The sequence below is a fragment of the Bradyrhizobium sp. 197 genome, assembly GCF_023073375.1.
In the GTDB taxonomy this organism is placed as follows: Bacteria; Pseudomonadota; Alphaproteobacteria; order Rhizobiales; family Xanthobacteraceae; genus Bradyrhizobium.
This window is the reverse complement of record NZ_JADPJJ010000143.1, coordinates 1-111,961: the sequence shown is the minus strand read 5'-3', so window position 1 is coordinate 111,961 and position 111,961 is coordinate 1. Positions and strand designations below refer to the sequence as shown.

Sequence of the window (111,961 nt, the reverse complement as noted above, 5' to 3'; positions counted from 1 at the left end):
TGGTCAAAATCATACAGGGACGGCCGCCATGCAATTCTTACTCGACCTGATCTGGGATTATTCCTGCTGTCAGCACCTCGTCGCCCTGCCGCCGCAGGAGGACGAGCTATGATCGAGCTGATCTCGGCCCTGCTCGCCCTTTGCAGCGCCGGCGTTTTTGCCGCGCACGCGCTGGATGCCTATCGCACGACGCATTACTGAGCGGTTCGCCTTCCCGGCGCTAGAACGGCCGGCGGTAAAAGTGCTCCGAATGCGTTGCCGGCGGAAACCTGTTGGCGAGCGCCAATGCGCCCCTCTCGTCCGTCTCGAGCGCGATCTTCTGTGCGAGCATCACGTCCCCGGGGACGAGGAAGCCCGACGGGATGAAGCACCACCCCATCGTCGCAATTCCGGCCTCGTCGATCTCATGGACATTGGCGGCCGTGCCATAATGGATGCGATAGGTCTTACCGGTATCGCAGCCGACGACATCGAAATACCGGTATTGCTCGAACTGAGCGCGCTGCGCCGGTGACAGCCATTCGGCCATAAGCCGGCGGCCGCGGGCATCCGGCGTGTTCTCGCCGAAGAAACGCCGATAGAGTTCGCGTAGGGCATGCAGACGCGCACGCGCCGGCCCGCGGAGCCAGACTGCCGCGATCATGAGCAGCTCAAATCAACCGCCGACCAGGCGGGGATAGAACAGCGTCTCCTGCACGGCCGGGTCGAACGATCGGATCCGGGTGACTTCGCCGGGTCCGGTTCGCAGCGCGGCCGTGAAGCCTGCTCCGGTCAGCTCCCGAAAGCGCCGTTCGGCTCGCGCCAACGCTTCGGCATTGCCAGGATCAAACTCGTGGCGCGTGTCGCCAGTCTGGTCCATCACGATCTGGGTCGCCATGTTGAGTCTCCTCATGCCCAGCCCCGAACTGATCAAAGCAAACGTCGTGCTGTCGGTTCCTGATGGCAACAACTTTCTCGTGCTGGCGCATCACGGCTTGCTGAGCTGCTCAACGCGCGGCGGCTGCTCCTCCTCCCTCGTCGATCTGCCGTCCCATCAGGGCGATCGCCTTCTGATAGACGCCGGCAGCATTCCAGGCCTCGATGGCGCCGAAATTCGCCTCACCCGGCTGGTAACCGGCTCCTGCGCGCCAGCCGTGCGCCTTGAGAAAATTTGCCGTCGAGTTCAGCGCATTGGCGGCAACTTCGAGATTGCCGGTGCCATAGGCCAGGATATTCTTGGGCATGAACTGGGTCTGGCCGACTTCGCCGTGCATCGAGCCGCGGGTTGCCCCGGACAGCGTGCCGCGATCGATCAGCTTCAGCGCCGAATAGAGCTGGTCGGTGAAGAATTCGGGACGGCGGCAGTCATAGGCGAGCGTCGCGATCGAGGAGAGCATGTTCTGGTTGCCGCGCTGGCTGCCGAAGCCGGTCTCCATGCCCCAAATCGCAATCAGCGGGCCCGGCGGGACGCCATAGCGCTGCTGGATCGAGGCGAACAAGGCGGCTTGCGATTGCTTGAGCTGGCGCCCCTTGGCAACGATGGTGGTGGCGCCGCGCTTGGCGAGGAACTGGTCGAGCGTCAGCGAGAAACTGCGCTGGCCGCGGTCGGCCGCGATGGTGGCACTGGCGTAATTGGTCTGCATCAAGGCCGAGAGCGCGGTCTGGCCGACACCCTTGCCTTGCGCCTCCGCGCTGAACTCGCGCTTCCAGGCCTCAAAACCCGCCGACGAACTGCCGCATTGCGCGGCCTCGGCCACAGGCGCCAGCGAGAGAAGCAGCGCGGTAGCACCGATCACCGCCTTTGCAACGGTCCTGCCCTTGATCATTCCTCGTTCCTCTCACTTACGCTGCGCGACCCGGCTCGCGCGGACGCATGATCCTACGTCGGCCCTGATCGTCAAGCCCTAGAAGGGGCAACCGGTGCCGGCAAGGCCCTTTGACACCCGGGTGACCGCCTACCCCTGGCCGTTGTGACCGAGCAGGAAATCCACCATGATGCTCTGGTGCTGCTCGTACATGTCCGTGCCGGTTCCTGTCACGCCGCCAAGCTCTCGGGCCGCCGCGATGAAGGGCGAAACTTCCGGCTTGGTGATCACGCAGCCGCAATAGGCCGACGGCGCAAGCCGCGTGACATCGACCGGCAGCGGGTCGCCGTCCGTCATCCCGGCCGGTGTCGCATTGGCGATGAAGTCGAAGCCCGCGGGATCCGCGGTGCCGACCCGCACAGACGCCTTGCCGAGCCCGTTGAGCCGGCCGATCAACGCGTCGCGGCGCTCAGTTGCGCTGTCATGAATTGCGAGTTCGCTCACGCCGGACTCGACCAGCGCAAGTGCAATCGCCGACCCCGCGCCGCCGGCACCGACGAGAAGTGCCCGCATCCCCTTCGGATCGATCCCCTTCGCCCGCGCCGCTCCGACGAAGCCGAGACCGTCCACCATGTCGCCGTGCCAAGAACCGTCGGCGCGCCGCCGCATCAGGTTTACGGTGTGCAGGAAATGTGCGCGCTCCGTCGCACTCGCGCAGGCCTGGTAGCAGGAAAATTTGTGCGGGATGGTCACGACGATGCCGTCGAGATTTTTCAGCCGCGTTGCCACGGAGAGGAAATCGGACAAATCCGCTGGTGCGACCTGAACCGGCACGAGAATGCCGTCGTGCTCCCCTGCGGCGAAGGCGGCGCTGACGCCTGCGGGCGAGCGCACCTGCGCAATGGGATCGCCGACAATGACATAGAGCCGCGTCGCGCCAGATGGTGCCGGGATCATGCCGTTCGAGCCGGAACCGTGGAGCGGTCCGCCTCTCCGGCAATTCCTTGGGTCAATTCCAACCCTGCCAAACTGCCCTCCTTGCGCCACTTGTCGAGTAGCCGCAAGAACGCCACCGGCCCGCGCCAATACTGGCTGTTTCTCGCGGCGATCGGATCGAACACGCCTTCATTGTTGTAATAACCGGGCGTGCACTCCGCGAGATAGGCCTGGCGGCCGAGCGCAGCTTTGACGACCTCGTCGACCCAGGCATTCTCGGCGTCCAGCGTCGGCTCCAGCGTCCGGGCTTTGCGCTTGCGCGCCTCGGCGATCACATAGGCGATGTGCTGCGACTGCTCGTCGATGATGTGCGGGAAGTTGGCGCTCTGGCCGGCCTGCACCGTGACGATCTGGAAGCAGTTCGGGAAGCCGCGGCTGTAGAAGCCGTGCAGCGTCTTGACGCCGTCGCGCCAGCGCGCGGATAGGCTCACACCGTCGCGTCCATACACTTCAAAGCCCATGCGGCGGGCGTAGTCGGTGCCGACCTCGAAGCCGCTGGCATAGACCAGGCAGTCGAGCTCATAGGCCTTGCCGTCGACCACGACGCCATTCTCGGTGATGCGCTCGACGCCCTGCCCCCTGGTGTCGACGAGATGCACGTTGGGACGATTGAAGGTGTCGAGATATTCGTCGTGGAAGCACGGCCGCTTGCAGAACGCCTTGTACCAGGGCTTTAACGCCGAAGCAGTCGCCTCGTCCTTGACGATCGCATCGACGCGTGCCCGGATCTCTTCCATCTTGCGATAGTCGGCCTGCTCGATGACCTTGAGCGCCTCCTCGATCGAGGTCACCGGCTGCTTCTGCCGGCGCGGCGCCAGCAATATCTCGCCGAGCAGGCCGGTCCAGCCGTCCTGCACCAGATCCTGTTCGAATGGCTCGCCGGAGATCACCGCGGTGAAATTGTCCATGCGCTCGCGCTGCCAGCCAGGCTTGAGCCCCTGCGCCCAGCTCTGCTCCGTCGGACGGTCGTCGCGCACCCCGATCGCAGACGGCGTACGCTGGAAGACGTAGAGCTCTTTGGCGGAGCGGCCGAGATGCGGCACGCATTGCACGGCGGTGGCGCCGGTGCCGATGATGCCGACGCGTCTGTCGCCAAGACCGGTCAGACCACCTTCGGCCGTGCCTCCGGTGTAGCCATAGTCCCAGCGGCTGGTGTGGAAGCTGTGTCCCCTGAAGCTTTCTATACCCGGAATGCCAGGCAGCTTCGGACGGCTCAGAGGGCCACCGGCAAGGATGACGAAGCGCGCGCGGATGCGATCACCGCGATCGGTCTCGACCAGCCAGCGCCCCTCCTGCTCCTGCCATTCCATGCGCGCGATGACAGTCTGAAACAGCGCCCGCCCATAGAGACCGAAGTGACGGCCGATGCGGCGCGAATGTTCGTAGATCTCGGGAGCCCGCGCGTATTTGCGCACAGGCATGTAGCCGGTCTCTTCCAGCAGCGGCAGGTAGATGTAGCTCTCGGTATCGCAGGCCGCACCGGGGTAGCGATTCCAGTACCAGGTGCCGCCGAAATCGGCGGCCTTTTCAACGATCCGGAAATCATCGATGCCGGCCGCGCGCAGTCGCGCGCCGCAAAGCAGGCCGCCGAAGCCGCCGCCGACGATGAGCACCTCGGTCTTTTCGCTGACAGCCTCGCGCGCAAATCCGGAATCGGCCCAGGGATCGTCGAGATAGCGCCCGAACTCGCGGGTCACCTCGACATATTGCGCCTTGCCCTCGGTGCGCAGGCGGCGATCGCGCTCGTCGCGATAGCGCGCACGGAGTGCGGCAATGTCGATTGTAGATTCGCCGGCTGCACCGGTCTTGTGTCTTTCCGCTGACATCCGTTTCCTCCCCGGCGGACACTGCTTCGCCGGCAGCTCGCATCACTTAGCCCTGAAAAAGTGACGCATGCAATCACGTCCCTCCCTTTTTGCGTGAACGTCGCGTGGCGTTCCGCTAACCTCGAGCGCACATCACAAGCGTACGCCATGCAACGACATGGCGGTCCGGAGGAACGATGCAGGGATTGATGATGGACATGCCGCTTCTGATCAGCGGCCTGATCCAGTATGCCGCGGATTATCACGGCGAGGCCGAGGTCGTCGCGCGCGAGATCGAGGGCGACATCCATCGCTACACCTATGCGGACGCCCATCCGCGCATCAAGCGCATGGCGCTGGCCTTGAAGCGGCTCGGCATGAAGGCCGGCGACCGCGTCGGCACGCTGGCGTGGAATACGCACCGTCACTTCGAGATGTTCTACGCCGCGCCGGGCATGGGCTATGTGCTGCACACCGTCAACCCGCGGCTGTTTCCCGAACAGCTCGTCTACATCGTCAATCACGCCGAGGACCGGCTGCTGTTCATCGACCGCGCTACGCTGCCGATCGTGGAGGCGATCGCGCCGCAGCTCAAATCGATCGAAGCCTATGTCGTGATGTCCTCGCGCGAGCGAATGCCGGAAACCAAGCTTGGCAACGTCCATTGCTACGAGGAGCTTCTGGGACGAGAGAACGACGCCGGCTTCGCCTGGCCGGAGTTCGACGAAAAATCGGCATCCACGATCTGTTACACCTCGGGCACGACGGGCAATCCGAAGGGCGTGATCTATTCGCACCGCGCCGCGATCCTGCAGACCATGACCTGCTCCAGCTTCGACTTCCTGCCGGGCCATGTCGAAGGCGTGCGCGAGGTGATGATGCCGATGGCGCCGCTGTTCCACGGCAACGGCTGGAACATGCCGTTCACCGCGCCCTATACCGGATCGAAACTGGTGCTGCCTGGTCGCAATTACGAGCCGGACAAGCTCTACGAGCTGCTCGAAGGCGAGAAGGTGACGCTGTCGGCGGGCGTGCCGAGCTTCTGGCTGATCCTGCTCGACTGGCTCGGACGCACCGGCAACAGATTCTCGACATTGCGCGCAACGCTGTCGTCAGGCTCGGCGCCGCCGCGCGCCATGGTCGAGAAGCTCAAGCGCGACTACGACGTCGACTACATCCAGGCCTGGGGCATGACCGAGGCCCTGGGCTGCTCGATGCCGGGCTTGCGGCCGGGCTCCGAGCATCTCGACGACAAGGAGAAGTTCGACCGCCGCCAGGTGTCCGGTCGCGCCTGCTTCGGCACCGCGCTGCGCATCGTCGACGACGGTGGCACCGAGCTGCCGCGCGATGGCAAGAGTGTCGGCCATCTGCGCGCGCGGGGACCGTGGGTTGCCTCCGGCTACATGAAGCTCGACGAAGGCCTCGACAGCGACGGCTGGCTGATCACCGGCGACATGGCGGTGATCGATCCACAGGGCCACGTCACGCTGACCGACCGCTCCAAGGACGTGATCAAGTCCGGCGGCGAGTGGATCTCCTCGATCCAGCTCGAGGACGTCGCCTTGTCTCACCCCGATGTGTTGCAAGCCGCCGTGGTCGCGATCAACCACCAGAAATGGCAGGAGCGGCCCCTGCTCCTCGTGGTCCGCAAGAAGGGCGCGAACGTTGACGGCAAGACTTTGCTCGATCACATGCGTCCGAAGATCGCGAGCTGGTGGATGCCTGACGCCGTCGAGTTCATGGACGAATTCCCGATGACCGGCACCGGCAAGGTACTCAAATCAGCGCTGCGCGAGAAATTCAGAGAGTACCGCGTCGCCTGAGCCGACCGCCCGATCGCGCAACCGGCTTGTCTATCGATCAAGGAGACGAAAGATGCTCTACCCGATGTCGCCGAAAGTCGTCGAGCTCAAGCGCAAGCTCGAAAGTTTCATGGACCTGCACATCTATCCGAACGAGGAGCGCTTCTATCGCGAGACGGAAGAACTCGGGCCGTGGAAGGTCTATCCGGTTGTCGAGGAGCTGAAGCCGCTGGCGCGCGCCGAAGGTCTCTGGAACCTGTTCCTGCCGGAATCCAGTCACGGCGCGGGCCTGACCAATCTCGAATATGCCCCGCTCTGCGAGGTCATGGGCCGCTCGCATCTCGCGCCGGAAGTGTTCAACTGTTCGGCGCCCGACACCGGCAACATGGAGGTGCTGGAGCGCTACGGCACGGAGAAGGACAAGGAGCGCTGGCTGAAGCCGCTGCTCGCAGGCGAAATCCGCTCCTGCTTCGCCATGACCGAGCCTGCGGTCGCCTCATCCGATGCGACCAACATCGAGAGTTCGATCGTCCGCGACGGCGACCATTACGTCATCAACGGCCGCAAATGGTACACGACCAACGCGACCGACCCGCGCTGCAAGATCTGCATCTTCATGGGCAAGACCGATCCTGACAATGCAGACCGCCACAAGCAGCAATCCATGATCCTGGTGCCGATGGAGACATCAGGCGTCGAGATCAAGCGTGCCCTGCCCGTGTTCGGCTTCTACGGCGTGCCCGACCGTGCCTCCGAGGTCGTCTTCACCAATGTGCGGGTTCCCAAGGAAAACATGCTGCTCGGCGAGGGCCGCGGTTTCGAGATCGCGCAGGGACGCCTCGGCCCCGGCCGCATCCACCATTGCATGCGGCTGATCGGGCTCTCCGAACGCACGCTGGAAAAGATGTGCCGCCGGGTGCGCAGTCGCGTCGCCTTCGGCAAGCCGGTTTCCGAGCAGACGGTGACGCAGGAGCGCATCGCAGAAGCCCGCATCATGATCGAGCAGGCCCGACTGCTGACCCTCAACGCCGCCTATGCGATGGACATCGTCGGCAACAAGGTGGCGAAAGCCGAGATCGCGATGATCAAGGTCGCCGTGCCCAACATGGCCTGCCAGATCATCGACTGGGCGATCCAGGCGCACGGCGGCGGCGGCACGTCGAACGATTTTGGATTAACGCAGGCCTATGCGACCGCGCGCTTGCTGCGCCTCGCCGACGGCCCCGACGAGGTCCATCGCAATCAGATCGCACGGTTCGAACTGAAGAAATATTCGAACGCTTGAATCGAGCGATGGCAATCGCGCCTAGTTCAGCACCTCCACCGTCGCCGAGCGTCCCGCGACCAGCGACATATTCTCAGGCACCGGATCCAGCACGATGCGTACCGGCACGCGCTGGGCGAGGCGGACCCAGCTGAAGGTCGGGTTGACGTTCGCAAGCAGGCTTGGCCCCTCAGCACGGTCGCGGTCCTCGATGCCGGCGGCGATGCTCTCGACACGGCCTGGCAGCATGACCTTCTCGCCCATCAGGCGGACCTGGACCTTGTCGCCGATACGAATGCGCGCAAGTTTTGTCTCCTCGAAGTAGCCTTCCACATGCAGCGTGTCGGTGTCGACGAGTGCCATCACGCCTTTCCCGGCCGTCACGTAAGCGCCGGGACGCAAATCCATGTTGGTGATCACGCCATTCACGGAGGCGTGGACTTCGCTGCGATCGAGGTTGAGCTGGGCGACCGCGCGGTCGGCGACGGCCGCATCGAACGCCGCCTTGGCCTGGAGCTGGGTGGCCAGCACCTGCTCCTGCTTCTGCTGCGACACGGCGTCGGTCGTCAACGCGTTGTAGCGCTTCAGATCGGCATTGGCCTGGTCGAGCGTCGCCTGATGACCGGCCACCGATGCATCGGCTTGCCGCAACGCCAGCGCAAAACGTTCACGGTCGATCCGGAACAACACGTCGCCGCGATGGACCTTCTGGTTGTCCTTCACCAGCACTTCGGTCACGAAGCCCGACACATCGGGCGCGACCTGCACCACATCGGCACGCACGCGGCCGTCGCGGGTCCACGGCTGCTCCATATAATAGACCCAGAGCTCACGGCCGACAGCGAGCGCCGCGACGATGGCAAGCGCGGTGAGTGCAAGGCGACCGAGCCAGGCAAAATTCCCCTTCATGGCAAAAACTCCGAGAGATAGACGACGACGCCGAGAAGGCAGACGAAGATCGCGAAATCGAACAGCGCGCGATGCCAAACCAGCCGATAAAGATCGAAGCGCTGCATGAGCCGGCGAAGCACGGCGCTCAATGCATAGGCGATGATGATCCACAACAGCAGCGCCGGCACGAGCACGCCGTAGATGTCGATCTGATATCTCATGCCGCCACACTCTCGCCTGCGCGCGGCCGATAGGCCGGTGCGTCCGGAAACAGGCCGCGGCGGATGCCGACGAGGCCGATCAGGGCATCCTCGCGCGCTGTTTCGTTGGGATCCTTCACCGCGCGGGCCAGCGCGCGATCGACGCTGGTCAGGAGTTCGACCGGCATTCCATCGCCGGCATATTTGCGGCAGGCGATGGCGAGCTGGTCGAGCATGTCGTCGATGACGGAAATGGTCGATGCCGCGAGGCCATAGCGAGCGCGTCGCAGGTCGATGATGTTGATTCCGATGCGAAGCTGAACGAGGCTGTCGGTATCGCGGCGGTCACTCTCGGACAGAAAGGCGATGCGTTGCACCAACAACCCGAGCCGGTGCAGCATGAGGCCGGCAAACTCCGCCCGGTCGCGGTTGCCGCGGCGCTCGGCAGCGACCGCGAGCGTCGTCCAGTTCGACAGCACCAGGCGATTGGCGATCCACTCGGCCCCCACCCCACGTGCGATGCGCGTCACGAGTTCGGCGATGGCCACGCCGACAAAGAAGGCGACCGCCGAATTGGCGTAAGACGCGAAATCCGCGCTGTAGGTCGATTGCAGCGCCAGCAGCGTCGCCGTGTTGGCCGCGAGCGCCATGCCGGTGCCGGCTGTCGCCGGCCGCGCAATCAGGAAGCCGTAGAGCAAGAAGGTCGGCGCGAGCGCGGCGACAAGCACCTCAATATGAGAAATCGCAGGCACCAGCGCGAACAAATAGACCGCGACGACCACAATGGCGACCAGCGACCACAGGCCAAAGCTACGGATGAAGCGTGCGGGCTCGTCCTGCGCGGCGAAGAAGGAACACGCGACCGCAGCCATCATCGGCGCCGACGCACCGTCAGGCCAGCCGGTCCCGATCCAGAACGCGCAGCAGATCAGGATGGCCGTGGCCGCACCGGCCGCCGACCACAAAGCAAGGCCGCGGTCGCGATGACGCACGGGCGCGGCGCCGGCCTCGGAATGAAAGGCCAAATCGAGGGTTGAAACATTGCTGCCTTCGGCAATCGCCTCGGTCAACGCCCGGCAATCGCGTGATAGGTCGACCAGGTCGCGCAGCCGCGACAGCAGGCTCGTGGTGATGATCCGCTCCCAGGACGCCTTGTCATCGAGCACCGCCTGCCGCTCCGCGATGACGGCGCGGATCCGCTCGGCCGGCTGCCGTGCGCTGAGGTCGCTCGTGATCCATTGCGCCAGATCCTGCAGCAGCCGCTTCAGCTCCGGCTGCCGGCGCAGTGCCTCCTCACCTAACGCGGCCAGCCGATCCTCGAGCGAGGCGATCACCGGCAACAGCATCAGCATGCGCAAGCGGATTTCACCGAGGCCACTCACCGCATTGCGATCGGTCAGCCGGTCATAGGCAAGGTGGGTGGAGAGCGTGTCGATCTCGACGATGTCGGTTGCGAGCTTGAGGCGCCTGGGGCGGCGGGATTCGCTGGTGCCCTCGCGCAACAGCACGGCCTGGCTGAGACGGCGCGCATCAGACAGCCAGAGATCGACACGGCTCGCAACCGCAGGTGCAACGCTGCGGGGGAGGATGATGGTGGAGACGAGGCTGGCGCAGATGATGCCGAGCGAAATCTCTTCGACCCGAGATACCGCCGTGTCAAAGATGGCGCCAGGCTCGGATACAGCGGGAAAGCCGATCAGCGCGACAGTGTAGCCGGCCAGCATGAAGACATAGCTGCGCGGCGTGCCGTCGAGCAGCGACAGATAAAGGCAGAGCCCGACCCAGAGCGCGATCGCAAGGCACAGAAGCTCGGGCGAATTGATCAGGTTCGGCACCAATGCCACCGTCATGATCGCGCCGACCAGCGTGCCCATCACCCGGAAGAATGCCTTCGAGCTGGTCGCACCCGCCAGCGGCTGCGAGGTGATGTAGACGGTGGCCATCGCCCAATAGGGCCGTGGCAAGTCCATCGCCAGCGCGATGACGAGCGCCAGGATTGACGCGGCAAACGTCTTCAACGCGAAAATGAGGTCCGCGTGGCGGACCAGGAACGGCTCGTCTGCGCGCATGACTATTTCGCCTCTGGAAACGTCTTTGGAAGTGCCTTGGCTTCCTGCAGGCGACTGGCCCGCTGCTCGATGCGCTGAAGAGTCTCGAAGGTTATCGCAAGTTCCTCGGGCCCGACATCCCTGAGGAGACTGGCCCGAACGCGCCGCAGAATCCGGTTGGTCTCCTCGACCTTGGCATCGCCCGCCTTGGTTAGATGTAGCGTTTTGGCACGGCGGTCGGTTGGGTCTTCCCGGCGTTCAACCAGACCCTCGGCCTGGAGCAGGTCGATCAGCCGGACCAGCGATGGCCCCTCGATACCGAGCTCGTCGGCGAGCACACCCTGCCGGACGTTCGCACCCTGGCGCGACAACACCAGCAGCGGGATAGCCGTCGCATAGGACAGGCCGTGATCGGACAACGCCTGATCCGACTCGCGCCGCCAGATCCGGCCAAGGCGCGTGACCAGCCGGCCGATTTCGGCGTGGATATGAGCCTGCGAAGGAGTCATGCAAATTAGATAGGACGCGAACTATTAGTCTGCGACTATATAGCATCATATATTCAGCCGATCACGCAAAAGCGAACAAGGACAGTGCAGACGGGACCGGATTCCGCGACGGACGGAACTGCCCGGCATTCGCTACGCCTGGCGCTTGCTCGGCCTGCTCATCGTACGCTAACGGAGGAATTGTCGCGCAGCACGGCGATCAACCGCCAGGGCATGATCAGGGGCCTCAATCAGTCGCTGATGTCAGGCGCCAATATCAGCGCCCCACTAATAAGCGGCGCGCCGATCGGCCATCGGCTCTTCGTCTCGTGGCCGTTGGCAATGGCTGCGATCGCGGCAATCGGCGTGGCGCTGGCCGGCCAACTCCTCGACACGCCGCGGACGCGCTAGCGCCCTTGCCTCAGTTCACCGCATACACATCAGGATCAAAGCTGGAGCTCGGCTTCTTGAAGGCGTTGCGCAGGGCCGGTGACATCGGGACGTTGTAGTTGAGGCCGCTCGGCGGCGTCGGCGATTGCAGCCACTTCTTGTAGAGGACCTCGATCTCCGGGCTCGCGTACAGCTCCGCAGTCGCGCGGTCGGCGAGCGCCTTGAACGGCGCGTCCTCCCGCCGCAGCATGATCCCGTAAGGCTCCGGCTTCGAGAACGTCTCCTCGCTGATCATGAACAGCTGCGGCTCCTTCGAGCGCGCGATCGCGACTGCGAGCTGCACGTCGTCGAGCGCGTAGGCCTGCGCGCGGTCGGTTTCCAGCAACAGGAAGGCCTCGGCCTGGTCCTTGGCCGGCATCACGTTGATGCCGAGATTGCGCTCGGTGTTGACCTTGGCGAGCTGCGTCAAATTGACCGAGCCGGCCACTGCCGTCACCGCCTTGCCTTTGAGATCGTCAATGGTGTTGATCTTCGCGGCTTTCTTGGCCGCAAATCGCGTTGCGCTGAGGAAGTGCGTATTGGTGAAGGCGACCTGCTTTTGCCGATCGGCGTTGTTGGTGGTGGCCGAGCAATGCAGATCGAGCGTGCCGTTGACCATCAGCGGAATCCGGTTCGACGACGTCACGGCGAGAGTGTCGATCGCGATGTCGGGCATGCCGAGCTGCTTCTTCACGGCGTCGACGATCTTGAGGCAGATGTCCATGGCGAAGCCGACCGGCTTCTGGTTTCCGTCCAGATAGCTGAACGGGACCGAGGCCTCCTGATAACCCAACGTGATCTTCCTGGTCTCCTTGACCTTCTGGAGCGTGCCCGTGAGATCTTCGGCTGAGGCGGCAGTCGCAAGGCATGTGAGGGCCAGGACAACGGTGGGTAAACGCATCGGGGGCTCCAAAAGAAACTTGCGCGTCCATGCCGGGCGCAGCAATCGCAAGGTTGATAGCGCAGGCGCGCGCCAGCCGCCAGCAGCCGTTTGTCTCCGTGAAATCGGGTCGGCTCGAGCGCCGGGACGGCTCTTACGCGTCGATGCCACGCTGGATCAAGATGCGCTCGGCGCTATCATTCCAGACGTCCATCTTGGTGATCTTGCCGTTCCGCACCACAAAGCGGTCCACGTAGCGGTTGCCCTCGAAGGCGGTCCCATCCTTCCATTCGCCGTAGAGCGTGCCGACGCTATAGACCACGGTCTCGCCGTCGCCGGGGCAGACGTCGAACCGGTCCATCTTCTTCTTGACCCAACGGTAACGCTTGGCGTTGAAGGAGGTCGGGCCGCGCGGATGATCGAACTCGCGCCCGCCGGTAAAGGTGATCACCGTGCCCGGCGCCATGTAGGCCGCCGCGGCATCCGGATCGGGGATCATGGATGCGGTGAGATAGGCTTCCACGATCGCGGCATCGGACAATGGATCGGCTTCAGCTCTTGCGGCAACGGACATGGCTCATTCTCCCGGGGTTTGCGCAATATTAACCCCGCTCCCGGGGAACACGTGCATATATTTTGAACATTTCCCTCGCTACACTGCCGACAGTCCGGAGCCGCCGATCCCGGCCGATTGCTCTGAATTCCTTCCGCAAGAAGCCATGACCACGCAATCAGCATTTGACCTGATTTTTCGCAACGCCGTGTTGCGCGGTGCTGCCAGCCCCGTGGACATCGGCGTCACGCGCGGCCGCATCACCGCCATCGAACCGACACTCGCCTGCGAGGCCATCGAGGTCGATGTCGCCGGGCGCCTCGCCCTGCCCGGCTTCGTCGACAGCCACATCCATCTCGACAAGGCCTGCCTGCTCGACCGCTGCGATCATAATCACGACGGCGTCTCGCAAGCGATCCGCGCCGTTGCCGGGATGAAGAAGGACTTTACGGTCGAGGACGTTTATGCACGCGGCGCCAGGGTGCTGGAACGCGCCATCGTGCACGGCACGACGCGCATGCGAACCCATGTCGAGATCGATCCGCGCATCGGCTTGCGCGGCTTCGAGGCGGTCAAGTCGCTCAAGCGCGACTATGCCTGGGCAATCGACCTGTCGCTCTGTGTGTTTCCGCAGGAAGGCCTCACCAACGATCCCGGCAGCGAAGGGCTGCTGATCCAGGCGCTCCGCGACGCCGGCGAGGTGATCGGTGGCTGCCCCTACACGGACACCGACCCGAACGCGCACCTCGCATGCATCTTCGATCTTGCCGAAGAGTTCGACGTCGACGTCGATCTCCATCTCGATTTCGATCTCGATCCCTCCTGGTGGCATCTCGACGAGGTCTGCCGGCAGACCGAGCGGCGCAACTACGGCGGGCGCGTGGCGATCGGCCATGCGACGAAACTCTCCGCACTGCCACCGGAGCGGCTAAAGGCCGCCACAGCGAAACTGGCGCAAGCCGGCGTTGCCGTCACCGTGCTGCCGGCAACCGATCTCTATCTGATGGGGCGCGAAACGACCCACAACGCGCCGCGCGGGCTGACGCTCGCCCACAAGCTCGCCCGCGAAGGCGTGCTGTGCTCGGTCGCAACCAACAACGTGCTCAATCCCTTCACGCCGTTCGGCGACGCCTCACTGCTGCGAATGGCGAATTTCTACGCCAATGTCGCGCATGCCTCGGTCAACGACTTCGACACCTGCCTCGATCTCGTGACCGAGCTGCCGGCGCGGCTGATGAACCTTGGGGATTACGGCATCAAGGTCGGAAACCCCGCGGATCTCGTCGTGCTCGATACGCAAGACAGCCGCTTCGCCATCGCGGAGTTGCCGGATATCGTAATGGGCTTCAAGGACGGCCGGCAAACGTTTGCGCGGCAGCGGCCCACTGTGTTCCGCCCCGGTTCCTGATCCGCCCTCGATGCATATCTGCATTGAAGCGCGGCTGATCGACCACAACTTCCGTTCGATGTTACCGCCGATCGTTCCAAAATTCCGAATCCGGTAGATTCCCGGATAGCAGATTCTTGCTGATTCCCGATAGCTGCCCGCATTGCAAATCCCGCGGCGCCGGTCATTGCAGGACCTGCACTGATGTCTGCATTCAACGGGGAAGCATCGACATGTTCAGCGCATTCAGCAGTATCGACACTCACACCATTCGAGCGAGAACGCCCAGCGAGGCTGCGGTGAAGCGGCTCGACGGCATCGGGCATGTCCTGTCGGACCTCGATCTGGCCGGCGTCCGGACCCAGGATGACCTGACGCGCACGCTCCTCACGCTCGATATCGCCGACAAGTGCATTCGGTCGATCCGCGCAGAATTCCGCACTGAAGTCGCGACCGATCGGCTGGCCCGCAAGGCCGAGAACCTGATGGCGCTGATCGAACGCGCCCGCGACGAGTTCACCGGCTGTCGCACGGCAAAATCCTGAGCAGCAACCGCTTTATTTCTCGCGATTGATCTTCGCCAGGATTCTGTCCGCTTCGCTGCGCCAGTCGGCGCTGCGGGCGAATTCTTTCGTTCCCTTAGGTCCGAACACCCCTTCGTCGGCGAGATCGGCGACCCAGCCCTGACGCTCGGCGGTGCCCTGCGCGGACCACGGCGTCAGCCCCGCCTCGCGCACGGTCTCTGCGACCTCGCGCACTTCCTCGGCGCGGCGGCGGCCATGCTCGATCACGCGCTGGAAGAAATAAGCACCCTGCTTTTCCCAACTGATCGTGGGGAAGGTTTCCGCCAGTGAAGCCAGCACCGCATCCTCGACGCCATAGGCGCGTGCGGTGGTGAAGCTTTCGATCACCATGGACTCAAGGCCCTTGATCATGATGCTGCGGCACATCTTGACCGCCGAGGAAACACCGAGCTTGTCGCTCGCAACCTTGGCCGCAAAACCGATCGCGTTCAAAAGCGGCTCCAGCTCCCTGGCGCCGGGACCGCCGAGCAGCAGCGGCACCTTGATCCTATAAGGCGGCACCGAGGTCATCACGGCACCCTCGACATACCGCCCGTCCGCGCCGTCGATCAGCGCCGCGGCACGCTGCTTGGCGCCGGGAGACGCCGAATTGAAATCGAGAAACCAGGTGCCCTGATTGATCGCGGCGGCGCAGGCTTGCGCCACGGGCACGGCCTGACTCGCCGTGACGGCAGAGATGAGGAAATCGGATTTCGCGGTCAGCTCGGCGTGAGAAGCGACCAGCCCGACACCGAATTTCACCGCATGCTCTTTCAGGGACGCGCCCTGCTCGCCCCCGAGCTTGATGTCATAGGCTGAGACCTTGATGCCCTGCTGGCGCAGATCCTCGGCCAAAATCCTGCCGACCTCGCCATAGCCGACCAGCCCGATCTGCCAGAGCCTAGGATCACCCGCCATCAGTTCAGTCCTCGCGTCGTCTCGTCGAAGAGATCCTCGACCGCATATCGGCGCGGGATCAGCGACTGCTGGAACGCGTAGTCGACGATCAGCTGCAGCGGCTTTCTGTTCGCCTCGAACCCGAATGGCACGAGATCAGGTGTTGCCGCCGTGCCGATCTGTTCCTTGTTCTGCTTGAGGAGATCATAGACGCCCGCGACCACATCAGGGTGCGATTTCGCGAGCTGCTCGGTCACGACCACGAGATGATTGACCGGCACGACGCCGCGACGCGCGTGCCATTTGGCGGCTTCCGCGGCCGGATCGGGGAACAGCGTCTTCAGCTTGGGATCATTCGAAGCCTCGCCGAGGATGGCGTCGAGCTCACCGTCGAGCAGCATCTGCAGGATCTTCTTGTCCTTCGGTGCGCGCTCGGTGGTGTCGACATATTCGGCGACGTGCGGATCCTCGAAGGTCACCCAGCGGATGTTGTCGAGATCGACGCCGCAATCGTTGGCGAGGATGCCCCTGATCCAGGCGCCGGTCGTGGTCGTGAACGAGCGGATGCCGACGCGCTTGCCTTCGAGATCGGACGGGCCGAGCGTTCCATGCGCAGGATTATAGAGCGCGTAGGAATGCTGGAAGCGACCGAGCATGGTGGCCGGCAGCAGCACCAGCGGCTTGCCATGCGCCTTCGCCATCAGATAGGTGACGATTGCCATCTCGCAGACGTCAAAAGCCTGCTCGCGCACCATCGGCTTGAATGCGGTGTTGGTCGGCGTGTACTCGATGAAATCGAGATCGAAGCGGTCGGAGCGGAGCTCGCCGCTCTTCACCGACCGGACATGGAGATGACTGCCCAGCACGGCCTTCAGCTTGAGACGATCCATCAGCGCACTCCGCTTCTCTTCGCTTTAGACGTCCTCGGGATTGTCGACATAGACGAGCCCCGCCTTCGCCAAGGCCTCGCGCATGCTGTACATATCGAGCCCGAGTTCGCCCGAGCCGAGCCGCGTGCGCTTGCCGCCCTCGTCCGCATTGCGCTTCTTCGCCTTCTCGGCGACCTCGGCCGCATAGCGCTTCGGCACCGCGACGACGCCGTCGTCATCGGCCACGATGATGTCGCCAGGATCGACGTTGACGCCGGCGCAGACTACGGGGACGTTGACCGAGCCGAGCGTCGCTTTCACCGTCCCCTTGGCCGAAACCGCGCGCGACCACACCGGAAAATTCATCTCGTGCAGCGCTTTGACGTCGCGGCAACCGGCATCGATGATCAGCCCCTGCACGCCGCGTGCCTGAAGCGACGTCGCGAGCAGCTCGCCGAACATGCCGTCGGTGTTGTCCGTGGTGCAGCCGACGACGAGGATGTCGCCCGTTTTGCACTGCTCGACCGCGACATGGATCATCCAATTGTCGCCGGGCTGCGCCAGCACGGTGACCGCGGGACCGGCAATCGAAGCGCCCGGCCACACCGGCCGCAGATAAGGCTTCATCAGCCCGACGCGGCCGTAAGCCTCGTGCACGGTCGAGACGCCATACTCCGCCATCCCTGCGGGATCGGCCCGCTTGATGTTGCGAACGACGACCGGCTTCATGCCAGCACCTCCGCAACCGTCGGAAACAGGCGCTGATAGGCCTCGCCATAGGTCATCGGCACACCGGTGTTGCGGCTGCCCTGGATGCCGCGGTTAAGCGCGACGCGCTCGTAATAGCCCCAGAGATGTTTTTGCGCGGCGAGGATCTGGAATGCCTCGTACTTCTCCTTCCAGACCTCGTCGATCTTGAGGAGCAGGTCCGGTTTGTAATTGCACTGCTCCGGCTGGTGCGGCTCGAACAGGAACACCGGCGGCGCGGAGTATTGGTACTGCGCGCCGGGCTTGTGGCCCATGGCCTGCGCGACCACGCGGGTTTCCTGCGCAAAATGCGCCGCGTTCGGATGGTCGAAATTATAGGGGTCTTCCAACGCGTGCGTCAGCACGAAACTGGGATTGAGTTCGCGGTAGATGTCGACCATGCGGTCGAAATGCGCTTCGTTGAGCTTCAGCGGATAGTCGCCGCAATCGAAGAACTCGATCTCGGCGCCGAGCAGCTTTGCGGCCCGCTCCGCCTCGTCCTTGCGGCCCGCCTTGACCGACTCCAGCGTCGCGCCTTTTTCCTTCCAGGCGAACTGGCTCTCACCGCGCTCGCCAAAGGACATGCAGACGATCTTCATGCGAAAGCCCTTCTTCGCATGCAGCGCGATGGCGCCACCGGCGCGCCAGACGAAATCGCCCGGATGGGCGGTGATCACGAGACCTGTTTTCATGGGACAAACTCCCCTCTTTTGTTCGTAAGCGTCATCAGTTCATCAAGCAGCGGCGGCGGGTTCCTCACCGTCGAGCACGCGCTTCAGGCGTTCGCCATCGAGCGCGCTTTCCCATTTGGCAATCGCGATGGTCGCGACTGCGTTCCCGATCAGATTGGTCGGCGTCAGCCCCTGCGACATCAGGCGATGGATGCCGAGCACCAGCGCGACGCTCGTCACGGGAATGCTGCCGGTAGCCGACAGGGTCGCCGCCAGCACGACAAAGGCGGCGCCCGCGATTCCCGCCGCGCCCTTGGAGGTCACGAGCAGGATCAAGAGCAGCTCGATCTGCTCGGCGAGCCCGAGCGGCGTGTTGGTTGCCTGCGCCAGGAACACCGAGGCGGCGGCGAGATAGAGGCAGGTGCCGTCGAGATTGAAGGAATAGCCGGTCGGGATCACGAGCCCGACCACGCTCTTCTCGCAGCCGGCCTTCTCCAGTTTGGTCAGCATCCGTGGCAGCACCGTCTCGGACGATGTCGTGGCGATGCAGATCAGCAACTCTTCCCAGATGTAGCGGATCAGCTTGAGGAGCGAGAAGCCGCAGAGACGCGCAACCGGGCCGAGCGCCACGATGATGAAGATCACGCAGGTGAAATAAAAGCCGCCCAGCAGCTTGCCGAGGGATGCCAGCGAGCCGACGCCGAACTTGCCGACCGTAAAGGCAATGGCGCCGAACGCACCGATCGGGGCCGCCCACATTACGAAACCGACGACGGCGAACACCATCTTGGCAGCGATGTCGATCAGATTGACCAGCGGCGCGGCCCGCTCGCCGAGCTGCACCAGCGCAAAGCCTGATAGCACCGAGATGAACAGAACCTGGAGGATGTTGCCCTCGGCAAAGGCGCCGATGAAGGTCGCCGGCACGATGTTGATCAGGAACGGCACGAAGCCGATCACGGCGGTCTGCTTGACATAGGGCTCGATCGCGCTGGCATTGATGCTGGCGGGATCGATGTTCATGCCGACGCCGGGCTTGAGCAGGTTGACCGCCACGAGGCCGATGATCAGCGCGATCGTGGTCATGACCTCGAAATAGACGATCGCCTTGACGGCGACGCGCCCGACACGGGCCATGTCGGCCATATGCGCGACGCCATGGACGACGGTGCAGAAGATGATCGGCGCGATCAGCATGCGGATCGCCTTGATGAAGGCGTCCCCAAGCGGCTGCATCTTGGCGCCCGCCTCGGGATTGACGATCCCTAGCGCAATGCCGGCCGCCATGGCGATGAGCACCTGGATCCAGAGCTCCTTCCACCAGGCGCGGCCGCGCGGCTTGTCGATCGCTAGCGCCGTCATTGGTCGAACCCGAACAGGCGCGCCGGATTGTCGACGAGGATCTTCTGCTGATACTCCGGCTCCGGCGCGAACAGCGGGATCAAATCGACGAGATCCCCGTCATTCGGCATCGCCTTGACATTGGGATGTGGCCAATCGGTGCCCCAGATGACGCGGTCGGGCGCCGTCTCGACGATCTTTCGCGCGAACGGCACGGCGTCGGTGAACGGCGGACCGCTGGAGGACACCCGCTCCGAGCCGCAGATCTTGACCCAGCACTTCTCGTCGCGCTGCATCAGCTCGATCAGGATCTTGAACGGCAGCTGATCGAGCCCTTCCGATGCCTTCACCCGTCCCATATGGTCGATGGTGTAGCTGAGCGGCAGCTTCGCCAGCATGTCGGCATATTCGGGCAGGTCGATCGCGTCGAAATGCAGGTCGATGTGCCAGCCGAGCGGCGAGACCATCGCGATGACCCGATTGAACAGGCTCTTGTCGGGAACGCCGCCGAGATGGCGGACGAAATTGAAGCGGCAGCCGCGGAAGCCGCCCTCGTGCAGCACGTGAAGCCCGCGCTCGGTGATGGTGTCGTCGATATTGGCGACCGCGCGATAGGCGCCGTTACTCTGCGCGATGGCATCGAGCGCCACCGTGTTGTCGGTGCCGTGCACACTGGCATTGACGATGACGGCACGCTCAACGCCGAGCTGAGCATGCAGCGCGCGGAAATCCTCGATCGGCGCATCCGGCGGCGTGTAGGAGCGGTCCGGCGCGTAAGGGTACTTCGCGCCGGGACCGAAGATGTGGCAATGTGCGTCGCAAGACAGCTTCGGCAGCTTGAACTTCGGCGTGCGCGTGTTCGGGTCGGGCGGCGAAATGGTCGGCGTGTACATCATTGCCATCAGATAAACCGCCGAACGAGACCGCGTCTTCAAGTCTTGCTGCTGACGACCGGTCGTCGCCGTGCCGGCGCGGCCTGATCGAGCGCCGGCGCCTGGAACGCGGCCACCGTGGCCTGCACCAATTGCTCGATGGCGCTGGCGGCATCGTTGCCGTCGGCCTCGCCGCGCGACAGGCGCGAGACGCGATCCGGCGTCACCAGCGAGTAATAGAGCGCGCCCAGCAGGAAGTGACTGCGCCAGACGATGTCGGTGCGCGGAACGTGCGGCAGGCTGTCATGGATCGCATCGATGAAGGCGTGGCTGGTGTCGTCGAAAGTCTGCGCGATGATTTTGCGCGTGACCTCGTTGCCCTCCGCAGACATCACCGCGCGAAGCCGCGTGAACCGCGCCCCGCCCCCGGCGAGATCGCTGCCCGAGGTGAAGGCCGGCGCGACATAGGCCCGCACCACCGCTTCCAGCCGATCCTGGAGATCGCGCACGCGCCTGGCGGCTGCGAGCAGCTCGGAACGACGCAAATTCATCGGCCCGCAATGGCGCCGGTAGATCTCCAGCAGCAGGCCGTCCTTGGTCTTGAAATGATAGGTGACGCTGCCGGGATTGGCGCCGGCGGCCTGTGCGATATCGCGCACCGATACGGCATTGAAGCCGTTGGTGGCGAACAGCTCCTCGGCCGCGGCGAGGATCGCCTCGCGCATGTTCGGCTTGCGGGCCGTTTCCTTGCTGGTGGGCTTGCGTACCATGTGATTTGTACTATCGTACAAAAGATCAGGTCTCGTCAACAAGAACCATGGGCGGCGTCCGGACGGCTCGAAAGAGCGACGGTCAGCGCGCGAACGCCCGCAATGGAGTGCTGGAAAATGCTGGGTTTGAACAAGAAGATCGGCGGCTTGATTCTGGGTGCCGGTCTGCTGCTGGCGGGCGGCGCCGCGCAGGCGGCTGACAATTATCCGAGCAAGCCGGTTCACATCCTCGTCCCTTACGCGGCCGGCGGCGCGGTCGACGTGCTCGCGCGCACGCTGAGCCAGGCGCTGGCGAAGACCTGGGGCCAACAGCCTGTGGTCGACAATCGCCCCGGCGCCGGCGGCATCGTCGCCTCGCAGGCACTGACGCAGGCCGCGCCTGACGGCTACACGCTGATCCTGGTCGCGAGTGGTCATCCGCTCAACCAGTTCATCTATCCGAGCGTGCCTTACGACACGTTCAGGGACTTCACCGCGATCACCGAGGTCGCCTCCTCGCCGCTCGCGATCGTCGTCGCCAAGGACAGCCCCTACAAGACGCTCGGTGATCTGCTCGCTGCGGCGAAGAAGGAGCCGGACAAGCTCTCCTACGGCATGTCCGGCAACGGCACCTCGGCGCATCTCGCCGGTGAGCTGTTGAAACACATGTCCGGCACCAAGATCGTCGCGATCCCCTACAAGGGCGGCGCGCCCGCGCTGACCGCAGTGATCGCCGGCGACATCCCGCTCAGTATCAATCCGCTTGCGGAAGCCATCGCTCAGATCGAAGGCGGCCCGGTGCGCGCGCTCGCGGTGACCTCGGCGGAACGCTCCAAGGCGCTCCCCAATGTTCCGACTGTCGCCGAGTCCGGCGTATCCGGTTACGATGTTTCGGTCTGGTGGGGCGTTCTTGGCCCGGCAAAAATGCCGCCGGAGATCGTGGCGAAGCTCGAGACCGATCTGAACGCGGCGCTGCAGGATGCGAACGTGCTGTCGACGCTCGGCAAGATCGGCGCTGCCCCGGTCGGCTCCTCGTCCAAGGATTTCGACGCCTACATGCACGCCGAGGCAACCAAATGGGAGCCGGTGCTGAAGGCCGCCGACATTCGCGCGCAGTGAGGCGGGCTCATCACATGAGGACCTCGTCCGGACACCTTGCCTGCTCAGCCTTGCTCGCGGTTACTATCATCAGCCTGCTCGGTGCGCCTGCGCACGCCGACGGTGAAGCAAAACTACTGGCGCCAAGCGGAACGTTGCGCGTCGGCATCTATCCGGGCAGCCCAACCTCGATGGTAACAGACGCGGCCGGCACGTCGCACGGCCTCGCCTACGATCTCGGCGGCAAGCTGGCAAAACGGCTCGGCGTTCCTATCGACTATGTCAGGTTCCAGCGCGTTGCCGACATCGTCACCGCGATCCATGACGGCCAGGTCGACTTCACCGTGACCAATGCCACGCCGGCCCGCGCCAACGAGGTCAGCTTCAGCCAGCCCGTGCTGGCGATCGAGCTCGGTTTCTTGGTGCCGGCGAACTCGCCGATCGGCACGGTCGAGGATATCGACAAGACAGGCGTGAAGATCGGCGTCACCAAAGGCTCGACCGCCGAGCGCACGCTGCCGGCGAAATTCAAGAACGCGACCATCGTTGCCGCTGAAAGCGTCAAGGTTGCCATCGCCATGTTCGGCCGCGGCGAGATCGATCTCTACGCCACCAACAAGCCCACGCTGTTCGAGTTGTCCGACCAGATCCGGGTGCGAAAATCCTCGACGGCAATTGGGGCACCGAGCATATGGCCATCGCGATCCCCAAAGGACGCGAGGAGGCGCTGCCTCTGCTCAACCGCTTCGTGACGGACGAGCAGTCGTCCGGCGCGCTCGACACGATTCAGCAGCAGGCAGGCTTGCGCGGCGCCACGAAGGCCACGCGCCAATAGCTCAATGCAATGCAACATCCCCTTAGCGCGTGTTCGCGCGCGAAGTCGGGTTAGGTGCAATCATCACCGAACTGCGCTATTTCTAGGCAATCATGACTCGACGTACCGGCAGCGCTGATCTTCCTCTTCACAACGGACGGGTTCCGCCGTGGCTTGCGAGCCGCATGGCCTCACTGGGCGCGATCGTGACTCAGGCGATCGTGCATCATTATGGCCGTGACGCATTCCTCCAGCGGCTCTCGCATCCGTTCTGGTTCCAGTCGTTCGGCGCCGTGATGGGAATGGACTGGCACTCCTCGGGCATCACGACCTCGGTGATCGGCGCGTTGAAGCACGGGCTCGGACCGCTTCAGGACGAGCTCGGCATCTATGTCTGCGGCGGTCGCGGCCAGCATTCGCGCAAGACGCCGGACGAGCTGTTGCAGCTCGGCGACCGCGTCGGCTTCGACGGCGCGAAACTCACGCGTGCGAGTCGCCTCGTGGCGAAGGTTGACAGCGCCGCGGTCCAGGACGGATTCGACCTTTATCTGCACGGCTTCTTCGTCACCGCCGATGCCAAATGGACCGTGGTGCAGCAGGGCATGAACGGCGACAAGCGGCAGGCCCGCCGCTATCACTGGCATTCCGAGGCGTTGAAGAGTTTTGTCGACACGCCGCACAGCGCGATCGACGGGCCGCTGCAAGGCGAGATCGTTAATCTCACCGACCATCGCGCCGATGTCTCGCGCACTGCGCAGCTCGAACTCCTGAGCGATCTCGGCCCGGATCGCATCGTCTGCGAATTCGAGCGACTCACCGGGACTGGGTCCGAGCCCGCGCAGGCGATGCTGCCGCACCTGATCATGCCAGCCCACCACGACGTACGGCCGAAGGACGTGTTCGCGCGCCGCCTGCACGGCACACTCGCAGCCGCCGCCGAGCGCGGCCCGGTCGATTTTCCGGAGCTGCTGCTGACGCCCGGCGTCGGTGCGCGTACCGTGCGCTCGCTGGCGATGGTGGCCGAGGTGGTGCACGGCGCGCCTTATCGCTTCAACGACCCTGCGCGCTTCTCGCTCGCCCATGGCGGCAAGGACCGGCATCCCTACCCTGTCCCGATCAAGGTCTACGACGAGACCATTCGCGTGCTGAAAGGTGCGATCCAGAACGCAAAGCTCGGACGCGAGGAAGAGATGCAGGCGATCAAGCGCCTCGACGACCAAGCGCGGCGGCTGGAGCGCACCGCAAGCGGGCCATCCGTCGAAGCCTATATCGCCGGAGAGCGTGCGGCCTCGCCCGATCTCGACGGCCGTTCCGTGTTCGGCTGGGAACGCGACCTGGCATCGACAAAAAAACGGACCGGTTGAAAAACCGGTCCGCAAGTTTAGCGGGGAGGAACGCCCCTCTCAGGTCTCGTCGACCTCCGGCTCCTGGTCGAGCCGGTTGGCGGCATGATCCTGATACTGCTCAGTCTGGATTGACTTGCCATCCATACCGCGAATGTCGGAATGCTGGGCCTTATCGCGGTTGGACAGGACCATGTTGTCGCCGATCTTGTCCTTGGGAATGTCGGCCATGGCTCCGGTGCCGTCACCCTTGCCGTGCATGCCCGATCTGAAATGCGCCTTGCTGCCGTGCCCACCTGGCATCGATCTCTCCTCTTGCAGTGAGCGCCCCCTGAAAGTTCAGTGCTTCTGTTGCGCCGGCGATGGTTTCGGCGGCTTGTGGCCGCTCTGGCCAGCGTGGTTGTGCTTGTTGTGGTCGCTCTCCTGGTTGAGACCGCCGCGGCTCACCGGAAATTCACTGTGTCGCGCCTCGGGCTTCGCGCGACGAACGGCGGTGTCCTCGACAATGCGGCCCAAGGCCTGATCCAGTTCTCGGCCATCAGGCACATCGGGTTTGCGCTCGAGGATACGCACCTGCTGCTCGTGGGTCTTTTTGCCTTGCATGTCAGTCTCCCGGTGGTTCACCGGCCTCTTCGAGGCGAACCGCTGCGCGCGACGTCCTTGTCAATACCCCCGGCGACATTCACGTCGTTTTCGACGTCGCCTTCGACCGTATTCTCACCGAGAGCATCCTCGATGTCGTCGGGCGACGCGCCCGCCATGGTGGCCCCTTTCGATCCACCGATCAGCGGATTGTCGCGAATATCCTTGCCGGTGGGCGTGTAAAGCTTTGGCTGCTTGCTGCTCATGATTACCTTCCTCCGCTCTTGCCGGCCGTATCGTGCGTATGATGGGAGTCGTGTTCGCCCCCGCCACCCGAAATTCGGCTGTGGTTTCGCTGTGAATCGTCCGCGGGCGACTTCTTCACCTCAAGCGGTGTCTTCGCGTTCTCATGCGATGCGCCGGGTCCGCCCTGACGGATGCTGTTCGGTGTCTTGGTGGATGTCGACATCGGTTGTCGCCTCCTCAACGATCTTGCTGGTAGCCTTGATTGGTCGTGTTCTGCTTGATGTTGCCCTGTTGTCCCTGCTGATCGGGATCCTGCGCGCGTTGCTGGCCACGCGGCTTCCGGTCCGCGGACGTCCGCTTGGAATCGCCGGTTCCCTTCGGGCTCTGGTTCGCGTGTGGGACGGGTGGCATCTTGCCGGTCATATCGGTTCCTTTCGCAGGTGACGTCGTACAACGAGCGCGCTACTGCCACTCCCCGTCCGCAGGTGCGGAGATATCCTTCAGCGCGTCCTGGGCGCACTCATCGTCCGCCCTGCTGATGTCGGCAAGGGCGACAACGCCGACGAGGCGCTTCTGCCGGTTAAGCACCGGCAGGCGCCGGACCTGATGTGTCGCCATCACTTGCGAGGCACCTTCTACGTCATCATCCTCGAAGCAGTAGCAGACGCCGTCGGACATCACCTCTCGAACCGAGGTGTTGCCCGGCGATCGCTCCTCGGCGACGGCACGCATCACAATATCTCTATCGGTGACCACGCCGACGAGGCGATCGTTCTCACCCACCGGCAATGCACCGACATCGTCGGCACGCATCCAGCGCGCGGCTTCCCGGATGGTCATGTTGGGATCGGCAATGTGCACGGATGGCGTCATGATCTCGTGAACTTGCATGGCTGTGCTCCTCAGTTGACCTCAGGAGGTTTGACTGGCTAACGCAGATATCGCGCAGAAGGTTTCTTTCCGGCCTAGTGCGACGTACGCTTCGACCGTCCGGACGTATCCGCTGTGACGCGACCCGACGAGTCCTGCGTACCGGGCTCGCTCCAAATCGTCCGCACCTCCTCCGGCAACGCCTCTCTGACCTTATCGACTTGGCCGGGGCTCAAATGCCGCGACAAAACCTTGAAAACCGCACGCGCCGCGTCCTTGGTATTGACCGGTCGGCCGAACGTCAGTTCCGCAGCGATCATCTGAAGGAATTCGTCCAGGGAACGTACCCGCTTTGGCAGCTCCGATGGCCGGAACTGATCGTAGTACGCGCCGCGGACCAACAGCGGCAGTTGCGATCCGAGATGCGCGGCGAGTTCGATCGGCAGGCGGTCGCGTAATGCGTGCAGCACGGCACCCGTCACGTGCCATGATTGCTGGTCGTCGAGCCCTATCTCTTCACCAATCTCATTGAGCCAGAGATGCGTGGTTTGTGCCGACTTGTCGAACGTGGGAACGGCGCTGGAACCCATTTGCGAACCTCCATCTTGGATTCTTGAGCTTTCGATCACAACAGATGCGACTGCGCGCCGTTCCGAGAGACGACATAAGTTGAGATCAAATCGAATGTTGGAACTGGCTGGTTGTACCCAGCGAGCCGGGATCGTCAGGCGGCTTCGTTCGTCGAGGCGGCCGGTACGGCATCGTCGAATACCGGAAGTCTGTCGAGCGCCCGAATGCCCGGTCGTCGGCGCCAGTGGATTTGCGGCGGCTCGACTGCGAGGCCGAGCCGCGGCCAGCGCGTCAACAACGCTTCAACCGCACACGCTACCTCGATCCGCGCGAGTTGGTGACCGAGACAGAAATGAATTCCGGTGCCGAACGAGATGTGGCGGTTCGGCTTGCGCTGTAGATCGAGCCGTTCGGGATGATCGTGCTCCGCCGGATCCATGTTGGCTGCGGCAAGCATGACCATGATGCGATCGCCCTTCTTCAGGCGCACGCTTTCGAGCTCGATGTCTCGCCGCACGTAGCGCGGCTTCGAAAACTGTACCGGTGAGACGAAGCGCAAGAACTCCTCGACGGCGAGAGGAAGGCGGCTCCAGTCCTCCTCCAGCCAATCGCGCAGAGTGGGATTTTTGAGGAGTTCGTAGACCGATCCGCTGATGAGGTGCGTCGTGGTCTCCGAACCTGCCGCCAGCAGCAGAAACACCATCGAGACCATTTCTTCGGCCGTGATCTGGCCACCCTCGCGCTCGACCTGTACCAGCCCTGCGATCAGGCCTTCGCCGCCGTCCACGCGCGCGATCTGCAACTGCTGTTCGAGATAGCCTCGCATCTTGCGGACCGCGAACAGCAAACGGAAGAAGCTGACGACACCCGTCAGCGAGGACATTGCGTCGGCCCACGCGATGAATTTGGGGCGATCGGCCAAAGGCAATCCAAGCAACTCGGAGATCACCGCGAGCGGCAGGATGCGGGCATAGCGCTGGACGAGATCGGCCGGACTTCCTGCCGAGAACAGCTCCTCGGCGAGACCGTCCGCGATGGCGCGGATGCGCGGCTTCATCGCGACGATCGCGCGGCGGCGGAAGGCCTCGTCCACGATGCTGCGCAGCCTTGTGTGGTCCGGCTCGTCCATCGTCAGCATGTTGTTGGCGATGGTTCTGACGTAGTTCGGCATCCACCAGCGCAAACCTGCGAAGTTGCCGTCCTCCTTACGCAGCGTGAAATTGGTGCCGTCCTTCAGGGCTTGCGCAGTGGCCTCGTGAGTCGTGGTGATCCAGACATCGCCGACGAAAGGAAATCGCGCCGGGACCACAGGACCGGAAATGCGCAACGTTGCGATCGCCCTGGGTGGATCGCGAAAGAAGGCCTCGCTGGTGAAGTCGAGGCGTGGTGCCATGTGATCACCGGAACGGTTGATTCTCGCCGAGATGGTGCACGACGCCGCCGGCGCAAGGGTACGGAACCTCCGCTTCGGCTTCGGTGCAGGCGTCGAGAAACGAGCTACCCTCGCCCCGGCGAACGCGGCCCAGCCTTGCGCTGCCGCTGATTGGAGTAGGCGTCCCAATTGCTCCAGCTGCCGTTGCTGAGGCTTTGCAGGTCGGTGGTGAGCGGACGGCGCGTGCGCTTGTCGTGATCGGCGACCGCGCGCTCGGATTGCGCGATCTTGCGCTTGAGTTCCCCAATCGCCTTCTGAGTCTGGCCGCTCCGCTTCGAGGCTGCGATCTCGCCCATCGTGAAGCGCGCGGTCTCGAGCGCCTTCAGCTCGGCGCGATTCTTCTTCAATTGAACCCGGTGCCAGGCGATGTTGCTGTCGCTGTCCGCAACCATGTGGGAACTCCGCTGATTCGTTCCGACAGTGTATCGCGTGCCGAATCGGCGCCGCAACGGGCTCCCCACGGCGGAACTACGGTCTTATTGCGAGACAATCCCGGGCCTAGCGCTCGGCGAAGGCCTTTTCGATCACAAATTGGGCCGGCTCGCCGTGATTGCCCTCGACAAGGCCCCGCTCGCCAAGGAGCACGCGGGTATCCGCCACCAGCGCCGGGCTGCCGCAGATCATGACGCGGTCGTGGGCGGCTTCCAGTGCCGGCAGGCCAATATCGGCGAACAGCTTGCCTGACGTGATGAGGTCGGTGATGCGGCCGCGGTTGCGGAAAGGATCGCGGGTCACGGTCGGGTAGTAAATCAGCTGAGCGCGGATGTACTCGCCGATCAGATCGTCGTTCGGCAGCGTCTTGGTGATCATCTCGCCATAGGCGAGCTCCTTCACGTGCCTGCAGCCGTGCAGCAGCACGACTTTCTCGAACCGCTCATAGGTCTCGGGATCCTTGATCACGCTCAGGAACGGCGCAAGCCCCGTGCCGGTGCCGATCAAATAGAGGTTTCGCCCCTCCTCCAGATTGTCGATCACGAGCGTGCCGGTGGCCTTGCGGCTGACGATGATCTCGTCGCCTTCCTTCAGATGCTGAAGCCGCGAGGTGAGCGGGCCGTCCGCCACCTTGATCGAGAAGAACTCCAGCGTGTCCTCGTAATTGGCGCTGGCGACGCTGTAGGCCCGCAGCAGCGGCTTCTCGCCGATCTTGAGCCCGATCATGGTGAACTCGCCGTTGCGGAAGCGGAAGGTCGGGCTGCGCGTGGTCTTGAAAGAGAACAGCGTGTCGGTCCAGTGGTGGACGCTCAAAACGCTTTCCTGATTGAAATTGCTCATCTCACCCTTCCGTGGCGCTTCCGTGCGGTTCCAAGGCGGTCAGCTATGCGTCGTTTGTACACGATCATTTGTATACTAATGAATAATCCGGCTTGATCCCACGGTCAAGGCTGCCCAAGATCGAGAGCGTTGCAGTTAAGGATAAGGACCCATTCCATGGCGCATGACGCACCCCAGGCCACCGGACCCTCGAAGCTCGTGATCCGAAATATCGGCCTGATCCTGTCCGGCGCGCTGGAAAAGCCGATCCTGGACGGCGACACCATCATCGCCGAGAACGGCAAGATCACCGCGATCGGCCGCTTCAAAGACCTCAACACCGAAGGCGCCACCACCATCGTCGAGGCCAACGGCACCACGGTGGCGCCGGGCCTGATCGACAGCCATGTCCACCCAGTTGCAGGCGACTGGACGCCCCGCCAGAACCAGATCGGCTGGATCGACAGCAATTTGCATGGCGGCGTCACCACGATGATTTCCGCCGGCGAAGTGCATATGCCCGGCCGGCCGCACGACGTCGTCGGCCTCAAGGCGATGGCAATCTTCGCCCAGCGCGCATTCTGGAATCTGCGGCCAGGCGGCGTGAAGGTTCATGCCGGCGCGCCCGTGATCGAATGCGAGATGGTCGAGGAGGACTTCAAGGAATTGGCCGCAGCCGGCGTCAAGCTGCTCGGCGAAGTGGGCCTGGGCGGCGTCAAGGACGGCCCTACAGCGCGAAAAATGGTCGGCTGGGCCCGCAAATACGGCATCCAGAGCACGATCCACACCGGCGGCCCCTCGATCCCCGGCTCCGGCCTGATTGACAAGGACGTGGTGCTGGAGGCCGACACCGACGTGGTCGGCCATATCAATGGCGGTCACACGGCCCTTCCCGACGACCAGATCCGTTGCATCTGCGAGGGCTGCAAGCGCGGCCTCGAACTGGTGCACAACGGCAACGAGCGCTCGGCGCTGTTCACGCTGCGCATTGCGCGCGAGATGAACGATTTGCACCGCGTCATCCTCGGCACCGACGCGCCGGCCGGCTCCGGCGTGCAGCCGCTTGGCATTCTGCGCATGGTCTCGATGCTGTCCTCGCTCGGCGATTTGCCGGCCGAGCTCGCCTTTTGTCTCGCCACCGGCAACACAGCGCGGATGCGCGAGCTTGACTGCGGCCTCATCGAAGTGGGCCGTTCCGCCGACTTCGTCATCATGGACAAGGCGCAGCACTCGGCCGGCAAGAACATTCTGGACAGCGTCCAGCTCGGCGACCTCCCCGGCATCGGCATGACCATCATCGACGGCATCGTGCGCACCCAGCGCAGCCGCAACACCCCGCCGGCGGGGAAAGTGCCGGAGGTGGTCGGGAAGTAATGTCGATCGACCTCGGGAAATTGCGTCATCGACCTCGGGAAATTGCGTCAAAGCGTATCTGACGAAATCAACAATTACGTCTACCCCTACTCTGGCGTAGAGATCGGCAATCCAAAGAGCCCTGAGTGGATTGCCGACCAGCTTCGTCAGATGCGATCCGCATTGGTCAATCCCTATTGGACCACCGTCGGCAACGACCGCTGCGTCATCGTCGCCGACGACGGACGCAACTATTGTTTGGCGTACAGCTCCAAGCTCGACGAATACTTTCTCCTCCTACGCAAGAATGGTTCGCTGATCGACATCAATGTCTACGGCGATGCCGTTGGTTGCTTTATGGCGCGTTAGTGCCGTAGGTCGGCAACGCGGAGCGTACCCACCATTAAACGCTTGAAATCTGCAGACGTGGTGGGCACGGCGCAAGCGCGCCTTTGCCCACGAGACCGAATTCACCGCAGCCTGTTCAACAGCGACATCAGCATCTCGCGCTCCTTGGCGTCGAGCGGCGCCAGCGTCTCCCGCGTGATCGCGAGCGCGCTCGGCGCTACTTTCTCCGCAAGTTGCTGCCCGGCGCGCGTCAGGCTGACCAGCAGCCGCCGCCCGTCTTCAGGATCCTGGCTCGTCTCGGTCAATCCGCGCGCCGTCAAACGATCGATCACGCCCTTGATGGTCGCGACGTCCATCGCCGTCAGCCGTCCGAGCTGGTTCTGCGAACATGGTCCGGTCTCTACGAGCTTCGACAGCGCGGCCCATTGCGTCGGCGTGATATTGGTGCCGATCTCGCGAGAGAAGATCGCGCTGTGGCGCTGCCAGACCTGGCGCAGAATGAAGCCGACCTGCTCGTCGAGCACGTAAGAGGGCTTTGCCGGTTTGACGCCCTTCTTCACCGCGACACTTCTCGCCATCAGCTCCCCTTGCCCCTCACAACGACAGATGCGCGTCGCGGATGTCCGGACGCGCGTCGAGCTCGGCCATGGTGCCCCCGAAACAGATGCGGCCGCGCTCGATGATATAGGCGCGATCGGAGATCAACCGCGCGAAATGCAGATTCTGCTCGGAGACGACGATACTGACGCCCTCCTTCTTCATGGTCAGGATGGCCTCGACCATCTGCTCCACGATCTTCGGCGACAGGCCCTCCGAGGGCTCGTCGAGCAGCACCAGCGACGGATTGCCCATCAGCGTGCGTGCGATGGTGAGCATCTGCTGCTCGCCGCCGCTCATGCGGCCGCCCGGGCGATTTTTCATCTCGCCCAGATTTGGGAACAGCGAAAACAACTTTTCGCGGGTCCAGTGCGGCGCGTTCGGACGCTTGGGCTGGCGGCCGACTTCGAGATTCTCTTCCACCGTCAAATCAGTGAAGATGCGTCGCTCCTCAGGAACGTAGCCAAGCCCATCCCGCACGATCTCATGCGTAGGACGTGCAGAGACATCTCTGCCTTCGAACATGATGCGTCCGCTACGTTGCGCGACGAGGCCGACGACCGAGCGGAACGTCGTCGACTTGCCGGCCCCGTTGCGCCCGAGCAGCGCCACCACCTCGCCCTCGCCGACCTCGAAGCCGATGTCGAACAGGATATGGGCCGGGCCGTAATGACTATTGAGGTCCTGCACCGTGAGCTTCATGCTGATGCTCCCTCGCGATGCCCGGCATCGTATAGCAGACCCTCGCCGAGATAGACCGCCTGCACCTGCGGATTGCCGCGCACCTCGGCCGGCGAGCCCTCGGCGATCAGCGTGCCGCGATTGAGCACGATGATGCGGTCGGCGTGTTCGAACACCACGTCCATGTCGTGTTCGGTGAAGAGCACGCCGATGGCTTTCTCCCGCGCGATCTGCGCGGTCAGCCGCATCAGATCGACGCGCTCGCGCGGCGCCATGCCGGCGGTCGGCTCGTCCATCAGCAGCAGCTTCGGCTGGTTGGCCAGGGCGACAGCCAGCTCGAGCCGCTTGAGATCGCCATAGGCCAGCTCGCCACAGGGACGATCCGCGTAACCGCCCATGCCGACCAGTTCGAGCAGGCGACCGGCTTCGCCGCGGCCGTAGCCCGGGGCCGATCCCCAGAGATTGAACAATTGTTTTCCGTGCGAGATCAGTGCGACCTGCACGTTCTCGCGCACCGTCATGGTCGCGAAGGTCGCGGTGATCTGGAAGGTCCGGCCGACGCCCATCCGCCAGATCTCGCGCGGCTTCCTGCCGGTGGTGTCCTCGCCAAGCAGGCGCACGTGACCAGTATCAGGCCTGTTCTGGCCGTTGAGCATGTCGAAGCAGGTGCTCTTGCCGGCGCCGTTCGGTCCGATCAGCGCCAAAATTTCGCCGGCGCGCAGCGAGAACGAGACGCCGCGCACGGCGTGGACGCCGCCATAGGATTTGGTGAGACCTTCGACCGCGAGAAGTGGGGGGGCGACACTCATTCGGCGGACTCGATCGGCTTGGCCAGCAAGGGTGATCCCGGTGGCGATGTCTTCCCGCGGCGCTGCGCCAGCATCTCCAGCATGCCGACGATGCCCTTGGGGAAGACGACGACGATCAGAACGATGAAGCCGCCGAGCACGAGTTTTGACAGGTCGGTCTGGCTGATCAGCCAGATGTTCAAAGCCTTGTAGACGATGGCGCCGATCACCCCCCCCGACACCGTCTCGACGCCGCCCAGCAGCACCATGACCAGCGCATCGACCGAGAGCGAGATGCCGAGATTGTCCGGGAAGACACTGCCCTTCAGGTAGGCGAACAACGCGCCGCCGATTCCGGCAGTCGTGCCCGCGATCACGAACGCCGTCCACTGCATCCGCTTGACGTTGACGCCGACGGCCTCGCTGCGCAGCGCCGAATCGCGTGTCGCCCTGAGGGCATAGCCGAACGGCGAGAACACCATGGCCCGTAGCGCGATCGTCACGAGCGCTGCAACGCCGAGCGACAACCAATAGAAGTTCGATGGGCTGGCCGCCCATTTTTCCGGCCAGACGCCCAGAATGCCGTTGTCGCCGCCTGTTACGCTCACCCACTGGAATGCGATCGACCACACGATCTGTGCGAAGGCGAGCGTGAGCATCGCGAAATAGACGCCGGACAGCTGCACCGCGAAGAAGCCGAACACGGCGGCGCCCATGCAGCCCAGCAGCGGCCCGAGCAACAAGCACACGATCATCGGCAGCCCCGCCATCTTGGCGAGAAAGGCCACGCCATAGGCTCCGAGGCCGAAATAGGCGGCGTGGCCAAAGGACGCGAGCCCGCCGACCGACATCAGGAAATGCAGGCTGACGGCGAAGATCACGAAGATCGCGATCTCGGAGCCGACGGTGAGCGCGTAGTTGCCGGCGAACAACGGCAGCGTTGCCGCCACGATGAGCGCTGCAAGCGCGGCCAGCCGCTCATTCGACGTCAGCGGCCGCCAGGGATTGACGGTGAGACCCGGCGTCTTGCGCGCGGGGGCCTCCGGTTTGCCGAACAGGCCCCACGGCCGCACGATCAGCACCGCCGCCATCACTAGGAAGACCAGAATGATGGAGATTTTTGGAAAGATCAGGATGCCGAAGGCGTTGAGTTCCGACACCAGCACCGCCGCGACGAAGGCGCCGATGATGCTGCCGAGACCGCCGATCACGACCACGACGAAGACCTCGACGATGATGCGCAAATCCATCGCGTGATGCACGGCATCGCGCGGGATCTGGAGCGCACCACCCACCGCAGCGAGGAAAACGCCGACTGCAAACACGCTCGTGAACAGCCATTTCTGATTGACGCCGAGCGCTGCGACCATATCGCGGTCCTGCGTCGCCGCGCGTACCAGCACGCCCCAGCGTGTGCGCTGGAACAAAAGCCAGAGAACGCCGAGCACCACCGGGCTGAGCACGATCAGGAACAAATCATAGCTCGGGATGTGCTGGCCGAAGAAATCAATCGCCCCCCTGAAGCCGGGCGCGCGGCGGCCGACGAGATCATCGGGACCCCAGATCAGCACGACGAGGTCCTCGACCATCAAGGTCAGGCCGAAGGTCGCGAGCAGCTGGAACAGTTCGGGTGCGTGATAGATGCGCCGGAGCAGCACCATCTCGACAATGACACCGATCACCGCCACGACAAGCGCTGCCATGACAATCCCGCCCCAGAAGCCGAACGTCCCCGACAGGCGCTCGGTGAGCGTGAATGCGATATAGGCGCCGATCATGTAGAAGGCGCCGTGCGCGAAATTCACGATCCGCGTCACGCCAAAGATGATCGACAGGCCCGACGCCACCAGGAACAGCGACGCTGCGCTGGCGAGACCGGTTAGAAACTGTACGACATAAAAGGCCATCGGCGGTCCGGGTTAAGCGTAAGTCGCGATATCGGGCTTCATCCTTCGAGACGGCGCTACGCGCCTCCTCAGGATGAGGCCCGGGATCCTCATGGTGAGGAGCGCGGCAGCGCCGCGCGTCTCGAACCACGAGGCCCGGTCTCTCTTTGCATCAATCCTTCGGACGCAGCTTCCCGACTTCGGCGTCGCTCGGCAGATAGTCTCCGCCCTTCTTGTAAGACGAGTCCACCATCACGCCCTTGCCGTCCTTCAGCGCGGTCTTGCCGACATAGGCACCCAGCGTGGACTGGTGATCGATCTTGCGGAAGGTGATCTCGCCAAACGGCGACGGCATCGACAGCCCTTCCGCGGCAGCAATCAGCTTCTCCGGATCGGTCGAGCCGGCCTTCGCCAGGATCGCCGCTGCCGACTTGATGGTCTGGTAACCGACAATCGAGCCGAGGCGCGGATAGTCGTTGTACTTGGCCTGATAGGCCTTAAGGAACGCGTCGTGCTCGGGCGTCTTGATCGAGTACCAGGGATAGCCCGTGACGATCCAGCCCTCGGGCGTCTCCTCCTTGAGCGGATCGAGATACTCGGGCTCGCCGGTGAGGAACGAGACGACCTCGCGTCCCTTGAACAGGCCGCGGGTGTTACCTTCGCGCACGAGCTTCACGAGATCGGCGCCGAAGGTGACGTTGAGGATCGCCTCGGGATTGGCCGCGGCAACGGCTTGCACCACCGGACCCGCGTCGATCTTGCCCTGCGGCGGCCACTGCTCGTCGACCCACTGGATGTCAGGCCGCTTCTCCGACATCAGCTTCTTGAACACCGCGACGGCGGACTGGCCGTATTCATAGTTCGGCGCGATCGTCGCCCAGCGCTTGGCCGGCAGCTTGCTGGCTGCTTCGACGAGCATTGCCGCCTGCATGTAATTGGAAGGGCGCAGTCGGAAAGTGTATTTGTTGCCCTTCGACCAGGTGACGGCGTCCGTCAGCGGCTCGGCCGCCAGGAAAAACACCTTCTTCTGGTTGGCGAAGTCGCTGACTGCGAGACCGATGTTCGACAGGAACGTACCTGTCAGCATCGCCACGCCCTCGCTCGACACCAACTCGTTGGCCGCGGTCTGCGCATCCGCCGGCTTGCCGCCGTCATCCTTGGAGATGACGACCAGCTTCTTGCCGTTGATACCCCCGGCCGCGTTGATCTCTTCGACCGCGAGCTGCCAACCCTTGCGATAAGGCTCGGTGAACGCCGGCAGCAACGAATAACTGTTGATCTCGCCGATCTTGATATCTTGCGCCAGGGCCGAATGAGCCATGCCGCCCGCCAGAAGCGCGAAGGCCGCGCCGACAAAAGTGTTTCCTGCTCGCATCCCAACCTCCAGTTTTGAACTCTCTACGTCGTCGGCATGATCTTGTCGGAGAACCTGTGCCCGCTTCTCCGGATCATGTTCTATTTCAAACCGTCTTCGCCCTTGATCTCCGCAACCGTCAGCCCGCCGACGCGCGGCAGCGGACGGCCGCTGTCGGTGACGGCGACCGCGACCATGATCTCGTTGGCGCGCGGCGCGTCGTTGATCTGAACTTCCATGCCGTCAAAATGACTGCGCACGAAGGCTGCATCCTTGTGGCCCAGCGGAATGTCCAGCGTCGTGCCGGGACCGCTGCGCTTCTTCGACGACGGGATCAGCGCAGCGCCCTTGCTCAGCACCTTGCGCACCGGCGCGCCCATCTTCGGGTGAAGGATCGCGGCTGCATGCTCCAGCTCGCCGTTCTCGCCGACGGCCGCGGCCTTGCCGTAGCTCTGCGCCTTGGAACCGTCGATGCCGAGCGCAGCCACCGCGCGCTTCGACAGCAGTTCGCCAAGCTCCTCGCCGATCGCGATCAGCGGCGAAAGGTCCTCGACGTATTTTCCGGCAAAGGGATTTTCGATCACGGCGATTGCCGCCGCGCGCCGCGTCGGCGGCGAGACCTGACGGCCCATCTCCATCTGCGTCTCTTCGACGACGGTGACGATCTTGCGGATGATCGCGCTCATAATTGTTTCCCCAAGTCGCTTCCCCGTTCAGGCATGAACCGCGTTCTCCAGCTCAAGCGGGCGCGATCGTTGCAGTTCAATATCTTTCGTTCCGATGACAAGCATATCACCACAGAGCTGCAATACGGCACCCTCGATCAGTCCACGATCGAACAATTTCCGTGCACATTCCGCGCCAGATTCGAGCGCCGTTGCGATTTCAGCCCGCGACAGTTCACCGACATCGCGGGTGACGAGACGCGCGCCGAGATCGCTATCGGGCTGAAGCTCGCTAGCAGGCTTTCGGATGATGGCGGGATGCCCCGGCAGGTCAACCGCGTTGGCGATGAACGTCGCCGCCGCATCGGCCTGCGACGCCGTTCCCGCCAACACAGTCACCGCATCGGCGATGCCGAGCGAAAAACTGCGACCGTGGCGACCGCTGGTGGCGATGCCGCGCACGAGGTCATTCGCCTCGACCCTCATGGCCCGCATCACGCCGTCGCGATCGGGGCGATCCATCAGGCCGACCGAGAAATGCTCGCCTTTGTCGAGATGGAGAGCAATATCGCCGCCATTATTGACGTAAGCTTGATCAAGCGACGCCGCGCCGAGCATCGCGCCGAGAACCTCCTCCGCCACGCTGCCGGCTACCGCCGCCATTGGCGTAATGAAGTCATCAACGGCATAAGGCGCGACCGCGGCGTGCATGCGGCGCGCCACAACGCCCTTCAGTGATGTCCGTTTCGGCTCAGCGGCCGCCCGCAGCTCAGGCAGTTCCGCGCAGAGCTCGTCGAGCAACCCGGTGAACCGGCGCGCCGCCGCCTCATAGGCTGCACGCACTTCGCCCGGCTCTCCCCTTGCCTCGATGATCAGATCAATCGGTCCATCCTGCAAATGCAGCCGCCGGCCATCAGACAGCAACGCGATTTGCGGGAGCCTTGTCATACGCGAGGCCCCGGAATCGGGTTCTGCCAGGGCAATTGGCGGACATCGTCGCCGCCCTGCACTTCGGAGAGCGGCTTGACATAATCCATGTGCCCGCCGAGCGCGGCATAATCGGACAGCTTCATCGTGAATTCGATCGGCGCGACCAGCGCGGGTGTGGGCACGTAGCCGAATGCCCCCGCCGGCATCTGCGCCACGTCGACCATGTAGGTGATGCCGCCTCCGGGCCAGACATAAACAGGCGCGCCGCCACTGGTGACGCGCGTCAGCGCGTCCTTCACCGAACGCGTCAGCCGCACCGGATTATCGGTGACGCCCGCCCGCAGCGAGCCGCCGGCGCCCGCCATAAACAGCACCGTGCATAACGCCGGCTCGCAATTCTCCTGGATGCGCTCGACCGAAAACTTGAGGTCATCAGGCATCTCGGTCTCGACCGGCTTCAGGGCCTCGTCGAGCACGTAATAAGACGAATGCTCGCCGGTCGTGGAGACCATCAGCATCGAGAGACCGGCCTTGGCTTCCTTGGCATCGAACGGCCCGAGGATCGCGAGCGGGTCGGAGATATTGGTGCCGCCCCAACCCGTACCGGGCTCGGCGACCTGGAAATAGCGGCCGGGCGTCGAGCGACGCCCCTTCATCTTGATGCCGGTGTCGGCGATATCGAGCAGCTTGCCGGCCTGGTGCTCGCTGAGCACGCCGGTGATGTGGTCATCGACCACGACGACCTCGTCGACCTTGCCGAGCCACTGCTTTGCGAACATGCCGATCGTCGCGGAGCCGCAGCCGACGCGCATGCGCTCTTCTTTCATGCCGTTGACGATCGGCGGCTGGCCGGCCTGCACCACCACGCTCGCGCCGCCGTCGATGGTGAGCTCGACCGCCTTGCAATTGGCGAGGTCCATCAGCGTGTCGCAGGTGACGCGGCCTTCCTTTTTGGAGCCGCCGGTCAGGTGATGCACGCCGCCGAGCGACAGCATCTGCGAGCCATATTCGCTGGTGGTGACATGGCCGACTGCCTCGCCTTGTGCACGGACGGCCGCGGTCTCCGGGCCGAGATAGCGGTCGGTGTCGATCTTCACTTTGATGCCGCAATAGGAGAAGATGCCCTCGGTGACCACGGTCACCATGTCGACGCCCTCGACTTCGGCGGAGACGATGAACGGCGCCGGCTTGTAATCAGGATAGGTCGTGCCCGCGCCGATCGCGGTGACGAAGGTCGAGGGCTCGTGGACAATCCTGCCGTCCCAGTCCTCGGTGCGGCTGAACGGGACGAGCTTGCCGCCATGCGAGACGGTGCGCTCCAGGATCACATGCGGATCGACGCGGACGAGCTTGCCGTCGTGATTGGCGTAGCGGTCGCAGGCGCCCGCCGCACCCGGCTTGATGTAGCACATCACCGGACAGGCATCGCAGCGGATCTTGTCGATGGCAGCGCTCGTCGTTTCCATGTGCAAGCCAGCGGAGGTCGCGGTTATCATTTGTATACGAACGATGTTGCGCGCGCTCCGGAAGGCTGTCAAGCGGCGGTGCGGCGCAAAAGATGCGCATGCCGCATAAAACCTCATTTGCCTCTCCGCACTGTCCACAAAGAAGGCATTCGCGCTGCACTGCGGCATGCGCGGCTTGCACGTTTGTGTACAAACGGTATCGTCGCAACGTAGATTTTTCGCGAAGCTTTGGCCGCAGGCTTGGGAACGAGGATGACGCAGACACCGATCCGCCTCACCGTGAACGGCAGGATCCACGAGATCACTGCGGCGCGCCAGACGCCGCTGCTCTATGTGCTGCGCAACGACCTCGCGCTCAACGGTCCGAAATATGGATGCGGCCTCGGTGAATGCGGCACCTGCACTGTCCTGATCGACGGCGCCGCCGCGCGCTCCTGCGTCATTCCGATCAGTGGCTGCGCCGGCCGCGACATCGTGACGCTCGAAGGGCTCGGCAGCCGCGACAAACCCGATGTCGTGCAGCAGGCCTTCATCGACGAACAGGCGGCGCAATGCGGCTACTGCCTCAACGGCATGATCATGACCACCAAGGCGCTGCTTGCGATCACCCCCCAGCCCACCGAGCAGGAGGCGCTGGCGGCGCTGCGCTACAATCTCTGCCGCTGCGGCACGCATATCGATATCCTGCGCGCCGTGATGCGTGCGTCTGGCCAGCTCGCCGAGGCCGGTGACTGATGGCGTCCCCTGCCTCGAACGGAGCAGAGCGGCCATCGGGTTCGCTCGTCGTCGTCCGCACGGTGGACGAATGCACATCCGAGACCTTTCTCCGCATCACCGTAGACGGGTCGGTCACGGCCTATAATGGCCATGTCGATCTCGGCACCGGCATCCGTACTGCGCTCGGGCAAATCGTGGCTGAAGAGCTCGACGTCTCCTTTGCGCGCGTCGTCGTCGTGCTCGGCGATACCGCGATCGTGCCGAACCAAGGCCCGACGATCGCGAGCGAGACCATCCAGATCACCGCCATTCCCCTGCGCAAGGCCGCGGCGCAAGCGCGACACTTCCTGATCGCACGTGCGGCCGAATGGCTGGAGCTGCCGGCTGCCGACCTCACAATCGAAGACGGTCTCGTGCGCGGGCACAATCGCAGCGTCAGCTACGGCGAACTGATCGGCAGCGAGACGATCCGCCTCGAGCTTGCCGATGACGTCGCCGTGAAGCGTGTCGGCGATTACGCCATCGTCGGCCAGTCGATGCCGCGGGTCGACCTGCCGGCCAAGGCCACGGGCGAGCTGACCTTCGTGCACGACATCCGAGTATCAGGCATGCTGCACGGCCGCGTGGTGCGGCCGCCCTATGCCGGCGTCGACGCCGGCCCGTTCGTCGGCACCAGTCTGATTTCGGTCGATGAATCCTCGGTGCGCGACATTCCCGGTCTTGTTGCCGTCGTGCGCATCGGCGATTTCGTCGGCGTGGTCGCCGAGCGCGAGGAGAATGCGATCCGGGCGGCGGAGCAACTTGCGGTGAGCTGGAAGCCCACGCCTGATCTGACCGATCTCGCCGACATTGAGACGGCTCTGCGCGCCAACCCGTCGACGCCGCGCACGCTGATCGACAAGGGCGACGTCGATGCGGCGATATCAGGTGCGGCCACGCCGATGCAGCGCACTTACGTCTGGCCTTATCAGATGCATGCCTCGATCGGCCCGTCCTGTGCGGTGGCGGATTTTCAAGACTGCAACATCCGGGTGTGGTCGGGCACGCAGAACCCGCATGTGCTGCGCGGCGACCTGGCGCTCTTGATCGAGCGGCCGGACAGCGAGATCGAGGTCACCAGGTTAGAGGCAGCCGGCTGCTACGGCCGTAACTGCGCCGACGATGTCACCGCGGACGCGCTGTTGCTCTCGCGCGCGGTCGGCCGGCCCGTGCGCGTGCAGCTCACGCGCGAGCAGGAACACGCGTGGGAGCCCAAGGGCACCGCGCAACTCATCGACGTCAATGGCGGATTGGACGCAGACGGCAACGTCGCTGCTTACGATCTCGCCACGCGTTATCCTTCGAATGCCGCACCGACGCTGGCGCTGTTGCTGACGGGGCGGATATCGCCGAAGCCGGACGTCCTCCAGATGGGCGACCGCACTGCGATCCCGCCTTACGATTACGACCACATGCGCGTCGTCGCCCACGACATGGCGCCGATCGTGCGCGCGTCCTGGTTCCGCGGCGTCTCGGCGCTGCCGAACACCTTTGCGCATGAATCCTACATCGACGAGGCTGCGACCGAGGCCGGCGTCGATCCGATCGAATACCGCCTGCGCTATCTCAAAGACCGGCGCGCCGTCGATCTCGTCAATGCGGTCGCCGAACGCGCGGGCTGGACGCCACGGCAGGTTCGCGAGGAGAAGAATGGCGAGATCGTCCACGGGCGCGGCTTTGCCTATGCACTCTATGTCCACAGCAAATTTCCCGGCTATGGCGCGGCGTGGTCGGCCTGGGTCGCCGACGTTGCCGTGAACAAGACCACCGGCGACGTCAGCGTGACGCGCGTCGTCGCCGGGCAGGACTCCGGCCTGATGATCAACCCCGACGGCGTACGCCACCAGATCCACGGCAACGTCATCCAGTCCACCAGCCGCGCGCTGATGGAGCAGGTCTCATTCGAGCGCGGCACCGTGGCAGCGCGCGAATGGGGCGCCTATCCGATCATCCCCTTCGCCGACGTGCCGAAGATCGACGTATTGTTGCTGCCGCGGCCGGACCAGCCGCCGCTTGGCGTCGGCGAGTCCGCCTCGGTTCCGAGCGCTGCGGCGATCGCGAACGCGATCTTCGACGCAACGGGCGTGCGCTTTCGCGAGCCGCCGTTCACGCCCGAGCGTATCCTTAAGGGGCTGCACGGCGATGCATCGATGATGCCGCAGGCCCTGCCCGCGCCTGCTACACCGCAGCGGTCTCGCATCTGGCAAAATCCGTTCGCCGAACGCGCCGGCCTGTTCGCGACGGTTGCGGCCGTCTGTACCGCGGTAATCGGCATCGGTGCGGCTCTCTTGCCTGGCCGCGCCATCGCGCCGATCGCTCGACCCGATGCATCTGTCTATTCCGCGGCGACCATCGCGCGCGGCCAGCGGCTTGCGGCGCTCGGCAATTGCGCGGAGTGCCACACCACGATCGGCGGCGCGCTCAACGCCGGCGGCCGTGCTCTGGAGACGCCGTTCGGCACGATCTACGCGACCAACATCACGCCAGACGCCGAGACCGGCATCGGCGCATGGTCCTATCCTGCTTTCGAGCGCGCGATGCGCGACGGGCTGCATCGCGACGGCCGGCGGCTCTATCCCGCCTTCCCCTACACGCACTTTTCGAAGACCAGCGATTCCGACATGCAGGCGCTTTACGCCTACCTGATGGCGCAGCCTGCGGTGCGCGCGACGCAGCGTGCGAATACGCTCGCCTTCCCGTTCAATCTCCGCCCCCTGCTTGCCGGATGGAATGCGCTGTTCCACCGGACGCGCGAGTTCAAGCCCGATCCGGCCAAGTCCGAGGTCTGGAATCGCGGCGCTTATCTCGTCGAGGGTCTCGGCCATTGCAGCGCCTGCCATTCGCCGCGCAACGCGCTCGGCGCCGAGCAGCGTGAGGCCTATCTCGCCGGCGGTTTTGCCGAGGGCTGGGAGGCGCCGCCGCTGACGTCGCTCTCGCACGCGCCAATCCCATGGAGCGAGGACGAGCTTTACGCCTACCTTCGCACCGGCCAGTCCCGCTATCACGGCGTCGCGGCCGGCCCGATGGCGCCGATCGTCAGGGATCTCGCGGTCCTGCCCGACCAGGACATCCGCGCCATGGCCGTCTATCTCAATTCGTTCAATGACACCGCGATCGAGGGACAAACGCAGGACGCACTCGCCAGCAGGCTCGAAGCTTCGACGCGAGTCACGGTCGCTTCTTCCGCGGGCACCCGGCTCTATCAGGGCGCCTGCGCCGTCTGCCACGAGGTCGGCGGCCTGCCGCTGTTCGGCGCCCGCCCCTCGCTCGCGCTCAACAGCAATTTGCACAGCGAGACATCGGACAATCTCGTGCAAATCATCCTGCACGGCATCGCCGAGCCGGTGTCGAGCGATCTCGGCTACATGCCGGCATTCAAGAACAGCATGAGCGATGCGCAGGTCGAGGAACTCGTCACCTTCCTGCGCAAGCAGTTCGCACCGGACAGGCCGGCATGGAACGGCGTGCGCGAGACAGTCACGCGCCTCCGGACCTCAGCACATTAAGCGTGCTTCTTCACGTCCACCGGCGGTGTGCCGTGGGTGTGGAAGGACTCGATCGTCTTGAGGCCCCAGGCCTGCCCTTTCTTGCGCTCCTCTTCCGTCCACACGATCGGCTTCCAGTCGGGCGCGAGGATGAGGCGCGCGCCGGCATTGGCGACTTCGACACGGTTGCCGCCGGGCTCGTAGACATAGAGGAAGAAGGTCTGCTGGATCGCGTGCTTGTGCGGGCCGGTTTCGATGTGGATGCCATTCTCCAGGAAGATATCGGCGGCGCGCAAAACCTCTTCGCGGCTGTCGAGCGCGTAGGTGACGTGGTGGAAGCGGCCGGGGGTGCCGGAATGGTCGAGCGAATAGGCGAAATCGTAGCTCTTGTTCGACATCGTCAGCCACATCGCCGCTTCGCGGCCGTCGTTCAGCACGATCTGCTCGGTGAGGCGGCAGCCGAGATAATTCTCGAAGAATTCGCGGTTCGCCTTGATATCGGTGGCGAGGCAGTTGAGATGGTCGAGGCGGCGGACGTTGACGCCGCGCGCTGGAAAGCGCTGCGCCTGGTTCTTCAGTGCGGGCTTCAGCTCGGGCGGCGCCTGATACCATTCGGTCTCGTAATAGAGCTCGACGATGTGGCCGTCGGGATCGCGGCAGCGGAAGGTCGGCCCCTGCCCCATGTCGCCGTCGATCCAGCCGATATCGAAGCCGGAGCCTTTCAGCGCGGCGACGCGGCGCTCCAGCGCCTGCTGGCTGCGCGCGCGCAGCGCCATGTGCTCCATGCCTGATGTGTTCGACGCCGTGAGCTTGAGCGAATAGCGCTCGTAATCGTCCCAGCCGCGCAAATAGACCGACTCGCCCTTTTGTCCGCTGACGGTCATGCCCATCACGTCGACGAAGAATTTCAGGCTTTCGTCCGGCTTGGGCGTCAGCAGCTCCATGTGGCCGAGATGAGCAAGATCGAAGATCGGTTCGGGCTGCATGGTTTCCTCCAAGGCGTGGCTTGCGATCCGCCGGACCGGATCCGGCGATCTGGCGCAGGCTGTAATCCGCTCACGCGCCGGTGGGCGGCACTGAGGCCGCCGGTTCATTTGTACTAATGTACAAATGATTAGGTCCCGTCAACAAACTCGTCTTATCGAAGCCTACCCTGATACTACTCGATCGGTCGCCCTCCCATCGTCGATTCTGCGCCAACCTCTACGGCCTAGTCGCGCAAGACTTGGGCATTCACGCGCGGCGATTTGCCGTCCGGTCCCGGTTTATCTTGACGACGCACGCTATCTCAAGCTGTATGGTGGGAACCCGAGCAGCAGCCAAGCGCTCGGTGCGCCGGGAGTCGGGGGAAGCTCGATGGCCAAGCAATCCGGGAGCACGGGTTCGGCCGGCAGTTCGACGCCGGGGGGATCGATCGCCACGATTCGCGCGTTCGGCATCGAAGACACCGACATCAAAAATCCCGAACTCCTCCCACGCCTCGCGCAGGAATGGACCTATCTCCTGCGGGTTCGCTCGCGCTGGGCTTCCGATTCCGACTTGCGCAAATCCATCGGCAAACGTGCCGCCAAGGACCTCGCCCGCGTCGGCGTGTCGTCCAAACGGTTGCAGGACCTGGCGCACGTAGACCGTATCGAGGTCGAACTATACGACTGGGATCGTCAAGATAAAGAGGCTTGCGCGATCCATGAAGCCGCCTGCGAAATTCCCTGGGAATACCTGCTCAGCGCCGGCACGCGCACAGAGGGCCGTTACCACGGCACCTTGATCTCGCGGCTCTTCAGCAGCGGTTTTGCGAAGGTCAGGCCTCACGCCCCGAACAGCGTCCTTTTCGTCGAAAGCGCGCCCGGACGCTTCGGTGACAAGTACGACTTCAAGGACGAGGAACAGCGTATCGATGCCGCGGTCGGTGCATCCAACAGACCGGACGACGACCCATACCGCACGATTCTGCGAACACCCCAGAAAACTGAACTCGCCGAGAAAGTCCGCAGTGCGAACTGGGAAGCGATCCACGTCACCGGGGTCGATACTCACCATGCCGGGTGGATCATCGATGATTTCTATCCGAACATGAAGAAGAACAACGAGGCGCTCTTCAACACGATCATCGACAAGGCCGGACGGCTGCCTGATGGGATGATCCTTCGCCAGGCCCACGAAAGCGAGCTTCCCGTTCTGTACGAAGAGCTTGCCGAGACCCTTGTGAACCCAACCACCCCACCCCGGATCGTGACGCTCAATCTTTACTATTCCGGCGCGCGTATCGCGCGCGAGTTGGTCAGGAAGGGAGCCCATGTCGCTCTCGGTTTTCTCGACGAGATCGATGACGATGTCGCGGAGCTGTTCTTTCAAACATTCTATTGGAACTGGTGCCACGGAACGGATCAACTGATCCTGTCGATTCCGGATGCGTTCCTGATGTCGTGGAAGGCGATGCCGTTGGACGTGCATGGCACATCGATCGTGATCTGGATGGGACGCAGTATTTTCGCGCCGGGCACCGAATCCATCCCGAAGCCGACGTTGAAATCCAGTCCGGCAAACAGATCTAGTCCGGCAAAGAAGAAGGCATCTTCCCGAAAGAAGAGGGCAGCCTCATGATTCCGATCAAGGTGGACCTGGGGGTCGCTCCGGAAATCAACTACTCCCTGCTGCACAACAACAGGACCTTGCTCGATAAGTTGACGCTGACCCGGCTTATTCAGCATCCTGTCGATGCGATCACGATTCAAGTCGAGCTCTGCGTCGGCGCCGAGAACTACCCTTACCGCCTTACGATCCCGGTCATGACAGAGTTGCAGCTGCCGCTGTCCTCCAAGGTGATCGTTCCCCTCACCGCCAGCCTGACGCGCTCGCTGCATGAGCGGGTGCAGTCCGCGGTGTACGTGAAAGTGACTTGCGCAGGAGAGACGGCGTTCGAGGAAACCAGACGTGTCACGCTGATCCCCGTTGACGAATGGATCGATGACACCAAGAACAACCCGTGGCTGCCCTCCTTCGTGCTGCCCAGAGATCCCGCAATTCTTGCGATCATCCGCGCCTCGCGACGCTACCTGATCGGCATTCTCGACGATCCCGGAGCCGGGTTCGACGGCTATCAGCAGGACGAGGATGGCGCCGTCGACCGCCAGGTTCAAGCCATCTGGACCGCGCTCGTGAACGAGTATCGCTTCCAGTACATCAACCCTCCTCCTGCCTATTCCGAGCAGAGTCAGCGGCTGCGCACGCCGAGCGAGATCGTCGCGTCCAACACCGGCACCTGCATCGACCTCGCGCTGCTGCTCGCCTCGTGCCTCGAATATGTCGGCATCTTCCCAGTCGTAGTGCTGCTCAGCGGACATGCCTTCGTCGGCTATTGGCGATCGGAAGAGGCGCATGACGACTTCGTGGGCGTGATCAAGATACCGGCAACGGTGCCGAGCGTCGGGGACGCGGCCACCAGGGACGCGGGACTGCCCTACGTCGATCCCTACGGCTGGAGGCTCACCAAGATGAGTTACGCCGAGATCATGGCCTATGTGACGTCGGGCGACCTCGTGATGCTGGAAGCCACCTACCTGACCGGGGCCTACAGCTTCAAGGACGCGCAAACCGAAGGACGGGCCAATCTGCGTAGCCAAAAGGAATTCGACAGCATGCTCGACATCCAGCACGCACGAAGCCTGAGCGTCACCCCGCTTCCAATCATCGATGAATGACGGCATCGCACATGTCACAGTTTGTTGCGGAAGACCCCGGACGTTTCCTGTCGCAGATCAAGGCGGTCGCGGACAACGACGACCTGTTCGTGCCTCTCTATGTCGATCACGACGACAGAACGGACTCTGTCGCCGGCCTGCGCCGACGCAGACGGCGCGCGTCCAACACACCCGACGACAACATTCTTGCGGCTTCGCTGGTCGAGGAAAACGGTGTCCTGCGCTGGTATGACGGCGTTCCGGCACGCGCGGAAGCGCCACAGCGCCGTCGACGCGCACGGCGGGCCGGAGGGCCGCCGCCACTTCCCGATCAGACGGTGATCCTGACCAAGGAGTTTCCAAGGCTCCAGCCGAACAGGGCCGCCGCAGCCATCGGCGCTATCGACATGCGCCTCAACTCCGCAATCGACGTCTCGCTGCGCTCACACATACGCCAGCTGCGGGGCGGTCCGTCCAACTTCGTCATCGACGCCGCCGATGCCCACGGCCCCTTCAAGGGGCGCACCCTGCTGCTGGTCCACGGCACCTTCTCGAGCGCCGTCAACATGATCGGCGAGTTCCAGGCGACTGCCGACGGCCAGGCGTTTCTTGGCGCCGCCCTGAACGGACCCAACAAGTACGATCAGGTTCTCGTCTTCGAGCACGCGACCCTTGCCGTCAGCCCGGTTCTGAATGCGCTCGAGCTTGGGCGCGCGTTCGTCGATGCAATTGGACAAATCGACGTCATCGCCCATAGCCGCGGCGGCTTGATCGTGCGGTGGTGGCTGGAGGCGTTCGGCCGCTCGCTCGCCGCCACGACACGCGTCGTCTTTGCGGGCTCGCCGCTTCACGGCACCTCGCTTGCCGCGCCCGACAAGCTCCAGCATGCGCTGAGCCTGCTTTCCAATGTCGGCACCTTCGCCGAGAAAACGTTACAGCTCGCCGGTGGGGCCAATCCGTTCCTGTGGGTTGCCGGCAAGCTGGTCGAGGTGGTGATGACCTTCACCGGCACGCTTGCCCACACGCCGCTCCTTGACGGGCTGGTTGCGCTGGTTCCAGGGCTGTTCGGACAATCCATGATCGAAAACAATTACGAACTTAATCTGCTGCGGCTCGGTCCCTGCACGACTCAGCCCGCCTACTTCGTCGTGCAGTCGAATTTCGAGACGACGGATCCCGGCTGGCAGTTCTGGAAAAATTTCAGGGCACTGCGGATCGGCGACCTGGCCGCCGACGAAATCTTTCCCGACAAGAACGATCTCGTGGTCGATACGGTCTCGATGTCGGACCTGGGAGCGACGGGCTTCCCGCTCGCCATCCACGGCGTCGAGGATTTCGGCAACTCGCCCGACGTTTGGCACTGCAATTATTTTCGCCAGGCCAAAACCATCGGCTTCATCCGGCGCAGCTTGGCCTAATCCCCCGGAATCGACGGCTTTGTCGCATGCTCGCGGAACAGCGCGCGCAATTGCCGTCGCAGCGGCACCAGCGGCTTCGACGCGGCACCTGTACGCGCAGAAAGGTCGATGTCAGATCATATAGTAAATCATTCCTTAACCCACCCGCACCCCCAACCGGCCTGGAAAAGCGGCATTTCCCGGCCGTTTCCGCCCATAAGTATGCATTAGGAACAAACCTCACGGCCGAATTGTCGCGGATTTAAGGAAGCGCGCGCGGTTGCCGTTTAACCGTTTGTCCAGCGACGGCCGCGCATAGTCCGGGCAAAGCACTTGCTCTTGCCAGGTTCATTCATTGTGACATCCTTTGGACGCGTGATTTCGGTTCGCGGATCGCTCGCGCGGGTCGGGCTGCTGGCTGAAAGCCGGATGCCGGACTCGGAAGTTCGGGCCACCGTCGGCCGTTTCGTCAGCATCCGCTGCGCCAGCTCGGTCATCGTCGCGATGATCACCGAGGTGTCCTGCGAGAACCTCTCGAGCACCGACAATTTGATCGCAATCGCCTCGGTGGACCTGCTGGGCGAAATCCTCAATGCCGCCGGCAAGGCCAAATTCCAGCGCGGCGTCACCAACTATCCGACCATCGGCGATTCCGTCGACCTGATCACGAGCCAGGAGCTGCGCACGATCTACGCGCCGACCGGCTCCGACCAGATCAATGTCGGCTTCCTTCAGCAGGATAGCTCCGTCGTCGCCTATGTCGACATCGAGGAAATGCTCTCCAAGCACTTCGCGGTCCTGGGATCGACCGGCGTCGGCAAATCGACCGGCGTGTCGCTGCTGCTCAACGAGATCCTCAAGGCACGCCCGAACCTGCGTATCTTCCTGCTCGACGTGCACAACGAATATGGACGCTGCTTCGGCGACCGCGCGCTGGTGCTCAACCCGCGCAATCTGAAACTGCCGTTCTGGCTGTTCAATTTCGAGGAAATCGTCGATGTGCTGTTCGGTGGCCGCGCCGGCGTGCCCGAGGAGCTCGACGTCCTCGCCGAGGTCATTCCGCTCGCCAAGGGCGTCTACACCCAGTACCAGAACGCCGACCGCATCGGCCTGAAGCGCATCGATCCCAAGCAGATCGGCTACACCGTCGACACGCCGGTGCCCTATCGCCTGGTCGATCTGATGTCGCTGATCGACGAGCGGATGGGCAAGCTCGAAAACCGCTCCTCGCGTATCATCTATCACAAGCTGATCTCCCGCATCGAGGCGGTCCGCAACGACCCGCGCTACGCCTTCATGTTCGACAACGCCAATGTCGGCGGTGACACCATGGCCGAGGTGATCAGCCATCTGTTCCGCCTGCCGGCCAACGGCAAGCCGATGACGGTGATGCAGCTCGCCGGCTTTCCGGCCGAGGTCATCGACTCCGTCGTCTCGGTGCTGTGCCGGATGGCCTTCGACTTCGGCCTGTGGAGCGACGGCGTTTCGCCGATGCTGTTCGTCTGCGAAGAGGCCCACCGCTACGCCTCCGCCGATCGAAATGTCGGTTTCGGGCCGACCCGCAAGGCGGTGTCGCGCATCGCCAAGGAAGGCCGCAAATACGGCGTCTATCTCGGCCTCATCACCCAGCGTCCCGCCGAACTCGACGCCACCATCATCTCCCAGTGCAACACGCTGTTCACGATGCGTCTTGCCAACGAACGCGACCAGGCGCTGCTGCGCGCCGCGGTGTCGGATGCGGCCGCGAACCTGCTCTCGTTCGTGCCCTCGCTCGGCACCCGCGAAGTGCTGGCGTTCGGCGAAGGTGTCGCACTGCCGACACGGCTGCGCTTCAAGGAGGTGCCGCCGCACCAGTTGCCGCGCGGCGAAGCCACCATCAGCAGCGTGCCGTCCGTCACCTCCGGTCACGACATGCATTTCGTCGGCGCCGTGCTCGAGCGCTGGCGTGGCGCCACCTCGCAGCGCGACGTGCCGAATGACCCGGTGTTCTCGGCGCCGCCGGCCAAGACGCTCTCCAACGTCGAGGCGCCGATGCTGCAACCGTCGATGGGGCTGGACCCGGACCGCTTCTCGCTGCTGAAGAAGCCGCTGCGGTAAGGCAACGCTGGTCCCCAACCTCGCGAGGGCGATAGCCCTTGGCCAAGTTGAGCACGACGCCCGCATCGACTATGGTTGCCGGCCCCAAGCCGGAATCCATACCAATGACAAAGTCCGCCGCGCAACGCTTCCCCGCTCCCGCCCTCGACGCGCTCCCCGACGATATCCGCACGCGCCTCCTCGCCGTGCAGGAGAAGAGCGGCTTCGTGCCGAACGTGTTTTTGACGCTGGCCTACCGCCCGGACGAGTTCCGCGCCTTCTTCGCCTATCACGACGCGCTGATGGAGAAGGACGGCGGACTCACCAAGGCCGAGCGCGAGATGATCGTGGTCGCGACCTCGGCCGCCAATCAGTGTCAGTATTGTGTGATCGCGCATGGCGCGATCCTGCGCATCCGCGCCAAGAACCCGCTTATTGCCGACCAGATCGCTACGAACTACCGCAAGGCCGACATCACGCCGCGGCAGAAGGCGATGCTCGACTTCGCGATGAAGGTCTCGGCCGACGCGCAGCGTACCTCCGAGGAGGATTTCGCAGCACTTGCCCCGCATGGCTTCAGCGACGATGACATCTGGGACATCGCCGCGATCTCCGCTTTCTTCGCGCTGTCGAACCGGCTCGCCAATTTCACCGGCATGCGGCCGAATGAAGAGTTCTATCTGATGGGACGCTTACCGAAGAAATGACCGAGCTCGACTGGCCCGAAATCCTTGCCCGTCTCGGCGCCGCGACTGTCGCCACCGGAGCGATCGGGCTCGACCGCGATCTGCACGGCAAGCCGATCGGGCTGAAAACGCTCGGCATCGTCGGGCTCTCCACCGCGACCGTCGTGCTGCTGGCGGTGCAGTTCGCCGAGGCGGGCAAAATGACCGATGCCACGAGCCGGGTCATCCAGGGCATCCTCACCGGCATCGGCTTTCTCGGCGCCGGCGTCATCGTCCACGAGGGCCACCGCTTCCGCGTGCGCGGCCTGACCAGCGCCGCCTGCACCTTCCTCGCCGCCTGCATCGGCATCGCCTGCGGCGCGGGAGAATGGAAGATCGTCCTGGTGGCGCTGGCGCTCGCCTTCGTGCTGTTGACAGTCGGCCGCCGCATCGAGCGCCTTCTGCACCGGATGGTCGGCGGCAAGGACGAGGCGCACGAGACGGAAATGCCGGAACATTAGAGCGAGTTCGACACTGGCGGATCACCGGTTCGGTACCGGTGATACTGTGGCAACGCGCTGGGCGCTGCATTCGAATGAGCCAGGATCGGAAAAGCCATCCTGGCGGGAGTCCGCGAGAACGCAGCGCACGTGTGTGCGTTAGAACTGGGCTTGGCCTACAACGCCGGCGGGGCGACCGCTAACGATGATAATGCCGCGTTCGGCAAGTGACCCGCCGCGTCCGTCCGGCGCGGTTACCGTGATAAGGTGCCGTCCGTCTTGCAATTGCGCGACGAGTTCGTACCCAAGGCCTAGGTCGCCCTCCAGATCCGAATGCCACCGAATTTCATCGGACCGGACAACACCGAGCCCGCGGCAGTCGATCATCGCGCCCAACGGCACGGCGCCTGGCGCGATCGGACACTGGGGATCAGGCAGTCGCAAATAAAGCCGGCGACGGCTGCGCTGCAGCTCGAATTGAGAGCTGTCGGCGCTCGCGCTCCGAAATTCCGCGGTTGCAATGGCGCGGAAGAAACAGCGTTCGCCGCCAGGCAAGCGTTCGCTTTCCACCAGCACCTCGCCATCTGGAGGATCAAACGCGACCGGTTGCCATGTCTCGCGATCATCACCGCTGAACAGCACGACTATCGACGGCTGGGCCCGCGGATGACGCGCGTGCACGCGCAGCGCGAGGAATTGGTCCCGCCGCTCGGGGCCGCTCATATCGACCTGCGGCGGTTCGCCCACTTCGAAGGTCGCGAGCGGTTCGCGGCCATCATGCAACGAGATGGCAGCAACTTCCTCGCTCGGCCATTCGATCGCTTCATGCAGATCGTAGAACGGCTCGCGGTCGAGCGGAACGGCTACACCTCCTCCACAACAGCCGCAGGTCGCTTGCGCGCGTGTGTAGAGACAATGATGAGTCGCAATGATCCGGCGATGGGCATCGAGCAGATCAACCGAGAGCGGCGAAATGGCGCCATCGCTCGGCCGCGATACCATGCCGGCGGCTTCGATCCGGTAAGCCTTGCGAATCTCGATGCGGTTCTCGTCGCTGACGCGGCGATGCACCCGCACTGCCAGGATCAGGAGCGAACGAACGCGACGCGGATCGGCCGGTGCGGATTGGTGATTCTCGCGCGCATTAAGGATCTTCAGATAGGTGTACGGCGAGATCCACTGCTTCGACTTGTAGGACATGACGTCGGATGTGTCCGACGGGCCGAACAGCGTCGGCGGCGTCGTTCCTGGATCGATGCCGACTTCGCCGATGGAGGTCTTGCTTCCGCCATAGTTTGGATAGTTCGGGTCATCGCTGCTGTCGCCTGGCACCGCGACGTGGTTGCAGGTGAAGACGTGTCCCATCTCGTGGGCGAAAATGAAATCGTAGGCAAAACGTGTGTCGCTCCCCGCGAAGGCGGCGCCGACGCCTTCAGCGCGACCGCACCCAGTGTTGTAGGTGCCGGCAGCGGCGGGAACAGCTGCGCTCGGCACAAACGCGAAGACAATATCGCCGAGCTGGAACAGAGCGGTGAAGATGCGCGTGACAGCCAAGTCAGCGAGCAGGCCGGTCCACGCGGTGTTGCAACCTCCACCCGTTGCGGCGGACGCAAATGCTGCCGAGCTGTTCGTCGATGTGCCAAGAATCGTCGTCTCAAAATAGGGGAACGGCAGCATCCGTTCGGCCGTGCGCATCGTGCTGAGCATAATCGCGTCGGCGGGGCTCGTAACGTTGCCGGAGCTGTCGGTCCAGTTGACCCTGGCGACGGCAACACGCGGCGGCCGCACATCCATAAAATCGATATAGCGCCCGGTCATGGCGCGGTCCCGGGGCGCGGATAAAGCGCCGTCGCTGCCAGCACGCCAGAGCCGGACGGAGAGATAAAAGTGGCCGGTCCGGCAATACCATGCTGGCACGAAAAAATTCAGCGACGAATTGACGTGCGCGAGGTGGAACGCAAGCGCGCCGGGTCCACCAACTGGGACCGTCAACTCGTTGTCCCACAGCTCGCGCGAGAGCTCGTTACGCGCGCCGAGCCGGGTCCCGTCGGCACGCGTAGGGCCGGTGCGGTAAACGATTCGATCGCCAACCGAAAGCACCAGCTCACCTGTAACGCGTGCGCCAGTGAGTGTGTCCGGCTCGGCAACGCCGGGCTGCACGTATGGATAGGCACGCACCACCAGCGGCTTGAGCGCAACGAGCGGGATCGAATTGTCGTCGCCGTAGCTGACGCCGACGGCGCCGTTGTACTGGATTGATTGGGTCAACTCGAGGCCGGCCAGCGCGAGGTGTCGCCTGGGCCAAAGTACGTCCGGAAGCTGATGCTGCGGGTCCCAGGGGAGCGGTAGTTGCTCGAGATCCGGCTGCACTGGCTTGCCGCGAAAAGGGCCAGCAAGCTGCCGCGCGACCGCCGCCACGATTGCGTCGAGTTCAGGACGATCTTGGGCGTTCATCTGGCGCTCCATGAGTGTCGGGCGCAATTTTCAAAGCGTCGGCCGCAACGTTACCGGGATCATGGAAAACTCTGCCATCCGCAGCACGCGGCGCCTTTCAGCCCCCGCGGGTGTGATGCAGAACCCGGCGTGGATAAGTCTGAATGGACTACGCAAAGGTTCATTGGTTGGGGTCCTATGTGAGGTTCCCAAGGCCGCTTCATCGCCTTCCCTTGCGCTAAAGCGTTTTCGAACCAAGTGGATACCGACGCCCGGCCCTACTACCGCTGCGTTGGCTACGGGCTGCGACTATGCCGTTAGCGCTTCGCCATCAACTCGAGCGCCGGCGCAAAGCGCTCGGAAAATGTCAATGTCCTGGTGTGATGAACTGCGGCAAACGAGGCCGAGATCCCTGCTGAGGCGACCGCGAGCAAGGCAACGGCGAAAACCAGACGGCGCATTCCTGCCTCCTGTGTGAGCTCAATTGCCTCAAAGATGGACCGGCTCTGTTTCAGGACCGCTTCATTGGGCGCGGGAAATGATTTCGCTCAAGCGGCTGTGATGAGGTCCGTTTTGTGGTGCCGCACGCCGTGCTGAAGTGAGCGTCTCGCCCTAATCATCCTCCGCCGGTCCGCACCAGCCGGGCAGATAGATCGCATCCTTGCTCTTGGCTGAGGACATCGCCTTCTCGAGCGACTTGTCGAAGTCGGCATCCACCGCCTTGCGCGACAGTTTTCGGCGCAGATAGTCGGCCCACAGGAATTCGGAGAACGGCGTGGTGTCCTTGGCGAAGCCGCCCATGCGGCGAAGCTCACCGGCAAGGCTCCGGAACGGATCGTCCTTGAGATCGACGATCGATTTCGGCAAATCGCGGAACGGCCGCCGCTCACCCTTGGCGTCGTAGGGATAGACCCAGCGCTTGTTGTCCATCACGCCCCAGAACGCCTCGCGCTCGACCATCCTGAGGTCGCCGACGATGGTGACCAGCACCTCCTTGACGCCCTCGTCATGCAGCGCGCGGCCGAGATGATGATGGTCGATCACGTAATAGCGCCCGCTGGGGCCGTGCACGACGGGGATCATGTGCCTGCCGAGCAGATCGGCCTGCTTCTTCTTGTCGTGCTCGCGCCAGCGCTTGCGCTTCTCCTTGACCTCGCGCATGCCGACCGTCATCTGCGTCGGCCGAAGCGACAGGATCGGCACCGGATGCACTCTCGGCTCGCGCGTGTTGGTGGTCATGGTCGAAGGGCCCTTCCATGGTTGCAACTGGGTGGTTCAAGTTCCCTGGACTATGCCACGGGCTTCGCGCCGGCAAAATGCATTCAGCTGGCCGTAGAGTTATTGCAACGCACCGCCTGCAGCCCGGACGTCGGTTCCGTGATCACCGCAGCCCGAGCAGGATAGTGCGAATGCGCAATGCACGTGCGCGTTGAGAAGATTTTCTGCAACGCGTTCACCACGTATGCTATCTAAAAATCGCTGCTTCGGAGTGATCCCTGCACCATGAAAACCCAGCGGCCCATAAGCTCGGATGACGAGCACCGGGTGCTCCAGTTCAGGCCGCGCACCTCGCCTTCCCCGACGGCCTCCCGGGGCAACGGTACCGTGCAGCAATTGCGCGTCGGGCCCGAGCCGCTCGACCTGTCGCGCTACGAGCAGGCCCGCCCTGAACCGGACGATTTCCGCCATCGCATGCTCGCCAACATCGCAGCACTGGCCTTCACCATCGCGCTGACCGCGATCGGGATCTGGCTTGCGGTGAGCATCGCCGATCTGCGCCGGACCCAGGATTGCGTGCTGGTGGGCCGCCGCGACTGCCTCAAGATCACGACTCCGCACGCCTAGGCGAGATATCTGGCAGCGCCCGCGGCCGGCCCTCGACCGAACGGGTACCCGCCGGCATCCCCAGCCCTGTCCCCACCCCATCCGGCTCCATTGAACTCAGGGCGGCGCTCCGATATACGGGCTTTCGACCCGGCCAGAAGGGGGTTGAGGGCGTCATCAGGGGCGCGATGCAGACCCACCGTTCCCCTCTGGAAAATTCGACAAATATCAGCAAAATATCAAAGGCTTAGTGATGTCCTCCACATTCGATCAGGTCGCTACGATCATCGCTGAAACCTGCGACATCCCGCGCGACACGATCACGCCGGATAGCCATGCCATCGACGACCTCGGCATCGACAGCCTCGATTTCCTGGACATCGCGTTCGCGATCGACAAGCAGTTCGGTATCAAGCTGCCGCTGGAAAAGTGGACCCAGGAGGTCAACGACGGCAAGGCGACCACCGAGCAGTATTTCGTGCTGAAGAACCTGTGCGCCCGCATCGACGAACTGGTTGCGGCCAAGGGCGCGAGCGCGTAAGCGCGCGGTCATGCAACTCGAATATTTCCACATGATTGATCGCGTCGTCGACCTCAACATCGACGCGCAGACGATTGTCGTCGAGGCGCTGGTCCCGAAGGAGAGCACCATCTTCGAGGGGCACTTCCCGGGCTATCCCCTGATGCCCGGCGTGCTCCTGATCGAATCGATGGCGCAGGCCTCGGGCTGGCTTCAGCTCGGCGTGCTCAAGTTCGAGCGCATGCCGATCCTTGCCGCCGTCAAAGAAGCCAAGGTCCGCGGTTCGGTGTTCCCCGGCGATCTCATGAGCATCGAGGCGAGCCTTTCGCATCAAGGCTCGGGCTACGCGGTGACTGAGGCCAAGATCAAGGTCGGCGGCAAGCTGCGAGCGAATTCGACGTTGACCTTCACGCAGATTCCCTTCCCCAATGCGGATATGCGCTCCCACATGGACGCGGTCGCGAAACGCGTCGGCTTTCCGCAACAGGCCGTATCGCCATGACTGAGACTGCTTCGAAGCCCGGCCCGACGGAAGTCTGGATCACCGGCATTGGCCTTGCCACCTCGCTCGGCGAGGGCCTCGACGCCAACTGGGCCGCGCTTCAGGAGAAGCGCATCAATGTCGATGAGAAGGGCTTTGCGCCCTACATCGTGCATCCCCTGATGCCTGTTACCTACGACAGCCAGATACCCAAGAAGGGCGACCAGCGCCAGATGGAAGCTTGGCAGCGCATCGGCGTCTACGCCGCAGGCCTTGCGCTCGATTCCGCTGGCATCAAGGGCAACAAGGACATTCTGTCGAAGATCGACATGGTCGCCGCCGCCGGTGGCGGCGAGCGCGATCTCAACGTCGACACCGGCGTGCTCACGGCCGAGGCCAAGGGCGCCAACGCGCCCGGCTTCCTCAACGAACGCCTGATGAGCGATCTCAGGCCGACGCTGTTTTTGGCGCAGCTCTCCAACCTGCTCGCCGGCAACATCGCCATCGTCCACGGCATTGGCGGCACCTCGCGCACCTTCATGGGCGAAGAGGTGGCGGGCGCCGACGCCGCCCGCATCGCGCTTGCGCGCATCGCCTCGGGCGAGAGCGACATCGCGCTGATCGGCGGCTCGCATAATGGCGAGCGCAAGGACCTGATGGTCCTCTACGAATTCGGTGACTTCAACCTGAAGGACAAGTTCGCTCCGGTGTGGGCGCGCGAGGACCACGCCGGCTTCGCGCTCGGCTCGGCCGGCGCGTTTCTGGTGCTGGAATCGAAGGCGCATGCGGAAGCGCGTGGCGCAAAGCCGTTCGCAAAGCTGTCGAGCGTCGTCGCCGACCTCGCCCGCCGCAAGCAGCCCGGCGACATGGCCGCGACGCTCGAGAAGCTTTGGGCGAAGCTGCCGAAGCGCGACGGCAAGGGCGCGATCATATCCGGCGCGACCGGCGCGGAGCCCGCCACGAGCGAAGAGCGCGGCTTCCTGAAGGGCCACGCCGACTTCCCGGTGCGCTCGACCGGCACGATGTTCGGCCACACCATGGAAACGCAATTCCCGCTCGGCCTTGCACTCGCGGCGCTGTCGATCTCGCGCGGCGCGCTGTTTCCGCCGAACGATTCGACCGGGACCGAGATTGAAATGCAGGGCGCGCCCACCCAGATTGTGGTGGTGGGGGCCGGACACTGGCGCGGCGAAGGCATGGCGCTGGTCGAAGCAGTTTAGTTAGCTCTATCGGGGGATCGACATGACTGCACCACGCGACAAACTCGGGCGTCCCGTCGTCGTCGTCACCGGCATGGGCATCATGACCTCGCTCGGTAACGGCAAAGGCGACAATTGGGCGAAGCTCGTCGCCGGTGAATCCGGCATTCGCACCATCACGCGCTTTCCGGTCGACGGCCTGAAGACCACGATGGCCGGCACCGTGGATTTCGTCAGCGTCGATCCGTTCTCCTCCACCGGTCTGTCCGAGCGAATGGCCGAACTGGTGACGGAGGAAGCGCTCGCGCAGGCCGGCATCGGCGCCAAGGCTGATTTCCCGGGTCCCCTTTTCCTGGCGGTTGCGCCGGTCGAGGTCGAATGGCCGCAGCGTCGTGAGCTCGGCCGCGCCGTCGGCGCGCTCGACTTCACCTATGACGATCTGCTGCGCATCTCCGGCGGCGGCAAATACAGCGCCTATCATCACCGCTTCATGTTCGGCTCGGTCGCCGCCCACCTCGCCGAGACCTTCGGCACCAAGGGCTCGCCGATCTCGCTGTCGACAGCCTGCGCTTCGGGCGCGACCTCGATCCAGCTCGGCGTCGAGGCGATCCGCCGCGGCGAGACCGACGCCGCGCTGTGCGTGGCGACCGACGGCACCGTGAATCCGGAGGCGCTGGTGCGCTTCTCGCTGCTCTCGGCGCTGTCGACCCAGAACGATCCGCCGCAGGCAGCCTCCCGCCCCTTCTCCAAGAACCGCGACGGCTTTGTCATGGCCGAAGGCGCCGGCGCCCTCGTGCTGGAAAGCTATGAAGCCGCCACCGCGCGCGGCGCAAAAATCCTCGGCGTGATCGCCGGCTGCGGCGAGCTCACCGATTCCTTCCATCGCACCCGCTCGTCGCCCGACGGCAAGCCGATCATCGGCTGCATGAACAAGACGCTGGCCGATGCCGGCATGACGCCGGACCAGATCGACCACATCAACGCGCACGGCACCGCGACGCCCGAGAACGACAAGATGGAGTACAATACGACATCGGCGGTGTTCGGCGAGCTCGTGCAAAAGATTCCGGTCACCTCCAACAAGTCGATGGTCGGCCACACCATCTCGGCCGCAGGCGCGGTCGAGGCGATCTTCTCGCTGCTGACGCTGGAGCATCAGCGCATCCCGCCGACGATCAACTACGACAATCCGGATCCCACGATCCTGTTCGACGTCGTCGGCAACAAGGCGCGCGACGCCCGCGTCACCGCGGTGATGTCGAACTCGTTCGGCTTCGGCGGCCAGAACGCATCGCTGATCCTGACCCGCGAACCGGCCTGACCGGCCGCATGGCGCTGCTTCCTGCGAGGACGAAGGCCCGCGCGCGGGAGGTCGCCAAGTCGATCGGCGGCAGCCTGGTCGGCGCCGCGACCGTCGGCATGCTGCGCACCACGCGCTATTTCGATCCGGCCAAGACCTCGGACTTTTTCGCGCGCGTCACCAAGCTGATCGGGCCGCGCCTGCGCGAGCATCGGATCGGCCGCGCCAACCTCACAGCCGCCTTTCCGGAAAAGTCGCCCGAGGAGATCGAATCCATCTTGATGGGCGTGTGGGATAATCTCGGCCGCGTCGGCGCCGAATTCGCCCATATGGACCACGTCTGGGACTATGACCGCGATCATCCGGAAAACAGCCGGATCGAATTGCCCAAGCATAGCATCGAGCTGTTCGACCGCATCCGCGACGACGGCAAGCCGGCGCTGATCTTCGCAGCCCATCTGTCGAACTGGGAATTGCCTGCGCTCGCGGCGGTTGCGCATGGGCTCGACACGGCGATCCTCTACCGCCGGCCGAACATCGCGTCAGCCGACCGCATCATTCAGGAGATGCGCCAGGTCAACATGGGCACGCTGATTCCGGCGGGACGCGACGCGCCGCTACGGCTCGCGCAGGCGCTGAAGGACGGCAAGCACGTCGCCATGCTGATCGACCAGTATCTGACCGGCGGCGTCGAGGTTACCTTCTTCGGCCGCAAGACCCGCGCCAATCCGATGTTGGCGCGCCTCTTGCGTCAGGTCGATTGTCCCATCCATGGCGTCCGCATTATCCGCCTGCCCGGCAGCCGTTTCCGCGCCGAACTGACGGAAGAGATCCCGCCGGTGCGCGACGCCGACGGCAAGATCGACATCCAGGGCACGACCCAGGCAATCACGAACGTCGTAGAAGGCTGGGTCCGCGAGCATCCCGAGCAGTGGCTATGGCTGCATCGGAGATGGCGGTAGCGGTCGCAACTTTTCCGTCCTGGCCGCGCTTGTCCCGGCCGTCCAGCATCGCCACGCGGCAGGAAAGACGTGGATGCCCGGACAAGCCCGGGCATGACGACTGAGCAGGATGCGCGTCCGCTCCTCCCAACCCTCACCGTCCCGTCTTCACCTTGGTCCAGAGGCGGTTGATCACGCGCTGTATCGCCGGCTCACGCGCCGTGATGACGAACAGTTTTGAAAGCGTCGCCTCGTCCGGATAGATGTTCTTGTCGTTCAAAATTTTCGAGTCGACCAGCTTCTGGCTGGCGAGGTTGCCGTTGGCGTAGGACAGGAAGTCCGTGTTTTTGGCGGCCACGTCCGGTCGGTAGAGATAGTTGATCAGCTCGTAGGCTTCCTTGACGTTCTTGGCATCCGCGGGAATCGACAGATTGTCGAAGAACATCTGCGCGCCCTCTTTGGGAATCGCGTAGCCGATCTCGATGCCGCCTTTGGCTTCGGCGGCGCGGGCGCGGGCCTGCATGATGTCGCCGGACCAGCCGACCACGAAGCAGATCTCGCCGGTCGCGAGCGCGCTGAGATATTCGGACGAATGAAACTTGCGCACGGAGGGCCGAACCTTGGCGACGACATCGGCCGCCTTCTCAAGGTCCGCCTGCCTGGTCGAGTTCGGATCGAGCCCGAGATAATTCAGCGCCGCCGGAAAAATGTCGTCGGCGGAGTCGAGCATGTGGACGCCGCAGTCTTTGAATTTTGCCAAATTCTCCGGCTTGAACACGATGTCCCAGCTGTCGATCTTCGCGGCCGCTCCCAGAATCTGCTTCAGCTTCGCGACATTGTAGCCGATGCCGGTCGTGCCCCACATGTAGTTGGCGGCGTAGACATTGCCGGGATCGTAGATCGCGAGACGTTCGGTCACCACCGACCAGGCATTGGCAAGGTTCGGCAGCTTCGACTTGTCGAGCTTCTGGAAGATATTGGCCTTGATCTGGCGCTGGAGGAAATAAGCCGTCGGTACCACGACGTCATAGCCGGACTTACCGGCCATCAGGCGCGTCTCCAGCGTCTCGTTGGCATCAAACGTGTCGTAGACCACCTTGATGCCGGTCTCCCTGGTGAAGGCATCGAGGACGTCAGGCGCCACGTAGTTCGACCAGTTGTAGAAGTTGACGACCCGCTCTTCGGCCCCGGCGGGACCCGGGAGCCACGCCAGCGCCGCGGCGAACGCGAGACCAAGGCGAGCCCCTGAGCGGCTGACGTTCGTCATCTCCCTACCTCTTGCGCCTGCGCACCGCGTCCGACAGCCGCTCCAGCGCGGTGTCGAGCGTCTCGTCCTTCTTGGCAAAGCAGAAGCGCACCACCGAGGTCACGGGGGCCTGCTCGTAGAAGGCCGAGACCGGGATGGCCGCGACCTTGTAGTCCTTCACGATCCGCCAGCAGAACTCGGTGTCGCTCTCGTTAAGCCCGAGCGGCGACAGGTCGACGGTGAGGAAGTAGGTGCCCTGCGACTTCAGCACGGGGAAGCCGAGGCTCTCCAGCCCCTTGGCGAGGCGGTCTCTGCTCCGCGTCAGGTCCTTGCGCATTGACAGGAAATACTCGTCGGGCTTGCCGAGGCCGTAGGCGACGGCGGCCTGGAGGTTGGGCGCGGTGGTGAAGGTCAGGAACTGGTGCACCTTGGCGGCGACGCGCAGCAGCGGCGGCGCGGCGCAGACGAAGCCGATCTTCCAGCCCGTCAGCGAGAAGATCTTGCCGGCCGAGCCGACCTTGATGGTGCGATCGCGCATGCCGGGCATCGTGATCAGCGGGATGTGCTTGTGCTCGTCGAAGGTGACGTGCTCCCAGACCTCGTCGCAGATCGCGATGACGTCGAACTCCTGGCAGTAGCGCGCAAGCAGCTCGAGGTCTTCGCGCGGAAACACCACCGCGGACGGATTCAGGGGATTGTTGAAGAGCACCGCCTTGGTCTTTGAACTGAAGACGCTTTTCAGCATGTCCTCATTCAGCCGCCAATGCGGCGGCTCGAGCCGGACCAGGCGCGGAATGCCGCCGGCCTGGCGGATGATCGGCAGATAGGAATCGTACACCGGCTGGAAGCACACCACCTCGTCACCGGGCTGGACCACCGCGAGGATGGCCGAAGTCAGCGCCTCGGTGCCGCCGGAGGTCACCATCACCTCGCTCATCGGATCGAGCTTGAGGCCATGCCAATGGTCGTAGTGCGTGGCGACCGCCTGGCGCAGTTCCGGCAGGCCCATCATCGACGGGTACTGGTTGTAGCCGTTCAGCGATGCATCGGCCGCGGCGCGGCGGATGTCCTCAGGACCGGGATCGTCGGGAAAACCCTGGCCAAGATTGATGGCGGCGTTGTCGCGAGCGGCCTGCGACATCGCCTCGAAGATAGTGACGGGAAGGTCGGCGAAAACGTTGTTCAGGGACGAGCTCTTGGTCATCGGCCGGTCAGCCACCGACCTTGCTGGGAAGACCCGCCGCCTTCCAGCCCAGCATGCCGCCGGCCAGATGCTTGTCATACGGCAGGCCTGCCGCCTGCGCCGCGAGCGAGGCCGTGACCGAGCGTTTGCCCGAGCGGCAGGCGAACACGACCTCCTTGCCGGCGGGATCGGGGATCGCCTTGGGATCGAAGGTCGAGAGCGGCACGACGACACCGTAGGGATAGGCCTCGGCTTCCACCTCGTTCGGCTCGCGAACGTCGACGAGGAGATAGCGGCCCTCCGCGACACCCTTGGAGACCTCGTCCGGGGTCAGATCCTGTACTTGGTTTGCCATATCATCCTCCAACGTCGCAGCCGCATCCGGGGTGATCCCCGCGGGCGGCAACCTCGCCTCTCGGTGAGCGAAAATCAAGCGCTACAAAGGCTTGGGCTCATCCGTGCAAGTTAAAGTTAAATCGCAGCGACTTGAAATGCGACCTTCAAATGGCGGATCAGATCGTCGCTTTAGATCGTTACCTGGGTCCCGACCTCGACCACGCGACCGCTGGGGATCTGGAAATAGTCGGTGGCGTCGTTGGCGGAACGGCTGAGCGAGATGAACAGCCGGTCCTGCCAGCGCGGCATGCCGGAATGGGCGGCCGGCTTGAGCGCCCTCCGCGACAGGAAGAACGAGGTCGACATGATGTCGAACTGCCAGCCGAGCTTGCGGGCGATCGCCAGCGCCTTCGGCACGTTGGGCGATTCCATGAAGCCGAACTTCAGCGTCACTTTGGAGAAGGTCGGCGAGATCTGCTCCAGCCTCACCCGTTCGGCCGGATTGATGCGCGGGGTCTGCGCGGTCTCGATGGTGAGAATGACGTTCTTCTCATGCAGCACCTTGTAGTGCTTCAGACTATGCATCAGCGCGGTCGGGGCGCTGAGGGGATCGCTGGTCAGGAACACCGCGGTACCAGGTACGCGCTGCGGCGGCCGCTTCTCCAGCATCGCCACGAGGTCGGCGAGGGGGAATTCGAGCTTGCGCGACTTCTCGAACAACAGCCGGCTGCCGCGTCGCCACGTGTACATCAGGATGATCATGAGCGCGCCGAGCGCCAGCGGCACCCAGCCGCCCTCGAACACCTTGAGCAAATTGGCGGCCAGGAACGTGAGATCTAAGAACAGGAACGGCGCGATCAGGGCGGCAGCCGTGAACGGCGACCACTTCCAGACCTTCCAGATCACGACGAAACCCATCATCGCCGTGACGACCATGGTGCCCGTGACGGAGATGCCATAGGCCGAGGCCAGCGCGCTGGAGGAGCGGAACAAGAGCACCAGCAGCACCACCGCGAGCAGCAGGAGCTGGTTGATGCGCGGGATGAAGATCTGGCCCGAATGGGCTTCAGACGTATGGCGAATTTCAAAGCGCGGCAGCAGGCCGAGTTGGATCGCTTGGCGTGTCAGCGAATAGGCGCCGGTGATGACCGCCTGGCTCGCGATGACAGTTGCGGCGGTCGCCAGCACGACCATGCAGCCGCGGAAAAAGCCTTGCGGAAAGAGCTGGAAGAACGGGCTCACGATCGCACCGGGATCGCCGAGCACGAGGGCGCCCTGCCCCAGATAGTTCAGCGCCAGCGACGGCAGCACGATGGACAGCCAGGCGATCTGGATCGGCCGCTTGCCGAAATGGCCGAGGTCGGCATAGAGCGCCTCGGCACCGGTGACCGCCAGGAACACCGCGCCCAGCGTCACGAAGCCGATGATGCCATGGTGGAACATGAAGGACACGGCGTAGAGCGGGTTCAGCGCGTACAGCACCTGCGGCTGCTCGATGATCGGGTGGATCGCCGCTGCCGCGATGACCGCGAACCAGACGCACATAATCGGGCCGAAGAAGGCGGCGACGCGAGCTGTACCGCGGGACTGCACGGCGAACAGTCCGACCAGGATGATGATGGTCAGCGGTACTATGTAGGGCTCGAAGCGCAGCGTGACGTCCTTCATGCCTTCGATCGCCGACAGCACCGAGAGCGCCGGCGTAATCACGGCGTCGCCGTAGAACAGGGCGCCGGAAATGATGCCGAGCAGGACGATGGTGGCTCCGCCGGTGCCGACCGCACGCTGGGCCAGCGCCATCAGCGCCAGCGTGCCGCCCTCGCCGTTGTTGTCGGCGCGAAGCAGGATCACGACGTATTTGAGCGTCACCACCACGATGAGCGCCCACAGGATCAGTGAGAGCACGCCGAGCACGGCCGCTTGCGTCGGCACGCCCTCCACGCCGGAAGCCGCCATCACCGCCTCGCGGAACGCGTAGAGCGGGCTGGTGCCGATATCGCCATAGACGACGCCGATGCTGCCGAGCGTCAGCGCACCGAAACGGGCGGTCGTGTGGGCATCGCCATGCCCATTGGCCGCCACCGTTTCCGGGGCGGAAATCGCTAGGTCACTTGTCATGGGAGAGCCTGGTGGCCTCTAGAATGCTTCACTGCACAATGGCGGAAGGGCGCGCGGCTTATAGGCCTGCGCTATCGGCATAGCCTAGCCTGATTCTGGGCCTTAGCCATGCAATTCTGCATTGCTCAGCCGATCGCGTTCAAATGGTGACTTGGGTTCCGACTTCAACCACCCGCCCGGTGGGAATCTGGAAATAGTCGGTGGCGTCGTTGGCGGACCGGCTCAGCGCGATGAATAAATGGTCCTGCCAGAGCGGCATGCCGGACTGCGCCGACGCCTTCAGCGAGCGCCGCGACACGAAGAACGACGTCGACATGATGTCGAACTGCCAGCCCTGCTTGCGCGCGATCGCGAGCGCCTTGGGCACGTTCGGCTGCTCCATGTAACCGAAGCGCAGGCGGACCTTGAAGAACTTGTCGCTGATCTTCTCCATCCGGAAACGCTCGGACAGATCGACTCGCGGCATATGCGCGGTCTCGATCGTCAGGATCACGTTGTGCTCGTGCAGCACCTTGTTGTGCTTGAGATTGTGCAGCAGCGCGGTCGGCACGAAAGAGGGATCACTGGTCAGGAACACGGCGGTGCCCTTGACGATATGCGGCGGCCGCTTCTCCAGGCTGCGGATCAGATCGTCCAGCGGCACCTCGATCCGGCGCGTCTTCTGGATCAGTATCCCCGACCCTCGCCGCCAGGTCCAGATTGTCCCGGCCATGGCCACGCCGAACAACAGCGGCACCCAGGCGCCTTCGAGCAGCTTCAGAAGATTCGCGCTGAAAAAGCTCAGGTCGACCACGACAAAGGGCAGGATCACCACTGCGGCCGTCGCGGCGCGCCAGTTCCACAATTTCCAGATCACGATGAAACCCATGATGCCGTCGGCGACCATGGTGGTGGAGACCGCGATACCGTAGGCCGAAGCCAGATTGCTGGGGGTGTGGAACAACAGCACCAGCAGCATCACACCGATCAGGAGCAGCCGGTTTACGCGCGGCAGATAGATCTGGCCGGCGTGGGTTTCCGAGGTGAAGCGCACCTCAAAGCGCGGCAGGAGGCCGAGCTGCACAGCCTGATAGACCAGCGAATAGGCCCCCGTGATCACCGCCTGGCTCGCAATCACGGTCGCCGCGGTCGCAAGTCCGACCAGCGGCAGCACGAAATGCTCTGGCACCATGCGGTAGAACGAGTGCTCGATCGCGCTGGGATCGGACAGCACCAGCGCGCCCTGGCCGAAATAGTTGATCAGGAGCGAGGGCAGCACGAAGAACATCCAGGCCGACTGGATCGGCTTGCGGCCGAAATGGCCGAGATCTGCATAGAGCGCCTCGCCACCGGTCACAGCCAGGAACACGGCGCCCAGTGTCACCAAGCCGATCGTGCCATGCGACAGCAGGAATTGCAGCGCGTAATAGGGATTGATGGCAGCAAGCACCGACGGGTCGTCGGCGATGTGAATGATGCCGAGCACGGCAAGAACGGTGAACCAGATCACCATCACGGGGCCAAAGGCCGAGGCCACCAGTGCCGTCCCCTTGCTCTGGACAGCGAACAGCAGCGCCAGGATGAAGACGGTGAGCGGCACGACGTAGTGTTCAAACGCAGGCGTTGCGAGCTTCAGGCCCTCGACCGCCGACAGCACCGAGATTGCCGGCGTGATCATGGAATCGCCGATGAACATGGAAGCGCCGACCACGCCGAGCGCCATCAGGAACCAGCTCCGCCGCCCGAGCGCGCGCTGGCCGAGCGCCATCAGCGAAAGCGTGCCGCCCTCCCCGTTGTTGTCAGCGCGCAGCAGCAGCAGCACGTATTTGGCGGTGACGACGATCAGCAGCGCCCAGAGGATCAGCGAGAGCACGCCGAGCACCATGACCCGCGAGACCGGCGCGCCATGGGCCGCGCCCCGTACCGCCTCGTGAAATGCATAAAGCGGCGAGGTACCGATATCGCCGAAGACGACGCCGATGCTCCCGAGCGTCAGGCCCCAGAATCCCGAGGTAACTGGCGCGTCCTGGGGTTCGGTCGATGTGATGCTCGCCGTCATGAGAGACTAGAAACGCTTCTTCCCGAGAAATGATCCGGCGCCTTTTGACGGTTCCGGCGCGCTTGTCAAACGACACGCCACCTTAGCAGGCGCGGAGCCGAATGCTGTGACGGCGCAGCAACGGTCGTCGACGCGCGACGACATGCCTCAGGTAAGATCGTAGCGCAAGGGCTTGGAGCCTTTCCGTTTCAATCGCACCGGAACCGGCTCCAAATTCTGATTTCGACGCGTTTTCTTCGCGCGACCGGCGTCCCTTCGCTTGAAAGCGCCCTACGGCTTCAAATTCGGCGGCAGCGGCGGATCTTCGCGCATCAGGGTGATGGTCACCCGCCGGTTGGCCGCGAGCGAGGGATCGTCCGGAAACAGCGGCTGGGTGTCAGCCTTGCCGGCGACGGCGAAGACGTGCGCCGGCGGCAAGCCCTCGCGTTCGAGGATCTGGCGCACGGCGTTGGCGCGGTCGGCTGAAAGGTCGAAGGCGCCGTAGTCGCTGCGGGTCGGCACGAATCCAGCCGCGGTATGGCCGGCGATGGAGACGCGCAGCGGCGTCGCCTTGAGCGGGACAGCGAGCTTCTCGATCAGCCGGCGGGTGCGGTCATAGGGCACCTTGGAGCCGTCGGCGAACATCGAGCGGCCGTCCTGATCCACGATCTCGAGGTTGAGGCCCTGCTTGGTCTCTTCGAACATGATGTGCTTGGATATCTCGGTCAGTTCCGGCATGTCCTGCAAGGCTTGGCGCAGCGAAGCCGCCGCCAGCGCAAAATTGCGATCGACCTTGATCTTCGCTCCCGACGTGCGGTCATGATCCTCCTGGTCCGGCGTCGGCGTGTTGGAGGCGTCTTCAGGCTGAATGTGGTCGACGTTCTTCAGCCGCGCGCGGGTCGGCAGGCCGTCGGATTCGATGATGCCGGCGTAGCGCGCTTCGCTCTGGACGCCGAAGGCCTCGCGCATGGAGCCCGCGACGATCTTCAGCTTGTTGGAGTCCTGCGTGGAGAATGCGACCAGCATCACGAAAAACGCCAGCAGCAAGGCCATCAGATCGGCAAACGTCACGAACCAGCCATGGCCGCCATGTGCTTCTTCGCGTTTTTTCTTGGCCATGGGTCAGATCCCGACGTCCGGCGTTACGCCGGAACCGGCTCGCCTTCGGCGTGGCGGTGCTTCTCGGGAAGATAGGCCAGCAGCATTTCGCGCACCAAAGTCGGGCTCTTGGAGTCGCGGATCATCAGAATGCCGTCGATGATCAGCGTACGATTGGTTTCCTCGTCGATCAGCTTGCCATGCAGCTTGTCGGCGATCGGCAGGCAGAGCAGGTTCGCGACCAGCGCACCGTAGAGAGTTGCCAGCAGGGCGGTCGCCATGAACGGGCCGAGCTTCGAGGGATCTGACATGTTCGAAAACATTTGCACCATGCCGATCAGGGTTCCGATCATGCCGAACGCGGGCGCGCAGTCGCCGACGGCGCGGTAGATCTTGCTGCCTTCGTTCAGATGCATCAGGAAATTGTCGCGGTCGCGTTCCAAATTATCCCGAATGAAATCGAGGTCGTACCCGTCGGCGACGTAGCGAATGCCCTTGGCGAGGAAAGGCTCGTCGGTCTCGACCTTTTCCAACCCCACCGGGCCCTGCTTGCGGGCAATCTCGGCGATGCGGGCGAGCTCGTCGACCAGATCGTGCGCCGACAGCCGGCTCATCGTGAAGGCGAACTTCATGCCGAGCGGCAGGCCGTGCATCAGCACTGAGAGCGGAAAGCGGATCATGGTCGCTGCGGCCGATCCGCCGAAGATGATGATCATCGCATGCTCGCTGATGAACATGTGCAGATCGCCGCCCAGCAACACCATCGTCGCGACGACGATAATGCCCGCCACGAGGCCGGCGCCCGTCATGATATCCATGGAAGACTCCAACGCGCACACAACAACGGCCGTCCTGGCCGATGGCGCGGCCCAACACCGAACCGCATCGGAAACCCTAGTGAGCTGCGATTAACGACGCGTAAAGGTTAAGTTGAGCCGGCTCGCCTGGCGGGTGCAGCGCGCTGAAAGGCGCCGGCTTTGCCGACTGCCGACACGACTTTCAACGTTTTGATAACCATAAGGGCTCTCGCGCCCCGTCACTCAAGGCTGTGGGTGCGCGAACCCTTCGGCTGCGGCCTTGCGCCACATCGGGGGTGACGGGTCAGTTGGTATTCTGGCGGGGGCCGGCACACTCATGGCGGAAGGCATCGTAATGGTGACGCTGTTCAGTCTTCTCACCGCGCTTCCCGCAGTGCTGGCGCTCCACATGCTCAAACCCGAGCTCGTCCTGCCGGTGTTCAGCGTGCTGCTCTTTATCGAGGCGGCCTTGGCCGTGATCGCAGCGCGCTTGATCCACATCCCGGACAATGCGGAAGATATTACTCTGTGGGATTTTGCCGGCGGCTTCACCTTGATTGGCTGCGCTGCCGCGGTGTTCGGCGAGCCGGATCAGGCCGCCCTGTTCTTGACGGAACAGGGCAGCCCGCGGGCGGCGCCGCAGCCGTAGATCGTTGCAGTCCCGCCGTTAGTGGATCTCAGCAGAGCGCTTCAGCGCGGCCTTGAGCTTCTCCAGCGAGAAGTCGGGGCTGCGGGCGATCTCGAGGATCGGCGTCTCGCGGCGGCCGCAGAGCTCGGCGGCGTCGGGCAGTTTTGCGGCGATGTCGCGCGGGATCGCGATCGCGCCGTGCAGATCGGCGTGGATCAGATCGTCCGATTTCACGGTCATGCCGGCGACGCGCACCTCGCCACCAAAGCTCTCCGCATGCACCCAGGCATGCGACGGCCCGATCGAGCCGGCCAGCGCCTGGAAGCCCGGGGCCCATTGCGGAATGTCGCGGATCGAGCCGTCGGTGATGACACCGAGGCAGCCGAGCGCCTTGTGCACGTTGCTCTGCACCTCGCCCCAGAACGCGCCGTAGCCGACGTCGGGACCGTCGATGTCCTGGATCACCGAGATGCGCGGACCAAAGCCGGTGCCGACATATTCGTAATAGTCGATGCGGCGCTTCGACTGCTCTTCCGGCGGCAGCGAATTTTTCAGCACCGAGCGGATTGCAACCGTGCGGGCGTAGCCGACGATCGGCGGCAGATCGGGGAACGGGCAGACCAGTTGCTTGGTGGTGTAGCCGATCAGCCGGCGCTCGGGCGCCACGATCTCCATGGCATTGCAGATCGTCGGCGTGTCGTAGCGGCCCAGCGCTTCGAGGACGGAAGCGGGCAGCGGCCCGGTCGCGGTATCAGTCACGGCGTTCTCTCCCAGATTGGCGGCCGCTGTTGGCGCGGTGCCGCCGGCACTGGCGATATAGCCGAGATCCGGCCTCAACCCAACTCAGGGCGCCTCATGGCAGATATCCGAGTCTTGCTGCTCAGTCTCTTGCTGCTCAGTGTCTTGCCGCTCAGTGCAGGCTTCCGGGTCGGTCGTCCTCATGCGGCGGCTCCGACAGGTTAGCCAGCGTCGGTGCCGACGGCGGCGACGAGACCTCGCCTCCCGACGGCGCCGTGGCTTCCATCGCGCGCGCCTGGTCGCGATAGGATTTGTAGCCGAGCGGCAAAACGAGGAGATACAACACGGTACCCACCGAGAGTACGTGCCAGGGATAAGCGATCAGGATCGCGATGAAGACGACCACCGCGACGAAGGCCGGCAGCACCAGCTCGGGCGGCACGCGCATGCGCTTGGTCTTGCCGGAGAACACCGGCAGGCGCGACACCATCAGGAAGGCGATCAGCAGCGTATACGCAGCCGTCACCGCCGCAGGCAGCCGGCCGAGATCGAGGAACGCCACATAGATCGGCAGCAACACTGTGATCGCGCCGGCCGGCGCCGGCACGCCGGTGAAGAAATTGGCGGCGAACGCCGGCTTGTTGGGATCGTCCATGGTGGCGTTGAAGCGCGCCAGCCGGAGGCCGCCGGAAATCGCGAACACCATCGCCGCGATCCAGCCCGCATTACCGAGCTCGTGCAGCTGCCAGAAGTACAGCATCAGGCCGGGAGCGACGCCGAAATTGACGAAGTCGGCGAGGCTGTCGAGTTCGGCGCCGAACTTGGACTGGCCCTTGATGAGGCGCGCAACGCGGCCGTCGATGCCGTCGAGCAAGGCCGCGAACACGATGGCGTAGACTGCGAGTGACATCCGCCCCTCGATCGACAGGCGGATCGAGGTCAGGCCGGCGCAGATCGCCAGCAGCGTGATGACGTTGGGCACCAGCATCCGCACCGGGATCGGGCGGAACCGCCGGCGGCGCACGTCAGGATCCTTGAAATCATAGGGCGTCATTGGCTCGTCCTCACCTTGAGGCGAGATATAGCAAGCTGCGCTCCCCTCCGCCATTGCGGCGGAAAGCCCCTGGAACGCCTTATTGGTTAATTGGAGCGATAGGCGCGGCTCGGGTCGTCCCCGGTGAGATCGGCCAGAATCGTCTCACCGGCGATCGCCGTCTGCCCTTCCGAGACCAGCGCCTTGGTGCCCACCGGCAGGTAGACATCGAGCCGCGAACCGAAGCGGATCAGGCCGAAGCGCTCACCGGCGCCGATCGCCTGCCCCTCTTTGACGAAGCAGACGATGCGCTTGGCGACAAGCCCTGCGATCTGGATCACGCCGATCCGCGCCGTTGGCGTCGTGATCACCAGCGAGTTGCGCTCATTGTCCTCGCTCGCCTTGTCCAGCTCGGCATTGATGAACAGGCCGGGCCGATAAGCGATACGGTCCACCCTGCCCGTGATCGGGCTGCGGTTCACGTGGCAGTTGAACACGCTCATGAACACCGAGACGCGCGGCAGTGGCCGGTCGCCGAGCCCGAGCTCGGCCGGCGGCAGCGCCATGGTGATCATCGAGACGCGGCCGTCGGCCGGCGACACCACGAGCCCCTCGCGGACGGGGGTCACGCGCACGGGGTCGCGGAAGAACAGCGCGCACCACACGGTCAGGATGGTGCCGGTCCACCCCAAAGGCGACCACAGCCAGAACAGGATGAGGCTTGCCAGTGCAAAGCCGCCGATGAAGGGATAGCCCTCCTTGTGGATCGGCGGGATTTGACGCTGGATCGAATCGAGAATGGACATCGCTATCTGCCGCTCAGGGTTGATGGCGCAGGTCGTCCCGCGCGGTGGTGTTGTTTAGGCCAGAGTTGGGACCGGAGACAAGGTCACTCCGCCGCCGCAGGCGTCGTCAGGACGTCCTGGACCGACGGCGGCTCCCGGTTGGGCGCCTCGCCAGAGTCGGCCATCCGGGCCAGTTTCTCGCGCGCCGCCTCGGCCTCGCGCTGCCTGTTCCACATACTGGCGTAAAGGCCCCCCTCCGCGAGCAGTTTTGCGTGGGTGCCGCGCTCGGCGATGCGGCCCTGGTCCAGCACAATGATCTCGTCGGCGCCGACGATGGTCGAGAGCCGATGGGCAATCACCAGCGATGTGCGGTTCTTCGCCACGCGCTCGAGCGCGCCCTGGATCTCGTGCTCGGTGTGGGTGTCCAGCGCCGAGGTGGCCTCGTCCAGCACCAGGATCGGCGGCGCCTTCAAGACAGTGCGCGCGATAGCGACGCGCTGTTTTTCGCCCCCGGATAGTTTCAGGCCGCGTTCGCCGACCTGGGTCTCGTAGCCCATCGGCGACATGCGGATGAAATGGTCGATCTGCGCCAGCCGCGCCGCTTCTTCCACCTCGGCATCGCTGGCGTCCCAGCGGCCGTAGCGAATGTTGTAGCGGATGGTGTCGTTGAACAGCACGGTGTCCTGCGGCACCATGCCGATGGAGGCGCGCAGCGAGGCCTGCGTGACCTCGCGGATGTCCTGGCCGTCGATCAGGATCTTGCCGCCGGAGATGTCATAGAGGCGAAACAGAAGCCGCGACATGGTCGACTTGCCCGCGCCGGACGGGCCGACGATCGCGACCGTCTTGCCGGCCGGCACCTCGAAGCTGATGCCCTTGAGGATCGGCCGGGCCGGCTCATAGGAAAAGCGCACGTCCTCGAAGCGCACCGTGCCGGCCGAGACCACCAGCGGCTTCGCGTCGGGCGCGTCCTTGATCTCGGCCTCGCGTCCCAGCACGTTGAACATCTTCTCGATGTCGATGATCGCCTGCTTGATCTCGCGATAGACCATGCCCATGAAGTTCAGCGGCTGGTAAAGCTGGATCATCATGGCGTTGACCAGCACGAAATCGCCGACCGTGTTGGTGCCGTTGCGCACGCCGATCGCGCACATCAGCATGGTCGCGGTCAGCCCCAGCGTGAAGATCACGGCCTGGCCGGTGTTGAGCACCGCAAGCGAGGTATAGGCCTGAACGCTCGACTCCTCGTAGCGTGCGACCGACTTGTCATAGCGCTGCGCTTCGCGGGTCTCGGCGCTGAAATACTTCACGGTCTCGTAGTTGAGCAGCGAGTCGATCGCCTTGGTGTTTGCCTCGGTGTCGGAATCGTTCATCTTGCGGCGGATGCCGATCCGCCACTCGGTGGCGATGTAGGTGTAGTACATGTAGACGGTTACCGTGATCAGGGTTGCGACCACGTAGCGCCAGTCGAACTGCCAGAGCAGCACGGCCATCAGGAGCGAGACCTCGACGATGGTCGGGATCAGCTGCAGGATCACCATGCGCACGATGACTTCGATGCCCTCGCGGCCACGCTCGAGTACGCGCGTCAGACCGCCGGTCTTGCGCTCGAGATGAAAGCGCAGCGAGAGTTCATGCATGTGAATGAAGGTGATGGTGGCGAGCTTACGCACCGCGTGCATGGCAACGCGCGCGAAAATGCCGTCGCGCCATTGCGTCAGCACCGCCATCACGATGCGCATCGCGCCGTAGCTGGCGGTCAGCAGCAATGGCGAGGCGATCACCCAGAGGTGCCAATTGTCCGCCTGCACCGGCGCGGTGTTGGCCCCTGTCAGCGCGTCGGTCGCCCATTTGAAGCTGAAAGGAACCGTCAGCGTGATCAGCTTGGCCGCGAGCAGCAGCACCATCGACCAGACCACGCGCATCTTCAGGTCGAAGCGGTCGCCGGGCCAGATATAGGGCCACAGATGCGCCAGCGTGCCCATCAGCGTGGCCCGCTCCAATGGTCCCACGGCGGGAGGATCAGGAACGTCGGCGCCGTCGAACGATTGAGCTTGGTCCATCAAAAAGCCTGAAAGGCCCGCCGGATGCGGGCACGGTACGATTTGCGATTTTCGTTCGTCATATAGAGCCTTCCCGATGCCAGCGCACCCCGCCAGATGGCGAATCTCCGATCGTTTTCCGCCATTTACCGGTAGATTTCCGGACGCCCCGAATCACCGATGGGGCTTGACGCCTCTTCGCTGCAATGCATCATGGCACCAATGAGCACGATCAAAACCGTCTGTGTCTATTGCGGCTCCGGCCCCGGAACCAATCCCCGTTTCACCGATGGCGCCAAGGCGTTCGGCAAGGCCCTCGCCGAGAACAACATCCGCCTGGTCTATGGCGGCGGTTCGCTCGGCCTGATGGGCTCGGTCGCGACCTCCGTGCTCGATCACGGCGGCACCGTCACCGGCATCATCCCCGACTTCCTGCGGATGCGTGAGAACGCGCTGACGCGTGTGCAGGAGATGATCGTCACTCCCGACATGCACGAGCGCAAGCGGCTGATGTTCGAACGCTCCGACGCCTTCGTCGCGCTGCCGGGCGGCGTCGGCACGCTGGAGGAGCTGGTCGAGCAATTGACCTGGAAGCAGCTCGGCCGTCACGCCAAGCCGGTGCTGCTCGCCAACATCGACAATTTCTGGGAGCCGCTGTTCTCGCTGCTGTCGCACATGCGCCAGACCGAGTTCATCCGCGCCGGCCTTTCGGTCGATATCCTCAAGGCTGATCGGATCGAAGAGATTTTGCCGAAGCTGAAGGCGGCTGCGGCACAGATCGACGAAGCGGAGAAGAAGCTCGCTCCCGAAGTGGCGCGCAAGCTCTAGTCCGCAGGAAACGTCACCGCCTCGATCCGATTGCCATCGGGATCGATGACGAAGGCCGCGTAATAGCGCACGCGGTCGTGCGGACGGATACCCGGCGCACCGTCGGATGCACCGCCGGCGGACAGTGCTGCAGCGTGAAATGCATTGACCTCGGCGGTCGTCTTGGCCCGCAGGCAGATATGCACGCCGCTCTCTGGCGTGACGTGCGTCATTCCCTCGCGCAGATTGATCCAGAATTCGGGGTAGGCCTTGCCGAAGCCGATCGTCCGCGGTCGCGTGACGAGGCGCGTGAGCCCGAGGGCGGCGAGCGTCGATTCGTAGAATGTAGCGGAACGTTCGAGGTTGCTCACGCCGACGGAGATGTGGTCGATCATGGGTCGCGCTCCCCTCTCTCCTCGTCATTGCGAGCGAAGCGAAGCAATCCAGACCGGCTCTGCGGAAGCAGTCTGGATTGCTTCGTCGCTTCGCTCCTCGCAATGACGGCGTTTTATGGCGCCGCCATAGCTCACCTCACTATCCCCTACGCCGGCGCCCCCGACTTCACCAGCTTGTAGATCACCGAATCCATCAGCGCCTGGAACGAGGCGTCGATGATGTTCGGGGACACGCCGACCGTGGTCCAGCTGTCGCCGTTCTCATCCTCGCTCTCGATCAGCACGCGCGTGACCGCGCCGGTGCCGCCGTTGAGGATACGCACGCGGTAGTCGATCAGCGTCAAACCCTCGATGTATTTCTGGTACTTGCCGAGATCCTTGCGCAGCGCAACGTCGAGCGCATTGACGGGGCCGTTGCCTTCAGCCGCCGAGATCAAATGCTCGCCGGCGACGTCGACCTTCACGACAGCGAGCGCCACGGTGACGCGCTCGCCGTGCGAATTGTAGCGCTGCTCGACATTGACGTCGAACTGCTCGACCTCGAAATAATGCGGCACCTTGCCGAGCGTGCGGCGCGCCAAAAGCTCGAACGAGGCGTTGGCGGATTCATAGGCATAGCCTTGCGCCTCGCGCTCCTTCAGTTCCTCGACCAGCCGCGTCAGCTTCGGATCGCTCTTCTCATAGGCGATGCCGGCGCGGTCGAGCTCGGCGATAACATTGGAGCGGCCGGCCTGGTCGGACACCAGCACCTTGCGGTGGTTACCGACCAATTCAGGCAAGACGTGCTCGTAGGTCTGCGGATCCTTCAGCACCGCGGAGGCATGAATGCCGGTCTTGGTGACGAAGGCGCTCTCGCCGACATAGGCCGCATGCCGGTTCGGCACGCGGTTGAGCATGTCGTCGAGCGTGCGCGAGACTTTGACCAGGGTCGCGAGCTTCTCGGACGTGACGCCGATCTCGAAGGCGTCGGCAAATTCCTGCTTCAGCTTCAAGGTCGGGATCAGTGAGCAGAGATTGGCGTTGCCGCAGCGCTCGCCGAGGCCGTTCAGCGTGCCCTGGATCTGCCGCGCACCGGCACGCACCGCGGCGAGCGAATTCGCCACCGCCTGCTCGGTGTCGTTATGGGCGTGGATGCCGAGATGATCGCCGGGGATGTGCTTTGCCACCTCGGTGACGATGGCCTCGACCTCGTTCGGCATGGTGCCGCCATTGGTGTCGCACAGCACCACCCAGCGCGCGCCGGCCTCATAGGCCGCCTTGGCGCAGGCGAGCGCGAAACTTGCGTCCTCCTTGTAGCCGTCGAAAAAGTGTTCGCAGTCGAGCATGACCTCGCGGCCGGCGGCCTTGGCCGCCCCGACGCTGTCGCGGATCGAGGCGAGATTTTCCTCCTTCGTCGTCTCCAGCGCGACACGCACCTGATAGCCTGAGGCCTTCGCCACGAAGCAGATCGCGTCCGCCTTCGCCTCCAGTAGCCCGGCGACGCCGGGATCGTTGGAGACCGAGCGCCCTGCCCGGCGCGTCATGCCGAAGGCGGTGAATCGCGCATGATGGAGCTTGGGCTTGGCGCCGAAAAACTCGGTGTCGGTCGGATTGGCGCCGGGATAGCCGCCCTCGACATAGTCGATGCCGAGATCATCGAGCATCGCCGCGATGACTTGCTTGTCCTTCAGCGTGAAATCGACGCCATTGGTCTGCGCGCCGTCGCGCAGCGTGGTGTCGAAAAGATAGAGGCGCTCCTTGCTCATTGCAGTGCTCCCGACGCGGGTCCGGTGCCGAGCGTCTTCTGCATGGTGGTGTTGGCGAGCCACTCGTCGTTGACGGTGATGCTGTTGCGCTGCATGGCGACATAGCCGCGCTTGGCAAAAAAGCCCTGCGCGTTGTCGCTGGCGTCGACCGTCAGCTTGTCCGCGCCCCGGCCGCCGGCAAGCTTTTCCAGCGCATCGACGAGCATCGTCGCCAGCCCCTGCCCGGCCACGGCCGGATGCACATAGAGCATGCGGATGTGATCCTTGTCGCGCAGCGACGCAAAGCCCACCGCTGATCCCTCGAGCGTTGCGATCAGCGTCAGGTCTGAGGCGAGCCGATTGCCGAACTCTTCGCTCTCGGCCGCCTCCATCCAGGCCTGCTGCTGCGCTTCGCTGTAGTCGTCGCCGGTCAACTCCTCGATGCTTGCTATGAAGATCGCGGCGAGAACCGGCACGTCGTCCGGCAGGAACGGCCGCAAGCCAGGCTTTGGAAGCGCATGTGCCATCACGCCAGCTCCCAGGTCGTCACCGGCTTGCCGTCCGCGTCCTTGCCGTCCTTGAGCACCACGCCCTTGGCGACGAGTTCGTCGCGAATGCGGTCGGACTCCCTAAAGTCTTTTTGCGCACGCGCAGCCGCGCGCGCCGCGATCAAGCGGTCGATTTCGCCGGCGTCGACGCCAGTTGCCTGCTGCTTGCGGCTTTCCCATTGCGCAGCGCTCTCGGACAGGAAGCCGAGCAGACGCAGCGACCCCGCCAGGGCGCTCACATCGGTGCCACGCAGGCTGTGCAATGCCGCGATCGCGAGCGACGTGTTGAGGTCGTCGAGCAGCGGCTCGGCCACGGATGCGGCCGGCTGGCCGGGCGCGACGTCGGCCGCGACGCGATACCAGTCGTCGAGCGTCCTGGCGCTCTCCTCCAGCGACTTCATGGTCCAGTCGATCGGCGAGCGGTAGTGCGTCTTGAGCATATTCAGGCGCAGCACCTCGCCCGGCCAGTCCGCAAGCAGCTCGTGGATCGTGACGAAATTGCCGAGCGACTTCGACATCTTCTCGCTCTCGACCTGCAGGAAGCCGTTGTGCATCCAGTAGTTCGCCATGCGCTCCCGGTGGAAGGCGCAGCAGGTCTGCGCGATTTCGTTCTCGTGATGCGGAAACACGAGATCGATGCCGCCGCCATGGATGTCGAAATGTTCACCGAGATGTTTCCAGGCCATCGCCGAGCACTCGACGTGCCAGCCCGGCCGCCCCTGCGCGGCGATGCCGGCCGGCGACGGCCATGACGGCTCGCCCGGCTTGGACGGTTTCCACAGCACGAAGTCGGTATTGCCCTTCTTGTAGGGCGCGACATCGACGCGCGCGCCGGCGACCATCTCGTCCAGCGAGCGATTGGACAGCGCGCCATAGCGCGGCAGGACGGAGTTGGCCGCGTTCATCGCCTGCGGCGAGAACAGCACATGGTCCTCGGCGACATAGGCAAAGCCGCCGGCGACCAGCCTTTCGATGATCTCGCGCATCTCGCCGATATGCTCGGTCGCGCGCGGCTCGACGCTCGGCCGCAGCGCGCCGAGCGCATCGACGTCGGCGTGAAATTGTCTGCCGGTCTGCTCGGTGACTTTCCGGATCGCTTCGTTCAGCAGCAGGCCGGGGAAATCGCGCGCGGCGCGGTCATTGATCTTGTCGTCGACGTCGGTGATGTTCCGGACATATTTGACGTGCGCCTCACCATAGAGATGGCGCAGCAGCCGGAATAGCACGTCGAACACGATCACCGGTCGGGCATTGCCGATATGGGCGAAGTCATAGACGGTCGGTCCGCAGACATACATGCGGACATCCTTCGCATCGAGCGGCACGAAGGTGCGCTTTTCCCGGCTCAGCGTATCGTAAAGGCGCAATTCCATATGGATACCCGTCGGCTGTTGGCCGGGCGTCCAGGGCTCTCAATGGTTTTGAGATAAAGACGGCTCCAGCCAGCGAATCGCTAGCTAATAATCTCGCGGCAAATGGCGCAAATGGCGAGGAGACCGTTCATGCGGCGACATATGGGCCACGAAGGGCCCACGCGTCAAGGGAGCCGCGGAAATGCCGTCTTACCTCCGCATCGCGCGGCTGCCCCGCCTTGATGGTTCATCATCCTTAACCATTTGAGCCCATTCTGGAACTGGCAGTTCCTTCTTTTTTGCCCCCGGTGTTTTCATGCGATCATTGCTCGCGCTCATTTCCTGCGCCTCCATCCTTGCGGCATCCAGCGCTTTCGCCGAGACGCGCATCTTCATCATCGCCAACCAGGCGGACGGCTACGGTGTCGACCAGTGCCTCGCCAAAAGCGAGAAATGCGGCTCGCAGGTCGCACGCACCTATTGCCAGTCACGCGATTTTGCCCAGGCTTCGGCCTATCGTCGGGTCGATCCCGACGAAATTACCGGCTCTGTCCCCAAATCCGGCGCAAACTGCTCCCATGGCCATTGCGACGAATATGTCGCAATCACCTGCCAGCGCTGAATCCACTCGGAACTGGCGTATCTTAGGCGCAATCTTTGGCCCCTGAAACGACGTGACGATGCCGCAGGAAGCGGCTATGGGAGGACGCGCTTCGGCGCCCCAAATCACGCGTGGCCGTGACCTCGCTAGAATGGCGGATATGCCCGAATTTTTGTCTCTCCCCCGTGCTCGCTTCCTCCTTGCCTGCACCGTGCTCCTAAGCACGGTCGTGCTTGTCACCGGCGCTTTCGCACAGGCCGGCCCGCCCGGGCCGCCGCCGCCTCAGCCCGGCCAGAACGGGCTTGGACCGAATCCGATGTGCGTGCGACTGGAGGGCCAGCTCGCCGCGCTCGATCGTAGCGGTGGCGGCGGTGACCCCGCGCGCGAAGACCAGATCCGCCGCTACCAGGAGTCCCAGACCCGGCAGCAGGCCGAGCTCGACCGCGTCACCATGCAAGCCAAGCGCATGGGCTGCGATTCCTCCGGCTTCTTCTCGCTGTTCAGCGGCCAGTCGGCGCAATGCGGTCCGGTCAATACCCAGATCCAGCAGATGCGCGCCAATCTGGACCAGATCACCGGCAATCTCGAACGCCTGCGCGGCGGCGGTCCCGGCGGCTTCACTCCGGAGCGCGACAACCAGCGCCGCTCGGTGCTGGCCGCGCTGGCGCAGAACAATTGCGGCCCGCAATATGCCAACGCCGCACAGTCGCAAGGCGGCAACTTCCTGAGCAATCTGTTCGGCGGCAACAACCCCAACAGTCCACAAGGCGTGCCGCCCTCCGATCTCGGCCCGCAGTCAGGCACCTATCGTACCGTCTGCGTGCGCACCTGCGACGGCGCCTACTTCCCGGTCTCGTTTGCGACTGTGCCCGCGCGCTTCCCCGACGACGAGAAGACCTGCAAGGCGCTGTGCCCGGCCGCCGAAGCCGTGCTCTACACCCATCGCAATCCCGGCGAAGACATGAACTCCGCGGTCTCCACCAGCGGCCAGCCCTACACGGCGCTGCCGACCGCGTTCAAATTCCGCAGCGAGTTCAACCCGTCCTGCTCCTGCAAGGCCGCGGGCCAGACCTGGGCCGACGCGCTGAAATCGGCCGACGACAAGGCGTCGGCCGAGCAGCAGGGTGACATCATCGTCACCGAGGAGAGCGCCAAGAAGATGCAGCAGCGGCAGCTCACCAAGGGCACGCCTGCCGCGGCTGCGAAGAAGGGCGCAACGCCGCCCCCGGCCACGGCCGGCACACCGGCCGCCGCACCGCCCGCCGATACTGGCACCGCTGCGACCACCGAGAACAAGCCGATCCGTTCGGTCGGACCGACCTTCATCCCACCGAAGCAATAATTCTGCACCAATCTCGAGCCAAGTGGGCCGCCGGGAGCGGCCCTCTTGCTGTTACTGCTCGCCCTCGCGGCTCCACGGGAAGAGATTGGCCGGAAAGTCCGCCGCATAGCGCCTCCCCTTCGGGGGCGGCGGCGGTTCATCAGGTGGATTCGGATTCGGCTCGACCACCCTCCGGTAAAGATGCCAAGTGGCATGACCGAGCACTGGCAGGACGACAGCGAGACCGACGAAGAGCGGCAGTGAGCCGATCATGAGCAGTGCCGCGACGACCAGCCCCCACCCCGCCATCGCAACCGGATTGGCCGCCACCACCCGCAGGGAGGCCCGGATCGCATCGATCGCCGTCGCATGCCGATCGAGCATCAATGGAAACGATACGACGCTGACGCATAGGGCCGCGACGGCAAACAGGAAGCCGACACCGCAACCGACGATGATGAGCGACCATCCTTCCGGCGTCGTCAGCACGCGGGTTGCGAAGTCAGGAATGCTTGCGGCCGCCGCGTGACCGAAGATGGCGACATAGATCGCGTTCGCGACGCCGATCCAGACCCCGAACAGGACGAGCAAGAGCACGCCGAGCTCGAACATGGCGCCGAAGGACGGTGCACGCAAAACCTTGATCGCGTCCCACGCCTCGACCTCCTCGCCGCGCTCGCGGCGACGGCTGAGTTCGTAGAGACCGATCGCGGCAAAGGGCCCTATCAAGGCAAATCCGGCCGCCAGCGGAAACAGCAGCGGCAGGACCGAATGGCCGAGGACCATCCTGAACAGGACGAGACCGAGAACGGGATAAATCAGGCATACAACGACCGCGTGACTCGGCATCGCCTGGAAATCCTCCCAGCCCAGGCGCAGCACCTCTCTCAGGTCGGACAAGCCGATCTTGCGAACGGGATAAGAGACCGCCTCGCCGAACAGGTGCCGTTTTACGATGTTGTTGGAATAAAGAGTGGCCATGGACACACCCTCCTCTGCTGAAGTCGCCGCGGCGAACCGCGCGCTTTCCGGCCGCGCGCATCCGCCTTTATGTGCGGGAGACGCGATCGAGCCGAATACGGCAGTTCCAGGCTCAACGAGGAAGGAGCTTAGCCGGACGAAACCCGTCGCGACCTGCGCTCCAAGCTTAGCGCGGGCGCATCGGAATGACCAGCGCTCCCACTTGGTGAATTGTGTTTCGCATATTTTGTGCGATGCATCACATCGAGAATGCAACTGGCGCTCGCCAGCTTGCACCGCGACAGGAATCGTCGCGCCAGCGAAGCGCGTTTGACGTGCTATTGACGTCGGGTTCGCAGGGGATCATTCTAAAAGCCTAGACGCCCCCAGCAGTGAGCGGTCGCGATCTTTCTCTTGAATGTCGCGACCGGTTGAATGGGCGAGACAAGAGGCGCGGCGATGGCGCATATGTCAGTATAGATGCCAGCACAACAGAAGAGTCCGCCATCGCGACCAATGTGAGCTTCGCCCTGGATTCGTATCCGCAGCCTTCGATGGCGCAGCCTTCGATGGCAAGGATGGATCAGGATGGCTGTCGCACTGATACTGCTTCTGGTCGCGATCGGCTCGGTGCTGTTTCACCTTTACAGCCCGTGGTGGTGGACGCCCATTGCCACTAACTGGAGCTACATCGACCAGACGATCAACATCACATTCTGGATCACCGGATTCGTCTTTACCGCGGTCGTTGCATTCATGGCCTATTGCGTCTTTCGCTTCCACCATAGGGAGGGAAGACAGGCAGACTACAATCCCGAAAACAAAAAGCTTGAATGGTGGCTCAGTATCGGGACCGGAATCGGCGTCGCCGCCATGCTCGCACCCGGCCTGGTCGTCTGGCACCAGTTCGTGACGGTGCCCGCAGACGCCACCGAGATCGAAGTCATGGGCCAGCAATGGCAATGGAGCTTCCGCTTGCCGGGGAAGGATGGTCGGTTGGGCACGTCCGACGTCGGCAACATCAGTCCAGACAATCCGATGGGCCTCAATCGCAGCGATCCGCATGGCCAGGACGACGTCGTGATCGAGAACGGCGACCTGCATCTTCCAACGGGCAAGCCCGTCAAGGTTCTGCTCCGCTCCGTCGATGTCCTGCACGATTTCTATGTGCCGGAGTTCCGGGCCAAGATGGACATGGTCCCAGGCATGGTCACCTATTTCTGGATAAGGCCGATCCGAACCGGGACCTTTGATGTTCTCTGCGCGGAACTATGTGGCGCCGCTCATTATCAAATGCGGGCCAAGGTGATCATCGAGGAAGAGAGCGACTATCACGCCTGGCTCGATCAGCAGAAGACGTTTGCCGAATTATCCGGCCCAAAGGCCGTCGTGAGGGCGACGTACCAATCGGGCGGCAAATAGGGAAATGCCGCTGCGAACATGGATCGGGCGCGTGAACCAACTCATCGCCCCCGAAGGAAACGACCGAGGAGGTGCTCTATGGTCGATGTTCCATATGATGGGATCACAGGCATTCCGCCTGCCGAAGTGCCTGAAGTCGAGCTCTACCATCCGAAAAGCTGGTGGACGCAGTACGTCTTTTCGCAGGACGCCAAGGTCATCGCCATCCAGTACTCACTGACAGCCTCGGCCATCGGTCTCGTGGCCCTGGTGCTGTCGTGGCTGATGCGACTGCAACTGGGATTTCCCGGCACCTTCTCCTTCATCGATGCCAACCAGTACCTCCAGTTCATCACCATGCACGGCATGATCATGGTGATCTATCTGCTTACCGCATTGTTCCTCGGAGGCTTCGGCAACTACCTGATCCCGCTGATGGTCGGAGCACGGGACATGGTCTTCCCCTATGTGAACATGCTGAGTTACTGGGTCTACCTGCTCGCGGTCCTGGTGCTGGCTTCGACCTTCTTCGTGCCCGGCGGCCCCACCGGCGCCGGCTGGACGCTGTACCCGCCGCAGGCGATTCTCTCCGGCACGCCCGGACAGGAATGGGGCATCGTCCTCATGCTGTCCTCCCTGATCCTGTTCATCATCGGCTTCACCATGGGCGGGCTGAACTACGTGGTGACCGTGCTGCAGGCGCGCACCCGCGGCATGACCTTGATGCGTCTGCCCTTGACGGTGTGGGGCATCTTCACCGCCACCGTTATGGCGCTGCTGGCATTCCCTGCGCTGTTCGTTGGCTCGGTGATGTTGCTGCTCGACCGTCTGCTGGGAACCAGCTTCTTCATGCCGTCGCTGGTCGAGATGGGCCAACTCAGCAAATATGGCGGTGGCAGCCCGCTGCTTTTCCAGCACCTGTTCTGGTTCTTCGGTCATCCCGAAGTCTACATCGTCGCTTTGCCCGCCTTTGGCATCGTCTCCGACCTGATCAGCACGCATGCGCGAAAAAACATCTTCGGCTATCGCATGATGGTCTGGGCAATCGTGGCGATTGGCGCGCTAAGCTTCGTCGTGTGGGCGCACCACATGTATGTGAGCGGGATGTACCCATATTTCGGGTTCTTCTTCGCCACGACGACGCTGATCATCGCCATTCCCACCGCCATCAAGGTCTACAACTGGGTCCTGACCCTTTGGCGTGGCAACATACATCTCACGATACCGATGCTGTTCGCGCTTGGATTCATCGTCACCTTCGTGAACGGTGGGCTTACCGGCCTATTCCTCGGCAACGTCGTGGTCGATGTGCCGCTTTCGGATACCATGTTCGTCGTCGCGCATTTCCATATGGTGATGGGCGTCGCGCCGATCATGGTTGTGCTAGGGGCGATCTATCACTGGTACCCGAAGGTCACGGGGCGAATGTTGAACAACGTTCTGGGCCAGTTTCATTTCTGGGTCACGTTCCTCGGCGCCTACCTGATCTTCTTCCCCATGCACTATCTCGGGCTGCTCGGCGTTCCGCGCCGATACTTCGAGCTCGGCGAGGCGGCGTTCATTCCGCCGTCCGCCCACTCGCTCAACCAGTTTATCACCGTGGTCGCGTTGACGGTTGGCTTCGCCCAGATGGTGTTCCTGTTCAATCTGGCCTGGAGCCTGTTCGAGGGCGAGCCGTCGGGGGGTAATCCTTGGCGAGCAACGACGCTGGAATGGCAGACGCCGGAGACGCCGCCAGGGCACGGCAACTGGGGCAAGGAGCTCCCGGTCGTCTATCGTTGGGCCTATGACTACAGCGTGCCGGGTGCTGCTGAGGACTTCATTCCACAGAACCAGCCGCCCACGACGGGGGCCATTCAGGGAGCTGCTCCGTGAGCGCCGTTATCCTGTTCCTGGGCGTGATCGCGGTCATCGCCGGATGGTGGCTCTCGCAGCAACGGCTGACTGCCAAGCCGTGGCTGGAGGCGGGTCCGATCGATGACTTCCCAGGCACGGGCGCAATGACCTGGCCGGCAGCGAAGGTCGGACTTGGCGTATTCCTCGCCGTCGCCGGCTCGCTGTTCACACTTTTCATCAGCGCCTACTCCATGCGCATGAACATGGCGGACTGGCGGACAATGCCCGTGCCGACGGTACTGTGGTTCAACACGGGCGTGCTGGTCATAAGCAGTGTCGCATTGCAATGGGCGTACGTTGCGACGCGCCGGAACGACATCGACGGCGCCATCGTCGGTCTGCTCGCCGCTGGAGGGGCAGCGATCACGTTTCTCGCAGGACAGCTTCTGGCGTGGCAACAGCTGAACGCCGCCGGTTATTTCGTAGCGTCCAATCCGGCCAATGCCTTCTTCTACATGATCACCGCGGTGCACGGGCTGCACCTGACCGGCGGTTTGGTGGCGCTCGGCAGGACCACAGCCAAGGTATGGCACCGTAACGCCGCGACGGCCGAGATGCGCCTGAGCGTGGAGCTCTGCACCATCTACTGGCATTTCCTCCTGCTGGTCTGGGTTGTCCTGCTCGGTCTCCTGACGGGTTGGACGAACGATTTCGTCGACATCTGTCGCCAGTTGCTGAGCTAGGGAGGGTGAAAACAGATGGCTGAGACTGTGCTGACGAATACGGGGCAAGGTGCTGGGCGACTTCCGGGCTGGCATGGCATCGCCGCGGACTGGGCTTCTGATCAGCGCGCCTTCAAAAACGTGTCCTGGGGCAAGGCCATGATGTGGATCTTCCTCCTCAGCGACACCTTCATTTTCAGCTGTTTCCTCCTGTCCTACATGACAGCACGGATGTCGACGACCGTGCCATGGCCCAACCCAAGCGAGGTCTTCGCGCTTAATCTCGGCGGCAACGACGTCCCCCTCATCCTGATCGCCATCATGACCTTCGTCTTGATCAGCAGCAGTGGGACGATGGCGATGGCCGTCAATTTCGGCTACCGCAGGGATCGCGTCAGGACCGCAATCCTGATGCTGGTCACGGCAGCATTCGGCGCGACGTTTGTTGGCATGCAGGCCTTCGAATGGACAAAGTTGATCATGGAGGGCGTTCGCCCCTGGGGCAACCCGTGGGGCGCGGCGCAGTTCGGCTCTTGCTTTTTCATGATCACCGGATTCCACGGCACCCACGTCACGATCGGCGTGATCTTCCTGATTGCAATTGCGCGCAAGGTCTTGCGGGGCGACTTCGATGTCGAAAGGCGCGGCTTCTTCACGAGCCGGAGAGGCTATTACGAGATCGTCGAAATCACCGGCCTGTACTGGCACTTCGTCGATCTCGTGTGGGTGTTCATCTTTGCGTTTTTCTATCTTTGGTGAGGTCGGCGCATGACAAATGCCACGGTACACATGGAAGGACAGCTCCAGGCCCATGTGCATGACGCAGTCGCAGCGGCGGCGGCACACGCCAAGGGCCAGCAGCACCCGATCAAACTCTACCTCGTGGTCTGGGCATGGTTGTTCGTGCTCAGCACCTGCTCCTATCTCGTCGACTATTTTGGCCTGCACGGCAGTCTGAGATGGTCGCTGATCCTGCTGTTCATGGTGTTGAAGGCCGGCCTCATCGTTGCCGTCTTCATGCATATGGCCTGGGAGCGGCTGGCCCTGGCCTATGCCATCCTGCTACCGCCGGTCGCGGTGTTGGTTTTTGTGTCGATCATGGTGCTTGAGTCCGAGTACACGCACTTGCTTCGAGTGATGTTTTTCGCGACGCCGTTGTAGGACCCGCGGGCTCGCCCAAGGCCGGGAATTCACCCCTCGAACGCGTCGATCGACGCTTTGCTCCCACGCGACACCAGCGTCTCGTCCGGGGCGGCTAGCTGCTCGCCTTTGTCGCGAAAGCGGTTGGTGATGGGATAGCGGCGGTCGCGGCCGAAATTCCTGGCCGTCACCTTGACGCCGGGCGCGGCCTGGCGGCGCTTGTATTCGGCGACGTTGAGGAGATGGTCGATGCGCACGACCGTCTCGCGGTCGAAACCGGCGGCGATGATTTTGTCGAGCGGCTCTTCGCGCTCGATGAGACGCTCGAGAATGGCATCGAGCACCTCGTAAGGCGGCAACGAATCCTGGTCAGTCTGGTTCTCGCGCAGCTCCGCCGTCGGCGGACGTGTGATGATATCGGGCGGGATCACCTCGCCGGCCGGCCCGAGCGCGCCATCGGGCTTCCAGACATTGCGCAAGCTTGCCAGCCGAAACACCTGCGTCTTGTAGATGTCCTTGATCGGATTGAAGCCGCCGTTCATATCGCCGTAGAGCGTGGCGTAGCCGACCGACATTTCCGACTTGTTGCCGGTGGTCATCACCATCAGCCCGGTCTTGTTCGAGATCGCCATCAGCAGCGTGCCGCGGGTGCGGGCCTGGAGATTTTCTTCGGTGATATCCGGCGGCAAATTCTTGAAGATGCCGGACAATATGGTCTCGAACCCGGTCACGGCTTCGGCGATCGGCAGCACCTCATAACGAATCCCGAGGCGGCCGGCGAGCTCGCCGGCGTCCGCGATCGAGCTTGCCGCAGTGTAGCGGTAAGGCAGCATCACGCCGTGCACCTGATCGGCGCCGAGCGCATCGACCGCGATTGCCGCGCAGAGGGCAGAGTCGATGCCGCCGGAGATACCGAGCAGCACACCGGGAAAGCCGTTCTTGGCGACGTAATCACGCAAGCCGAGCACGCAGGCTGCATAGTCGGCATAGTCGCCCTCGGGCTGCTCCGCGACAGGACCGGTGCAGCGCCAATCGTCGCCGTTTCTGGTGAAGCGCAGTGTGGTGATGCTTTCCGCGAACGCCGGCAATTGCGCCGCGAGCGAAAGATCGCCGTTGAGCGCGAAGGAAGCACCGTCGAACACCAGCTCGTCCTGGCCGCAAACCTGGTTGAGATAGACCAGCGGCAAGCCGCTCTCGGTGATGCGCGCGACCGCAACCGACAAACGCACATCGGCCTTGTCGCGGGCGTAGGGCGAGCCGTTCGGCACCAGAATGATCTCGACGCCGGTCTCGGCCAGCGTCTCGACCACGTTCTCGTAATCCTCGGACTCTTCCAGCCAGATGTCCTCGCAGATCGGCACACCGATCCGAACGCCGCGCACGGTCACCGGCCCCGCGGCGGGGCCGCGCGAAAACAGCCGCTTCTCGTCGAACACGCCGTAATTCGGCAGGTTGCATTTGAAGCGAAGCGCGGCGATACGGCCGCCATCGAGCAGCGCGCAGGCATTGTAGAGTCTGCCCTCCTCCACCCAGGGCGTGCCGACCAGCATGGCCGGGCCGCCATCAGCGGTCTCGCGCGCGAGCGCCTCGATCGCGGCGCGGCAGGCGGCCTGGAAGGAAGGCTTCTGCACGAGATCTTCCGGCGGGTAGCCGGCAATGAACAATTCCGGAAACAGCACGAGATCGGCACCGTCGGACTTGGCCTGCGCGCGCGCGGCACGCGCCTTGGCGGCATTGCCGTCGATGTCGCCCACGGTCGGATTGAGCTGGGCGAGCGTGACCGCGAATTCGTTGAGACGTTCGGTCATGGCCGCCGCGCTCCGATCAGAGCATGATCCGGAAAAGTGTGAAGCGGTTTTCCGAAAAGATCATGCTCAAAACAACAACCTAAAGCGCGATTAGCGCTTTAGAGGAACCCCAACCGCTCGATGATGGCGATGATCCAGAACGCGCCGGCCATCAGGAGCGCAACACCGACCGCGGCCGAGCCCATGTCCTTGACCCGGCCGATCTGTTTGTCGTGATCCATGGTCAGCCGGTCGGCAAGCTTCTCGATCGCGGTGTTGAGCAGCTCGACCACCAGCACGAACGCGACTGAACACACCAGCTCGACCGCGCGCATCGCGGTCGCGCCGACGAACCACGCCAGCGGCAGCGACAAAAGGAGCGCGACAATCTCCTCGCGGACGGCCTGCTCCGACCGGAACGCAAAGGCCAGACCGTTGCGGGAATTGACCGTGGCCTTCAAGATCCGCAGCAAGGTCTCAGAGCCCCGCTGCGGCCGGCATCGGCATGACCTTGCCGGCGCGCTCCTGCTTGAGCAGCTCCGCGATCAGGAAAGCCATGTCGATGGATTGCTCGGCATTGAGCCGGGGATCGCAGACCGTGTGATAGCGATCGTTGAGATCCTCGTCGGTGATCGCGCGGGCGCCGCCGATACACTCAGTGACATTCTGGCCGGTCATCTCCAGATGCACGCCGCCGGCGTGCGTGCCTTCTGCCGCGTGGATGGTGAAGAACGACTTCACCTCGGACAGGATGCGGTCGAAGGGGCGCGTCTTGTAACCCGACGTCGAGGTGATGGTGTTGCCGTGCATGGGATCGCACGACCAGACCACCACTTTGCCCTCGCGCTTCACGGCGCGGATCATGTTCGGCAGGTGCTCGCCGACCTTGTCGGAGCCGAAGCGACCGATCAGCGTCAACCGGCCCGGCTCGTTGTCGGGATTGAGCACGTCGATCAGCTTCAGCAGTTCGTCGGGCTTGAGCGACGGACCGCATTTGAGCCCGATCGGGTTCTTGATGCCGCGGAAATATTCGATATGGCCGTGATCGAGCTGGCGGGTGCGGTCGCCAATCCAGATCATGTGGCCCGAGGTCGCGTACCAGTCGCCCGTGGTGGAATCGACGCGGGTCATGGCCTGCTCATAGCCGAGCAGCAGCGCCTCGTGGCTGGTGTAGAAATCGGTGGCGCGCAGCTCGGGGTGAGCCTCGAGATCGAGGCCGCAGGCGCGCATGAAGTTGAGCGCGTCCGAGATGCGGTCGGCCAATTCCTTGTAGCGGCGGGACTGCGGCGAGTCCTTGAGGAAGCCGAGCATCCACTGATGCACGCTGCCGAGATTGGCGTAGCCGCCGGTGGCGAACGCGCGCAACAGGTTCAGCGTCGCCGCGGATTGCCGGTAGGCCATCAGCTGGCGCTGCGGATCAGGGACGCGCGCTGCCTTGGTGAAGGCGATGTCGTTAACGATGTCGCCGCGATAGCTCGGCAGCTCGACGCCGTCGATCTTCTCGGTCGGCGACGACCGCGGTTTTGCAAACTGACCAGCGACACGGCCGACCTTCACCACCGGCACGGCACCGGCATAAGTCAGCACCACCGCCATCTGGAGCAGCACGCGGAAGAAGTCGCGAATGTTGTTGGCGCCGTGTTCGGCAAAGCTCTCGGCGCAGTCGCCGCCCTGCAGCAGGAAGGCCTCACCAGCAGCGACCCGCGCCAGCGACTTCTTCAGGTTGCGCGCCTCGCCCGCGAACACCAGCGGCGGAAAGGTCGCAAGCTGCGCCTCGACGTCGGCCAGGGCCTTGGCGTCGGGATAGTCGGGCACCTGTAGCACCGGCTTGCTGCGCCAGGACTCGGGCGTCCACCGCTCGGACATCGCAATCTCTCCGTGAAGCAAAAAGTGCAACCTGATCTGTGGGTTGCGAGGGCCGCCTTATACACAGGCTAATCCTTGGCCGCCAGTTGTAAATCCATCTGGCACTGCAAACCCTTGCGGGAAAAGCCAAATTCGCATTTGCTGGGAACGGCGAGGAAACTGGCAGGATACCTTCTGCCCATGGACGCGGCATTGGACGACGTTTTCGTTGACGAGATCAGCTTCCCGGCGACCGACGGGTATGCGCTGAGCGGCACCCTGTTCCTGCCGCGCGGCACCAAACGCCATGCCGTACTGATCAACTCCGCCACCGCCGTCCCGCGGAAAATCTATCGCGGCTTTGCCTCCTATCTCGCCCATCGCGGCTGCGCGGTCCTGACTTACGACTATCGCGGCATCGGCGACTCCCGGCTGCCGGCGATGGTCGGCTACAACCAGCCGAAATCACTGGTCGGTTTCAAGGCCTCGATGTCGGACTGGGCCGCGCTCGACGTCACCGCCGCCGTGCACTGGATGCGCGCGCTACCGCACCCTTCCCCTGGCCTATGTCGGCCACTCCTTCGGCGGCCAGGCGCTCGGGCTGATCGCGAACAGCGTGGACATCTCGCGCGCCGCGTTTGTGGCCTCGCAGGCGGCCACCTGGCGGCTGATGACGTCGCCGGAAAAATACCGGGTCTTCGCCTTCATGAATTTTGTCGGAGTGCCGCTCGTCCACGCGCTCGGTTACGCGCCGGGCTGGGCCGGCATCGGCGAGGATTTGCCCAAGGGCGTTTTCCTGCAATGGGCCGAGTGGGTCTCGAGCCCGCGCTATCTCTTCGATTCAAAGCTGCCGGCGCTGGAGAATTTTGCCAAAATTCAAGGGCGAGCTGCGCACACTCTGCTTCTCCGACGACCCGTGGGCGACGCGGCCCGCCGTCGAACTGCTTGCGAGCGGGTTCACCGCGATCAAGCCAGAGGTGGTGACGGTCAAACCGTCAGAGGTCAGCGCCAAGGGAATAGGCCATTTCGGCTTCTTCCGCCCCGAGCATCGCGACACGCTGTGGCGCGGCGTGGCGGAATGGATCCAGGGGGAGTGAGGCGGACACTTAACGAATGATCGTCGTCAGCGACGAGTAGCGCTTGTTCGGCTTGCCTTCGCCCGGCGCGAATTGCGCAAACGCCTCGCTGACGCGGACCGCCGGCGGCGTATCGCCGGCGAAACGAAACTCCTTCGGCTGCGGCGCGTAGAAGCTGCCGCTGTAATAGGCGTCGTCGAAGCGCGCCTCGCCGACCCCGAACAATGCGTCGCACGCGATCAGGAGCGCGTAGACTCCCGCGACCGCGACGACGACCTCCCTGAGAACTGACATGCTGGTGCCCCACACTGTTGCAGGCAGGATGCACGCCGGTTCCAAAGCCGGGGTTTAAGGCCGCGTGGTTCTTGTCCGCAGGGTTTGCCGCCGCTGAGCGGAATGCAGGCAATTTTACCGATCTCGAAAAAAGAGCCCGCCGGATCGGGCGATCAGGCGGGCTCCAGGCTTGGCCGCTCGGGAGGTATCAGACGGCCAGGTTCATCCACACAGCCTTCGGCTCGGTGAAGTTGTCGAGCGCGGCGCTGCCGTGCTCGCGGCCGAGGCCGGAGTCGCGCTCGCCGCCCCAGGGCAGGCGCACGTCGGTGTAGCCATAGGTGTTCATCCAGACCGTGCCCGCGCGCGCCCGCTTGGCGAAGCGCTGGAGCTTACCGATGTCGCGGCTCCACACGCCGGCAGCCAGGCTGTAGGCCGTGCCGTTGGCGATCCGCAGCGCGTCGGCTTCATCCCTGAACTTGATGACACTGACGACGGGGCCGAAGATCTCCTCCTGCGATATCCGCATCTCGTGCGCGACATTCGCGAACACCGCGGGGCTGATGAAGTAACCACGCTCGCCGACACGTTCGCCCCCGGTGACGAGGGTCGCGCCCTCCTTCCGGCCGATGTCGACATAGTCGAGGATCGACTTCATCTGCTTCTCGGAGATCACGGGCCCGAGCACCGTCTTGCGGTCGAGCGGATCACCGATCCTGAGCGACTTCGCGCGTGCCGCCAGCCGCTCGACGACCTCGTCATAGGCCTTCTCCTGCACCAGCACGCGGGAGCCGGCCGAGCAGACCTGGCCGGCATTGAAGAAGATGCCGGAGGCCGCTGCTTTGGATGCGGCTTCGAGATCGGCATCGTCAAAGATGACGTTGGCCGACTTGCCGCCGAGCTCGAGCGAGACACGCTTGAAGTTGCTTGCGGCGCCCTTCATGATTCCACGACCCACGCCGGGTGAGCCGGTGAAGGTGACCTTGTCGACGTCAGGGTGATTAACCAGCGCATCGCCGACGACCCGGCCGGGCCCCGTGACGACGTTGAAGACGCCCGCCGGCAGGCCGGCCTCAAGCGCGAGTTCGGCGATGCGCAGCGCCGACAGCGAGGTCAGCTCGGCCGGCTTCATCACGATGGTGCAGCCGCAGGCCAGCGCCGGCGCCAGCTTCCACATCCCAATCATCAGCGGGAAATTCCAGGGCACGATGGCGGCGACCACGCCGACCGGCTCGCGCACGGTGTAGGTCAGGGCGTCGTCGCGCACGGGCACGACGTCGCCGCTGATCTTGTCGGCCCAGCCGGCGTAGTAGATCAGCGTGTCGACCGCGGCCGGGAAATCCTGCCGCGAGGTCGCGGCGATCGGCTTGCCGGCATCGATCGACTCGAGTTCGATGATCTCGTCGGCGTGCTGCTTGAGCAGGTCTGCCCAGCGCAGCAGGATCTGGCCTCGTTCGGATGGCCGCATCGTGCGCCACGGGCCTTCGAAAGCCCGGCGCGCGGCGGCAACCGCATGCTCGACATCGGCCTCGTTGCCTTCGGCGACGACGGCGATGACCTGCCCGGTGGCCGGATTGAGCGATTTGAAGGTGCGACCGGAGCTTGCGGGGACGCGGCGGCCGTCGATCAGCAGATGCTGGGGCCGGGACATGAACTCGGTGGCCGGAGAATGCGCAAGATCATATGCAATTGACATCATATTTTCTCCAGTTCTGCAAGACCAGACTAGGCGCATATGTATAGGAGTAAATATGATATGGTTTGCAAATGGACGCCCAACATATGAAGCGCAGTTCATAAGGATAAGAGATGCTTCAGATCGAGATCGAGGCCGTCTGGCGGTTTCGCCGCGAGGGCAATCCGCGCACCGCCATCATCATGCTCGGCGTCCTCAACGAAATCAGGAGGACCGGGAAGATCACCAGCGCGGCCCGCGACGCGCACCTCTCCTATCGCCACGTCTGGAATCTGATCGAGCAATGGTCGGAGTTTTTCGGCACGCCGCTGGTCGAGACCCAGCGCGGCAAAGGCTCGAAACTCACGCCGTTCGGCGAGCGGCTGGTGTGGGCGGGTGAGCGCATGCAGGCCCGGCTCGGACCTCAGCTTGAGAATCTCGCGCAGGAGCTGGCGAGCGAGATCAAGCCGTTCCTCGAGCAGCGCCCGTCGGTGATCCGCGTGCATGCCAGCCACGGTTTGCGGTCGCAAAACTGCGCGAATTCCTCGACCGCGAGCCGGGCATCGGCGTCGATCTGCGCTATGTCAGCAACCAGCATTCGCTGGTCTCGCTGGCGCAGGGCGCCTGCGATCTCTCCGGCCTGCATCTGCCGCACGGCGCGCTACGGGCCCAGGGCATCAAGGCTGCCCGCGAATGGCTCGATCCGCGCGAGGACCGCATCATCAGTTTCGTCACGCGCGAGATGGGGCTGATGGTCGCGCGCGGCAACCCGCTGCGCATCGCTTCGCTTGATGATCTGACCGGACCAAAAGTCCGCTTCGTCAACCGCGACCACGATTCCGGCACGCGGCTTCTGTTCGACCAACTGCTCGCGGCAAACGGCATCGAGGAGAGTCGCATCAACGGTGCGCAGCAGATCGAATTTACCCACGCCGCGGTCGCGGCCTATGTCGCGAGCGGCATGGCGGATGCGAGCTTTGGCGTCGAAGCCGCCGCCCGGCATTTCGGCCTCGATTTCATCCGGCTCCTGACCGAAGATTATTTCTTCGTCTGCAAGCGCGCGTTCCTGGACACCGGGCCGATGCAGCGCATCCTCGAGATCATCCGCAGCGCCGATTTTCGCGCAGCGGTGGCTACCCTGCCCGGCTACGTGCCGTCGGACACGGGCACCGTCACCGGCGTGAAGGCCTTTCTGGAGATGCACGCCGTGCGATGATCATGGCGCGTTCACCTTGTCCGTGACGGGCAGGAATGCCAATCTCCGCAGCAATGATCCAAGAGAGTCCGTCATGCCGCGCGCGAGCGCCAAATCGGCGCCTGAGAAGGCCGATCGCGCTCAGCCGTGACGGGCCGCCTTGTTGCGGTGGCCGCTCTCGCTGAGGCGGTCGACCCAAGCGATGCCGATCGCGGAGATGATGAAGGTCAGGTGGATCAGCACCTGCCACATCACGCCGGACTCGGTGAAATTGCTGCGCGTCGTGCCGAGATTACCCGCCTCGATGAAGGTCCTGAGCAGCGAGATCGAGGAGATGCCGATGATCGCCATCGCAAGCTTGATCTTGAGCACGCTGGCATTGACGTGGCTGAGCCATTCCGGCTCGTCCGGATGACCGTTCAGGTTCAGGCGCGAGACGAAGGTCTCGTAACCACCGACGATCACCATCACCAGCAGGTTCGAGATCATGACGACGTCGATCAGCCCGAGCACGACCAGCATGATCTGTTGCTCGCTGGCGTCGAACGAGTGCACGACCAGGTGCCAGAGCTCCTTCAGGAACAGCAGCACATAGACGGCCTGCGCGACGATGAGACCGACATAGAGCGGGACCTGCAGCCAGCGCGAGCCGAAGATGAGCTGGGCAAACGGGCCGATTTGCGGCGCCGGCACCGGATCGGCCGAAAGTGCTTTGGGTTCAGACGTCATTGATCACTCCGCATGATAGGCAGAATCGTTGCCTTACAGACTCGCGATGACAGGCGCGAGCTCGAGCGAGCCGCGATAGATCATCTCGAAGGCGACGTAGACGATGATAGCGAGACCGACATAGCCGATCCAGCGCTGCTTCTGAAGCACGCGGCCGAGCAAATCGGCAGCGACGCCCATCAGCGCGACCGACAGCAACAGGCCGAAGGCGAGGATGTAGGGATGCTCGCGCGCCGCGCCCGCGACCGCGAGCACGTTGTCGAGCGACATCGAGACGTCGGCCGCGACGATCTGCACCGCCGCCTGCCTGAAGGTCTTGCGCGGAGCGGCAGCAGCGCTCCCGTCGCCGCCATGGCTGAACGCGAGCTCGTTCGCATGCGCGGCCTGCTCGCGCAGCTCCCGCCACATCTTCCAGCACACCCAGAGCAGCAGCACGCCGCCGGCGAGCAACAGCCCGATCACTTGCAGAAGCTGGGTCGCGACGCCGGCAAAGACGATGCGCAAGGCGGTGGCGGCGATGATGCCGACGACAATGGCGCGCCGGCGCTGCTCGGCCGGGAGGCCGGCTGCGGCAAGGCCGATGACGACGGCGTTGTCGCCGGCGAGCACGAGGTCGATCAGGACGACCTGAAAGAGCGCGGTCAGTGCTTCGGTGGTGATGAATTCAGTCATGATTGATCGCTTTTAGGTGCGGACGGATCGAGCCATTGCGGCTTCTTCCGCTCGACCCAATCCAAAACCTTGCCGCGCGCGGATCGCAACGCGGGCACGTCTTCCGCAAGCAAAGCGAGGCCGAGCGGCAGCATCCAGACGCCGAGCACCGGCAGGAAAGAGAGCACGCCGCCGACAATGAGCAGCGCGCCCGAGGGGATTCTCACCCAGCGGCTGGACGGCTTGAGCAGATAGGTGACGGTGTCGCCCATGCGCGGCGGCAGGCGCCGGACAAGCTTGTCGAGACGCGGGTCGCCGCCGGCCATCTGGCCGGTAGCGCCCGAAGCCCCTATCTTATCCTCGTCCGAAACTGCGCTCATGCTTACTCCTCGGCGGCAATGCGCTGTTCGGCACGCACTGCACCCGGCGCCACCTGCTTTGCGCGCGGTAGCACCAGCGTCAGCAGGCGCAACAGCTTGATCGCCTGCAGTTCATGGGGATGGACGTCCTCGTCCGCGGCCGCGACGCGCTCCGACAGTTCCATCAAATGAGCCGACAGCCGCAGGTCCGAGACCGGACGCAGATTGTCGATCACCACATTGGCGAAATCCGGTTCCTCGAGCCGTTCGGCAAGCTCGTCGAACATCGCATAGAGCCGGTCGTCCGGGATGTGCGGTGCCAGCTTGCGATCCCGGATGAAACGGACGACCTCGTCGCGTTCGACCGGTGAAACTTGCCGGTCGGCGACCGCAACCAGCGCGCCGACGATCACCAGCGCCACCGCAGCCTGCTCGTTCAGGCTGGACGGCTCGGTGATCTCGATTTCGATCGGATTTGAATGCTTGGCGTCAGACATCGTTGCTCCCTTATCTTGCGAAATGACCGCACGGAGCTGCGATGGGGACGATTGGGTCGGAGAGACTCTCAAGAAGGCCCGACGATCGGCCGATCCATCGCATTCGCGCGGGACAGGTCATCCGACATCACGAGGTTTTGCCGACAGCGTCGACTTCCTCGCCAGAGGGGCCCGGATTCTTGTTCCTTTCACACATAAAGACGGGCCTGTCGGAATCAAGGCGACGAGACTGCGACCAGCCGCCGCATCGGGTTCCGTGTTGGTCTGTTTGGCAGACGCACCGTCATTGCGACGGAGCCCGTGTTACTCCACCCGCTCGACAAGATGCGCCCGCGAGGGCGACGGCTCGAACTTGTCACCGAAATACTGCGTCTCCTGGGCCACCAGACCGTCGCGGAATTCCATGATGCTCACCACGTAAGACGGCACCCCATCATACGTCAGCACGAATTCGCTCACCCACAGATCGCCGCCCCCGACGATGCGCCGAACTGTGAAGCGCTTCTTGTTCGGCTGCACGAAGCGGCTCTCCTGAATGTTCCTGCGGCCGCGGATGCGCTCGCCGGATTGCGGATAGTCGAGCACCGCGTCCTCGCGATAGATGTCGTGCTCGGCCTCGAAATCGTTGGCGTCCGACGCGTCCCAATGACGCTGGAGCGCGGCCAGTTTGCCCTGATCATCCATCGTGATCTCCCTCTTTGCGGACTGTGTCTCGTGACGCCATCTGAGATTGGCCTGAGGGCCGCCGGTGGCAAGGCTTGCTCGCAACGTCTAACAACGCCTAACGAGCCAAAAACCCGGTCCGGGTGCAAGGATGACGGCGGAGCCGCGCAGTCACGGTTGGGAACACGCAATGGCACGTTTGCTTTCGGTCAATGTCGGCCTGCCGCGCGACGTCGCCTGGCAAGGAAGGACCGTCCACACCGGCATCTGGAAGGCACCAGTCAAAGGCGCGCGCAAGGCACGCCGGCTCAACATCGATGGCGACGGCCAGGGCGATACGGCCGGTCATGGCGGCGAGCATCGTGCCGTATTCGTCTATCAGGACGATTCTTATCGATACTGGCAGGAACATCTGGGTCGATCGAACCTCGTTCATGGCGAGTTCGGTGAGAACTTTACGGTCGAGGGCCTTGCCGACAGCAACGTGTGCATCGGAGACCGCTACAGGATCGGCTCGGCCCTGTTCGAAGTGACGCAGCCGCGCGTCACCTGCTACCGGCTCGGCATTCGCATGGACGAGCCGGACATGGCGGCGCTGGTGGTCAGGCACGGCCGGCCCGGGTTCTATTTTCGTGTGATCGAGGAAGGCGACGTCGAGGCCGGTGACGAAATCATTCAGATCGCCGTGGGGCCCGAGCGCATGAGCGTGTTCGAGATCAATGCGCTGCTTTACCTGCCGCCTCATCCGCGCGAACGCCTGGAGCGGGCGCTGCGGATTCCCGCGCTGAGCCGCGGCTGGCACCGCTCTTTCGAGGCGCTGCTCGAGCAGCGCAAGGAGAACAAAGCGGCGGGAAACGCCGGGCTCGGATCGGCGGCGAGCCCACCTCCGGCCTGGCGCGGATTCCGGCCGTTTCGCGTAGCCCGCAAGATCGCAGAAAGCGGCAACGTGACGTCGCTGATCCTCGAACCCGTCGACGGAAATCCTGTGGCCGCCGCCCTGCCCGGTCAGTTCGTCGTTGTCCGACTCGGGCCGCTGGCTGCTCAAGCGATGACGCGCAGCTATTCGCTCTCGAGCGGCTCCGATGCCGCGCCCTATCGGATCAGCATCAAGCGCGAAGCGCACGGTGCCGCCAGCCGTTACATCGCCGATGACCTCCGAATTGACGACGTCGTACAGGTCGGTGCACCCCGCGGCAGTTTCACGCTCCGGCAAGATGCGCGCCCAGTCGTCCTGTTGAGCGCCGGAATCGGCGTGACGCCGGTGCTCGCAATGCTCCACGCACTCGTCGCTGAAGAGACGACGCGGGACGTCTGGTGGCTTCACGGCACTCGCGACGGCCGCGAACATGCGTTCGCCGCCGAGGCGCGCGAATTGCTAAGTGGGCTCGCTCATCACCATAGCCACGTCTGTTACAGCGCGCCTGACCCGGGCGATCGTCTCAATGTGGAGTTCGATACAGCCGGACATCTGGACGCACGCCTGCTCCGGAGCCTGAGCGTGCCGCGTGACGGCGATTTCTATCTGTGCGGACCGGCCGCTTTCATGAGCGATCTGAAAGCTGGCCTCACCACGTTGGGCGTCGCGCCGGATCGCATCCACACCGAATTGTTCGGCGCCGGACCATCCTTGACGCCCGGCATAGCGTCCTCCCCGCAGAAGCGAGCGCACACGCCGGCCGGCGCCCCCGGCCCCGGCCCGATGGTTTCGTTCGCCCGAAGTGGACTCAATGTGTGCTGGGGACCGGCCTACGCCAGCCTGCTGGAGCTGGCCGAAGCCCGCGACGTCCCCGTGCGCTGGTCGTGCCGGACCGGCGTCTGCCACAACTGCGAGAGCGGACTGATCGCGGGAGCGGTCAGCTACGCGCCGGATCCACTCGACCCGCCAGCGGAGGGCAACGTCCTGATCTGCTGCTCGCGGCCCCGAAGCGATGTCGTGATTGATCTGTGAAAATGGGGACTCGTTATGCGAGGCGGCGCCGGGTCTCAGGACGCTGTGGGACCACGGCCGCAAGGAGCATTTTTATCCCTACGGCAAGGCTTACGTCGAAACTCTCGGCGAACCGGACTAGAACCACATTCCGACATCGTCCGCTCGGTCGAATGCCGGCTTGGAATGTGGATGATCCAGATGAAGACCAATCCCGCTCGCCGTGCCGGCCGCATGGGCGCGCGCCACATCTACGAAGCCCTGAGGGATCAGATTTTGGCACGGGTGTACGGGATCGGCGGGTTGCTGCCGTCCTCGCGCGCGCTTGCCGGCGAGATGGGCGTGGCCCGCTCGACCGTCACCGTCGCCTACGAACAGCTCGCCGCCGAAGGCTTTATCGAGACACGCCATGGCGCGCGGCCGCGTGTGGCCCGCGCCATCGTCGAGCGCGGACGCACGCGCGTGGCGTCGGGGCCGTCGGCGCGGAAGGTGCGGCTGTCGGCCTTCAGCGAGCGGTTGCTTCGGGACCCGCCGCGCTGGACCGAGCCGCCGCGCGGGCTCGTCGCGAACTTCCGCTATGGCGAGCTCGCGCCGTCGGATTTCCCGGTATTGGCATGGAAGAAGGCCATGACCGCTGCGATGGCGCGCAAGCCCGAGCGGCTGGCCTATGACGATCCCTGCGGCGCGCTGCGGCTGCGGATCGCGCTTCAGGGCTATCTCTGGCGGTCGCGCAGCGTCCGCTGCGAGGTCGATCAGATCGTCGTCGTGAACGGCTCGCAGCAGGGCCTCGATATCTGCGCACGCCTGCTGCTCGACGCCGGCGACCGCTTCGTGATGGAGGATCCCGGCTACCAGATGGCGCGGCACACTTTCGAGGCGACGGGCGCCGAGACGATCCCGATTCCCGTCGACGCGGATGGATTGGAGACAGCGCGGCTTGATGGTATCGAGGCCCGCCTCGCCTATGTCACGCCGTCGCATCAATATCCGCTGGGCGGCGTCATGCCGATCGGACGCCGGCACCAATTGCTCGCCTGGGCGCGCAAGAACGACGCCTACGTGATCGAGGACGATTACGACAGCGAGTATCGCTACGACACCAAGCCGATCCCGCCGCTGCACGCGCTGGAAGGCGGTGGCAACGTGATCTATCTCGGCACCGTCTCAAAGACGCTCTCTCCCACCTTGCGGATCGGCTATCTGGTGGTGCCCTCCGCCCTGCGATCCCTGTTCGCCGCCGCCAAGCAGATCATGGACCGGCACACGCCGCTGATCGAACAGGACGCTCTCGCTTCGATGCTCGAAAGCGGCGCCTATGACGGTCACATCAGGCGCGTGCGCCGGCGCAACGCCGAACGCCAGCGAGCGCTGCTCGACGCGCTTCGCCGCCGGTTCGGGGATCGCGTCCGGATCGAGGGCACGGCCGCCGGCCTGCACATCGTCGCGTGGTTCGATGACCTGCCTCAGAAGCGTGAGGACGCGTTGATCAAGGCGGCCCATGCAAAGGGCGTTGGTGTCTATTCCGTCTCGGCACTGTTCGTCGGACCTCGCCGAGCGCGGACGACAGTCGGCCTCGTCATGGGCTATTCGGCACTGGAGGTCGCACAGATCGAGCGCGGCTGCAGGCTTCTCGCACAGGCCGTGGCCGAACTGGACTGATAGAATATACGACAACTGGCAGTTTCTCACAGACCAGATTCCAGCTATCTCCAGACCGACACCGGAGATAGACCATGTACATCCCTCCCGCGTTCAAGGACGACATTGAGGGCATCCGGGCGACCATTCGCGGCGCCCGCCTCGCCAGTCTGGTAACGGCCACAACCGAAGGCCCGGTCGCCACGCCTCTGCCGCTCCTTCTCGACGAGAGCGAAGGCGAGCATGGTGTGCTGTACGGGCATGTGGCGAAGGCCAACCCGCAATGGAAGCTGCCGCCGATCGGAGACGCGCTTGCGATCTTCAGCGGTCCCGACGCCTATGTGACGCCGTCTTGGTACGCGACCAAGCAGGAGACCGAAAAGGTCGTGCCGACCTGGAACTACGTCGCGGTGCATGCCTACGGCCCGGTCGAATTCTTCCAGGAGCCGGAGCGCCTGCTCGACGCCGTGACGCGGCTCACGAACAGGCACGAAGGATCGCGCGCAAAATCGTGGGCAGTTACGGATGCCCCCGCCGACTTCATCGCTGCGCAGCTGCGCGGAATCGTCGGCGTGCGCATTCCCGTCGTGCGGTTCGAAGGCAAGCGCAAGATGAGCCAGAACCGTCCCGAGACCGACCGTGTCGGCGTCGCGCAAGGGCTTGCGGCGAGCGAGAACGCGCTTGATCGGGAGGTTGCGCCCCTCATTCCGGTGCCGATGTGAGCGAAGTTCGGCGCGCCGAGGCGTTGCTGATCGGCGCAGCCGCACGTCCGCGCAAGACCTGCCGACAAATTAGACAAGACGCGTCTCGTCACTGGATCTGCAGGCTTGGCGAAGAGGGCCATGCAGGCCCGTGAAGCGGGTCATCTAACATCAGGTGCAACCTCGATTTTTTTTCGCGTGGCGGCGAGCCGAAGAGCCCGCGTGCCGCGCGGCACCTCGACTGGCCCAAATTTCGCAAGGCAGCATCAGGCCTGATTCCCTGCTCTCCCACGATTGGAGCGGCAAGATGCGTGCGCCGAGAGACCGGGTGAGCGGCCCAGAATCGGAGAATGCCATGAACGTGCATGCCGCCGGCGATCTCAAATTCACCGGCCTGACCCGCCCGGACGGGACGCCCGTTCGCCTCAACGCTCGGGATTTCGTGGCGATCGATCGCGACCGGAATGCGAAGTTCGAAGCGACGTACCGGCCGCAAGCGCTCTACAATCGCGCCAACGAAGGCTTTCACGCCAACAACGAAACCTTCCTGCTGCACGAAGTCGCGACCAATCTGCCGATCTACCGTCCGGACACCGGCCCTACCGATTTCCACCTGCATCTTCCGCCGGGCGGCTTTCAGCTCGTGCTGGTCACCTCCGGCGCGTTCACCTTCGACTATGACGGGCGCTTCTACAATGTCGGCCCTGGCGCGGTGATGTTGCAGAGCGCGATCGTGCACCGCCAGCTGTTCTACACCTGGTCGGGACTGTCGACCGAAGAGAACCTGAAGACGCCGCAGACGGTGGTGCCGGATCCGATTTCCATGGGCTATTCGGGCAAATTCCTCGAAGCCTTCGTGACCGATCCCACCACCTTTCCAAACCCGAGCATCGTCGGCCCGGACCAGATCAACGAGGCCGAGACGCCGCGTGTGGCCTGGAGCCACTCACTGCATGATCGCCCGGCCGATGCAGGCTTCTGGCTTCAGGATCCCCTGGCGCTGGATGCGCTGTTCAAGCCGCTCACCGACAGCCCTGTCAAATCGGCGATGCCGGTCTATGTGCGCGACATCGGGATCGAGGCCCCGAGCGGCCATCTCGTCACCGGCCACATCATCGCGACCGACCCGCGTGGCCAGTCACTTTTGCCGAAGAGCACATCGACAGCTGCGGACGCCGCCAGTTTGGCCAAGGGCGAGGTTGCGATCTATCGCGTCATTCGCGGCACGGCTGAATTCAAGAGCAAGGCTGGCGAGACCTTTGAGCTCGCGGCTGGCGATGTGGTGACCGCCGGCAACAACGCGATCAGCCTCACAGGCATCGGTGACAACACGCAAGTTCTCCGGCTCGGCCTTCTCAAGGGCATGAACGACCTTCGCAGCTGGACGCCGACGCAGCGCGACGAGATCGACGGCCTCGCCGGTCAGATCATCACGCAGAAGGACATCCGTCCCCTGCGCACCGAAGGCAAGCCGGTCGGGTATCTGTACGGCTGAGCGCCGGGGTTATTCCGCCGCCTGGCGCACATGCCGCGCGGTCGGGGTGCGCATCGTGACGAGCTCTTCGGCCGCGGTCGGATGCAGCGCAATCGTCGCGTCGAAATCGGCCTTGGTCGCCTTCATCTTCACCGCAATCGCGACTGCCTGCGTGATCTCGGCCGCGGCATCACCGACGATGTGACAGCCGAGTACGCGATCGGAGGCACCGTCGACGACGAGCTTCATCAGCACGCGGGTATCGCGGCCCGATATCGTCGCCTTGATGGGGCGGAACGTCGTCTTGTAAATGTCGACATGGCCAAATTGCGCCCGCGCCTCGGTCTCGGTGAGGCCGACGGTGCCGACCTCCGGCTGCGAGAACACGGCGGTCGGGATGGTGGCGTGATCGACCTGCACCTCGCGCTTGCCGAACACGGTATCGGCGAACGCATGGCCCTCGCGGATCGCGACCGGCGTCAGGTTGAAGCGGTGGGTGACGTCGCCGATCGCATAGATGCTGTCGACCGAGCTCCTCGAGAAATGATCGACCGCGATGCCGCCATTCCTGGGGTTGATGGCGACGCCGGCCGTCTCCAGGCCGAGATTGGCCACCGCCGGATGGCGGCCAATCGCGAACATCACCTGGTCGGAGGCAAGGCTCGATCCGTTTGACAGATGCGTGGTGAACTCCTCGCCGTGCCGATCGACTTTCGCTACCGTGCAGCCGGTGAGGATGGTGATGCCCTGCTTCTCCATCTCGGCGCGGACGTGTGTGCGAACATCCTCGTCAAAGCCGCGAAGGATGTTGTCGCCGCGATAGATCACGGTGACGTCGGAGCCGAAGCCGGCGAAGATGCCGGCGAATTCCAGCGCGATGTAGCCGCCGCCCTGGATCACAATCCGCTTCGGCAGCTTGGTCAGATGGAAAGCTTCATTGGAGGAGATCACGTGCTCGATGCCGGGGATCGAGGCGCCGTGATTGGGCGCGCCGCCAGTGGCGATCAAAATGTATTTTGCCGTGATCTTCTTGTCGTTTTCGAGCAGGCGGACGGTGTGCTTGTCCTCGATCACCGCACGGCTCTTCACGACCTGCGCACCCGCCTTCTCGACGTTGGCAGTGTAGATCGCCTCGAGCCGGGCGATCTCCCTGTCCTTGTTGGCGATCAGTGTCGGCCAGTCGAAGCTGGCAGGCGGAACGGTCCAGCCGAATCCCGCGGCATCCTCGATTTCATGACGGAAATGCGAGCCGATCACGAACAGCTTCTTCGGCACGCAGCCGCGGATCACGCAGGTCCCGCCCATGCGGTACTCTTCCGCGATCATCACACGGGCGCCGTAGCCGGCCGCGATGCGGGCGGCACGCACGCCGCCCGAACCGCCACCGATGACAAAGAGGTCGACGTCGAATTCAGCCATTGTCCACTCCGACCTCTTTCAGCAACTCCTGATCAGATAGTATCTGTCAGATCTCCTTGCCACGCTTGCGCATCTCGGCGCGGAAGTTGCCCATCACGGTCTCGGAGAAATTTTGAGCCCAGGAGTTCATGAAGGCCATGCTCAGCCCGATTGCGCGCGGCTCGGCCTCGATCAGCTTCTTGCCCAGCGGCGACTTGTAGAAGGTGACGAGATCCTTCAGCTCCTGCTCGGTGAACTCGCTGGCATAGACCTGCGCCATGCCGTCGCCGATTTCGCTCTCGCGGCCCTTGAGCTGCTGGGCGACGACCTGTGCGACCTCGTTGAGGTCCTTCTGGTAGTTGAGGTTCTGCTGGATCAGCGTGATCTTGGTCTTCTCGACCATGCCGGGCACCGCGTTGGCGTACATCGCGCCGGCGTTCTTGATCGCCAGGATCTCCTTGGCGGCCGCGATGGCGCTCGGCGAGGATTTCGGCGGGGCCGCCTGCTGGGCGAGCGCCGGGGCGGCCGAGAGGGCCAGTCCCACAGCGAGAGTCACGACCGGCAAGAACTTCAAAACGCTCTTCATTCCTAGTCTCCTTTCGGCTTTCGCCGTTCAACCACGCGGATTCCCTCGCCACCCGCCAAAACAGCCGAGCTGGCCAAGCCGATAAACAACCCATGCTCGACCACGCCGGGGATCGCGCTCAACGCCTTGGCGAGGCGGGGCGGATCCACGATCTGACCGAGCTGGGCATCGACGATCCAGTGGCCGCCATCGGTGACGAAAACGTGGCCGTCCTTGCCTTTGCGGACCGCCATTTGCCCGGAAACGCCGCATTCCGCAAATGCCTTCTCGATCGCACGCCGCGTTGCGCCGAGCCCGAACGGGATGACCTCGACCGGCAGCGGAAAGCGGCCGAGCGTCGGCACCCACTTGGTGTCGTCGGCAATCACGATCATGCGATCGGAGGCGGCCGCCACGATCTTCTCGCGCAAAAGCGCGCCGCCACCGCCCTTGATCAGGTTGAGCGCGGGATCGATCTCGTCGGCGCCGTCGACGGTGATGTCGAGATGGTCAATCGCGTCCAGCGTGGTCAGCGGCACGCCGCAGCGCTCGGCATCGAGCCGCGTCGCCTCGGAGGTCGGCACGCCGATCACCTTCAGCCCGGCGCGGACCCGCTCGCCGAGCAGCTCGACGAAATGTTTGGCGGTCGAGCCGGTGCCGAGCCCGAGCTGCATGCCGTCACGAACATCCTCGAGGGCGCGCGCCGCAGCCTGCCGCTTCAACTGGTCCATGTTCACGATGCGCCCGCCTCTGGATTAGGGAGTGTGCCGCCGATGAAGCTCGCTTGCGGCGGCCTATGTAGCCCCGTTTCCCCTCGGAGAACAGGGTCTGGAAACAGCTCTATAAGCTGATCTTATGGCGCCGCCCCTTGCGCCTATACGGCCAGGCCGGTAGCGCTGGGATCATGACCTCTCCTCACACCATCGTCTTCGATCTCGACGGCACGCTTGTGGATACGGCGCCCGACCTGATCACCGCGCTCAATTACGTGCTCGACCGCGAAGGGCTGCCGCCCGTGCCGATGGCCTCGGCCCGCAACATGATCGGCGCCGGCGCCCGCAAGCTGATCGAGCGGGGGCTGGAGGCCGAAGGCCGCAGCGTCACGCCCGCCGACATGGACCGGCTGACGGCCGATTTCATCGTCTATTACGCCGACCATATCGCCGTCGAATCCCGGCCCTTCGAGGGGCTGGAAGCCGCGCTCGACCATTTTGCGGCCCAGGGCCATCGCCTCGCGGTCTGTACCAACAAGCTGGAATGGCTGTCGAAGCGGCTGCTGGACCAGCTGGACCTGAGCCGGCGCTTCGCGGCGATCTGCGGCGCCGACACTTTTGGCGTCCAGAAACCCGATCCGGCCATTTTTCGCGAAACGGTGGCGCGGGCCGGCGGCGAGGTCAAAGCCAGCATCATGGTCGGCGATGCCGGACCCGATGTCGGCGTGGCCCGGCGCGCTGGAGTTCCCGTGATCGGGGTCAGCTTCGGCTATACGGACGTGCCGATCGCCGAGCTCAAGCCGGACCGGCTGATCCATCACATGCGCGACCTGCCGGCCGCAGCCCACAGCCTGATGACGGCGTAAGAACACACCAAGCCACTGAAATCACGTGATTATTTCTCGGTACCTGCGTTAACCATCTATTAATTATGCGCGGCCCGCCGGTTGCTTGCCTGGAACGACGCTCCTAGGTTTAGCCGGGGATGTGGCGGTTCGTCGCAGCAGAAGTGGATGGTCATGCGTCGTGTCATCGCGATTGCGTTAACTGGGGCAAGCCTCCTCGGGGCAACAAGCCTCGCCGGCTGCTCCTCGATGTCCTGGGACGTGTTCAAATCGGCCCCGCCGACGGTCCAGGTCCGGCTCGAATCCAATCCTCCGGGTGCTGACGCCACAACCTCGCTCGGTCCGGGCTGCAAAACCCCCTGCTCCGTCTCGATTCCGGCCCCCGACGCCCCCTTCACGGTGGCTTTCGCCCTGCCAAAATACCAGCCGGCGAGCGTGCCGGTGAACGTCATCAAGAATCCCAGCGATTTCACCACACCCGCCTCGGTCACGACCGACCCGAGCCCGGTTTTCGCTGAACTCCAGCCGGCCACCCCGCCAAAACCGGTCCGCAAGCCGCACCGGCCCAAGAAGCCGAAACCGGCGGCGTCCGCCGCTGCCCCGGCTGAGGCCGCACCGGCCGCGGGTTCGCCGTTTCCCGATCCGAATGCCGGCAAACGCTGACCTCCGTTATCCCCCAATTGTCTCTGACGCGTCTGATGCTTAGATTGCTTCCAGAGCACCGCTGACGCAAAGCTGCGCCCGTTGCCGTAAGGGACAAGGCATTTGGTATGAACGGACTTTCCGCGAGCCCCCGCGCCGCGCTGTCGAGCGCGATGACCGATCCGTTCGGACGGACCATCTCGTATTTGCGCGTCTCCGTCACCGACCGCTGCGACCTGCGCTGCTTCTACTGCATGTCGGAAGACATGACGTTCCTGCCCAAGGCGGATCTGCTGACGTTGGAAGAACTCGACCGGCTCTGCTCGGCCTTCATTGCCAAAGGCGTGAAGAAGCTGCGGCTCACCGGCGGCGAGCCGCTGGTCCGCCGCAACGTGATGACGCTGGTGCGTTCGCTGTCGCGGCATCTCGAGAGCGGCGCGTTGGGCGAGCTGACGCTGACCACCAACGGCACCCGGCTTGCGAAACATGCCAGTGAGCTCGCCGATTGCGGCGTCCGCCGCATCAACGTCTCGCTCGACACGCTCGACCCGCAAAAGTTTCGCGAGATCACCCGCTGGGGCGAGATCGACAAGGTGCTGGAAGGCATCGAGGCCGCACGGGCCGCGGGGCTTGCCGTGAAGATCAACGCAGTGGCGCTGAAGAACCTCAACGAAGACGAACTTCCCGACCTGATGCGCTGGGCCCACGGCAAGGGCATGGGCCTGACGCTGATCGAGGTCATGCCGATGGGCGAGATCGGATCGGGACGGCTCGACCAGTATCTGCCGCTGTCGCTGGTGCGCGCGCGCCTCGCCCAGCAATTCACGCTGACGGATCTGGCCGAGAGCACCGGCGGGCCGGCGCGCTATGTCAGCGTCGCCGAGACCGGCGGCAAGCTCGGCTTCATCACCCCGATGACCCACAATTTCTGCGAATCCTGTAACCGGGTGCGCGTCACCTGCACGGGAACGTTGCACACCTGTCTCGGCCACGAGGATGCCTCTGATTTGCGCAAACCTCTGCGTGCATCGGATGACGATGTGCTGCTTGCGGAAGCGATCGACCGCGCCATCGGGCTCAAGCCCAAGGGCCACGACTTCATCATCGACCGCCGCCACGACCGCCCCAGTGTCTCGCGGCACATGAGTGTCACCGGCGGCTAGCATCGGCTGGCCGGCCGCGACTTATTCCCCTTAACTATCAACAAACTTCCGATTGACTGGCGGCACGCTCACTGGTTTGGTGCGGCTGCCTCATGCCTGCGCGGCGAGACAAGCCAACGCGCCACTCGGCGCAGTCAAGACGGCCGGGGCAAATCGGGGAGGACCAATCTTGCAAGCGCTCCTGAAGCTGAGCAATGGAATTGACGCGTTCACACGTTGGACGGGCAAGCGCCTGGCGTGGCTGATCCTGGTTGCCGTCGTCATCTCGGCGCTGAATGCGATTATTCGAAAGACGTTGGACACGTCCTCCAACTCGTGGCTCGAGCTGCAATGGGTGCTTTTCAGCATCGTGTTCCTGCTGTGCTCGTCCTGGACGCTGCTCGATAACGAGCACATCCGGATCGACATCTTCAACAGCATGATGCCGAAGCGGGTTCGCAACGTCATCGACGTGATCGGGCACCTCTTCTTCCTGATACCGCTGACCGTCGTCATGATCGTAACCGGCGTACCGTTCTTCCTGCGTTCGCTCCAGATCAACGAGCAATCCGGCAATGCGGGCGGCCTGCCGCAATGGCCGGCCAAGTCACTCGTCATGATCGGCTTCACGCTCCTGCTTGTTCAAGGCATCTCCGAACTGATCAAGCGGATCGCCATCATGCGTGGCATGATTCCGGATCCCCACGAGTCGCAGGTTTCGGCGCTGGAGGCCGAAGTCGAGCACCTCGTTGAAGCGATCGAACAGAAGTGATCGCCAAGCGGCATCGTAGGGGGATTCAATGACCGCGTTTCTCATCGCCAATATGGCGCCAATCATGTTCGCCACGCTGGTGATCGTGCTGCTGCTCGGCTACCCGGCGGCATTTTCGCTCGGCGCCGTCGGCCTCTTCTTCGCCGTGATCGGCATTCAGCTCGGCGAATTCCATCCGGATTTCCTGCAGGCGCTGCCCGAGCGCGTCTACGGCGTGATGAACAACGACACGCTGCTCGCCATTCCCTTCTTCACCTTCATGGGACTGGTGCTCGAGCGCTCCGGCATGGCCGAGGATCTGCTCGACACTATCGGCCAGTTGTTCGGCACGATCCGGGGCGGCCTCGCCTACGCGGTGGTGTTCGTCGGCGCCCTGCTTGCGGCGACGACCGGCGTCGTGGCGGCTTCGGTGATCTCGATGGGCCTGATCTCACTGCCAATCATGCTGCGCTACGGCTATGACCGCCGCGTGGCGACCGGCATCATTGCGGCCTCCGGCACGCTGGCGCAGATCATTCCACCCTCGCTCGTCCTGATCGTGATGGCGGACCAGCTCGGCAAGTCGGTCGGCGACATGTACGAGGGCGCGTTCATTCCGGGCCTGGTGCTCGCGGGCCTCTACGCGGGGTACGCTTTTCTCGTCACCCTGATCTTTCCGAAAGCGGCGCCGGGCCTTCCCAAGGAGGCGATCGGCTTCCGCGAGGAAAGCGGCGACCGCGGCCTGAAGTCGCTTGGCGTGCTGTTCCTCGCGAGCTGCGTGTTCGGCTGGTTCATGATGCGGAATTCGGAGACCCACGGCGCCGACTTCGTCGTGCTCAGCATGTTCTTCGGCATCCTCTTCGCGTTCGCCGTCGCCGTCGCGAACTGGGCCATCGACAAGCTCACGGGCTTCCGTTTCCTCTCGAAGATGGCGCAACAAACCACCTTCGTCATGGTGCCGCCGCTGTTCCTGATCTTCCTGGTGCTGGGCACGATCTTCATCGGTGTCGCGACGCCCACCGAAGGCGGTGCGATGGGCGCAGCCGGCGCCCTCATTCTCGGTGCCATGAAACGTCGGCTGACCTGGGACCTCGTTCGTCAGGCGGTCGAATCGACGGCAAAGCTCTCCGCCTTCGTCGTCTTCATCCTGGTCGGGGCACGCGTATTCTCGCTCACCTTCTACGGCGTCAGTGGCCACGTCTGGGTCGAGCACCTGCTGACCTCCCTGCCCGGCGGCCAGGTTGGCTTCCTGATCTTCGTCAACGCGTTCGTGTTCGTGCTGGCGTTCTTCCTCGATTTCTTCGAACTCGCCTTCATCGTGATCCCGCTGCTCGGGCCCGCGGCGGAGCATCTCGGCATCGACCTGATCTGGTTTGGCGTCATCCTCGGCGTCAACATGCAGACTTCGTTCATGCACCCGCCGTTCGGATTTGCGCTGTTCTATTTGCGCTCGGTCGCGCCAAAGGAACGTTATACCGATCGCGTCACCGGCAAACGCATGGAGCCGGTCACGACGGGACAGATCTATTGGGGCGCGGTGCCGTTCGTCGTCATCCAGCTCATCATGGTGCTGCTGGTGATCATGTTCCCGTCGATGGTGATGCACTACAAGGGCGTGCAGTCCACCGTCGATCCCAACAGCATCAAGATCGAAATTCCGCAGATCGATCTGCCGCCGCTCGACTTCGGCCAACCGAAGCAATAGCGCCCGGCCCGCCCGCAATCGGGATAGGGGGACGCCTCGCGGCGTCGCCCCTCCCACACCACCGTACGTACGGGTCCGTATACGGCGGTTCGGTGGATTATGCGGGTCTCGGAGCCGC

111 protein-coding genes and 2 pseudogenes are annotated in these 111,961 nt (G+C 63.8%); 44 read left to right on the top strand and 69 right to left on the bottom strand.

Annotated features, from left to right (window positions below; translation table 11 throughout):
- Nucleotides 1-220: 220 nt before the first annotated feature.
- From IVB27_RS31880 to IVB27_RS31860, 5 genes are all read right to left on the bottom strand, one after another.
- On the bottom strand, nucleotides 221-643 hold the full coding sequence (locus IVB27_RS31880) for a hypothetical protein (RefSeq protein ID WP_247345670.1): 423 nt from the start codon (nucleotides 641-643) through the stop codon (nucleotides 221-223).
- Nucleotides 644-655: 12 nt separating this feature from the next.
- A complete protein-coding gene (locus IVB27_RS31875; RefSeq protein WP_247345667.1) occupies nucleotides 656-877 on the bottom strand; it encodes a hypothetical protein in 222 nt (73 codons plus the stop codon).
- A gap of 109 nt (nucleotides 878-986) precedes the next feature.
- Nucleotides 987-1,805, bottom strand: a complete 819-nt coding sequence (locus IVB27_RS31870) for a lytic murein transglycosylase (RefSeq protein WP_247345664.1) — start codon at nucleotides 1,803-1,805, stop codon at nucleotides 987-989.
- Between the two features lie 129 nt (nucleotides 1,806-1,934).
- Nucleotides 1,935-2,741, bottom strand: coding sequence for a shikimate dehydrogenase family protein (locus IVB27_RS31865; RefSeq protein ID WP_247446770.1), 807 nt, complete (start codon nucleotides 2,739-2,741; stop codon nucleotides 1,935-1,937).
- Entirely contained in the window at nucleotides 2,738-4,606 is a 1,869-nt protein-coding gene (locus IVB27_RS31860; protein ID WP_247446769.1) for a flavin-containing monooxygenase, read from the bottom strand. Before IVB27_RS31860 ends, IVB27_RS31865 begins: the two co-directional genes overlap by 4 nt.
- Before the next feature lie 176 nt (nucleotides 4,607-4,782).
- Here IVB27_RS31860 and IVB27_RS31855 point away from each other — a divergent pair, with 176 nt between their 5' ends.
- The gene (locus tag IVB27_RS31855) at nucleotides 4,783-6,408 is read left to right on the top strand and encodes a long-chain fatty acid--CoA ligase (protein WP_247446768.1); all 1,626 of its coding nucleotides are present in this window, start codon (nucleotides 4,783-4,785) and stop codon (nucleotides 6,406-6,408) included.
- A gap of 52 nt (nucleotides 6,409-6,460) precedes the next feature.
- Nucleotides 6,461-7,672: an acyl-CoA dehydrogenase family protein gene (locus IVB27_RS31850; RefSeq protein ID WP_247446767.1), complete on the top strand. Its 1,212-nt coding sequence runs from the start codon at nucleotides 6,461-6,463 to the stop codon at nucleotides 7,670-7,672.
- A gap of 21 nt (nucleotides 7,673-7,693) precedes the next feature.
- Here IVB27_RS31850 and IVB27_RS31845 read toward each other — a convergent pair whose 3' ends face one another.
- From IVB27_RS31845 to IVB27_RS31830, 4 genes are read right to left on the bottom strand one after another with little or no spacing between them, the layout of a single operon-like run.
- Nucleotides 7,694-8,560: an efflux RND transporter periplasmic adaptor subunit gene (locus IVB27_RS31845; RefSeq protein ID WP_247446766.1), complete on the bottom strand. Its 867-nt coding sequence runs from the start codon at nucleotides 8,558-8,560 to the stop codon at nucleotides 7,694-7,696.
- Entirely contained in the window at nucleotides 8,557-8,763 is a 207-nt protein-coding gene (locus tag IVB27_RS31840) for a DUF1656 domain-containing protein (RefSeq protein ID WP_247446765.1), read from the bottom strand. The genes IVB27_RS31845 and IVB27_RS31840 overlap by 4 nt, the downstream gene beginning before the upstream one ends.
- Nucleotides 8,760-10,811, bottom strand: coding sequence for an FUSC family protein (locus tag IVB27_RS31835; protein WP_247446764.1), 2,052 nt, complete (start codon nucleotides 10,809-10,811; stop codon nucleotides 8,760-8,762). The genes IVB27_RS31840 and IVB27_RS31835 overlap by 4 nt, the downstream gene beginning before the upstream one ends.
- Nucleotides 10,812-10,813: 2 nt before the next feature.
- Nucleotides 10,814-11,299 carry a MarR family winged helix-turn-helix transcriptional regulator gene (locus IVB27_RS31830; RefSeq protein ID WP_247446763.1) on the bottom strand — a complete coding sequence of 162 codons (486 nt, stop codon included), beginning with the start codon at nucleotides 11,297-11,299 and terminating at the stop codon, nucleotides 10,814-10,816.
- A gap of 180 nt (nucleotides 11,300-11,479) precedes the next feature.
- On the opposite strand from IVB27_RS31830, the gene IVB27_RS31825 reads away from it, so the two are divergent.
- On the top strand, nucleotides 11,480-11,689 hold the full coding sequence (locus IVB27_RS31825) for a hypothetical protein (protein ID WP_247446762.1): 210 nt from the start codon (nucleotides 11,480-11,482) through the stop codon (nucleotides 11,687-11,689).
- Nucleotides 11,690-11,699: 10 nt separating this feature from the next.
- On the opposite strand, the gene IVB27_RS31820 is transcribed toward IVB27_RS31825, so the two are convergent.
- Nucleotides 11,700-12,608: an amino acid ABC transporter substrate-binding protein gene (locus IVB27_RS31820; RefSeq protein WP_247446761.1), complete on the bottom strand. Its 909-nt coding sequence runs from the start codon at nucleotides 12,606-12,608 to the stop codon at nucleotides 11,700-11,702.
- A 133-nt stretch (nucleotides 12,609-12,741) separates the two neighbouring features.
- Entirely contained in the window at nucleotides 12,742-13,161 is a 420-nt protein-coding gene (locus IVB27_RS31815) for a nuclear transport factor 2 family protein (protein ID WP_247446760.1), read from the bottom strand.
- Nucleotides 13,162-13,306: 145 nt separating this feature from the next.
- Between IVB27_RS31815 and IVB27_RS31810 the strand changes: the two genes are divergently transcribed.
- Together IVB27_RS31810 and IVB27_RS31805 are read left to right on the top strand one after the other, a co-directional pair.
- Entirely contained in the window at nucleotides 13,307-14,548 is a 1,242-nt protein-coding gene (locus IVB27_RS31810) for an amidohydrolase family protein (protein ID WP_247446759.1), read from the top strand.
- A 212-nt stretch (nucleotides 14,549-14,760) separates the two neighbouring features.
- Nucleotides 14,761-15,072, top strand: a complete 312-nt coding sequence (locus IVB27_RS31805; RefSeq protein ID WP_247346774.1) for a hypothetical protein — start codon at nucleotides 14,761-14,763, stop codon at nucleotides 15,070-15,072.
- Between the two features lie 12 nt (nucleotides 15,073-15,084).
- On the opposite strand, the gene IVB27_RS31800 is transcribed toward IVB27_RS31805, so the two are convergent.
- The 7 genes from IVB27_RS31800 to IVB27_RS31770 are packed head-to-tail and all read right to left on the bottom strand — an operon-like array spanning nucleotide 15,085 to nucleotide 21,257.
- Nucleotides 15,085-16,008 carry a DUF1932 domain-containing protein gene (locus IVB27_RS31800; RefSeq protein WP_247446758.1) on the bottom strand — a complete coding sequence of 308 codons (924 nt, stop codon included), beginning with the start codon at nucleotides 16,006-16,008 and terminating at the stop codon, nucleotides 15,085-15,087.
- Nucleotides 16,008-16,877 (bottom strand): substrate-binding domain-containing protein, encoded by an 870-nt coding sequence (locus IVB27_RS31795; RefSeq protein ID WP_247446757.1) that lies wholly within the window; start codon nucleotides 16,875-16,877, stop codon nucleotides 16,008-16,010. Before IVB27_RS31795 ends, IVB27_RS31800 begins: the two co-directional genes overlap by 1 nt.
- A gap of 24 nt (nucleotides 16,878-16,901) precedes the next feature.
- Entirely contained in the window at nucleotides 16,902-17,585 is a 684-nt protein-coding gene (locus IVB27_RS31790) for a 4-carboxy-4-hydroxy-2-oxoadipate aldolase/oxaloacetate decarboxylase (protein ID WP_247345621.1), read from the bottom strand.
- On the bottom strand, nucleotides 17,582-18,295 hold the full coding sequence (locus IVB27_RS31785; protein WP_247345618.1) for a PIG-L deacetylase family protein: 714 nt from the start codon (nucleotides 18,293-18,295) through the stop codon (nucleotides 17,582-17,584). Before IVB27_RS31785 ends, IVB27_RS31790 begins: the two co-directional genes overlap by 4 nt.
- A 42-nt stretch (nucleotides 18,296-18,337) precedes the next feature.
- Nucleotides 18,338-19,636, bottom strand: a complete 1,299-nt coding sequence (locus IVB27_RS31780; protein ID WP_247446756.1) for a C4-dicarboxylate transporter DctA — start codon at nucleotides 19,634-19,636, stop codon at nucleotides 18,338-18,340.
- Complete coding sequence (locus IVB27_RS31775) at nucleotides 19,633-20,517, bottom strand: amidohydrolase family protein (protein WP_247446999.1); 885 nt, start codon at nucleotides 20,515-20,517, stop codon at nucleotides 19,633-19,635. The genes IVB27_RS31780 and IVB27_RS31775 overlap by 4 nt, the downstream gene beginning before the upstream one ends.
- 29 nt (nucleotides 20,518-20,546) lie before the next feature.
- Nucleotides 20,547-21,257: a TetR/AcrR family transcriptional regulator gene (locus IVB27_RS31770; RefSeq protein WP_247446755.1), complete on the bottom strand. Its 711-nt coding sequence runs from the start codon at nucleotides 21,255-21,257 to the stop codon at nucleotides 20,547-20,549.
- A gap of 117 nt (nucleotides 21,258-21,374) precedes the next feature.
- Between IVB27_RS31770 and IVB27_RS31765 the strand changes: the two genes are divergently transcribed.
- From IVB27_RS31765 to IVB27_RS31755, 3 genes are all read left to right on the top strand, one after another.
- Nucleotides 21,375-22,355, top strand: a complete 981-nt coding sequence (locus tag IVB27_RS31765) for a tripartite tricarboxylate transporter substrate binding protein (RefSeq protein ID WP_247446754.1) — start codon at nucleotides 21,375-21,377, stop codon at nucleotides 22,353-22,355.
- A 14-nt stretch (nucleotides 22,356-22,369) separates the two neighbouring features.
- Nucleotides 22,370-23,086: a transporter substrate-binding domain-containing protein gene (locus IVB27_RS31760; protein WP_247446753.1), complete on the top strand. Its 717-nt coding sequence runs from the start codon at nucleotides 22,370-22,372 to the stop codon at nucleotides 23,084-23,086.
- Between the two features lie 175 nt (nucleotides 23,087-23,261).
- Nucleotides 23,262-24,512 (top strand): DUF763 domain-containing protein, encoded by a 1,251-nt coding sequence (locus IVB27_RS31755; protein WP_247446752.1) that lies wholly within the window; start codon nucleotides 23,262-23,264, stop codon nucleotides 24,510-24,512.
- A 39-nt stretch (nucleotides 24,513-24,551) separates the two neighbouring features.
- Here IVB27_RS31755 and IVB27_RS31750 read toward each other — a convergent pair whose 3' ends face one another.
- The 10 genes from IVB27_RS31750 to IVB27_RS31705 all read right to left on the bottom strand — a co-directional run bounded on the left by IVB27_RS31750 (nucleotide 24,552) and on the right by IVB27_RS31705 (nucleotide 29,463).
- Entirely contained in the window at nucleotides 24,552-24,794 is a 243-nt protein-coding gene (locus tag IVB27_RS31750) for a hypothetical protein (protein ID WP_247446751.1), read from the bottom strand.
- Nucleotides 24,795-24,830: 36 nt separating this feature from the next.
- Nucleotides 24,831-25,094: a hypothetical protein gene (locus tag IVB27_RS31745; protein ID WP_247446750.1), complete on the bottom strand. Its 264-nt coding sequence runs from the start codon at nucleotides 25,092-25,094 to the stop codon at nucleotides 24,831-24,833.
- A 17-nt stretch (nucleotides 25,095-25,111) separates the two neighbouring features.
- Nucleotides 25,112-25,339: a hypothetical protein gene (locus tag IVB27_RS31740; RefSeq protein ID WP_247446749.1), complete on the bottom strand. Its 228-nt coding sequence runs from the start codon at nucleotides 25,337-25,339 to the stop codon at nucleotides 25,112-25,114.
- 2 nt (nucleotides 25,340-25,341) lie between these two features.
- Entirely contained in the window at nucleotides 25,342-25,542 is a 201-nt protein-coding gene (locus tag IVB27_RS31735) for a hypothetical protein (protein WP_247446748.1), read from the bottom strand.
- 14 nt (nucleotides 25,543-25,556) lie between these two features.
- Nucleotides 25,557-25,742, bottom strand: a complete 186-nt coding sequence (locus IVB27_RS31730; protein ID WP_247446747.1) for a hypothetical protein — start codon at nucleotides 25,740-25,742, stop codon at nucleotides 25,557-25,559.
- A 39-nt stretch (nucleotides 25,743-25,781) separates the two neighbouring features.
- Entirely contained in the window at nucleotides 25,782-26,210 is a 429-nt protein-coding gene (locus IVB27_RS31725) for a CBS domain-containing protein (RefSeq protein ID WP_247446746.1), read from the bottom strand.
- Between the two features lie 74 nt (nucleotides 26,211-26,284).
- A complete protein-coding gene (locus tag IVB27_RS31720; RefSeq protein WP_247446745.1) occupies nucleotides 26,285-26,779 on the bottom strand; it encodes a DUF2267 domain-containing protein in 495 nt (164 codons plus the stop codon).
- 134 nt (nucleotides 26,780-26,913) lie between these two features.
- Nucleotides 26,914-28,152 (bottom strand): cytochrome P450, encoded by a 1,239-nt coding sequence (locus tag IVB27_RS31715; RefSeq protein ID WP_247446744.1) that lies wholly within the window; start codon nucleotides 28,150-28,152, stop codon nucleotides 26,914-26,916.
- Nucleotides 28,153-28,256: 104 nt separating this feature from the next.
- Nucleotides 28,257-28,583, bottom strand: a complete 327-nt coding sequence (locus IVB27_RS31710; protein WP_247446743.1) for a hypothetical protein — start codon at nucleotides 28,581-28,583, stop codon at nucleotides 28,257-28,259.
- Between the two features lie 106 nt (nucleotides 28,584-28,689).
- Complete coding sequence (locus IVB27_RS31705) at nucleotides 28,690-29,463, bottom strand: ferredoxin--NADP reductase (protein ID WP_247446742.1); 774 nt, start codon at nucleotides 29,461-29,463, stop codon at nucleotides 28,690-28,692.
- Nucleotides 29,464-29,619: 156 nt separating this feature from the next.
- Between IVB27_RS31705 and IVB27_RS31700 the strand changes: the two genes are divergently transcribed.
- Nucleotides 29,620-30,816, top strand: a complete 1,197-nt coding sequence (locus tag IVB27_RS31700) for an amidohydrolase family protein (protein WP_247446741.1) — start codon at nucleotides 29,620-29,622, stop codon at nucleotides 30,814-30,816.
- Between the two features lie 42 nt (nucleotides 30,817-30,858).
- On the top strand, nucleotides 30,859-31,164 hold the full coding sequence (locus IVB27_RS31695; protein ID WP_247446740.1) for a hypothetical protein: 306 nt from the start codon (nucleotides 30,859-30,861) through the stop codon (nucleotides 31,162-31,164).
- Nucleotides 31,165-31,265: 101 nt separating this feature from the next.
- Here the strand turns inward: IVB27_RS31695 and IVB27_RS31690 are convergent, their stop codons facing one another.
- The 8 genes from IVB27_RS31690 to IVB27_RS31655 form a co-directional block, all read right to left on the bottom strand.
- Entirely contained in the window at nucleotides 31,266-31,721 is a 456-nt protein-coding gene (locus IVB27_RS31690; protein ID WP_247345576.1) for a MarR family winged helix-turn-helix transcriptional regulator, read from the bottom strand.
- 16 nt (nucleotides 31,722-31,737) lie between these two features.
- Nucleotides 31,738-32,442 (bottom strand): ABC transporter ATP-binding protein, encoded by a 705-nt coding sequence (locus IVB27_RS31685; protein ID WP_247446739.1) that lies wholly within the window; start codon nucleotides 32,440-32,442, stop codon nucleotides 31,738-31,740.
- Nucleotides 32,439-33,230, bottom strand: a complete 792-nt coding sequence (locus IVB27_RS31680; protein WP_247446738.1) for an ABC transporter ATP-binding protein — start codon at nucleotides 33,228-33,230, stop codon at nucleotides 32,439-32,441. The genes IVB27_RS31685 and IVB27_RS31680 overlap by 4 nt, the downstream gene beginning before the upstream one ends.
- On the bottom strand, nucleotides 33,227-35,116 hold the full coding sequence (locus IVB27_RS31675; RefSeq protein WP_247446737.1) for an ABC transporter permease: 1,890 nt from the start codon (nucleotides 35,114-35,116) through the stop codon (nucleotides 33,227-33,229). Before IVB27_RS31675 ends, IVB27_RS31680 begins: the two co-directional genes overlap by 4 nt.
- Before the next feature lie 151 nt (nucleotides 35,117-35,267).
- Nucleotides 35,268-36,470 carry an ABC transporter substrate-binding protein gene (locus tag IVB27_RS31670; RefSeq protein WP_247446736.1) on the bottom strand — a complete coding sequence of 401 codons (1,203 nt, stop codon included), beginning with the start codon at nucleotides 36,468-36,470 and terminating at the stop codon, nucleotides 35,268-35,270.
- Nucleotides 36,471-36,550: 80 nt separating this feature from the next.
- The gene (locus IVB27_RS31665; protein ID WP_247345560.1) at nucleotides 36,551-37,135 is read right to left on the bottom strand and encodes an amino acid synthesis family protein; all 585 of its coding nucleotides are present in this window, start codon (nucleotides 37,133-37,135) and stop codon (nucleotides 36,551-36,553) included.
- Between the two features lie 27 nt (nucleotides 37,136-37,162).
- Entirely contained in the window at nucleotides 37,163-38,062 is a 900-nt protein-coding gene (locus tag IVB27_RS31660) for a UPF0280 family protein (RefSeq protein ID WP_247446735.1), read from the bottom strand.
- The gene (locus IVB27_RS31655; RefSeq protein ID WP_247446734.1) at nucleotides 38,059-39,510 is read right to left on the bottom strand and encodes a 6-hydroxynicotinate reductase; all 1,452 of its coding nucleotides are present in this window, start codon (nucleotides 39,508-39,510) and stop codon (nucleotides 38,059-38,061) included. Before IVB27_RS31655 ends, IVB27_RS31660 begins: the two co-directional genes overlap by 4 nt.
- Nucleotides 39,511-39,762: 252 nt before the next feature.
- Here IVB27_RS31655 and IVB27_RS31650 point away from each other — a divergent pair, with 252 nt between their 5' ends.
- Together IVB27_RS31650 and IVB27_RS31645 are read left to right on the top strand one after the other, a co-directional pair.
- Nucleotides 39,763-40,245, top strand: a complete 483-nt coding sequence (locus IVB27_RS31650; RefSeq protein ID WP_247446733.1) for a (2Fe-2S)-binding protein — start codon at nucleotides 39,763-39,765, stop codon at nucleotides 40,243-40,245.
- A complete protein-coding gene (locus IVB27_RS31645) occupies nucleotides 40,245-43,772 on the top strand; it encodes a molybdopterin cofactor-binding domain-containing protein (RefSeq protein ID WP_247446732.1) in 3,528 nt (1,175 codons plus the stop codon). The genes IVB27_RS31650 and IVB27_RS31645 overlap by 1 nt, the downstream gene beginning before the upstream one ends.
- Here IVB27_RS31645 and IVB27_RS31640 read toward each other — a convergent pair.
- Nucleotides 43,769-44,737 carry a catechol 2,3-dioxygenase gene (locus tag IVB27_RS31640; RefSeq protein ID WP_247446731.1) on the bottom strand — a complete coding sequence of 323 codons (969 nt, stop codon included), beginning with the start codon at nucleotides 44,735-44,737 and terminating at the stop codon, nucleotides 43,769-43,771. The two genes, IVB27_RS31645 and IVB27_RS31640, sit on opposite strands and share 4 nt — an antisense overlap.
- Before the next feature lie 370 nt (nucleotides 44,738-45,107).
- Between IVB27_RS31640 and IVB27_RS31635 the strand changes: the two genes are divergently transcribed.
- The 6 genes from IVB27_RS31635 to IVB27_RS31610 all read left to right on the top strand — a co-directional run bounded on the left by IVB27_RS31635 (nucleotide 45,108) and on the right by IVB27_RS31610 (nucleotide 52,090).
- Complete coding sequence (locus IVB27_RS31635; protein WP_247446730.1) at nucleotides 45,108-46,355, top strand: hypothetical protein; 1,248 nt, start codon at nucleotides 45,108-45,110, stop codon at nucleotides 46,353-46,355.
- Nucleotides 46,352-47,452, top strand: a complete 1,101-nt coding sequence (locus IVB27_RS31630; RefSeq protein ID WP_247446729.1) for a transglutaminase-like domain-containing protein — start codon at nucleotides 46,352-46,354, stop codon at nucleotides 47,450-47,452. Before IVB27_RS31635 ends, IVB27_RS31630 begins: the two co-directional genes overlap by 4 nt.
- Nucleotides 47,453-47,463: 11 nt before the next feature.
- Entirely contained in the window at nucleotides 47,464-48,849 is a 1,386-nt protein-coding gene (locus tag IVB27_RS31625; protein ID WP_247446728.1) for an esterase/lipase family protein, read from the top strand.
- 336 nt (nucleotides 48,850-49,185) lie between these two features.
- Nucleotides 49,186-50,925 carry an ATP-binding protein gene (locus IVB27_RS31620; RefSeq protein WP_247345535.1) on the top strand — a complete coding sequence of 580 codons (1,740 nt, stop codon included), beginning with the start codon at nucleotides 49,186-49,188 and terminating at the stop codon, nucleotides 50,923-50,925.
- A gap of 104 nt (nucleotides 50,926-51,029) precedes the next feature.
- On the top strand, nucleotides 51,030-51,611 hold the full coding sequence (locus tag IVB27_RS31615) for a peroxidase-related enzyme (protein ID WP_247345533.1): 582 nt from the start codon (nucleotides 51,030-51,032) through the stop codon (nucleotides 51,609-51,611).
- On the top strand, nucleotides 51,608-52,090 hold the full coding sequence (locus IVB27_RS31610) for an MgtC/SapB family protein (RefSeq protein ID WP_247345530.1): 483 nt from the start codon (nucleotides 51,608-51,610) through the stop codon (nucleotides 52,088-52,090). Before IVB27_RS31615 ends, IVB27_RS31610 begins: the two co-directional genes overlap by 4 nt.
- Nucleotides 52,091-52,228: 138 nt before the next feature.
- Here IVB27_RS31610 and IVB27_RS31605 read toward each other — a convergent pair whose 3' ends face one another.
- From IVB27_RS31605 to IVB27_RS31595, 3 genes are all read right to left on the bottom strand, one after another.
- Nucleotides 52,229-54,535 carry a hypothetical protein gene (locus tag IVB27_RS31605; protein ID WP_247446727.1) on the bottom strand — a complete coding sequence of 769 codons (2,307 nt, stop codon included), beginning with the start codon at nucleotides 54,533-54,535 and terminating at the stop codon, nucleotides 52,229-52,231.
- 284 nt (nucleotides 54,536-54,819) lie between these two features.
- Entirely contained in the window at nucleotides 54,820-54,963 is a 144-nt protein-coding gene (locus IVB27_RS31600) for a hypothetical protein (protein WP_247446726.1), read from the bottom strand.
- A 151-nt stretch (nucleotides 54,964-55,114) separates the two neighbouring features.
- A complete protein-coding gene (locus IVB27_RS31595; protein ID WP_247446725.1) occupies nucleotides 55,115-55,741 on the bottom strand; it encodes a ParB-like protein in 627 nt (208 codons plus the stop codon).
- Nucleotides 55,742-56,005: 264 nt separating this feature from the next.
- Between IVB27_RS31595 and IVB27_RS31590 the strand changes: the two genes are divergently transcribed.
- The 6 genes from IVB27_RS31590 to IVB27_RS31565 all read left to right on the top strand — a co-directional run bounded on the left by IVB27_RS31590 (nucleotide 56,006) and on the right by IVB27_RS31565 (nucleotide 60,788).
- Nucleotides 56,006-56,347 carry a hypothetical protein gene (locus IVB27_RS31590; RefSeq protein WP_247446724.1) on the top strand — a complete coding sequence of 114 codons (342 nt, stop codon included), beginning with the start codon at nucleotides 56,006-56,008 and terminating at the stop codon, nucleotides 56,345-56,347.
- Between the two features lie 232 nt (nucleotides 56,348-56,579).
- The gene (locus tag IVB27_RS31585) at nucleotides 56,580-56,867 is read left to right on the top strand and encodes an acyl carrier protein (protein ID WP_007592476.1); all 288 of its coding nucleotides are present in this window, start codon (nucleotides 56,580-56,582) and stop codon (nucleotides 56,865-56,867) included.
- 10 nt (nucleotides 56,868-56,877) lie between these two features.
- A complete protein-coding gene (locus tag IVB27_RS31580; RefSeq protein WP_247345514.1) occupies nucleotides 56,878-57,348 on the top strand; it encodes a 3-hydroxyacyl-ACP dehydratase FabZ family protein in 471 nt (156 codons plus the stop codon).
- On the top strand, nucleotides 57,345-58,547 hold the full coding sequence (locus IVB27_RS31575) for a beta-ketoacyl-ACP synthase (RefSeq protein WP_247446723.1): 1,203 nt from the start codon (nucleotides 57,345-57,347) through the stop codon (nucleotides 58,545-58,547). The genes IVB27_RS31580 and IVB27_RS31575 overlap by 4 nt, the downstream gene beginning before the upstream one ends.
- A gap of 22 nt (nucleotides 58,548-58,569) precedes the next feature.
- Nucleotides 58,570-59,847: a beta-ketoacyl-ACP synthase gene (locus IVB27_RS31570; RefSeq protein WP_247345509.1), complete on the top strand. Its 1,278-nt coding sequence runs from the start codon at nucleotides 58,570-58,572 to the stop codon at nucleotides 59,845-59,847.
- Nucleotides 59,848-59,855: 8 nt separating this feature from the next.
- A complete protein-coding gene (locus IVB27_RS31565; RefSeq protein ID WP_247446722.1) occupies nucleotides 59,856-60,788 on the top strand; it encodes a lipid A biosynthesis lauroyl acyltransferase in 933 nt (310 codons plus the stop codon).
- Between the two features lie 133 nt (nucleotides 60,789-60,921).
- Here the strand turns inward: IVB27_RS31565 and IVB27_RS31560 are convergent, their stop codons facing one another.
- The 7 genes from IVB27_RS31560 to IVB27_RS31530 form a co-directional block, all read right to left on the bottom strand.
- The gene (locus tag IVB27_RS31560) at nucleotides 60,922-62,034 is read right to left on the bottom strand and encodes a polyamine ABC transporter substrate-binding protein (RefSeq protein WP_247446721.1); all 1,113 of its coding nucleotides are present in this window, start codon (nucleotides 62,032-62,034) and stop codon (nucleotides 60,922-60,924) included.
- A 4-nt stretch (nucleotides 62,035-62,038) separates the two neighbouring features.
- Entirely contained in the window at nucleotides 62,039-63,217 is a 1,179-nt protein-coding gene (locus IVB27_RS31555; protein WP_247446720.1) for an aminotransferase, read from the bottom strand.
- A gap of 7 nt (nucleotides 63,218-63,224) precedes the next feature.
- A complete protein-coding gene (locus tag IVB27_RS31550; protein ID WP_015686918.1) occupies nucleotides 63,225-63,551 on the bottom strand; it encodes a rhodanese-like domain-containing protein in 327 nt (108 codons plus the stop codon).
- Nucleotides 63,552-63,721: 170 nt separating this feature from the next.
- The gene (locus IVB27_RS31545) at nucleotides 63,722-65,650 is read right to left on the bottom strand and encodes a potassium transporter Kup (protein WP_247446719.1); all 1,929 of its coding nucleotides are present in this window, start codon (nucleotides 65,648-65,650) and stop codon (nucleotides 63,722-63,724) included.
- 139 nt (nucleotides 65,651-65,789) lie between these two features.
- Entirely contained in the window at nucleotides 65,790-67,688 is a 1,899-nt protein-coding gene (locus IVB27_RS31540; RefSeq protein WP_247345494.1) for a potassium transporter Kup, read from the bottom strand.
- A 270-nt stretch (nucleotides 67,689-67,958) separates the two neighbouring features.
- A complete protein-coding gene (locus IVB27_RS31535) occupies nucleotides 67,959-68,786 on the bottom strand; it encodes an OmpA/MotB family protein (RefSeq protein ID WP_247345491.1) in 828 nt (275 codons plus the stop codon).
- Nucleotides 68,787-68,809: 23 nt separating this feature from the next.
- Nucleotides 68,810-69,583, bottom strand: coding sequence for a motility protein A (locus IVB27_RS31530; RefSeq protein WP_247345488.1), 774 nt, complete (start codon nucleotides 69,581-69,583; stop codon nucleotides 68,810-68,812).
- A 316-nt stretch (nucleotides 69,584-69,899) separates the two neighbouring features.
- Here IVB27_RS31530 and IVB27_RS31525 point away from each other — a divergent pair, with 316 nt between their 5' ends.
- A complete protein-coding gene (locus IVB27_RS31525; RefSeq protein WP_247446718.1) occupies nucleotides 69,900-70,211 on the top strand; it encodes a hypothetical protein in 312 nt (103 codons plus the stop codon).
- An 18-nt stretch (nucleotides 70,212-70,229) separates the two neighbouring features.
- On the opposite strand, the gene IVB27_RS31520 is transcribed toward IVB27_RS31525, so the two are convergent.
- The 4 genes from IVB27_RS31520 to IVB27_RS31505 form a co-directional block, all read right to left on the bottom strand.
- A complete protein-coding gene (locus IVB27_RS31520; protein ID WP_247446998.1) occupies nucleotides 70,230-70,949 on the bottom strand; it encodes an RraA family protein in 720 nt (239 codons plus the stop codon).
- A 151-nt stretch (nucleotides 70,950-71,100) separates the two neighbouring features.
- On the bottom strand, nucleotides 71,101-71,982 hold the full coding sequence (locus tag IVB27_RS31515) for a CDP-alcohol phosphatidyltransferase family protein (protein WP_247446717.1): 882 nt from the start codon (nucleotides 71,980-71,982) through the stop codon (nucleotides 71,101-71,103).
- Between the two features lie 86 nt (nucleotides 71,983-72,068).
- Nucleotides 72,069-72,773: a phosphatidylserine decarboxylase gene (locus IVB27_RS31510; protein ID WP_345946953.1), complete on the bottom strand. Its 705-nt coding sequence runs from the start codon at nucleotides 72,771-72,773 to the stop codon at nucleotides 72,069-72,071.
- A gap of 77 nt (nucleotides 72,774-72,850) precedes the next feature.
- Entirely contained in the window at nucleotides 72,851-74,809 is a 1,959-nt protein-coding gene (locus IVB27_RS31505) for an ABCB family ABC transporter ATP-binding protein/permease (protein ID WP_247345477.1), read from the bottom strand.
- Between the two features lie 201 nt (nucleotides 74,810-75,010).
- Between IVB27_RS31505 and IVB27_RS31500 the strand changes: the two genes are divergently transcribed.
- A complete protein-coding gene (locus IVB27_RS31500; RefSeq protein WP_247446715.1) occupies nucleotides 75,011-75,616 on the top strand; it encodes an LOG family protein in 606 nt (201 codons plus the stop codon).
- Here IVB27_RS31500 and IVB27_RS31495 read toward each other — a convergent pair.
- The 4 genes from IVB27_RS31495 to cysS form a co-directional block, all read right to left on the bottom strand.
- Nucleotides 75,613-75,990, bottom strand: coding sequence for a VOC family protein (locus IVB27_RS31495; protein WP_247340804.1), 378 nt, complete (start codon nucleotides 75,988-75,990; stop codon nucleotides 75,613-75,615). The two genes, IVB27_RS31500 and IVB27_RS31495, sit on opposite strands and share 4 nt — an antisense overlap.
- A 146-nt stretch (nucleotides 75,991-76,136) precedes the next feature.
- Nucleotides 76,137-77,735 (bottom strand): citramalate synthase, encoded by a 1,599-nt coding sequence (cimA, locus tag IVB27_RS31490; RefSeq protein ID WP_247446714.1) that lies wholly within the window; start codon nucleotides 77,733-77,735, stop codon nucleotides 76,137-76,139.
- The gene (locus tag IVB27_RS31485; RefSeq protein ID WP_247446713.1) at nucleotides 77,732-78,241 is read right to left on the bottom strand and encodes a GNAT family N-acetyltransferase; all 510 of its coding nucleotides are present in this window, start codon (nucleotides 78,239-78,241) and stop codon (nucleotides 77,732-77,734) included. Before IVB27_RS31485 ends, cimA begins: the two co-directional genes overlap by 4 nt.
- Nucleotides 78,241-79,635 carry a cysteine--tRNA ligase gene (cysS, locus tag IVB27_RS31480; protein WP_247446712.1) on the bottom strand — a complete coding sequence of 465 codons (1,395 nt, stop codon included), beginning with the start codon at nucleotides 79,633-79,635 and terminating at the stop codon, nucleotides 78,241-78,243. The genes IVB27_RS31485 and cysS overlap by 1 nt, the downstream gene beginning before the upstream one ends.
- 295 nt (nucleotides 79,636-79,930) lie before the next feature.
- On the opposite strand from cysS, the gene IVB27_RS31475 reads away from it, so the two are divergent.
- Both IVB27_RS31475 and IVB27_RS31470 read left to right on the top strand, forming a co-directional pair.
- Nucleotides 79,931-80,236: a hypothetical protein gene (locus IVB27_RS31475; RefSeq protein ID WP_247446711.1), complete on the top strand. Its 306-nt coding sequence runs from the start codon at nucleotides 79,931-79,933 to the stop codon at nucleotides 80,234-80,236.
- Between the two features lie 130 nt (nucleotides 80,237-80,366).
- Complete coding sequence (locus IVB27_RS31470; protein ID WP_247446710.1) at nucleotides 80,367-81,557, top strand: DUF2865 domain-containing protein; 1,191 nt, start codon at nucleotides 80,367-80,369, stop codon at nucleotides 81,555-81,557.
- 51 nt (nucleotides 81,558-81,608) lie between these two features.
- On the opposite strand, the gene IVB27_RS31465 is transcribed toward IVB27_RS31470, so the two are convergent.
- Nucleotides 81,609-82,517 (bottom strand): DUF2189 domain-containing protein, encoded by a 909-nt coding sequence (locus tag IVB27_RS31465; protein ID WP_247446709.1) that lies wholly within the window; start codon nucleotides 82,515-82,517, stop codon nucleotides 81,609-81,611.
- 567 nt (nucleotides 82,518-83,084) lie between these two features.
- Between IVB27_RS31465 and IVB27_RS31460 the strand changes: the two genes are divergently transcribed.
- From IVB27_RS31460 to IVB27_RS31440, 5 genes are all read left to right on the top strand, one after another.
- Entirely contained in the window at nucleotides 83,085-83,918 is an 834-nt protein-coding gene (locus tag IVB27_RS31460) for a cytochrome c oxidase subunit II (RefSeq protein WP_247340812.1), read from the top strand.
- Between the two features lie 78 nt (nucleotides 83,919-83,996).
- Nucleotides 83,997-85,772, top strand: coding sequence for a cbb3-type cytochrome c oxidase subunit I (locus tag IVB27_RS31455; protein WP_247340814.1), 1,776 nt, complete (start codon nucleotides 83,997-83,999; stop codon nucleotides 85,770-85,772).
- A complete protein-coding gene (locus tag IVB27_RS31450) occupies nucleotides 85,769-86,476 on the top strand; it encodes a cytochrome c oxidase subunit 3 (RefSeq protein WP_247446708.1) in 708 nt (235 codons plus the stop codon). The genes IVB27_RS31455 and IVB27_RS31450 overlap by 4 nt, the downstream gene beginning before the upstream one ends.
- 15 nt (nucleotides 86,477-86,491) lie before the next feature.
- A complete protein-coding gene (locus tag IVB27_RS31445) occupies nucleotides 86,492-87,214 on the top strand; it encodes a heme-copper oxidase subunit III family protein (RefSeq protein WP_247446707.1) in 723 nt (240 codons plus the stop codon).
- 9 nt (nucleotides 87,215-87,223) lie between these two features.
- Nucleotides 87,224-87,616: a cytochrome C oxidase subunit IV family protein gene (locus IVB27_RS31440; RefSeq protein WP_247446706.1), complete on the top strand. Its 393-nt coding sequence runs from the start codon at nucleotides 87,224-87,226 to the stop codon at nucleotides 87,614-87,616.
- A gap of 29 nt (nucleotides 87,617-87,645) precedes the next feature.
- On the opposite strand, the gene IVB27_RS31435 is transcribed toward IVB27_RS31440, so the two are convergent.
- The 3 genes from IVB27_RS31435 to IVB27_RS31425 all read right to left on the bottom strand — a co-directional run bounded on the left by IVB27_RS31435 (nucleotide 87,646) and on the right by IVB27_RS31425 (nucleotide 91,248).
- Complete coding sequence (locus tag IVB27_RS31435) at nucleotides 87,646-89,403, bottom strand: NAD+ synthase (protein ID WP_247446705.1); 1,758 nt, start codon at nucleotides 89,401-89,403, stop codon at nucleotides 87,646-87,648.
- 98 nt (nucleotides 89,404-89,501) lie between these two features.
- Nucleotides 89,502-89,855: a diacylglycerol kinase gene (locus tag IVB27_RS31430; RefSeq protein WP_247340819.1), complete on the bottom strand. Its 354-nt coding sequence runs from the start codon at nucleotides 89,853-89,855 to the stop codon at nucleotides 89,502-89,504.
- A 4-nt stretch (nucleotides 89,856-89,859) separates the two neighbouring features.
- Nucleotides 89,860-91,248 carry a class II 3-deoxy-7-phosphoheptulonate synthase gene (locus tag IVB27_RS31425; protein WP_247446703.1) on the bottom strand — a complete coding sequence of 463 codons (1,389 nt, stop codon included), beginning with the start codon at nucleotides 91,246-91,248 and terminating at the stop codon, nucleotides 89,860-89,862.
- A 180-nt stretch (nucleotides 91,249-91,428) separates the two neighbouring features.
- Here IVB27_RS31425 and IVB27_RS31420 point away from each other — a divergent pair.
- Nucleotides 91,429-92,324: pseudogene (locus IVB27_RS31420) on the top strand (alpha/beta hydrolase family protein).
- Between the two features lie 9 nt (nucleotides 92,325-92,333).
- Here IVB27_RS31420 and IVB27_RS31415 read toward each other — a convergent pair.
- Together IVB27_RS31415 and IVB27_RS31410 are read right to left on the bottom strand one after the other, a co-directional pair.
- Nucleotides 92,334-92,597, bottom strand: a complete 264-nt coding sequence (locus tag IVB27_RS31415) for a hypothetical protein (protein WP_247340821.1) — start codon at nucleotides 92,595-92,597, stop codon at nucleotides 92,334-92,336.
- A gap of 187 nt (nucleotides 92,598-92,784) precedes the next feature.
- The gene (locus IVB27_RS31410) at nucleotides 92,785-94,269 is read right to left on the bottom strand and encodes an aldehyde dehydrogenase family protein (protein ID WP_247446997.1); all 1,485 of its coding nucleotides are present in this window, start codon (nucleotides 94,267-94,269) and stop codon (nucleotides 92,785-92,787) included.
- Nucleotides 94,270-94,382: 113 nt separating this feature from the next.
- Between IVB27_RS31410 and IVB27_RS31405 the strand changes: the two are divergent.
- Nucleotides 94,383-95,464 (top strand): annotated as a pseudogene (locus tag IVB27_RS31405) (substrate-binding domain-containing protein).
- Nucleotides 95,465-95,584: 120 nt separating this feature from the next.
- On the opposite strand, the gene IVB27_RS31400 reads toward IVB27_RS31405, so the two are convergent.
- The 5 genes from IVB27_RS31400 to IVB27_RS31380 form a co-directional block, all read right to left on the bottom strand.
- The gene (locus IVB27_RS31400) at nucleotides 95,585-96,172 is read right to left on the bottom strand and encodes a TIGR00645 family protein (RefSeq protein ID WP_247340824.1); all 588 of its coding nucleotides are present in this window, start codon (nucleotides 96,170-96,172) and stop codon (nucleotides 95,585-95,587) included.
- Between the two features lie 33 nt (nucleotides 96,173-96,205).
- Nucleotides 96,206-96,844 carry a TerC family protein gene (locus tag IVB27_RS31395; RefSeq protein ID WP_247340826.1) on the bottom strand — a complete coding sequence of 213 codons (639 nt, stop codon included), beginning with the start codon at nucleotides 96,842-96,844 and terminating at the stop codon, nucleotides 96,206-96,208.
- Nucleotides 96,841-97,203 carry a hypothetical protein gene (locus IVB27_RS31390; RefSeq protein ID WP_247446702.1) on the bottom strand — a complete coding sequence of 121 codons (363 nt, stop codon included), beginning with the start codon at nucleotides 97,201-97,203 and terminating at the stop codon, nucleotides 96,841-96,843. The genes IVB27_RS31395 and IVB27_RS31390 overlap by 4 nt, the downstream gene beginning before the upstream one ends.
- A 2-nt stretch (nucleotides 97,204-97,205) precedes the next feature.
- Nucleotides 97,206-97,679, bottom strand: coding sequence for a TerB family tellurite resistance protein (locus IVB27_RS31385; RefSeq protein ID WP_247446700.1), 474 nt, complete (start codon nucleotides 97,677-97,679; stop codon nucleotides 97,206-97,208).
- A 303-nt stretch (nucleotides 97,680-97,982) separates the two neighbouring features.
- Entirely contained in the window at nucleotides 97,983-98,363 is a 381-nt protein-coding gene (locus IVB27_RS31380; RefSeq protein ID WP_247446698.1) for a nuclear transport factor 2 family protein, read from the bottom strand.
- A gap of 169 nt (nucleotides 98,364-98,532) precedes the next feature.
- On the opposite strand from IVB27_RS31380, the gene IVB27_RS31375 reads away from it, so the two are divergent.
- From IVB27_RS31375 to IVB27_RS31360, 4 genes are all read left to right on the top strand, one after another.
- A complete protein-coding gene (locus IVB27_RS31375; RefSeq protein ID WP_247446697.1) occupies nucleotides 98,533-100,290 on the top strand; it encodes an MOSC and FAD-binding oxidoreductase domain-containing protein in 1,758 nt (585 codons plus the stop codon).
- A gap of 171 nt (nucleotides 100,291-100,461) precedes the next feature.
- Nucleotides 100,462-101,928, top strand: coding sequence for a MocR-like pyridoxine biosynthesis transcription factor PdxR (pdxR, locus tag IVB27_RS31370; protein ID WP_247446696.1), 1,467 nt, complete (start codon nucleotides 100,462-100,464; stop codon nucleotides 101,926-101,928).
- A 74-nt stretch (nucleotides 101,929-102,002) separates the two neighbouring features.
- Entirely contained in the window at nucleotides 102,003-102,629 is a 627-nt protein-coding gene (locus tag IVB27_RS31365) for an FMN-binding negative transcriptional regulator (RefSeq protein WP_247446695.1), read from the top strand.
- 334 nt (nucleotides 102,630-102,963) lie between these two features.
- On the top strand, nucleotides 102,964-104,103 hold the full coding sequence (locus tag IVB27_RS31360) for a glucuronate isomerase (RefSeq protein ID WP_247446694.1): 1,140 nt from the start codon (nucleotides 102,964-102,966) through the stop codon (nucleotides 104,101-104,103).
- Between the two features lie 9 nt (nucleotides 104,104-104,112).
- On the opposite strand, the gene gor is transcribed toward IVB27_RS31360, so the two are convergent.
- Genes gor through rpiA form a run of 3 tightly spaced genes read right to left on the bottom strand, consistent with a single transcriptional unit; the run spans nucleotide 104,113 to nucleotide 106,782 of the window.
- Nucleotides 104,113-105,501, bottom strand: coding sequence for a glutathione-disulfide reductase (gor, locus tag IVB27_RS31355; protein WP_247446693.1), 1,389 nt, complete (start codon nucleotides 105,499-105,501; stop codon nucleotides 104,113-104,115).
- 46 nt (nucleotides 105,502-105,547) lie between these two features.
- Nucleotides 105,548-106,066, bottom strand: a complete 519-nt coding sequence (locus tag IVB27_RS31350; protein WP_247446692.1) for a DUF2059 domain-containing protein — start codon at nucleotides 106,064-106,066, stop codon at nucleotides 105,548-105,550.
- Nucleotides 106,067-106,068: 2 nt separating this feature from the next.
- Nucleotides 106,069-106,782, bottom strand: coding sequence for a ribose-5-phosphate isomerase RpiA (gene rpiA, locus IVB27_RS31345; protein ID WP_247340835.1), 714 nt, complete (start codon nucleotides 106,780-106,782; stop codon nucleotides 106,069-106,071).
- Nucleotides 106,783-106,949: 167 nt separating this feature from the next.
- Between rpiA and IVB27_RS31340 the strand changes: the two genes are divergently transcribed.
- The 5 genes from IVB27_RS31340 to IVB27_RS31320 all read left to right on the top strand — a co-directional run bounded on the left by IVB27_RS31340 (nucleotide 106,950) and on the right by IVB27_RS31320 (nucleotide 111,843).
- Nucleotides 106,950-107,624 (top strand): HAD family hydrolase, encoded by a 675-nt coding sequence (locus IVB27_RS31340; RefSeq protein ID WP_247340836.1) that lies wholly within the window; start codon nucleotides 106,950-106,952, stop codon nucleotides 107,622-107,624.
- Nucleotides 107,625-107,777: 153 nt separating this feature from the next.
- Nucleotides 107,778-108,266 carry a hypothetical protein gene (locus IVB27_RS31335; protein WP_247446996.1) on the top strand — a complete coding sequence of 163 codons (489 nt, stop codon included), beginning with the start codon at nucleotides 107,778-107,780 and terminating at the stop codon, nucleotides 108,264-108,266.
- Nucleotides 108,267-108,373: 107 nt separating this feature from the next.
- Complete coding sequence (gene moaA, locus IVB27_RS31330) at nucleotides 108,374-109,408, top strand: GTP 3',8-cyclase MoaA (protein ID WP_247446691.1); 1,035 nt, start codon at nucleotides 108,374-108,376, stop codon at nucleotides 109,406-109,408.
- Nucleotides 109,409-109,577: 169 nt separating this feature from the next.
- Nucleotides 109,578-110,159, top strand: a complete 582-nt coding sequence (locus tag IVB27_RS31325; RefSeq protein WP_247446690.1) for a TRAP transporter small permease subunit — start codon at nucleotides 109,578-109,580, stop codon at nucleotides 110,157-110,159.
- Between the two features lie 28 nt (nucleotides 110,160-110,187).
- Nucleotides 110,188-111,843 carry a TRAP transporter large permease gene (locus tag IVB27_RS31320; protein WP_247340841.1) on the top strand — a complete coding sequence of 552 codons (1,656 nt, stop codon included), beginning with the start codon at nucleotides 110,188-110,190 and terminating at the stop codon, nucleotides 111,841-111,843.
- Nucleotides 111,844-111,961 lie beyond the last annotated feature (118 nt).

Coding starts and splice junctions, on each gene's coding strand:
- IVB27_RS31690 (WP_247345576.1), bottom strand. CDS start 31,721: ATGGCGAGAAGTGTCGCGGTGAAGAAGGGCGTCAAACCGGCAAAGCCC.
- IVB27_RS31855 (WP_247446768.1), top strand. CDS start 4,783: ATGCAGGGATTGATGATGGACATGCCGCTTCTGATCAGCGGCCTGATC.
- IVB27_RS31700 (WP_247446741.1), top strand. CDS start 29,620: ATGGCGCATGACGCACCCCAGGCCACCGGACCCTCGAAGCTCGTGATC.
- IVB27_RS31385 (WP_247446700.1), bottom strand. CDS start 97,679: ATGTCTGACGCCAAGCATTCAAATCCGATCGAAATCGAGATCACCGAG.
- IVB27_RS31335 (WP_247446996.1), top strand. CDS start 107,778: ATGCGTCGTGTCATCGCGATTGCGTTAACTGGGGCAAGCCTCCTCGGG.
- IVB27_RS31525 (WP_247446718.1), top strand. CDS start 69,900: ATGGCGGAAGGCATCGTAATGGTGACGCTGTTCAGTCTTCTCACCGCG.
- IVB27_RS31765 (WP_247446754.1), top strand. CDS start 21,375: ATGCTGGGTTTGAACAAGAAGATCGGCGGCTTGATTCTGGGTGCCGGT.
- IVB27_RS31670 (WP_247446736.1), bottom strand. CDS start 36,470: ATGCGAGCAGGAAACACTTTTGTCGGCGCGGCCTTCGCGCTTCTGGCG.
- IVB27_RS31720 (WP_247446745.1), bottom strand. CDS start 26,779: ATGGGTTCCAGCGCCGTTCCCACGTTCGACAAGTCGGCACAAACCACG.
- IVB27_RS31455 (WP_247340814.1), top strand. CDS start 83,997: ATGGTCGATGTTCCATATGATGGGATCACAGGCATTCCGCCTGCCGAA.
- IVB27_RS31530 (WP_247345488.1), bottom strand. CDS start 69,583: ATGGATATCATGACGGGCGCCGGCCTCGTGGCGGGCATTATCGTCGTC.
- IVB27_RS31760 (WP_247446753.1), top strand. CDS start 22,370: ATGAGGACCTCGTCCGGACACCTTGCCTGCTCAGCCTTGCTCGCGGTT.
- IVB27_RS31340 (WP_247340836.1), top strand. CDS start 106,950: ATGACCTCTCCTCACACCATCGTCTTCGATCTCGACGGCACGCTTGTG.
- IVB27_RS31615 (WP_247345533.1), top strand. CDS start 51,030: ATGACAAAGTCCGCCGCGCAACGCTTCCCCGCTCCCGCCCTCGACGCG.
- IVB27_RS31460 (WP_247340812.1), top strand. CDS start 83,085: ATGGCTGTCGCACTGATACTGCTTCTGGTCGCGATCGGCTCGGTGCTG.
- IVB27_RS31400 (WP_247340824.1), bottom strand. CDS start 96,172: ATGACGTCTGAACCCAAAGCACTTTCGGCCGATCCGGTGCCGGCGCCG.
- IVB27_RS31735 (WP_247446748.1), bottom strand. CDS start 25,542: ATGTCGACATCCACCAAGACACCGAACAGCATCCGTCAGGGCGGACCC.
- IVB27_RS31605 (WP_247446727.1), bottom strand. CDS start 54,535: ATGGAGCGCCAGATGAACGCCCAAGATCGTCCTGAACTCGACGCAATC.
- IVB27_RS31800 (WP_247446758.1), bottom strand. CDS start 16,008: ATGGCGGGTGATCCTAGGCTCTGGCAGATCGGGCTGGTCGGCTATGGC.
- IVB27_RS31590 (WP_247446724.1), top strand. CDS start 56,006: ATGAAAACCCAGCGGCCCATAAGCTCGGATGACGAGCACCGGGTGCTC.
- IVB27_RS31365 (WP_247446695.1), top strand. CDS start 102,003: ATGTACATCCCTCCCGCGTTCAAGGACGACATTGAGGGCATCCGGGCG.
- IVB27_RS31540 (WP_247345494.1), bottom strand. CDS start 67,688: ATGACGGCGAGCATCACATCGACCGAACCCCAGGACGCGCCAGTTACC.
- IVB27_RS31595 (WP_247446725.1), bottom strand. CDS start 55,741: ATGACCACCAACACGCGCGAGCCGAGAGTGCATCCGGTGCCGATCCTG.
- IVB27_RS31745 (WP_247446750.1), bottom strand. CDS start 25,094: ATGCAAGGCAAAAAGACCCACGAGCAGCAGGTGCGTATCCTCGAGCGC.
- gor (WP_247446693.1), bottom strand. CDS start 105,501: ATGGCTGAATTCGACGTCGACCTCTTTGTCATCGGTGGCGGTTCGGGC.
- IVB27_RS31865 (WP_247446770.1), bottom strand. CDS start 2,741: ATGATCCCGGCACCATCTGGCGCGACGCGGCTCTATGTCATTGTCGGC.
- IVB27_RS31555 (WP_247446720.1), bottom strand. CDS start 63,217: ATGACCAAGAGCTCGTCCCTGAACAACGTTTTCGCCGACCTTCCCGTC.
- IVB27_RS31810 (WP_247446759.1), top strand. CDS start 13,307: ATGACCACGCAATCAGCATTTGACCTGATTTTTCGCAACGCCGTGTTG.
- IVB27_RS31550 (WP_015686918.1), bottom strand. CDS start 63,551: ATGGCAAACCAAGTACAGGATCTGACCCCGGACGAGGTCTCCAAGGGT.
- IVB27_RS31795 (WP_247446757.1), bottom strand. CDS start 16,877: ATGGATCGTCTCAAGCTGAAGGCCGTGCTGGGCAGTCATCTCCATGTC.
- IVB27_RS31495 (WP_247340804.1), bottom strand. CDS start 75,990: ATGATCGACCACATCTCCGTCGGCGTGAGCAACCTCGAACGTTCCGCT.
- IVB27_RS31580 (WP_247345514.1), top strand. CDS start 56,878: ATGCAACTCGAATATTTCCACATGATTGATCGCGTCGTCGACCTCAAC.
- IVB27_RS31650 (WP_247446733.1), top strand. CDS start 39,763: ATGACGCAGACACCGATCCGCCTCACCGTGAACGGCAGGATCCACGAG.
- IVB27_RS31710 (WP_247446743.1), bottom strand. CDS start 28,583: ATGGTTGCGGACAGCGACAGCAACATCGCCTGGCACCGGGTTCAATTG.
- IVB27_RS31790 (WP_247345621.1), bottom strand. CDS start 17,585: ATGAAGCCGGTCGTCGTTCGCAACATCAAGCGGGCCGATCCCGCAGGG.
- IVB27_RS31805 (WP_247346774.1), top strand. CDS start 14,761: ATGTTCAGCGCATTCAGCAGTATCGACACTCACACCATTCGAGCGAGA.
- IVB27_RS31715 (WP_247446744.1), bottom strand. CDS start 28,152: ATGGCACCACGCCTCGACTTCACCAGCGAGGCCTTCTTTCGCGATCCA.
- IVB27_RS31785 (WP_247345618.1), bottom strand. CDS start 18,295: ATGAAAACAGGTCTCGTGATCACCGCCCATCCGGGCGATTTCGTCTGG.
- IVB27_RS31630 (WP_247446729.1), top strand. CDS start 46,352: ATGATTCCGATCAAGGTGGACCTGGGGGTCGCTCCGGAAATCAACTAC.
- cysS (WP_247446712.1), bottom strand. CDS start 79,635: ATGGAATTGCGCCTTTACGATACGCTGAGCCGGGAAAAGCGCACCTTC.
- IVB27_RS31485 (WP_247446713.1), bottom strand. CDS start 78,241: ATGGCACATGCGCTTCCAAAGCCTGGCTTGCGGCCGTTCCTGCCGGAC.
- IVB27_RS31880 (WP_247345670.1), bottom strand. CDS start 643: ATGATCGCGGCAGTCTGGCTCCGCGGGCCGGCGCGTGCGCGTCTGCAT.
- IVB27_RS31685 (WP_247446739.1), bottom strand. CDS start 32,442: ATGAAGCTCACGGTGCAGGACCTCAATAGTCATTACGGCCCGGCCCAT.
- IVB27_RS31375 (WP_247446697.1), top strand. CDS start 98,533: ATGGCACGTTTGCTTTCGGTCAATGTCGGCCTGCCGCGCGACGTCGCC.
- IVB27_RS31850 (WP_247446767.1), top strand. CDS start 6,461: ATGCTCTACCCGATGTCGCCGAAAGTCGTCGAGCTCAAGCGCAAGCTC.
- IVB27_RS31470 (WP_247446710.1), top strand. CDS start 80,367: ATGGCGGATATGCCCGAATTTTTGTCTCTCCCCCGTGCTCGCTTCCTC.
- IVB27_RS31445 (WP_247446707.1), top strand. CDS start 86,492: ATGGCTGAGACTGTGCTGACGAATACGGGGCAAGGTGCTGGGCGACTT.
- IVB27_RS31730 (WP_247446747.1), bottom strand. CDS start 25,742: ATGACCGGCAAGATGCCACCCGTCCCACACGCGAACCAGAGCCCGAAG.
- IVB27_RS31585 (WP_007592476.1), top strand. CDS start 56,580: ATGTCCTCCACATTCGATCAGGTCGCTACGATCATCGCTGAAACCTGC.
- IVB27_RS31475 (WP_247446711.1), top strand. CDS start 79,931: ATGCGATCATTGCTCGCGCTCATTTCCTGCGCCTCCATCCTTGCGGCA.
- IVB27_RS31640 (WP_247446731.1), bottom strand. CDS start 44,737: ATGCAGCCCGAACCGATCTTCGATCTTGCTCATCTCGGCCACATGGAG.
- IVB27_RS31560 (WP_247446721.1), bottom strand. CDS start 62,034: ATGACGAACGTCAGCCGCTCAGGGGCTCGCCTTGGTCTCGCGTTCGCC.
- IVB27_RS31575 (WP_247446723.1), top strand. CDS start 57,345: ATGACTGAGACTGCTTCGAAGCCCGGCCCGACGGAAGTCTGGATCACC.
- IVB27_RS31465 (WP_247446709.1), bottom strand. CDS start 82,517: ATGGCCACTCTTTATTCCAACAACATCGTAAAACGGCACCTGTTCGGC.
- IVB27_RS31875 (WP_247345667.1), bottom strand. CDS start 877: ATGGCGACCCAGATCGTGATGGACCAGACTGGCGACACGCGCCACGAG.
- IVB27_RS31625 (WP_247446728.1), top strand. CDS start 47,464: ATGTCACAGTTTGTTGCGGAAGACCCCGGACGTTTCCTGTCGCAGATC.
- IVB27_RS31775 (WP_247446999.1), bottom strand. CDS start 20,517: ATGGCAATGATGTACACGCCGACCATTTCGCCGCCCGACCCGAACACG.
- IVB27_RS31870 (WP_247345664.1), bottom strand. CDS start 1,805: ATGATCAAGGGCAGGACCGTTGCAAAGGCGGTGATCGGTGCTACCGCG.
- IVB27_RS31535 (WP_247345491.1), bottom strand. CDS start 68,786: ATGGCCAAGAAAAAACGCGAAGAAGCACATGGCGGCCATGGCTGGTTC.
- IVB27_RS31505 (WP_247345477.1), bottom strand. CDS start 74,809: ATGGACCAAGCTCAATCGTTCGACGGCGCCGACGTTCCTGATCCTCCC.
- IVB27_RS31835 (WP_247446764.1), bottom strand. CDS start 10,811: ATGCGCGCAGACGAGCCGTTCCTGGTCCGCCACGCGGACCTCATTTTC.
- IVB27_RS31425 (WP_247446703.1), bottom strand. CDS start 91,248: ATGTCCGAGCGGTGGACGCCCGAGTCCTGGCGCAGCAAGCCGGTGCTA.
- IVB27_RS31660 (WP_247446735.1), bottom strand. CDS start 38,062: ATGACAAGGCTCCCGCAAATCGCGTTGCTGTCTGATGGCCGGCGGCTG.
- IVB27_RS31610 (WP_247345530.1), top strand. CDS start 51,608: ATGACCGAGCTCGACTGGCCCGAAATCCTTGCCCGTCTCGGCGCCGCG.
- IVB27_RS31360 (WP_247446694.1), top strand. CDS start 102,964: ATGAACGTGCATGCCGCCGGCGATCTCAAATTCACCGGCCTGACCCGC.
- IVB27_RS31820 (WP_247446761.1), bottom strand. CDS start 12,608: ATGCGTTTACCCACCGTTGTCCTGGCCCTCACATGCCTTGCGACTGCC.
- pdxR (WP_247446696.1), top strand. CDS start 100,462: ATGATCCAGATGAAGACCAATCCCGCTCGCCGTGCCGGCCGCATGGGC.
- IVB27_RS31840 (WP_247446765.1), bottom strand. CDS start 8,763: ATGAGATATCAGATCGACATCTACGGCGTGCTCGTGCCGGCGCTGCTG.
- IVB27_RS31705 (WP_247446742.1), bottom strand. CDS start 29,463: ATGAGCAATTTCAATCAGGAAAGCGTTTTGAGCGTCCACCACTGGACC.
- IVB27_RS31755 (WP_247446752.1), top strand. CDS start 23,262: ATGACTCGACGTACCGGCAGCGCTGATCTTCCTCTTCACAACGGACGG.
- IVB27_RS31350 (WP_247446692.1), bottom strand. CDS start 106,066: ATGAAGAGCGTTTTGAAGTTCTTGCCGGTCGTGACTCTCGCTGTGGGA.
- IVB27_RS31780 (WP_247446756.1), bottom strand. CDS start 19,636: ATGACGGCGCTAGCGATCGACAAGCCGCGCGGCCGCGCCTGGTGGAAG.
- IVB27_RS31675 (WP_247446737.1), bottom strand. CDS start 35,116: ATGGCCTTTTATGTCGTACAGTTTCTAACCGGTCTCGCCAGCGCAGCG.
- IVB27_RS31600 (WP_247446726.1), bottom strand. CDS start 54,963: ATGCGCCGTCTGGTTTTCGCCGTTGCCTTGCTCGCGGTCGCCTCAGCA.
- IVB27_RS31395 (WP_247340826.1), bottom strand. CDS start 96,844: ATGACTGAATTCATCACCACCGAAGCACTGACCGCGCTCTTTCAGGTC.
- IVB27_RS31845 (WP_247446766.1), bottom strand. CDS start 8,560: ATGAAGGGGAATTTTGCCTGGCTCGGTCGCCTTGCACTCACCGCGCTT.
- IVB27_RS31500 (WP_247446715.1), top strand. CDS start 75,011: ATGAGCACGATCAAAACCGTCTGTGTCTATTGCGGCTCCGGCCCCGGA.
- IVB27_RS31635 (WP_247446730.1), top strand. CDS start 45,108: ATGGCCAAGCAATCCGGGAGCACGGGTTCGGCCGGCAGTTCGACGCCG.
- IVB27_RS31665 (WP_247345560.1), bottom strand. CDS start 37,135: ATGAGCGCGATCATCCGCAAGATCGTCACCGTCGTCGAAGAGACGCAG.
- cimA (WP_247446714.1), bottom strand. CDS start 77,735: ATGAGCAAGGAGCGCCTCTATCTTTTCGACACCACGCTGCGCGACGGC.
- IVB27_RS31570 (WP_247345509.1), top strand. CDS start 58,570: ATGACTGCACCACGCGACAAACTCGGGCGTCCCGTCGTCGTCGTCACC.
- IVB27_RS31415 (WP_247340821.1), bottom strand. CDS start 92,597: ATGTCAGTTCTCAGGGAGGTCGTCGTCGCGGTCGCGGGAGTCTACGCG.
- IVB27_RS31830 (WP_247446763.1), bottom strand. CDS start 11,299: ATGACTCCTTCGCAGGCTCATATCCACGCCGAAATCGGCCGGCTGGTC.
- IVB27_RS31750 (WP_247446751.1), bottom strand. CDS start 24,794: ATGCCAGGTGGGCACGGCAGCAAGGCGCATTTCAGATCGGGCATGCAC.
- IVB27_RS31380 (WP_247446698.1), bottom strand. CDS start 98,363: ATGGATGATCAGGGCAAACTGGCCGCGCTCCAGCGTCATTGGGACGCG.
- IVB27_RS31435 (WP_247446705.1), bottom strand. CDS start 89,403: ATGACCGAACGTCTCAACGAATTCGCGGTCACGCTCGCCCAGCTCAAT.
- IVB27_RS31390 (WP_247446702.1), bottom strand. CDS start 97,203: ATGAGCGCAGTTTCGGACGAGGATAAGATAGGGGCTTCGGGCGCTACC.
- IVB27_RS31815 (WP_247446760.1), bottom strand. CDS start 13,161: ATGTCCGTTGCCGCAAGAGCTGAAGCCGATCCATTGTCCGATGCCGCG.
- IVB27_RS31655 (WP_247446734.1), bottom strand. CDS start 39,510: ATGGAAACGACGAGCGCTGCCATCGACAAGATCCGCTGCGATGCCTGT.
- moaA (WP_247446691.1), top strand. CDS start 108,374: ATGAACGGACTTTCCGCGAGCCCCCGCGCCGCGCTGTCGAGCGCGATG.
- IVB27_RS31770 (WP_247446755.1), bottom strand. CDS start 21,257: ATGGTACGCAAGCCCACCAGCAAGGAAACGGCCCGCAAGCCGAACATG.
- IVB27_RS31440 (WP_247446706.1), top strand. CDS start 87,224: ATGACAAATGCCACGGTACACATGGAAGGACAGCTCCAGGCCCATGTG.
- IVB27_RS31740 (WP_247446749.1), bottom strand. CDS start 25,339: ATGAGCAGCAAGCAGCCAAAGCTTTACACGCCCACCGGCAAGGATATT.
- IVB27_RS31680 (WP_247446738.1), bottom strand. CDS start 33,230: ATGAGTGTCGCCCCCCCACTTCTCGCGGTCGAAGGTCTCACCAAATCC.
- IVB27_RS31545 (WP_247446719.1), bottom strand. CDS start 65,650: ATGACAAGTGACCTAGCGATTTCCGCCCCGGAAACGGTGGCGGCCAAT.
- IVB27_RS31645 (WP_247446732.1), top strand. CDS start 40,245: ATGGCGTCCCCTGCCTCGAACGGAGCAGAGCGGCCATCGGGTTCGCTC.
- IVB27_RS31860 (WP_247446769.1), bottom strand. CDS start 4,606: ATGTCAGCGGAAAGACACAAGACCGGTGCAGCCGGCGAATCTACAATC.
- IVB27_RS31565 (WP_247446722.1), top strand. CDS start 59,856: ATGGCGCTGCTTCCTGCGAGGACGAAGGCCCGCGCGCGGGAGGTCGCC.
- IVB27_RS31725 (WP_247446746.1), bottom strand. CDS start 26,210: ATGCAAGTTCACGAGATCATGACGCCATCCGTGCACATTGCCGATCCC.
- IVB27_RS31320 (WP_247340841.1), top strand. CDS start 110,188: ATGACCGCGTTTCTCATCGCCAATATGGCGCCAATCATGTTCGCCACG.
- IVB27_RS31515 (WP_247446717.1), bottom strand. CDS start 71,982: ATGACGCCCTATGATTTCAAGGATCCTGACGTGCGCCGCCGGCGGTTC.
- IVB27_RS31410 (WP_247446997.1), bottom strand. CDS start 94,269: ATGTCAATTGCATATGATCTTGCGCATTCTCCGGCCACCGAGTTCATG.